The organism is Siminovitchia fordii DSM 16014 = CIP 108821 (assembly GCF_000374565.1).
Lineage (GTDB): Bacteria > Bacillota > Bacilli > Bacillales > Bacillaceae_C > Siminovitchia > Siminovitchia fordii.
The window spans coordinates 1-87841 of the sequence record NZ_KB894693.1; the positions used below are offsets into that span (position 1 = coordinate 1).

Sequence of the window (87841 nt, forward strand, 5' to 3'; positions counted from 1 at the left end):
TGTCTGATCGGTTTCTCCGGATTGAAATCTTCCATGTCGGAATACTTTTTCACCGTCCGCCGATCTACCCCCATCTGCCGTGCTACTTCTGCATAGCTGCGACCTTTTGTATTCGTTTCGTATCTGATATAATTAACTTCAGCCATTGCTAACATCTCCTATACTACCTCCTGTAAAGATATGCCCAAACAGGAGTGTATGTATTTTTTCGGATGTTGGCAAGTGGCCTTTTTTATGTACATAAATTAGCTGCCGTTTCCTACATTTCTAGTGTGCCATAAACAATATTCCAAGGATTCCTGCTGTAATTGCACATGAATTCCATCATAATATCCGTTTTTCATATTTTGATTGGGATCATGGAGACGTTACCGTTGGTGATTACTTAATTATAGAGGGTTTAGCTGAGTCATTTGCAAAAGAACTTTATGGAGAAGATCTTTTAGGACCTTGGGTTACATCTTTTGATAAAGAGGACTTGGAATATTCAAAAGAAGTTATAAAGGATGCTTTAGATATTAAAGGGTTTGCTGAGGTCAGCAGTTATATGTTTGGTGATACCATTGCAAAAGAACAAGGCTATCAACCTGTTGGCTTATCACCATTTGCTGGTTATGCAGTAGGCTACCAAGCAGTACAATCTTTCATGGAAACCAATAATGTGGGGATAGTAGAAGCTACCTTACTTGGCACAGATGAAATACTAAGCAATTGTGGACTGTTTTCTAAATAACCTGTTTGTACTAATGAAGGCATTACTGCGATAGCTAAGTAATGCCTTTCTTATTTAACTGCAATTCATATGATTTTCTTATTAAATGCTCAATAAAACAAAGGGAAATGGAATAATGACAATTAATATGCTCAATCTACCAAGTTTTAAGATTCTTGATATGAAGGAGAGTGAATATGATTATAGGTTCTTAGTTGAAACTACATTGCCATCTCCTTCTTATTGCCCAAAATGTGGTACAGTTGCTAATCTATATAAGCATGGTAAAAAGGAACAATTATTCTTTGATTTGCCGATGCATGCTAAACGAGTTGGCATCTTCGTTAAAAATGTAATGGGTATGGGGATACATTCTTTGAATGTATCCCAGATATTGATGAAGGGCGTTCTGTTACCAATAGGCTAATTTAATTGGGTTCAAGGAGCAAGCAACCAGAATTTTATATTTAATAACTAATTGAGGACAAAAAAGATGTTGTATATAGCATAAAAAGGAATTCAAATGCCTATGTGGCGTTTAAACAGAATAAACTCCCTACGAAGCGATAAATGACGTATAAATATCATATGGTACTTGCTACCTCTATCTATTACTCATTCCAGTACAGGGGAGACCAATCGATTAGTAGAATCCACTGAAGGAGAAAGATCGTTCGGTTATATCAGTTAGTAATCTTTACCTTCCGCCGTCAATGAAGGCTTATTTATGTGAATTCCCATTAAATCTCCTGTAAGCATTGCTAACTTCGGTAATCTTCTTAAGCGTGAATGTAAAAGCCAAACGATAGAAACAAATAGAAATCCTAACCCTGCAAAAGAAAATGTTAGAGTACTACTGGTTACACTAGCAACATAACCACCAACTATGGAACCAATTGGCATAGCAATCGCACTCATACTACCAGATACTGTATTTATACGACCCAAGAGTTCGTGTGGAACTACGGTTTGTAACGTTGTTGCAAAAATGACATTTGTACCACCAATGGGAATCCATGCAAGTGCAAAACATACTATAGCGATAGATGTAATCGGAAATATTGCTGCAAGGATCCACAATAGTGCACTAAAACAAAAGGATATTGTTACAAAAATACCTAACCGAAATCTTCCCATCCACGATCCGCATAATGCACCAACTAATCCACCAACAGACATAGCTGCCAAATAAAAACCGTAAAACATCGGACCTCCTCGTACATCTGCAAGGGATGGCAAAATTGCCATAGCAGCCCCGATACAAAAATTTGCAACAATCGAACCAATTAAAAATACAGCAATTAATGAACGATAAACAACACGAAATCCTTCCTTTAAGTCAGTAATATATTGCAAAATCTTCTGTTTTCCAGTTCTGCTATCTTTTTGTTCAACCTTTCTAGGCAATTGTATCAAACTAAACAATATTGCTGCCATCGCAAAAATAATGGAATCGGCTAGATATAACAAAACTACTCCAAAAAAAGTGACAAGAATACCTGAAATAGCATTAAACACTAGATCAATTCCTTGATAGGCAAAAGCAAAATAAGAATTACCTTTAATTAAGTGCTTTTTTTCCAAAATGATAGGTAATGCCTTTGTTTGTGATGGATAAGCGAATTGCTGAATAAATGAAGCGATTGGCATAATGATTAATACAAGCTGAACTGTTAACAAGTCAAAATAGTATGTGATTGGAATTAAGAAAATCAATAATGTTTGAAGTAGTTGGGTAACGATTAACGTTTTTTTTACTTGCCATTGATCTACAAAAGGACCGGTAATAAACTGAAATGAGGCAGGCAAAAGCGTTAGAAATCCCGCAAGTCCTGTGTAAAATGCATTTCCACCCAGCTTATAAACGAGCCACATTGTAGTGACATAATACAAACTGTCCCCTATATTTGTTACAACCCTACCGATTAATAAAAGTAAATAATTTCTGTTCTTAACAATATCCATCCAACTCTTTCCCCTTATTCTTTCTCATCCGTTTGAAAACCAACGGTAGTAATATAATATTTATTTTTCTTACCCTTTGATTGTAGGCCCATATGGTGTAACTCTTTTAAAAGAGCATAATACTTTATTTTCCATTGTTTAAATTGCTCTTCCGTTGCCTCCAGTTCCCAAGTAGAAGAAATAAAACGTCGTTCCAATGGTTTTTCATTCGGTTCTCTTGTTTCGAAGGATTCGGCGGGAGCTTCCCTAATTTCTTGTTTGGCACGTTCTAGAATTCCATACATTAATTGTTTGGTTGTATCTCTTATTTCCTTTTTTCTCGGAAGAAGTTTTTCAGAAATTTGGAAATCAGCCGCCACTGCTTGGTAAAACTTCTGTACAATACCATTTTTTTCTTCCGTTTTTACGATTTGGACTAACCCATTTTTCTCCAATTCCTTTAGGTGATAATGGATCTTCCCGCGTGGGATTGACAAAATCTCAGAAAGTTGTTGACCAGTATAAGCACGCATCACCAAATGCATCATCATTTCGGCACGTAACGGATCACTTAATGCTCTTAACTGATTAAAATCATCAATAATCAAATTATTTTTCATCTCTTTAATAACCACCCTTTGTAAAATAAACTAAAACGGTTAAAAATATTTGACTGTATTATACTATAAAAAATTAAAAAAAGGAAATGAATGTAAGCGTAAAATAGTCCACACCTACCTTTAGATGTGGACTATTGTTATGATTTATTTAGCTTTATTAGGAAAGAAAAATTAGATCAACTCCTTCCTTGGTCCACAACAATTCCAGAAAACCCTGCAAAAATAAGTAGCACTTTCCATATAGTTTATATTGATTGCTACTTGCCAGAACAGACATATGTCTCAAAGGAATATTATTATTTATCATTTTCGTTTTTTTGCTACTTCAAAGTAAAGGTTTTCTTGTTCTCATAAAACTATTATTCTTTTAATAAAATATTCATTCCAATCTTTTAATCATCAACTATTTATCAAAATAATTAAACCAACAATAGCCATAATCCACGACAATGTTGCTCCCTGGTTTTTCTCTAACCTCAATTTTATTTTCATTAATGGTTCCCGAAGCCATTGTTTAAATAATAAATGTATTCCAATAAGAATGAGCGGTGGAAGTACCATAATGAAGTTATAACCTGCTAGTATGGGAATCCATTGAAATGGATTTAATTTGACTGTTGTCATGATGCCGATAGCCGCAAAATAAGGTAATGCTGTCCCGACTTCAATTAAACCAGTCATTAAGCCAAGCATAACCATGGCCAACATACTTTTCGACTTCGGTTTATATGTTTTAGGGGTGGATTTAGCTGGTACAAAAAAACTCCCAATAAATAGCCCCAAACCTAAATAAAACATAAATTGACTGAGTATAACACTTTCATCGAAACTCGGAAACTTCTGGAAAATACTTCCAACCCCCATCATTAAAAATATTCCTACAGTAAAATAAAAGATGCCAACCGTTAACAGATAAGCAAATAACCTTCTAATTAATCGCTCCTCTTCCATAAGTAGCATATAAACAGTTACACTTAACGTTGTCGGACTCAATGTGTCCACTAAAGCTAATATGCCTATCGGAATTAAAAATTCAAAACTCACTTAATATCATCCTATTCTTACATTATTGGCTAAATATTCACAATAAGGCTTTTTACACAATAAACACAAAAACAATTAATAGGATAGGAAAAGTACATCAATTATCGTATAGAAATATTCCCCGAGGCTGTTTTTATTCCAATAAAATAAGTTCCTTCATTTGCTTTCCCTTCAATCGATTTATCATTTTGCTTTTCTATGTCAATTGGTACAGTAATTGTTTGTAACCCACTTGCTGTCTTTGTCTGTAATTCAATGTCCGGTTGTATCGTATTCAACGATACAACTACGTTTCCGCTCGATGTTGTAATATTTACATCACTATGGAAATCCTTGAAGTCTAGCGTAATATTCCCGCTTTTCTCATTTACTTCGATATTTGTTGTTTCAAGGTCTTCCGATGTTACATTTCCGGATGTTCCATTAATAATAACTTTTCCTGTAAAATCTTTTGAAATCTTGACTAGGAGTTGAGTATTCAAATTAATTTGCGGACCAATGTTAAAGATCTTTTCCTCCATAGATATGGATACTTCATTCGCCTTTTCGGATACATCAATATTTTTATTTGAGTGTAACACTTCTAAATTTGACTGTTCTATACTGATTAGATGAACATTTTCACTTCCATGGTCAATGTAAATAGTATCAATACCATCAAGATCAATTGAGTGTACAACTTCTTCTTGATTAAAATTACATCCCGTTAACAATATCATGCTTAAAAAAATAGTAATCAAATATTTTTTCATCTCTATCCCTCTTAAAAATAAAATTTTATAAAAATCCATCTATTCTACCTTGAACAATTTTACAGATGAAACTTCAATGTCGCTTATTTTCATAAAAATCCCATGCCTCTTCTATTAAATTTAATATTTCCTGTTCTATCGGATAAAAGCCCATCTTTGTTGATTTTTCTGGTGATTTACGTATTTCCCATAATTTATTAAAAAAATCATCATTTTCACCAAATGTATCTATGGCCTTTTCATACATACAATGTATAATTTGCTGAATTTCTGGAGAATTAGCACCCTTATGTTTGAATTTTTTCAAATCAACCAAATAGGAAATCCATTCAAGAGAGTGCGGATCATCACTGTCCATTTTCGGTAATTTGTTAAGTAATTTCCTTTCACCTTGATGAAAATATTTATCACGAAATATATTTTGTTGTTCATTTTTACTCTGATACAATTGAATTAATTTATTTATATATGTCAAATCAACCGAATTCTCAATTTTTAGAGTGTTTAAGAGTCCTTTTAGCGTTTTTTCTATTTGAATAATTCTTTGTTTTTCTTGCAAAATATAGTTTAACTGATTTTTTAGTCCGATCTCCCAATCCCAGTTTTTATCAGATAACATCTCCTTTATCTCGATTAAACGAAATCCTAAAGATTTTAAAAATTGGATTTCCTGAAGTTTTTTTAACTCCTTTTCACTATATAATCGATGCCCACCTTCTGTTTTTCCAGCTGGAGGCAATAAATTTATTTCATCATAATAACGCATTGTTCGAACAGAAACTCCAGTTTGTTTTGTTAATTCTTTAATTGAAATCATTTCCCTATCACCTCATTCTGACTATAAGTATATAAGATTACGTTACGTCACTTTCAAGTATCTCTTCTGGTCTTTGCTCAAAATATTTTTATTCCCATATAAATTGCAATGCACCAAATTAATATCGCAGAAATTTTATTTATCCATTTTAGAATAGTTTCATTTTTATTAAATCGGCCAACTCTTTTCCCAGCAATAGCTAAGGCAAAGAACCAAACCCAAGAAACTACAATACAGGCAATTGTAAAAATCCATTTTTCATGATTTTGATAGAGCAATGAGTTCGTCCCAATTACCCCTATCGTATCCAAAATGGCATATGGATTTAGTAAGGACACGGAAGCAGCAAACGTAATTTGCCTTATTGGAGAAAATTGTTTATTTTCTGCATCGTTCAGTTCAGATCTATCCTTCCACATTAGCCAACCTATATAAATTAAGAAAATAAATCCTATTGTATATAATAAAACACGAACCCATTCAAAACTTAAAAATAATAATCGATACACCTGCTACTGCCAATGAAATAAGAATCGTATCACAAATACCAGCCGATATAACAGCTGGAAATGCAGACATAACTTTTTTATGAGTTGCTCCTTGATTAAAAATAAAAATATTTTGTACTCCTAAAGGAATTATTAATCCAAAAGCTAAAATGATTCCATGAACCAATGCTTCCATCTTTTTCCCTCCCATCGTATTTTAGAATAAGGGAATTTACTCTGTTTGTCTCCAACCAATTGGTTGAAAAAATAGCCAACCATTTCATATAATTATTAAAAATACGAGGAGGGTTGAAAGATGGGTAATATAGAATGGAAGCCGAAAAAATCCTCATCATTACCTTTACATCTACAAATCTACAATTACATAAAAAGGAAAATTTTGAATGGAAAATGGTCTATTGGAATGAAGTTACCGTCACAAAGAAACTTAGCAAAACAGTTTGATGTTAACCGAAGTACAATTATTATGGCTCTTGAAGAACTTTCCGCAGATGGTTTAATTGAATCGAAAGTTGGAAGTGGTACAACAGTAATAAATAATACTTGGGGAGTTCTAGCATCGTCACCTCCACCTAATTGGATTGATTATGTACGTTCTGGTATTCATAAGCCCAATAATAACAGCGTACAAAAAATTAATGAGGCTGAAACAAATCCTCATATAATTCGACTAGGAACCGGTGAACTTTCCCCCGAACTGTTATCTTGTAATCAACTAACAAAACTGTTGCAAATGGATATGAGAAGTAACCTATCTTTAGGGTATGAAGAACCTAAAGGGAGCATTCACCTCAGGAAAACAATTTGTGATTATTTAAAAGAAAAGGGCATCGAAACTTCGCCTTCATCTATATTGATTGTTTCCGGCGGTTTACAAGCTTTACAATTGATTTCAATCGGTCTGTTACAACGGGGTTCAGTTATTTTTCATGAATCACCTTCATATCTTAATTCTATTCATGTTTTTTCAATCTGCCGGCATGAATTTATTCGGTATACCTATGGATGAGGAAGGGATTAAATATGCATCCATTGGTCGTTTAAAACGACAGCACAACCCTGCTTTAATCTATACAATACCATCGTTCCACAATCCAACAGGCACTCTAATGTCTGAAAGAAGGAGAAAACAACTTTCGGAAGACTGTCAAAAAGCTTCTCTTCCTATAATTGAAGATGATGTTTATGGTGATTTGTGGTTTGAACAACCACCGCCTAAACCACTAAAAGCAAATGATAAGCAAGGTAGTGTACTTTATATTGGAAGTGTATCTAAGACATTCAGTCCAGGCCTGCGGATTGGCTGGATTGTTGGGCCCGAACCTGTTGTTATCAACCGACTTGCTGACATTAAAATGCAAACAGATTACGGCTCAAGTTCTATTTCACAATTTTTAGTAAATAAATGGCTTAAAAATGGGTATGAAGAGGACTTAACTTTAGTTAGGAGTGAATTAAAATGTAGAAGGGATTATATGATTGAAATTTTAAATACTTATTTTTCTAATATAGTTACATGGAATATTCCAAGTGGGGGATTTTATATTTGGCTAAAAATCACTCCTAGTATTTCCAATAGGAAGTTATTTGAAAAAGCTCTTCAAGAGGGAATACTGCTAAATCCAGGTAATATATATGATAAGGACGATCATACACATTTACGGTTGTCCTATTCCTATGCAACTTTAGATCAAATTAAAAAAGGCCTCAAAAGAATATCGGAATTAATCATTGAAATGATGTAGAATCTATGAAACGATTATAACTTATGTATTAGTGTATTATTATACCGGTTTAAAATCCTTAAATTGAGTTACTGGTTCGTGAAGTAATTTCAAACAATTTCCTTGGTATTAAGATAGGCAGAACAAGGACTTTCCAATCCCTACTATAGTTAGAAAGTCCTTTTCACTTATCTCCTTTCATAATATGAAAGCTATATAGTTTTCATTTAGTTAATACGAGTTACCATGGTAGAATATTCTCCAGTCTCTACAGTATAAGAATCAAATGTGGATATTAAAATCTCTTCCATAAATTAAAGGCCTGGCGCATAAATAAAACTTCCACCAATTTTTAAGGATTTTAATATCTCCATATACTTTGTTGCATACTTTTCATAATCTCCATCAGGTCTCAAGTGATGGTGCATAAAATGATTTGAAAATGCCATATGAGAAATGACAGTTCCCCAAGTGTCTGGAACGTACGTATACTCAAGCCAATCCACTTGATATATTTTATTGTTCAGATTCTGAACATTTCGATCCAACCCGTATACAACTATGTCATTTTTCCTTAAAAAGTGAAAAAGGTTTGCCTGTTGTCCACATCCAATATCTAAAACAGGCTGTTTAACCTTTGACAAATAGATACCTAATAATCTCATTTGAAACTCAGAAGTATATTCAGCACATTTTATTTCAAGTACATCCGGGCTTTCCCTATACTTTTTAAATATCTCTTTACCGTTTGAATCTAATAAAAAGCTCTGTAGATTTTTATAATGGGAACGAAACAACTGATCAATTTCTTCTTCAGATACTTCCTTTTGATTACAAATTTCATATACCTGTTGAAGCAGAGCTTCATAGACTTTTTGAAGTTGAAGATAATCCTTTTGGGAAAAATTTAAATATTGATTCACCTCAACGAATAAACGAATCGTTTTATCTGAAATGTATTTTGCCAATTTTTGAGTTGTGTCATTTAAATGTGCAGTTTCTATAAAATTTGCGATATCTTTGGATTTTTGTTTAAATAAAGCACTAGTTTCTTTGGAAGAATTTAAAACGAATCGTCCATTTGTCAACTCATAAAAAAGACTTTTATTTCGATTGTGGAATAACTGTTGTTCGATTAAATTTTGAAAGTCTGATATGGTAAACATTTTCTCTCTCCTATCCAAAGCCACATTATTCATTGAACTTCTATCATGGTAAATTTGTTAACCGTATATTTAGTTTGAATAGATCAAGAAGACCTTTGTTTAATTTTCAGAATCTTGTTCATAAAGGTATTCCCTCATACTTATAATTTCTTTTTATTTTTTCACCGCATGAACATAGTGAATTGTCTCAAAGGCCGATAGGTAATCTTTTCGGTTTTCAAAGTATAGATTTTGAATTTTTGAAGGTGATAAATGTTCATAGATGAGCAAACCAGATTTTTCTAATATTCCCTTGATTTCAGAGTATGGAAAACACGATTTCATTGGCTCTCCACCTACCGCAGCCATTTTCACCATGTTTTCTACTCTATTAGAAAATCCTTTCTCCTCAAAAAGTTTTTCATCGGCATAGTCGAAAACAATCGAGCTCCCAGATGGGACTTCAGCGAATAATTTCTCAATCAAGCTTGATAGTTCATCTTTCGTTAAATAATAAGATACACCCAGTAAACTAATAAATGTTTTTTCATAGCTAAAGCCCTTCCCAAAAAGTTTTTCGTACGAAAATATTTTCGTGAAATCCATCGGAATAAAATGAAGATTCTTCGGTATTTTTAAATCAACTTCAACCAATCTTTGTACTTTAAATTCCTGTGTAAATGGATGATCAATTTCAAATATTTCAAGAGTGTTTTCCAATTCAGGGTGTCGTAAACAAAAAGTATCTAAGCCTGCCCCGAGTATGACATATTGCTTTACCCCAAATTTAATTTCATTTTGTAATACATTTTCGCAATACGCAGCACGTGCTAAAGATGTCGGTGATAACTGAACTTGTGTAATCCATTTTAAAATTTCCTCCGGATTACCTTTATATTTTTTCGCAATTTCTTTGTTAAAGAACTGAATGCCTTGAACCATATTCTTTTTAATGTCATGATATTCTTTTTGTGAAATTAAGTCTTTAGCTATAAAATCATCAAAAATTTTTGGTGTATCGAATTGACTATGGTAAGCTCTACCAAAAGCTGATATTAATGAAGTTAAACTTGATTCATTTTGTTTCATGTAATAATCGCCTCCATTAAAATAGTGATAAAACAAGACAATCTTCCATCTAAATTAATAAAAGCTAATTTCTTCATAATCAATTTCATAAACATATTGCTGAATAACTGATTTTCTACTTGGATGAATTTTGTTTATAAATTTAATAAATTGATCCTGCCATTCACTTTCAATCTCCCTCGTATATTATATTTAGGCTCTATCAACAAGTACCCCCCCAATATAACCGAAAATAATAACACTCACTGTTCCAGGAAAAATAATCCCACTCCCAATTGCTGCAGCACTTAATTGATAGACATCTTTCATCATGTAAGGGACCATAGAGACAAATCCTGCTACTGTACCAAATATAAGTCCTCCGCAAATGATTCCAGTCATAAATGAAACATTTTTCCCCAATGCAGGATCAACAAAAGGGTTAGATATTCTCAAAATATGTTTGACAAATATCAGGAAAGAAAGAATGCTAATGACTAGAAAGGAAATTCTATAAGATGTCATAAAAAGCATAAAAAATACAATGCCTACAGACATATAGATAATTCCTACAATATCAAAAGAGCCTTTGACTATTTCTTCCTTTTTTAATAGTTTTATAAGGAATGGAACAGTGATAATCGTAACAGTTGGAAGAAGCAGTAAATAAGACCAATGGGTATAATGGGCAATCAATCCACCAATAGCTGGTCCGACACCTTCCCCCATTGCTACGATAGATCCAATAAAACCAAATGCTTTTCCCCTATTCCCTTTTGGAATATAACGTGCAACAACAACCATCACGAGTGCTGGAAATGCAGCCGCACCAGCCCCCTGAATAAACCGAGCCAAAATAAGTATGGGAAAGACAGAATGTCCTGCAAACCCAATGACCGATCCGAAGCAATTCACTATAATCCCAAATAGGAGTAGCTTTTTGATACCCAACTGATCTGATAACTTTCCATAAACAGCGGTTCCTATGGAAAATGTTAATATAAAAGCTGTGTTTACCCAGTTTGTACTTGCTGGTGATTGATTAAAATCACTGGAAATTTCAGGTAATGAGACGTTCAAAACCATTTCATTTAAAACGCTGAAAAAAGAAAGAACACAAAGCCACCATAAAAGTTGATTATGGCGCAAGATTGACTGTGAATAAGATGAATTCACAATTTACCCTCCAATAATGAGGGCAGACGTAGTTTATAGGGTCATTGATACGCTCCCCTCTTTAGCTTGTACCCAATTATACTTATTGCACTTCATAATAACTCCCCCTAGATATGATTCGAATATTTTATCATATACAGCTTGTAGTTTTCAATTTTCATAATTTAAACATAACAGTCCTTTATAGAATAGAGCATAATCAAACATTTAGCATTGGCGAATACAAAAATTTTATCGTCACTATACGGGATCGTGTTTAGTACCGAATATGGTTGAGCCTGAATAATAAAAGCCACAAACAATCCATTCGTTCTAGTCTTGTATCTGGTGTGATTTTTTAATATTAATTACCTAACCTCATAATGATTAATTCTTGTATGTGCCTGCTTTGCTGATTCCCCAACCCATTCCACACATTAGACAAATGTCTCGACTGCCTTTGAATGAATGCGATGATTGTTCACACCTTTCATCATATAGCCTAATTCTGTTTTTACCGCTGCACTTTCTTGTCCGTTTTCTATGACTGAAAGCCTACATACTGTCCCTAATTCGACTGCCAAACGACACCTATTTTTCACGATTCCTTAAGAAATCTCGGTGCAATACGTAAATCCCCAAACCCTTAAAGCATTGAGGATTTGGGGATTTTTCATTTGACTATGGTTCGTAATATGGGTTCGTTACACTCTCGGAAACCGCGTACAAATACTATTGATTTTGTGCTGTTTGCATCAGTTCATATATTTTACGTGCAGTATTTACATTTCTAACCGTTATTTTCTTGTATAGGTTTGTGCCAATCATTTTTGTCATCCCGCTTTTGGTTACATTTTTCTTGTCAACTGACCACAAAATTGCGCCAGTCACATATTTAACAGTATCAATTTCGGGTTTGATAACCAGCTTGCCTAGAACTGACTCACCATCAACATCGTCCCATAAAAACATCACATCACTTTTCATCAGTTGATCGTTTTTCCATGTTTCAGGAAGGGAATCCATAATGATTTTAAAATCATCATGACTGCGGACCATCACTTTAATGTGCATTCCAAAATCTTCGTATATCGCTTTTTCCAAAATATGAGCTATTTCCGATTTCGAAAAACCATCATGTATAAAGATAATATTGCCTGAATTGATATAGGTTACAACCGATTCCATCCCAACCCGTTCAAACGTTTGTTTCAGCAATTTCATATCAATTTTATTTTTCCCGCCAACATTGATCCCCCGAAGAAGTGCAACATAAACCATAACGTTCCTCCCCGAACTACATTTTATTAAGACCATTATACATGGTTTTTAATGATACATGTTCTACGAAATGGTCATTTATCAACAAACGGAGAGAGCATATCGTTTGTTGATAAATAAATATGCTTTTCGACTTGTTCTAAAGGGGAATATATAACGAATGACATTTATAACTTTAATGGTCATGAACGTGATGATCTTCTGTTAAATCGTAATTTTTCTTACAAATAATTGAATTTTCATGAAGGTGACTTGTATTTTCAATTTGAATGGTAACATGGCCGATTCCCTTATGTTGCAATTGATGTTCAATCGCATGTATGATCTTTTGACTTTCTTCTACAGTTAAACTTCCATCAACAACTGCATGACAGGAAAGTGCGTGCTGACCACTTGTGATGCTCCAGACATGTAAATCGTGGATATGAGTAACCCCTTTTACTTCCTTGATTGCGGAAATGACTTCATCTATTGCAATATTTCTTGGAGTTCCTTCCATTAAGACATGTAATGCATCTCCTGTAACACGCCATCCACTTCCTAATACTAAAATGGCAACAATGACACTTGCCAGAGGATCCGCCCACCCCCAATTGAAGAACATAATAAGCAAAGCAGCAATAATAGCTCCAATAGATCCAAGCATATCTCCAATTACATGTAGGTAGGCTGCTCGCAAGTTAAGATTTTCTTCTGTATCACCACCGCGAATCAATAACCAGGCAACAAATATATTCACCAGTAATCCGATAATTGCAATGATTAGCATTCCATTTGACGCTACTTCAGGCGGATTTGTAAATCGATAATATGCTTCATAAAAAATATATAAAGCTATGGCTATAAGCGTGACACCATTAAACACAGCTGCCAGTATTTCAAATCGTTTATAACCGTAAGTTTTGCTATAATTTGCCGCCCGCTCACCTAACGTGAATGCAAGTAAACCTATTCCTAAAGAAATGGAGTCACTTAACATATGTCCGGCATCCGATAACAAAGCAAGACTATTTGTAATAAATCCACCTATAACCTCCACAATCATATAAGCCGTAATGATGAAAAAGCTGATCATTAATACTTTTTTATTTGCACCATGTGTATGGTTATGATCATGTCCGTGATGGTGTCCCATCTTTAAAACCTCCTAATTTATCAATATATGTACATATGTTCATATAAAAATCAAATGATAAACATCATCATCTTCTGGTGTGTTGTCATCACAAGTATGAAAACGTCGTTGTTGCAGAATCTGTATTTCTAGCAAAAAACGTAAATGATTCAAGACAGTTTATTCTTCAATGCCTAACATGTCCGGTATTTGATTTACAGAAAGGAAATATACCAGATGAGAATCGTGTCTGATCCCTAAAGAAGGTTGGGATACAACTAAAAAGGTACTGCATCTAAATCCTCTTCATCATCTTCTTACTCCTTCATGACCATTGACACCTCCTTATATGAATACATTATCATATAGACATATTTAATTCAAGCGGCATTACTATATAAAGTAATATCCCTTCTCGTTCAATAAATGACGTACTCGATAAAAACAGTATGGATCATTCGTTTTGGAAGACTTTTCGCACATTTAAAAAGATACATATATCTTGTGCAATAATTTCTCTTGAACCTCTGGTTACGTGAGGTTTTATAATGAACATATACTTTTTTATGGGAGGAATTTTGATGAATCGAAATCATAAGTACTCCATAGGTGAGTTTTCAGAAAAGACAGGAATATCCATTCGCACGTTGCATTATTATGATGAAATCGGTCTTTTAAAACCAGAAAAGCATCCTTCCTCCGGTCACCGGATTTACAATCATCATGATATTCTAACCTTACAGAAAATCGTCAGCCTGAAGTTCCTGGGCTATAGCCTGGATAAGATTGCTGACCTGTTGGATGAATCGAATATTACAGTGGATTTAAATGAGACTTTATCTCTGCACTTGCAAGAATTAGAAAGGAAAAAAGAACAAATCGAACTATCAATGGCTGCGATTAATAGAGTTATTAAGTTACTGAAAGAAGAAGGGGAAGTGGACAGCACCATTTTGTTCAGCCTCATCAATAGTATGCAAACGGAAAATATACAAAAAGAATGGATGGAACGGCACATGTTAACGGATGTAGCGGAAGAATTATTAAAGAAAACAGAGGAAGAGAAAATCACCTTGGATCAGACCTTTATTCAAATGGCTAAGAAAGTAAAACAATTTTACGGTAAACCTGTAGAGGATCCACAAGTACAAGAAATGATTAAATCGTATCTAGAAGCATCTTTTGAGTTTCTTGGTGAGGATTTGATACTAAAGCTGGCGGATGCTGACGTGGAAGAACTGGATATTCAAGAGCTGGAAGAAATGACACCTTCTCCATTTACAGATGATGAGCAGAAATGGCTCAATCAAGCGATGGAATATTATATGGAAATCAACGGAACCCCATAAGGTACGCCATAAAAAAACAGGAATATCATTATGAGAATGAAAGTTGATTCATACGGTTCATTAAAGTTATGTTTGTTTTTCAAAAAAATGAACATATAGAGGAATCACACTTAAATTCTGGACAATTAACAGCAATTACTTCATTCAAAGCAAGTGCGGTCAGCAAAGTTAACTGTAACCTGAAAATAGAAAAATACTGTTTGGTCTTATAGCAATTGATGATGTTTCTCTGCGGGTTTGCTAAAATAACAGCAAATAATTTCACTAAGTTATATGCTTGGTTGGGAGAAACTTTTTAAGGAGAGTGATCCGAATCAATCGAAGACAGGTAATAGATCAAATGAATCAATGTACACCCGATGAATTGGCAGAATGGCGGAAACATGCTGTGAAGTGTCTGAACTATTTTCTAAAGTACCGAAATGATTATGAGATTGAAGAATGCAATTTTGTGATATCCCAGATTGATCAAAGAATAAGTGGGATAACAGATATGGAAAAAACATAGAGTCATGAAAAAGGCTATACAGAAATCAATTTTCATGATTCTGTACAGCCTTCCGTTTATACCGGCCTCACGGTAATTTCATTGACATTCACATAATCAGGTTGAGTGACTGCATACATAACGGCTTTCGCAATGTCTTCGGCCTTAAGTTTTTTACGGTCGGAGGCACTCTTGCTCAACCGGGTGTCCACCATTCCCGGAGAAATATTCGTAACACGGACTCCGGTTCGTGCAAGCTCTTTTTCAAGGCCTGTTGAAATGGCACGTACTGCAAATTTGGTTGCACTGTATACTGTGCTCGTTTTCGTTACCTCCAGCCCTGAAACTGAGGCAATATTGACGATATGACCGCTTGACCGCTCAAGCATGGAGGGCAAGACCGCATTGATGCCATACAGCACTCCTTTGATATTCACATCAATCATACTCTCCCACTCTTCCACTTTTCCAGATTGGACCGCAGCTGACAGCATCTGCCCTGCATTATTGACAAAAACATCAATGCTTCCGAAGGCTTCTTCCACTTTTTTCACCAGGTTCTCAACATCTTCCCTGTTGGATATATCCGTCCGGACGGCAAGGGCTTTTCCATTTCCTTGACTGCTTATAACCTGTTCCACTTCTTTCAATTTATCGATCCGGCGAGCTGCAAGAACAACATTTGCCCCCTCACCGGACAATACTTTAGCGATTGCCGCCCCAATGCCGCTGCTGGCACCTGTAATAATGGCCGTTTTCCCTTGTAATGACTTCATTTCGATTCCCCCTCAACTATACTTTTACTGTGAGTGTACCACTTGTGTTGGCTGTAATAAAGAAATGAAAACAGTACCCGAGAAACCAAAATGACTTTATTTTGCTTTCGATGAATTTTGGTCTTAACATTCCGGCATTAAAAATAGAAAATATCATAGCAAAGTAAAACCATGATGAAGTATGTATATCCATCTTCAAATGCCTTTACGACTTCTACGTATACTAATACATAAAAACACGAGGCAAATAGCGAGCTTATTCCCATATTCCTTCTTACAAATCAAAAAGAAATATGTTCCTTAAAGTTTTTTTAGTTTGATAGAAGTAAAGATTCAGGCATGATACTATGATTATTGAAGCATGTCCATTTTTCCATCACAAACTACGTAAAGTCGAGGGACACCAAATGAGTTCGAATGATTCAGCGTTGGCCTACTCAAGAGTCACCGGAATCTCCATGGTATTGACCGGCGCAGCCTTGTGGGGAGTTTCCGGAACTGTTGCCCAATATCTTTTTCATCAACATGGTTTTACTGCGGAGTGGCTTGTTGTCATACGTCTGCTTCTGTCAGGTGTTTTATTGCTGGGCTTTGCTTATCAAAAGGAAGGACACCGTGTTTGGGCTGTTTGGAAGAGTAAAAAAGAGGCATTCAGCCTTGTGGCGTTCAGTATCCTTGGCATGCTCGCCGTCCAATATACATACTTTGCCGCAATTACACATAGCAACGCAGCAACGGCAACCATCCTCCAGTATTTGGGGCCTGTCATTATCACGATCTATGTGGCGGTCAAAGGGAAGCGGCTTCCGACAGGAAGAGAGATTTCAGCTGTTGTTTTGGCTGTTATCGGAACATTTCTTCTTGTTACACAAGGGAACATTAGCAGCTTGTCCATATCCGGCTGGGCATTATTTTGGGGATTAAGCTCTGCGGTCGCACTGGCTTTTTATACACTTCAGCCCAACAATCTTTTGAAAAAATGGGGATCCATGATTATTGTGGGTTGGGGCATGCTAGTCGGAGGAATTGGTTTCAGTTTTGTGCACCCGCCCTGGAGGCTAGTCGGTCAATGGTCGCCTTCGGCCTTGATGGCTGTAGTGTTTATCGTCATTTTCGGGACTCTGATCGCCTTTTACTGCTATCTTGAAAGCCTGAAATACCTCAGTGCTTCGGAAACTAGCCTGCTGGCATCCATTGAGCCTTTATCTGCGACATTTACTTCAGTCGTCTGGTTGAATATAAGCTTCGGCCTGCCGGAATGGTCAGGTACATTTTGCATTATTGCCACGGTAGTGCTCTTATCATTGAGCAGATCTAAAAACTAAAAAGAGCATGACAAGGCCTCTGCCTTTTCAAATCCACGCCCTCCTTCATATTTTATATAATAAGGGGGTGTTTGTGTTGGCTCGAATACATCAACGAAAACGAGGGCTTTGCCTATTTCCCGGGTATAAATGGTGTGGTCCGGGATGCAGCGGTCCTGAAGGCCCCATCAATGATGTGGATGCATGCTGCATGAGACACGACATTTGTCTTAAACGCGGAATTCATCCCTGCCTATGTGATGAAAGGTTCATTGAATGTCTACTTACAAAGTGTGATTCGAACACTTCCAAGGGTAGGATTGCAACAATTATGTATATTTTCATGCGAATCAAGGCCTCTTCATTTTGTTGGGGCTACAGACGATAGGAAAAATACTAAAGCCGGTCTCGTATTATGATATGTTCCCCTTTAAGTAGACAGGTAAAAAAGTAAAACCTGGATGCTTAAAGGGGAACATTTTTAAGTCTAAACGAAGCTATACCATTGAATATAAGGTAAAAGGTATTAACAGCTTATCAACGCCAGCAACATAAGCAAACGCAAAATACGAACACCTTTACGTTACAGCTTTAGCCCCACTGGCTTTCCTTTGGGTGCTTGTTTGAGTTTTCTTCGACTTAGCTTGTTTTCCAGCTTTGGTTCCTGCTTTAACCTGTCACAAAGCAAAACTATTACATGGTGCAGGGGAAATGAAGGAATACGACCAGTTAGGAATGGGAAACTATGTTTTGGCCGGACACCGAATGAAGAAAAAAGGATTGTTATTTTATGATATAGTTCGTCTAAATAACGGTGATAAGGTATACGTTACGGATAAAAAAAAGATTTATGAATATCAAGTAGCACAAACAGATCATTAAAGAAAATGAAACAACAATCATGGAGGAAAATGGTAAGGACGAAATCACCTTAATAACTTGCGATATACCAAGTGAACCTGAAAACAGAGTAGCCGTAAGGGGAGATCTTATTAATTCTTTTCCATTCAATGAGGATTTTAAAAATAGAGAATAGAAGATTTTAGAATGTTTAATTACTTAAAAAGTGTATCAAATGAAATGAAAAAAGTTTCTTGGTTAGGTAAAAAAGTTAAATTTTAGGAGAAGCCTATATAAAGAGTTCATCATTAAAACATTTGGATAGACCTATTTCGAATCCATGAGAGATTTTTTCAAAAATAGTAGCACAAGCCATGATTTTGGCCTGTGCTACTAATGTTTGTATATAGCTACCTTGCTAGTTCCCCTGCTGCCTTGACTCTTACTCGTGTCGCATTTCCAGGTAGATAGGCAAGTGGAACATCTTCAATATCCACAATGTCGCATGTATTGGGATCAGCTCCTGCCTCAACGGCTTCATTGACCGCCATTTGTTTTGCCAGCTCCAGAGTTTTTTCCCGGCCAAGCTCATCCAAAGAGAACACTCTTTCTACTTGACCGCTTACTTGAGCAATGGCAGAACCAATGGCGTTGGCAACCCCATGGTTTTTCGGGCGAATGACTTCTGAGGCTCCTTCCAATGTTGCGGGTACAAGTATACTTCCACCGCCGACCAAAATGACTGGAACAGGATCCGCACTGGTTTTCATGCGGTCCACCGCCAATTCCACCATGGAAGTCATTTCCGCATAAATGCTTTCCAGTAATGTCCGATCCAAATGGCGGACCTTTTCAGGATCTCCAATTTCAGCTTTTCCAAGAGCCACGACGACATCTGTGGTCGTCAACGTATCACCGCCGAAAACGAGTGCCTTCTCCGTTAAACGGTAACCTACGCTGTCCGGTCCAATCGAAAATTCTCCATTCTCTCGAATTCGGACAATCGTTCCTCCACCCAGTCCGACAGAAACCAAATCTGGCATACGAAAGTTTGTCCGAGCACCTCCAATTTCAACAGCGAGAGACGATTCTCTAGGAAAAGAGCTCACGAGGACTCCGACGTCAGTAGTCGTTCCTCCCACATCGACAACAATCGCATCGTCATGACCGGATAAATAAGATGCACCGCGTAAACTGTTCGTCGGGCCACAGGCAACAGTCAAGATCGGATATTTTAATGCATAGTCCACAGACATAAGGGTTCCGTCATTTTGACCTAAAAATACCCGGGCATCATGGATGCCTTCTTCCCTTAACGCATTGACAAACCCGTTAATTGTTGTTTTGGCTACATTCACGACCGAAGCATTTAAAATCGTTGCATTTTCCCTTTCAAGAAGGCCGACGCTGCCGATCTCACATGAAAGTGATACGGGTAATTCTTCTCCCATTACTTCTTGCATAATTTCAGCTGCCCGTTCCTCATGACTTCGTGAAACTGGTGAGAACACAGACGTGATGGCAATGGAATCAACCTGCCCCTTCACTTCTTCAGCAATGCGATACAGTTCTTGTTCATCAAGCGGCATAATTTCCCGCCCGTCAAATTCATGTCCGCCTTGAACAATATAAACATATTTTCCTAGCTTTTCCCGTAAATCATCTGGCACTCCAATAAGCGGTTTGACCGCAAGCGTTGCGGGAGCACCTAAACGGATAACTGCGATTGAATTTAATCTTTTCCTTTCAACAATAGCATTCGTTGCATGAGTAGTCCCAAGCATGGCATACTTAATGTCAGAAAGTGGAACATTAGAAGAAGTGATGACTTCCTTCATTGCCTTATATATTCCCGTACTGACGTCTTCCGTTGTCGGTGTTTTCGTTTCTGCTATGACATTGAAATCCTCATCCAAAATAACTGCATCCGTATTCGTCCCGCCAACATCAATTCCTATTCGATAAATGCCCATTATTGTCCAGCTCCTCCTACCATTAACTTCTCAACGGGGACATAATCCACATCGTAACCGAAATAAGATGGGCCGCATGTATCAATACCTTTTTCCGTTCTCCATTTCGGATCACACGGTATTCCAATGACAACGCAGCGAGCCCCATATCTTAATCCTTCCGTAGTGATTGGAAGTCCAGTCTCCGCATCCAGCACCGCAATTAAATCAGGTGTTACACATAACAGGCGATCTTTCGTTTTTGCGATCAAATGCTCATTTTGGAACCGAAGCTCAAGAGTTTCACCTTTATAATCCGCCAATCCTTCGATGGCAGCCATTCCCCTTGTAAAACCAGTCTCCGTTTTACGATTAATATCTGTTACTTTTCCCTGAAACAGTTCAAATCCCTTTGTCAGTTCGAGCACTTTCTCAATTGGATCATAGCCCCCAGCTTTGGCAAGGCGGATAGAGCGGCCTATCTCTTCTTCCAACTGCAAAATATTATGGATACCGCTTTCCTTTAAATTTTTTCCTCTCATAGGATAAATGGCCATCATAACAGACCCGCCCATTTGAATCGTAGCGTTTCTTGCGATTCTTTCGGCCCATAAATTATCAATCGTATTCAGCAATGAGGCGTTTCCTTTTTCATCAGCAATCACCATAGGGGTTGCTGAAACTCCATCCAAATAAAAGGTTGTCATTTGTAATTCCGGAAAAGCTCGCCCCATTCCATCAACGTCTACTACTGGCAATTTCAGTGTTGCCGCAAGTGCCAAAGGAAGCATGGAATTAATGCCCCCGGCTTCTATAGGAATGGTAGCAACAATTTTTTCCCCAAGATAAGATTCAAGCGTTTTAAACGTTGCCAATGCCTCTGTACCGCTTGGAGCTTTTTCCACCATCACCGTCGGCGCTCCCATCATGCCCGTCGGCACAATTAAATCATCATCGCCAATTTCGTCTATGGATAGAAGTTTAATCGGACCATTTTCTTCAACTGCCTGTAAAGCCATCAACTTTCCAATATGAGGGTCACCTCCCCCTCCAGTTCCAAGCAACGCCGCACCAACAGCAATATCCTCAATCTCTTCTTTTCCAATAAACCTCATATGTTGATCCCTCTTTTTCAGTTTTTTCAGACTCCCCTGGATAGGATAGAAGTTGTCTTATCCTTTGTGAAGTTAAAAGGATGGACTGGCCAAATTCTCAAATTATTTATAGGTTTTCACTTCACCATACGTTACTTTTTTACCGCGGTGGACTATAGCATTTAGCAGCCAGTACAGGAAGCCGCCTGCAACAAGTGAGTTGACAGAAGGTATCCCCCAGTGAATGGTCAAACCAATGGCAATTGATGCAATCCAAGCAATCAGTGTGATTGGATTCCATGCCTCATACGTTTCCGGCAATACACCTTTTTCACGGGATTCTTTTAATTCTTTCGCATAGCGTTTAACAATAAAGTACTCCACTGTCATAATGCCTCCTACAGGCGGCAGTGCTACACCCAGCAATACAAGGAAGCTTTCGAACGCTCCTAAAATTCCTAGCACAGAAAATAGTGTACCAATCAAACCGAGAATAATTGTAACAAGCGTCCGGTTTACTCGCTTCCCAAAGCCGAGATCAATCAAATTAACGACACCGAGAGAAGAAGAGTATAAGTTCCAGTCGTTAATCTTCAATGTAGCCGTAATTAATATGATCGTTCCAATAATACCGCTTGTACCCATAACGATTGAGATGACATCGGATGTCTTTGCTGCATGGGCTAGAAGAACACCTACCAAACCAATAATATATTCCCCGAATGTAATGCCAATGACTGTTTGCTTAATCACGTCACCAACAGAACGGTTAAAACGGCTCATATCAGGTGTAATGATGGCACCAGCGATAAATCCACCCGCAACCATACTCGCACCAACAGCCAGTGGAATTTCAGGACCCGGCACCGGCAAAGCAATCAGCTCTCCGAATGAAAACTGTGTCAATACGTTGCTGATTGAATAAAAAACTACAAGTAAGAAAAGTGGAACTGTTACATATGCAGTAAATCCCAAGGACAAAATGCCAAACAATACAATAAGTGTCACAGACACCCCTGTAACAATCGACCAAAGCCAGACTGGACCGCCTACAATTTGATGGATTCCGTTGGCAAATACCTCATTTTGAATTCCAAACCATCCGATCATAGAGATAGCGATCACTAGACTCAACAAGAAAGAACCCAGTTTTCCAAAGCCTGCCCATCTAACTAATAAAGTGGTACTCAACCCTTCTCTCATACCGGCAATTCCCACAAAAATGGACACAACTTCCAAAATGACCGCTCCTAGGGTAATAGCCCAAAAAGCAGTCCAAAAATCCATACCGTAACCAAGCGCAGCACCCAGTAAAAATTGGGAGAGAGCAGAGATTTGTCCAAATCGCATCGTAGCAATGCCAAACCAGTGCTTTCTCTCACTTTTTGGAACCCGGGATAATGCATAATCATCATATTTTTCCCCAATTGTCACTTCCTCTTCCTTTTTCACGCCTTTCTCCACCCTTCTTTTATCAAATGCGCCTTGGCGTATTTGCGCCCAGATTTTTATCGAGCTTAAGCTCGATACATTTCCTCTGAAAACCCGTGGCATCCGCCAGAGGCTTTAACTTCATTCAGCCGGGGTTTGCCCCCTACTAAGTAGACCCATTCATCTCACCACTTACAGATGTGGGAGACTTCTGCTGAATGAAGTTAAATGTAAATATCAGGCTTTCTATCCCTCAAATAAGAAATTTGGGTTCTAAATGTGTTAATTTCATCCAAATCAATTGTCACTACCTCTACAGTTTCCTCACCATCAGGAAGCTGCGCAATCACTTGTCCTCTTGGGTTACACACTTTACTCCCACCAAATAAATACAAATCCCCTTCGTGCCCGAAACGGTTTACGCCGATCGTGAAAAAAATATTCTCCAATGCGCGTTGAGGGACATTTAATTCCCACATATCTTTATCTTGGACTCTCCATGCTGAGGGCATAAACACAAACTCGGCCCCATTCAGGCATAAAGAGCGACAAGCTTCGGGAAAACCAATATCATAACAAATGGCGATTCCAAATTTTCCATATTTTGTGTCGAAAATGGGGTAATCAGAGCCTTCTTTAAAATACATCCTTTCTTTTGCCCATAAATGTGTCTTGGCAAAGCTTCCAAGTAAATCTCCTTCATCATCAAAAACAAGAGCTGAATTATACAAAATCCCTTCCAAATCCCGCTTTTCTCCAAAAGGCGCTACCACATATACTTTATTTTCTCGAGCTGCTTCCGCCATCTTTTCAACAGTATAGTCATAGTATTGAAGTGCCAATAAACTTACATCATCACCGAGCAGATCTAAATTATAGCCTGTGGAAAAAAGCTCAGGAAGACAAACAATATAGGCTCCCTTTTCAGCTGCCAGCTTGATTTTCTCAGCTGCTTTTTTTACATTGTACTCAACGTCACCGAGCTTACTATCAAACTGGATAATACCGATATTGACTCTCCTGCTGTTCACTTTTCAGGACTCCTTTCAAACTTGCTCGGGCTGTCTGCCAAAGGTCTGCAGTTTTTTCATTGAACCATACAATTTTTTTAGCTTTGCAAACTCATCCTTATTATAAAATTCGCATTTTCCGCTGGTATATTCTTTGGCTACCTCGATGGCGAAGCGGACTGCCTCGGCGATATCAACCTCACGACTCGCTCCTGTTCCGCATCCCGGCACCACTGATTTAGCCGTTATAGCCACTCCGACCACCGGGACATCCGTTGCCACAGAGGGTTGTAAAATACTGTTTAAATGGTACAGTCCGTTCCCATATGGAGTGATATCCTGCATTGTCACGCCAAAGGTTACCGGAAAATCCCCCGTCGTCATTTCCATGATTCGTAAAAGATCATCACTAAAACGTAATATATAACCTTCCTTTACAGTAGGAGAAATGGCTATCCCCAAATGGTTTACAATTTTATTTCCTTTGGTAGTATCAATCGAAAGAATGGCTTCCATTTCCTCAAGCACTTCATGTCGATTCATCTCCATCATGTCAACGGGTGAGCCCATAAAATCAACCGGTTCATGCGGCTCAATTGGAGCATCAGGACAAATATGTGTCGTTATATACACATCCCCAGGAAGACGGTCCCCATTCGAAGCCATATTCACTAATTTGAATGCAACAGTAATGGCAGCGATTGCACCATCCCCGTCGGAAACGGATCCGATTCTGAATGGACGTGCTCCAAGTCCCCCGAGTCTCCCAACAATCCCCAGTGTCGGCGCCGACCCTCCATCACTTTTTCCATTCGTTCCTTTGATTAAAATTTTGATAAAATCAGTCGAAGCCCCAGTCGCTCCGACAACGGTTTCATAAGATGATTCACAATGTGGCAAACCTTTAAAAATATTGACAACCTTTTTGCCATTTATATAAGCTTCGTCCAACAGCTCCATTATTTCCATCGTATATTTCAAAGACACCAGACATCACCATCCATCTAAATATTCTGTCTATTTATGTGGTACTTAAAAAAATTATAAATTTTACGGATGGTGCTGTACATGTCCATAGTGGGAAAACATACACACATTTTCCTTCCCACCATGCACAAAAAAAGATCAACAAGCCTATTGCTCGTTGACCCTTTTTATTTTAAGACAGAATTGCAGTATAAATATATGCTCGGAGTTATCCAAATCCATGTTCAAAAGCGATTTTATTTTTAACAGCCGATTTGTCATCGTTCTCCGATGAATATATAATTTTTCAGCTGCCCTGGACGCATTTCCATTTTCTTGTAGATACATGATCAGCGTTTCCATCAGCTCCGGATCCCCCTCGCTTTTAAGCGGTCCTAGTATTTGTTGAGCGTATTCCCGTGCTGAGGAATCCTGGCTTAATTTGATAAAAAATTCGTAAATGCCCAGTTGATAATAGGAATATATTTTATTGTCGGGATAATATTCACGACCAAAATCCATCATATTTGTAACGGCCTTCACTTTTGCATCCAGCTCGTTAAAATGGTAGAAAACCGGGCTGATTCCTACATAAGTGTCAGGCACAGGGAAATGGTCAGCAATGTTGGATACCTCTTCTACTATCTCCTCCATCGACCGTAATTCCGAGAGAATCAGGAGAACATACATTTCTTCTTTTTCAAAAATAAAGGATTGCTCCACATTTGGTATCTGGTCAAGCAAGTCCAACCATTTTTTCTGAAGCATACAATCATAATCAACAACCCTGGAGGATCCTAAAGGGAGTTTTTGATTTTCCTTAACATAAAGAATTACTTTTGCTTTTAGGTTGGAATGATTTGAAATGGCTCTTTTGAACTTATCCACTCGCGACATGCAATGCTTTTGCATTTCAACCAACTCAGACATAACTATCTCGTAGAGTTTATGCTGAATCGCTTCGATAGATTTTTTACTCAATGAATTCATCAAAGCCTGGTTATGAAATGGTAAATGAATAAAAGCAAATATTTCCTGCCTTGTATAGAGTGGAATGATCAATCGGCTTAACTTCCCCGGCAAATATATGTAGAAATGGTCATCCCTCAAGATACGATCTTTCCATCTTCTTAAGTTGTCTTGATACTCAGAATGAGTTGGCGGGGAAAAAACCATGCCCGTTTTTCTCCATGGATCACGATAAAACCGGCCACTTGAATATAAAAGAAGTCCTTGCACATCTTCTATATAAACAGATCCGCCATTTAGGATCGCAGACAGATACTCCAACGCTTCCTCTACACTATTAAATATCATGTCCTTAAATGAATGAAGAGCATTGTTATCTGCAGAGGCATCTCCTTCCTGGCGCAGTAGCCCATAAAGTGGTGTAAGCAGATCAATGTAAGCGACCCATTTGGGAATTGTAATGATTGGAAAATCATGTCTCTCAGCTAACTCGATCAATTCATTCGACAGTTTTTCAACGAATCTTCCGACTTTAATCACTATTCCAGCAGCCTTTTTCTCAATTAAACCCGAGATAATATCCAACCACCTCTCCGGGTTATCCTTTACTGAGTAAAAATTTGTAATAACAAGGAGCCCTTCTGTAGCCCACTCCTCTACTTCAGGAACTTCCATCACTTCGATAAAGCGAACTTCTTGCTCTAATCCCTGGTGCCCTGCTGATAAGCTGCCATCTAATGCTTGAACAACTTCCAATACATCCCATACTTTCACCGCAATTCTCCTTTTCATTACTGTTTCCACCATTATACAAAATCTAAAAGAAAGCCGTTTCATTTACACGACTGAAGTCATGAGGATTCTCAGTTGAATAATAAAATAAATCACTTTCGATCACAAGTTCATCATATCAATGGGGAGCAGCTGTTGGTTTTATTTGTCCACTATTGTTTATCCAAAGATAAAGACTACCTGAAACAGCTGATTACTACGGAGTATCTTATCAGCAGGTTTATCAATGGGTAAGAAAGTACGAAGCCAGCGGAATTGAAGCGCTGCAGGATAGACGCGGGAGAATTAAGACCGAAGAGGAATTAACAGCAGAAGAAAAAATAATGACGCAAAGTATGTCCAAGGTGGGATGGTGTATTGACAATGGCCCTATGGAGTCCTTTTGGGGAACACTGAAGGGTGAAAATACTTTTTAAACAAGTATGGAAGCTTTGAAGAGGTGCACAGGCAATTGATGAGTACATCCACTTCTATAATCATGAACGTCTCAGAAAAGATTTAACGGCCTTAGCCCCATGATATACAGGGCTAAAGCCGCTTAGTTACCTTTTTATTATTTCCGCTGCCTACTTGACAAAGGGTAGTTCATTATCGAAACCGGCTTTTTTCCTGTTAAGGAAACTATACTATTTATATCTGATCATGTAGTATTTTTTCTTGCCTCGGCGGATGATAGTAAATGTGCCGCCCAGTTTATCCTCTTCGTCCAATTCATAGTCAATATCTGTTACCCGCTCTCCATTGACCGAAACAGCCCCATTCTGGATATCTTCGCGGGCCTGACGCCGTGACGGGGATATCTTCGCTTCTACAAGCACATTGACAAGCCCAGCATTATCTTCTTCATGCAGATGGGTAGGCACGTCTTTAAAGCCCTGCTCCACTTCTTCAACCGACAGTTCTTTAATATTCCCGCTGAAAAGTGCCTCAGTAATCCGGATTGCCTGCTGCAACGCTTCTTCCCCATGAATTAAACGCGTCATTTCTTCAGCAAGCGCTTTTTGGGCTTTTCGAAGATGCGGCTCTTCCTGCAATGACTTTTCAAGTTCTTCAATCTCCTCTTTCGAAAGGAATGTAAAATACTTGAGATATTTTACAGTATCCGCATCAGCTGTATTGATCCAGAATTGGTAAAATTCATACGGAGTTGTTTTTTCAGGGTCAAGCCAAATGGCACCGCCTTCGGTTTTCCCAAATTTCGTTCCGTCCGCTTTTGTAACGAGCGGAATGGTCAGGCCGTAAGCTTTTGCATCTTCGCCAGCCATTTTTCGGATGAATTCCAGTCCGGTTGTAATATTGCCCCATTGGTCGCTTCCGCCAATCTGCATTTTACAATCATGGTTTTCATATAGGTGAAGAAAGTCTATCGCCTGCAGAAGCGTGTATGTAAACTCGGTAAAAGAAATACCGCTATCCAGGCGGGTTGCCACTGTTTCTTTTGCAAGCATGTAATTGACGCCGATATGTTTACCGTAATCGCGCAAAAATGTAATCAAATCCATTTTGCCTTGCCAGTCAAAATTGTTTGTCATCACTGCACCATTTTTGCCTTCGAAATCAAAGATCTTCTTTAACTGAGCTCTGATTCCTTTGACATTTTTGTCAACCTGCTCAAGAGTCTGTAACTTTCTCTCTTCTTTCTTTCCGCTTGGATCCCCAATCAGACCGGTGGCACCGCCAACCAAAACAATCGGACGATGGCCGTGCTTTTGAAAGCGGCGCAATGTCAAAAATGGAAGCAAATGCCCGATATGCATACTGTCTGCAGTCGGATCCACCCCGCAATACAAAGAAATTTTTTCATTCTCCAATACATCTTTAATTCCAGCTTCATCTGTCTGCTGGTAAATAACTCCCCGCCATTCCAGCTCTTGAAGTAATGTTTCCAATACATTTCCCTGCTTTCTTTTTTAAAATAAAAAACGTCCCTTCGTAAAAACGAAGGGACGACTTGTTTATCGCGTTACCACCCAACTTGGGAAAATTGATTTCCCCACTCTGAAAAAATAACGGTTCTACACCGTTTACCGCTACTTACAATTCACGGCAAAAGCTCCCGGAAGTAATTCGCCGAATGCTGTTTGTACCGGTTTTCACCAACCACCGGCTCTCTTGTTGACAGGGACAGCCCGACTACTTAGTCCGTTCCTTGCTTTGATATTAGATTATGAAAAGTATTGTAACCATTTTAAATGGGATTGTCAAATTCCTCCGAAAAAGGGAACTTCCTTATGCTATAATAGTGATGATTTCCAGGAGGTATTTTTTATTATGTATAATTTTTTTAATAAATTGCGTGAACGTGCCAAGCAATTCTCGGACGGATTGGATAACAAGGAACTTAGCAAGAAAGCCAGGATCACCTATGGAGTTACATGGAATATCATTCTGTTAACGGTGATTCTGTTTTTCCTTGGCGGTGTTTTTGCGGGAGGAGTGGGAGCAGGTTATTTTGCCTCTCTTGTAAAAAACGAGGAAGTCCGGCCGGCCGCCAGCATGAAAAACGATATTTTTCAATATGAGGAAACATCCAAGCTTTATTTTGCCGATAATATCTATCTTGGAAAACTCCAGTCGGACATTGACAGAGAGAAGGTCAAGATTAAGGACGTATCTGATTATTTGAAGAAAGCCATCATAGCAACAGAGGATGAATATTTTTATGAGCATGACGGCGTCGTTCCAAAAGCTTTGATGAGGGCTGTTTATCAGGAATTGACAAACTCGGCCGTTCAATCAGGCGGAAGTACGTTAACACAACAATTGATCAAGAATCAGATTTTAACGAATGAAGTATCGTTTGACCGTAAAGCAAAAGAAATTTTGCTTGCCTTACGTATTGAAAAATTACTTGAAAAAGATGAAATTTTAGAAGCGTATTTGAATGTAACGACATTCGGACGAAACTCATCCGGACAAAACGTCGGCGGGGTCCAGGCGGCTGCAAGAGGCATTTTTGGCGTTGATGCGAAAGAACTCAACTTACCCCAATCAGCCTTTATTGCCGGTTTGCCACAGAGCCCTTTCATGTATACCCCATTTGCACAGGGAGGCGGGGTCAAAGAGAAGAGCCTGCTTGAGCCCGGCTTGAACCGGATGAAAACCGTTCTGTTTAGGATGTACAGTGAAGATTATATTACGAAAGAGGAATATGACAAGGCATTAAAATATGATATTGTGGCCGATTTCACCAAACCTCAGCCAAGACCATTCGAAAAATATCCTTGGCTTACTACAGAAATTGAGGAGCGTGGAATTGAGGTCTTGACGGAGGTGCTTGCCAAAAAAGACGGCTACAGCAAAAAAGACCTTGAGAAAAATGGTGGAAGACTGCAAGAAAAATATGAAAAACTCGCAAGGCGGGATATCAGGCAAAACGGCTATCATATCCACTCTACCATCAATAAAGAAATATACGACAAGTTTCAAAAAATTAAAGATGAATATCAAAATTACGGCTATACGAAAGTCAGCCAGGTAAAGAATAAAGAAACTGGAAAAATGGAAGAGAAAATCGAGCCTGTTCAAATCGGCGCTATTCTTATTGAAAATAAAACCGGAAAGATTTTAAGTTTTGTTGGTGGGCGTGATTATAAGTTGGAAGCGCAGAATCATGCCACCCAGGCGAAGCGGCAAAATGGTTCAACGATGAAACCGCTGCTTGTCTATGCCCCTGCGATGGAAATGGGTCTGAGTGCTCCAGGTGCCGTCGTGGCAGATATTCCAATTTCAGTCGGCGGGAAAGCGTTCAGAAACTATAGCGGCCGATATTATGGACTTGTCTCATCCCGGGAAGCGTTGGCCAAATCACATAACGCTTCGGCAATCTATACGTATTTGAAAACAATCGATAAAAAGCCATATAAATATTTGGAAAAAATGGGAATAACCTCTTTGACAGAAACCGATAAAACTACTTATGCAGCCGCGCTTGGTGGTGTTCAAAATGGTATCTCTGTTGAGGAAAACACGAATGCTTTTACCACATTCGCCAATGGCGGGAAATTTGTCGATGCTTACATGATTGATAAAATTACGGATGCTAATGGAAAAGTCGTTTACGAACATAAAGTAAAACCAGTAGACGTCTTCAGCCCTCAAACAGCTTATTTAATGACCGACATGATGAGAGACGTGTTCAGGTATGGGACAGCTTCCGCTGTGCCAGGAATGCTGAAGTTTTCTTCCGACTGGGCAGGAAAAACCGGTACGACAAACGGTCCCAACGATTCATGGCTGATCGGCTCAAATCCAAAAGTAACTTTCGGTACATGGATTGGTTACGATGAACCGGCACCTCTTTCCAGTGATGGAAGCGAGAGCATGCGGAATTATGGGATCTGGGCAAGGCTGATCAATGGCGCTTATGATGTTGCTCCAGATCTGATCAAAACGGATGACAGGTTCAAAATGCCTGGAGGCATTGTCAGTCGGTCATACTGCGCGATATCCGGACTGCTTCCGTCAAAAGCTTGTTCGAGTCTCGGCCTTGTCAAATCAGATATATATAACGCAAAGTATGTTCCGTCAAGAGTGGATGACAGCCTGGGTAATGGACGCTACGTGACAGCGGGAGGCAGGAAATATATGGCCCTTCCGAATACGCCTGGAGAATTCACTAAACCAGGAGGAATGCTAAGTCCTGAATTCATCAAGCGGATTTCCCTTGGAAGATCAATCGATCCTTCCTATCTGATCCCGCCAAACGACGAACGGTGGAAGAGTCTTCTTGCTGCAGGAGCCGTCCTTAAGGATGATGGAAAAGCACCAGCAGCCGTAAACGCATCTGTTTCCGGCGGTACCATCTCATGGAGCCCTTCTCCGAGCCATGACGTAGTCGGTTATCGCGTGTATTCCGGATCCGGCAAGAAAATTGCTTCTGTCATGTCAGATGGGGCCTTGTCTCAAAAGGTCGGAAGCGGCTCATATTATGTCGTAGCAGTAGATATAGCCGGTCGGGAATCAGCCCCTTCCAATAATGTTGGTGCAAAAAAAGAAGAGGAAAAAGAGAAAAAAGAGGTAAAAGCGACTGAAATATCCTCTGCTGCCGTCCAGAAAGAAAAAGAAAAGAAGGAACAGGCTTTAAAAGAAAAAACGGAAAAAGAAAATGCCGCAGCAGAGAAAAAGAAACAAGAAGAGCAAAGAAAGCAAGAAGAGCAAAAGAAGAAGCAAGAGGAAGAACAGAAGAAAAAACTAGAGGAAGAAAAGAAACGACAGGAAGAGCAACAGAAAAAGCAAGAAGAGGAAAAAAAGCAAGAGCAGGAGAATCAAAACAAAGAAAATGAGGGGAATTAAAAACTCCCCTTCTTCCTGAAAAAAGCGCTGGGACTTTTCTATAAGTCGCCAGCGCTTTTTGTACATAGATATACCTGTTGTTTTCTACTGTTGACCCGATTCAAACAGCTGTTTTTCAGTCTAAATACAGGGGTATCTACATTGCAGTTTTGGTTTTCATTTGCTGATGGACAAGCTTTTGGTACAAATCGTGAGAGCCCATTAATTGCGCGTGCGTCCCGATCCCTGTGACGTTCCCTTCTTCAATAACAATAATTTGATCTGCCTCCATTACTGTGGATAGGCGGTGGGCAATCATAAGTGTTGTTCGGCCCTCCATTAAATGCTGCAAAGCGCTTTGAACAAGCATTTCTGATTCACTATCCAAGTTGGAGGTTGCTTCGTCCAGTAACAGAATTTTGGGATTCCGAAGCAATGCACGGGCAATCGCAACTCTTTGCCGCTGGCCGCCAGATAGTTTGATTCCGCGTTCTCCAACTTCTGTATCATATTGATTTGGGAGATTTTCTATGAATCCTGCAGCATTGGCAAGCTCAGCGGCATGGCGAAGTTCAACTTCATCCACGGATCTTTTGAGCCCGTAACATATATTATCTTTTATTGTTCCAGACATTATTGGGCTTTCCTGTGATACGTAGCCAATTTGTTCACGCCAGTTTGTAAGCTGAAGATTTTGTATGTCTGTCTTCCCTATTTTAATACTTCCCTGTTGGGGTTCATAGAACCGCTCAATCAAAGAAAAAATGGTTGTTTTCCCTGAGCCGCTTGGTCCCACAAATGCGACAGTTTGCCCAGGCTTGATATGAAAGCTCAGATCCTTCAATATTGATTTTCCACTCTCATATTCGAAACAAACTTGGTCAAAGATAATGGTTTCTTCGTGATTTGTTTTCCCATTACTATCATTTTTTTCAATCGGCAAATCCAATACCTTTTGTATTCGCTCAGTTGCTCCCATGGCTTTTTGATAGTTTGTAAAAAATGTGGCAAGCTGGCTGAAGGGAATAACGATCTGAAACATGTAGATGATAATTGCAACAAGTGAGCCCGCTGTTAGATCTCCCGATGCCACACGTGCACCTCCGTACCCTATTAAGATAACAAGTACAATCATCAGGATAGTGGTCATAAAAGGTGAAACGATTGATTGAATTTTCGCTTCCTTTAAACCGAAACGGAATAATTCATTAATTCCTTTGTAGCCTTTTTTCCTTTCCAGCAATTGTCCGTTATAGGATTTTACTAATCTGATATCGCTGAGGACGCGTCCGAGATGTGCACTGAATGAAGCGAGTTCATCTTGTGTTTGTTTGGATATCGAGTAAATCTTTTTTCCTAAAGGAAACAGAACAATCATCGATATAGGGATGGAGCAAAGCATGATCAGGGTCATTTTCCAATCTATCAAAACTAAAATGATCAGGGAGCCAATGATAGAGACAATCCCTGAAACGGATGAAACCAGGTGGTTGGTAATGAGCATTTTGACTGTGTTCGTATCCTGGGTAACACGGCTCATCGTTTCTCCAGATTGGTGTTTATCGAAATATGGAATCGGCAATTCAAGTATATGATCCCAAAGTTTTTTTCTGATATTGGAGACAAATTGTTCACCAATATAGGACATTAAATAAAAGGAAACACCTCCTGAAATAGTTTGAACGATAAATGCCCCTGATAATAGGAAAATCAAACTCATTTCTATACCGGATTTGGCAACTTGATCCACTAAATTCTTGGTGAATAACGGGACAATTAAACTTGCACCTGTTTCAATAAGGCTTAATGCCACAGCAAAGATAAGTACCCAGATAGCAGGTTTGCCAATTTTTACGAGGTGAAGAAAACCGGATTCCGTTTTTTTGTGTGTCGTTTCCATATCAATTCATCCTTTGACTGTAATATATCTCCATTGCCTTCTGTAGTGACTTTTCCTCTTGTTCAGTAAATGGTGATGCAAAAAGAGATGGATTATCATCGATGGGTATAGTCTCCAATTCCTCAAGATCAAAATCATTACCGAGCAGATCAAACACGATTGTAACCAATTCATGAATAACCTCCTGTAATTCAGAGTCATCCGGTTTGCGAGTGTGAATTAAATCTTTAACTTTCTGAATGAGAAGTGTTGCTTCTTTATTTACTTCGCCCCCTTTTGTTTCATACATTTCCATCACATGATTGACCGTCTGCTCGGGGAAGTAATCCCTCATCCAATCAAATTGTTTTTTTTCATTTAAGATGCTATGAATAAGGAAATATAAGACTCGGGTGTCCATTTCTCCTTCCTCGATGATTTCAATCGCATTGTCCAATGCTTTGATTACCTGGTTCAAATGTTCTTGTTTTTGAATCATAAGTTGTCTTTGGAACTTTAACGAATCCTGTAAATTTGCTTTTTTATCATTTAATAAAGGTTCAATGTCCTCAAGAGTAAACCCTAAATATTTCAATGAAATAATCAGTTGAAGAGGCAACATATCTTTTTCTTCATAATATCGCCTCCCTGCTTCAGAAACCCTGCTAGGTTTTAATAAATTTTTTTCATCATAATATCTCAGAGCCCTTTGCGTGACTCCGGTTAACTTTGAAAACTCACCAATGGAAAAGTATTTTTTCAAAGCGACTCCCTCCGTTCCATTATTTACTACTTCTACCTTACATCTTAACGTAACGTTAGAATCAAACATTTTTTGGTGATTAACTGTTTTTTTATTAAAAAAGCAAGGGGCGGCTCGGTCACATACAGGCGAGTTTAACTCAAAATGCAGAAACACCTTTGACAACCATAATAATTCCCGATAGCAAACTACGATTTAAATCACATTCCTTGAATTGTTAAATCCAGCTTGCGATGAGATAAATATTACTACTTATAATCCAAGCCTCAAGTCTGCTGCCGAATACGTCTTGTAGCTTCGGTTCTTGCCAGTCCGTTGTCTGGTTTAGTCAAGCTGGTTCTCACCAGCGGAGAAAATACGTTGCCTTACATTAAAAGCCCCCATCTTAAAATCAGATAGGGCCTTTAGGTATTGAATGATTTAAAAAAATAATGGATTACTCTCTTTTTATATCATCTTAGCATTTCGAAATGGAGAAAAAGTTTAAATGGAGAAAGGTTCTGAAAGAAAAATCCCTGCATTGCATATTTCAGCAAGTTGGTCCATATGGTCCAGCTAACATTTCATTCAATGGAAAGGTTAAAGAACTGGGCTAAGGGGAGAAATCTTACAAGATAATGCTGAAACTACTCTTGAAAAATGCAGATATGATGCTTTCAATGGACTATCAGATCAATGGTTCAATTTGCGAAAGTGAACTGCCGAAGGGAAAATATGTTATTTTTAAAATTAAACATACAAAAGAAGCTATTAAACAGCATGGAGGGAAAGGAAATTTCTCCTGATACACAACAGTGGGTATCTGCTTAACAACAGAACTATTTGGAACATCATAGGGGCTTTGATTCGCAATGCTAAGTGCGAAATATATGTAACTGTATAACGGCAATAGGTTTGATAGTTTGTGTGTCCCATCACTAAGTACATAAATGGGAAAGAAGAACAAGCCACTTATCAGTAAAGATAAATGTTTTGTTCTTCTTTCAATTATCCTGCCTCTTGTTTTAAAAAACCTATGACCTCATATGCCGAACATGTGGCGTGGGACTTCTTTATTTAGTCCTCCATCGTTGAGAGGTCACCCGTCGGCAAGTTCAACTCCCATGCCTTCAGGACGCGGCGCATGATTTTACCGCTTCGTGTCTTTGGAAGTTTGTCTTTAAATTCAATTTCCCTTGGAGCAGCATGTGCTGCAAGCCCTGTTTTGACAAACTCGCGGATGTCCTCTTTCAATTCATCCGATGGCTCATATCCTTCGTTCAAAGCCACAAATGCCTTGATAATTTCGCCTCGGACCGGATCGGGTTTTCCAATAACGCCGGCTTCAGCAATCGCAGTGTGCTCAAGAAGTTTGCTTTCCACTTCAAAAGGCCCTACTCTTTCTCCAGATGTCATGATCACATCATCTACCCTGCCTTGGAACCAAAGGTATCCATCTTCATCCATGTAAGCTGAATCGCCGGAAATATACCAGCCCCCCGGCAGGAAGTAAGATTCATATTTTTCTGGGTTGTTCCAAACTTTCCGCATCATGGAAGGCCACCCTTTTTTGATTGCCAGGTTCCCCATCCTGTTTGGTGGCAGGACATTCCCCTGATTGTCAACGATGGCAACCTCAATACCCGGAAAAGGCTTCCCCATGGAACCCGGTTTGATTTCCATACAAGGATAATTTGCAATGACATGAGCTCCCGTTTCTGTCATCCACCATGTATCATGAATCCGCTTGCTGAATACTTTCATTCCCCATCGGATCACTTCCGGATTTAGCGGCTCACCAACACTGAGAATATGTCGCAATGAAGACAAATCAAATTTATTCACCAGTTCATCACCAGCGCTCATCAGCATTCTGAATGCTGTGGGGGCACTGTACCAAACGGTTACACCAAAATCTTCAATGGTCTGGTACCAGTTTTCCGGCTTGAAACGGCCTCCTGTAATAACATTTGACGTTCCAGTCAACCATGGTCCAAATATTCCGTAGGACGTACCTGTCACCCAGCCCGGATCCGCCGTACACCAATAAATATCTGTTTCCTGCAAGTCGAGAACCCAGCGTGCAGTGTGATAATGTTGAATCATGGCATTATGGACATGAAGTACTCCTTTGGGTCTACCGGTCGATCCGGAAGTGTAGTGAAGGATTAGGCCATCTTCCCTGTCAACCCATTCAATATCCAGATCTTGGTCCGCTTCAGTCATTTTCTTGTTGAAATCAACAAAAGGACCGGCTTCCTCCACATCTTTGCCTACGATGAAAATGGTCTTTAAATGCGGCAGTTCTTCAACCGGTACGCGGCTGATCAATTCTGGGGTTGTAATCAATACCTTTGCTTCGCTGTCCTCCAGCCTATCCTTTACAGCCCCTTCCATGAACGCTTCAAAAAGAGGACCTACGATGGCTCCAAGTTTGATTGCTCCAAGAACGGAAAAATACAGTTCCGGAGAACGGGGCATAAATATGAAAACACGATCCCCTTTTTCTACATGACCGTACTTTTTTAATACATTGCCTGCTTTATTACTCCAATTTTTCATCTCATTAAACGTATATTTTTCATATCTATTTTCATCTCTGTAAAACAAAGCAACTTTATTCTTCCGAAAGGACTCTGCGTGGCGGTCAATGGCTTCATATGCCATATTGACCTTTCCTGTTTCAGCCCAAGAAAAAACTTTCTCGGCCTCTTTCCAATCAAAAATTTTGTATGCTTCTTGATAATCTTGTAGATTATAGATGCCTTTTGCGACTGGTAACGGTTCCACTTTCATCAGGCGAATCCTCCTTCATAAGAATTATTTGTCCATTATAATACAATCGACAAAATTCCACAATAAGTCAATTTTTTGAAAAAAATTATGTTTACTTTTAACTCTACCCCATTTCTATAAATGGAAGCGTTCTTTTAATCGTGTATAATGAAGATTACCCTTCATGATTCTGCCGAAAATACTCGTGATTCCAATCATGGGATGAGATCAACCGGCTCCCGGTCATGGGAGATTAATTTTTGCCCTCTCAATTGACCAAAATATGTTAATTCGCAACCAAATAAACTCTGAATATTCCATAAAATGAATGATTATATTTAGGGTATATGTTACCCTATATTTGAGGTGCCCTTAACGTTCGAATGTGGAGTTGTTCTGTTTGTCATACTTGCTTTGACCGATCATGATTCAGCGTTTTTAACCCTGGTAAAACATTCTAGCAAAAGGTCACAGACTATAATTTTTAGATGAGAGATAGAAAACGAGAACTCCAGGGACTATAGATAGCTTGGTGATTAATGGAAATCACTGATTGTCATATATCCACGACGTATCAAGTATACTCTCTTCCCATAATTTCGTGACTTACTCATGAAATTATGGGAAGTAAGTATTTGGAGGTGTCCGAATGGATCATCGCAAAACCTACAATACCATGGAGTTAAAGACAAAGAACGGTACCCTGCTAATAGAGGGCCCCATTCACGCGGGACAGCTGGATGATCTTGAGTTTCATCAGGACCTAGTCTCATTTAGACCGGCACCCCAGCAGCATAAGGCATTGGTTGAAATTGCCGAACTGCCCGAAGGCAGGATTGTTATAGCACGGGAACATGATGTAATCATCGGCTATGTTACCTTTTTATATCCCGATCCGCTTGAACGATGGTCTGAAGGCAATATGGCTGATCTGATCGAACTTGGGGCAATTGAAGTCATACCAAGGTTCCGTGGGCAAGGGGTAGGAAAAGAGCTCCTGAAAGTCTCCATGATGGATGATGCGATGGAAGATTATATCATCATTACAACAGAGTATTATTGGCACTGGGACTTAAAAGGTACTGGACTATCAGTGTGGGAATATCGAAAAGTCATGGAAAAAATGATGAACGCGGGGGGCTTGGAATGGTATGCCACGGACGACCCGGAAATTTGCTCCCACCCTGCAAATTGCTTGATGGTGCGGGTAGGGAAAAGAGTCGGCCAAAAATCTATTCAGCAATTTGACCGACTTCGGTTTATGAACCGGTTCATGTATTAGACCGAGGGAGCGACTGGTATTAACCTAACTCTTTTCGAGCATTGTTTTCATACATTTAAAAAGGAGTTGAAGTCCTTGATAGTGGAACAAATCATGACAAAAAACGTGTTTACTCTCTCCCCTAAAGATACGGTAAAATCTGCATTAACTCTTATGAGAGAAAATAAAATTCGCCATCTGCCCCTCTTAGATGGAAAAGGCAGAGTGGCTGGGCTTGTAACAGAGCGTGATATAAAAAGCGCTTTGCCTTCTTTTTTAAAAGGGGAAGCTCTGGAAGAACATCTTTATGCGCCTTTATCAACCTTAATGAACAGCAATGTGATTACAGGACACCCCCTGGACTTTGTAGAAGAAATCTCCGTTCTCTTTTATCATCATAAAATCGGCTGCCTTCCCATCATAAACAATCAGCAACTCGTCGGGATTATTACAAGTACTGATCTTCTCCACACGATGGTTGAATTGACTGGAGCAAATAAACCCGGATCACAGATCGAAGTCCGTGTAAAAAACCGTCCAGGAGCTTTGTATGAAGTCACCGGCGTCTTCCGTATACACCTTGTTAATGTCCATAGCGTCCTTATCTATCCTGATCCAGATGATGAGGATTACCAGATCCTTGTTTTCCGGATCGCCACCATCAACCCGATCCCCGTCATTGATGCTTTAAGGAAAGAGGGCCTTCATGTGCTGTGGCCAAACATGCCAGGGATGTCACCATGAAAAACGACTCTGTATTCATCTACTCCGACAATTTATTGAAATATCGATTTTCGGAACACCATCCGTTCAATCAATTCCGTTTAAAACTGACCCTCGAATTGTTGGAAGCACTGGAAGCAATATCTAAAAGCGAAATCGTGGAGCCAAGGCAGGCAACCGATGATGAATTGATGCTGAATCATGACCCGTCTTTTATTCAGGCAGTAAAGCAGGCTGGGATCGGAAACCTGTCCAATGTTCGTGCAGAGAGTTTTGGGCTTGGTACCGAAGATACTCCAATTTTTCCGGGGATGCATGAAGCCAGTTCATGGATTGTCGGTGGCACTCTTACGGCTGTTGACTATGTGATGGAAGGTCGAACAAAGCATGCCCTGAATTTAGGCGGGGGTCTGCATCATGGTTTCAGGGGAAAAGCATCCGGTTTCTGTGTGTATAATGACTGTTCCGTGGCCATCAAATATATTCAAAAAAAATATAAGGCTAGAGTACTTTATGTCGATACGGATGCTCATCACGGCGACGGTGTGCAATGGTCTTTTTATGATGATGACAGTGTCTGTACGTTTTCCATTCATGAGACAGGAAGATATTTGTTTCCCGGAACTGGGCAAAGTAATGAATGGGGCCAAGGAAAAGGCTATGGTTTTTCGTTCAATATACCATTGGATGCATTCACAGAAGATGATTCATTTGTTGATGCCTATACTGGAGCCTTTAAGGAAATTGCCGAATATTTCAAGCCGGATGTCATCCTGACTCAAAACGGGGCTGATGCGCATTACTATGACCCGCTCACCCATTTATCTGTGACCATGAAATCATACCGTGAGATTCCCAAGATTGCTCATGAAGTTGCCCACCAATATTGTGAAGGAAGATGGATCGCTGTTGGAGGCGGCGGTTATGACATTTGGCGGGTAGTCCCGCGTGCATGGTCCCTTATTTGGCTGGAAATGACCGGACAACATGTTTCTGGACCCCTTCCGGAAAGCTGGATCAAAAAATGGCAGCCCCATACTGGGCTGCCACTCTCTGAACAATGGGGCGATCCTCCGGATATGTATAAGCCAATTCCAAGAAAACAGGAGATTACGGAAAAAAATCAGCAAACTGTTGATCGGTCTTTACTTTATCTACGAGAGCAGCTAAAACAGAAAAACAAAAGTCCGGACAATTGAAACGAGCCTGTCCGGACCCCTTATTTTATCTTGCTTATTTTGTTGAACCTCTCAACTCAATCCTATGAGGGAGAACGACAATATTTTCCTGAACCTTCTCTTTGTTCATATACTTGGTCAGAAGCCTCATGGAAACTGCCCCAATATCATATAGCGGCTGAACAATAGAACTCAACTGAGGGCGCACCATGAGTGCAAGCTTGGTGTTGTCTGAGGTAATGACCTCAATGTCTTCCGGAACGGACAATCCGTCATCCTGCGCACCATGCATGACACCCAATGCCATTTCATCATCGCCTGACACGATGGCTGTCGGCCTGTCATTGAGTTCTTTTAGCTTTTGCCATCCTTCCAGACCTGATTCATACGTATACCCACCTTCAATGACATAATCGTCACGGAGTTCCAAGCCGGCTTTTTCCAAGGCCTGTTTATAGCCGACAAGTTTTTCACCGTGGTTGATCAAGTCGCGCATCGGTCCCATCGCAAAAGCAATTTTTTTATGGCCCTTTTCAATAAAATAAGTTGTTGCATCAAAAGTTGCCTGGCGATAGTCAATATTTACAGATGGTATTGTCTTGGTTTCCTCAATTGAACCCGCCAAGACAATAGGTACTGGCGAACGTTTCAATTCCTGTACGAAGTCATCTGTAATATTTTGACTCATGACGATGAGCCCGTCGACTTGTTTACCAAGCATCGTATTCAACAGATGCAGTTCTTTATTTACGTTTTGGTCGGAGTTACTCAAGATAATATTATACTTATACATCGTAGCAATGTCCTCGATTCCTCGGGCAAGCTCCGCGTAAAAAATATTGGCAATATCCGGAATAATTACTCCTACAGTTGTCGTTTTCTTGCTGGCAAGACCACGGGCAACTGCATTTGGTCTGTACTCCAGCCTTTCGATCACTTCAAGCACTTTTTTCCTGGTGGCCGGTTTTACGTTTGGATTCCCGTTAACCACTCTCGATACAGTGGCCATTGATACATTTGCCTCACGCGCCACATCATATATCGTAATATTCATCCTTATCACTCTCCTGTATACAACTACGCCAACATGGTTATTTTAGTTTCATTTATTATATATATTTTTCTATTCTTTCATAATCATACGCCAGAGTATCATTAGCTTGCAAACCTTTGTACTTCTCGTCATGAAAAATTCACAAAAAATAAGGACGGCTTAAAGAATAGCCGCCCTTTACTTATGGATCTATAGAGTTATTCACTGATTTGCCTTTTTAGAAATTTCATCTTCTGTTTGCGAAGCTGATGATTGGGCCCTGTCAACAGCTTTTTTTGTATTGTCCGCAGTCAAGTCGACTGTCTTATGAACGGTTTCCTGCAAATCATCCGCACCTTTTTTTGCATTTTCTGCTACTTCGTCGACTGACGTCTTGGCAGTATTGCGGATTTGATCAGCTTTATCTTTTACCGTTTCAGCCAGGCTATTGCCCTTCTCCATGGCCGTCTGGCGGATTTGGTTCGTTTTTTCCATTGCGGTGGATGTCAGATCTGAACTTTTTTCCATGACCGTCTCTTTCCATTCACCGGATTTTTCTCTCAGAATATCCACTTGTTCGCTTAAATCACTGCGCAGTTCCCTGCCGGATTTCGGAGCGATCAATAAAGCAGTAGCTGCTCCTACAATACTTCCTACCAATATTCCTGTCAGAAAATTACCAGTACCGTTTTCTTGATTGTTCATTCTATATTCATCCTCCTTAATAGATTGAATTCGCCTTACCCTTTTCCGCCTTCCAACTGTTGAGTATGGATGACAACCTCTGATTGGTTGTCCTTGTTTTTGTCGTTTGATTTTTTCTTCTCTGTCCATCTATCTTTCAGTTCTTTTAAAGCGGTGCCCCATTGAACAATTTGAACGATTTTATCTTCGTTCCTTACTACGGCGGAAGATACAGATCTCGTTACTTTTTGTAAAGAAGTATTCAGATCCGAAACCGTGTTTCCTACGCCTTGAACAGCATGTCCAACACCTTGGATACCATCAACCACTGTTTCCAGTTTTTCTGTTTTTTGCTGAATATCTTCAGCTAAGGCGTTCGTTTTATGTAGGAGCATCGTTGTTTCACCCGTAACTCCCTTTAGTTGATTTTCAAGCCCATCCAATGTTTCTGATACACTTTTCAATGTTACTGTCACTGCTTTTAACGTTTTTGTCAAGCTGACTACAAGAATTAAGAATGCGATCGCTATCAAAGCTACACTTAAATAAAGAATGATTTTCATCAGTACCTTTACACCTCCTGTATACAACAACTCTACCCCTGTTTATTATAAATTAAACAGACACTTAAACATCTTCTTGACTAAACTCAACATTCCCTTTATTTTCCCTAAAAAAACATAAAATCTTCACTTTTTCGATAAAAAAAGAAGATGCAACAAACGCACCTTCTTTTTTTATCGTAGACAGGTGACAGATCGCTTATTGAGCTTTTTTCAGCTGTTGCTGCAGCAGGCTTTCATATGCGACCTGAAATTTCTGTATATCTCCCGCCCCCATGAAAATTAGCACCGAATCATCAAGCATCAAAAGAGGGGATGTGTCTTCTTCTTTAAGGATTTCTGCCCCTTCAATTTTTGCTTTTAAATCGTCTATTGTCAGTTCTCCATGATTTTCGCGGGCCGAACCGAAAATGTCACATAAGTATACCTGATTTGCTTCGCCTAAACTTTCACCAAACTCCTGTAAAAATGTCCGGGTTCTTGTAAAAGTATGAGGCTGGAACACAGCGACAATCGGACGATCCGGATATTTCTGCCTTGCTGCATTGATCGTCGCTTTTATCTCAACTGGGTGATGAGCGTAATCATCAATAAGGATTTGGTTCCCAAGCCGTTTCTCAGTAAACCGACGTTTCACTCCATTGAAAGTCAATAATTGCCGCTTCAAGATTTTCGTGTCCAGCTCTTCATAGTGACATAGCGCAATTACAGCGAGCGCGTTTAATATATTATGATCCCCGTACGCAGGAATTTCAAAGGATGCATAAAAGTGATTTCGTACAAACACATCAAATTTTGTCCCAGCCGTTGATTTTTCAATATTTCGTGCTTGGAAATCATTTCCTTCTCCAAAGCCGTAAAACAGGACGGGGACGCCTGCCTGGATCTTTTGCAGCTGTTCATCATCGCCGAAAGCAATGATCGCCTTATTGACCTGCAGGGCCATCTCTTGAAATGCCTGAAATACATCATCCACATTGGTAAAGTAATCGGGATGATCAAAGTCGATATTTGTCATAATAGCGTAGTCAGGGTGGTATGATAAAAAGTGTCTGCGATACTCACATGCTTCAAAAACAAAATAAGCCGCATTCCTTTCCCCTTTTCCAGTACCATCCCCAATCAAGAATGAAGTGGGTTTCGCACCTTTCATAACATGAGCAAGGAGACCAGTCGTCGATGTTTTTCCATGTGATCCCGTAACCCCGATGCTTGTAAAGTTTTTCATGTACTCGCCCAAAAATGTGTGATAACGGATAACTTCAATTCCCTGTTTTAATGCCTCATCAATTTCTTCATGTGAATCTGAAAAAGCATTTCCCGCAATTACAGTCATTCCAGGTTTTATATTTTCACGATTAAAAGGTAAAATTTTTATTTTCAAATCATCAAGCGCTTCTTGGGTGAAAAAATATTTTTCCACGTCGGACCCCTGCACCTTATATCCCGAATTGTGAAGAATTTGTGCGAGAGCGCTCATTCCGGTGCCTTTGATACCGACGAAATGGTATACAGTCATAGCAGAACCTCCAGCGATCGTCTATCTGTATGTATTATATGAAAAACATTGAATTTTGCTCAAATGCCATTCAGCCTTGGTCTTCTTATTATGAACTGCCGGCTATACTCGTATGTAGGCATTACAGATAGTTTTTTATTATGCCATTATAACATTGATTAAAAACAGTTACTATTCATTCGTTGTCTTTGTATCAAAAAGCGAACATCAGTCGACCTTTTCAAGCCGCGGGTTGGGACGATATCTTCTTCCCGCCTTCGCAGAATGCTCTCCGTTCAATAACACACAGTCTCCAGTGAAACCGATATTGATTTTTAACAAGCTGCTGCCTATCCCGTACATATCGACCGGGACTCCCAGATTTTCAAACTCGGTAATTCTCTCCACATTAAAACCGCCTGAAACCACAATTTTGACATGTTGGAATCCTTCGTGATCCAAAGCTTCTCTCAAGGCAAAGATGAGCGTTGCATTCACACCGCGCGGATCAAAGGTGCCAAGCAAATGTTGATTTCTAAGAAAGTATTTATCGATCATAGTTCTTGATGTGTCCACCCGGACCCCTTTCAGCTCTGAACCAAATTCGCGGGCAAGTTTTAGAGAATCGGTGATAACATCATTATTATAATCGACAAGCGTTAATAGTTCATCTTCAGGAAATGTTTCATGGTATGCCTTGGCGGCTGCTACAATATCACCGCTAAAGAGCTGTATCATTGCATGAGGCATCGTTCCCATACCCTTCTTCCCCCACCATTCGTTCATCGCCGGTGTTGCCTGGGCTGTCGATCCCCCGATATATGCAGCATATCCATCACCGGCCTGCTGTGTGAAATGGTCGTCACGATCCCCCATAAATATCACGGGTTTTTGTTTACCAGATATGGCTGCCGCCTTTGAAACATTATAGACATTTGTTGCCACGGATGTACGTCTTGAAAGGATGCCATCAATGATTCCCTCAAGGTAGCCGAAGTTCTGGTAAGGGCCCGTTACAGTAAGGACCGTTTCAAAAGGGGTTATCTTATCTCCATCCTTCAGCGAATAAATTTCCAGGTTTTCAGGATCTTTCGCGAAATTTTTCAAAAGGGCAATGGCTTCGTCTGTCCCACATAGAACAGCTTCTTTCCTTTGAAAAAATTGCATTGTCACGATGTTATCTTTTTTATAACGCTCTGCGATTTCTCTTGTTTTTAAAAAATATACAGCCGAAAACCAGCCATCTTTCACACGCTCATCAAATTTAAAGGTTTTATTGGTCAATCTCTTTATTTTGCCCTGAAGCTTCAGTTCGATTTCCTTCATGTCGGATACTCCTTGTGCTACTTTAATCTCCATTAAAAAAGGGGAAGCCTTAGTTCCCCATTAACAAATAGAATAACATTTTATCCTCTAATGTACTAGAGAATCTTTCAATAAATCGAGCTCCGCCTCTTTTATAAGTACGTCTCGAGGTTTACTTCCGTTTGCACCGGAAATGACTCCCTGATCTTCCATCATCTCCATCAATCTTGCAGCACGGTTATATCCGATTCTGAACTGTCTCTGTAATAACGAAGTGGAGGCATTTCCTTGTTTTACCACAAACTCGCATGCATCCATCAAAAGTTCATCTTCATTTTCCTGGATTTCAGCTTTCTTCAACAATTCCTCCTGTTGAAACAGATAGTTCGGCTTGCCTTGATTACGCACATGTTCAATAACCTGATCAATCTCTTCATCTGAAACGAATGTTCCTTGGAGCCTTACAGGTTTGACTGAGCCGTTATTTAAAAACAGCATATCCCCGCGACCGAGCAACTTTTCCGCTCCGCTTACATCAATGACGGTCCGGGAGTCCACTTGGGAGGAAACGGCAAATGCGATTCTTGTCGGCACGTTTGCTTTAATCAGCCCGGTGATGACGTCAACGGAAGGCCTTTGCGTCGCAATGAGCAAATGGATGCCGCATGCCCGTGCCTTTTGAGCGATCCGGCAAATCGACTCCTCCACTTCGGCAGGTGCCACCATCATCAAGTCTGCGAGCTCATCGATGATGATTACAATATATGGAAGGTGTTCGCTTTTTTGCCCTTTTGTTTTTGCCAGTTCGTTGAATCGGCCAATATCGCGAACCCCAGCGTGGACAAACAGTTCATATCGTCTCTCCATTTCATCCACTGCCCATTTCAAAGCGGCAGTCGCTGCTTTTACATCAGTGATGACTGGACTGACCAGATGCGGAATATGATTGTACGGCGCAAGTTCAACCATTTTTGGATCAATAAGCATCAGTTTCAATTCATCAGGCCTTGCTTTATAAAGGAGACTGACTAGGATAGAGTTGATGCAGACACTTTTACCTGATCCAGTGGCCCCTGCAATCAAACCATGGGGCATTTTCCGCAAATCCGTAACAACCGGTTCTCCTGAAATATCAAGTCCAAGCACGGCGGTCAAAGGGGATTCGGCTTTAGAAAAAGCTGTTTTGCCGATGATCTCACTTATTTGAACCGGCCGGCTCTCTTTGTTTGGCAACTCGATTCCAATTGAACGTGTACCTGGGATCGGAGCTTCCATTCGGATATCACGCGCAGCCATACTTAACTTGATATCATTGCTCAAATTTGTGATTTTATTGACCTTGACCCCTTTATCCGGCTGCACTTCAAATCTTGTGACAGAAGGGCCTTGGCTGGCATTGACAACCCGTGCCTTCACGTTGAAGTTTTCCATCGTTTCATCCAAAAGAGTGGTCTGTTCGTTCAGCCACTCAGTATTCTCCTCTTTAAAAACGGGAGGCTTTAATAGCTCCAATCCCGGCAATTCATAATGCACAGTTTCCGAAGAAGATTTCTCGGTTTCATCCGTTACTTTTGTCGCGGACAAAACATTTTCACCTTTGTCTTTTTGCCTCTCTTTTTGCTTTTGCCACCTCGTCCTGTCCTGTGAAAGCATCAACACATTAAAAGGCAAATGCGATCTGGTTGGTCTTTGATTATTTTCTTTTACTTCCTCATCTATTGTTGGTTCTTCCTTTGTTGGCTCATTCGCTTCAGTTTCCTCATTCGAAATCATTTCAGCTCTAGATGCCAGCTCATTCGCTTCAGTTTCTTCGCCTGAAATCATTTCAGCTGTAGATGCTGTCTCATTTGCTTCAGTTTCCTCATCCGAAATCATCTCAGCTGTACCTGCAGGCTCTTTTGCTTCAGTTTCTTCATCCGAAATCATCTCAGCTGTACCTGCAGGCTCTTTTGCTTCAGTTTCTTCATCCGAAATCATCTCAGCTGTACCTGCAGGCTCTTTTGTTTCAGTTTCCTCATCCGAAATCATCTCAGCTGTACCTGCAGGCTCTTTTGCTTCAGTTTCTTCGCCCGAAATCATTTCAGCTGTACCTGCAGGCTCTTTTGCTTCAGTTTCTTCATCCGAAATCATCTCAGCTGTTGCTGCTGTCTCCTCCAATGCAAGTTCGATTGAGGTTTCGGAACCTTTGGAACCGGAAAAATCATCCCCAAGTGTTCTCTCCTCATCATCCTCTTCAGCTTCGGCCGATGGCAGCGGTTCGTTTTTGGAGTCCTGATCGGATTCGTATTCAGATTCACTCGATACAGGCATTTCTTCTTCCAAATTTTCTTTCGGATTGTGAACTTCTTCAACAGAGACCGATTCTTCCGGCAATAGCAGTTCATCTATTGCTTCAGACTCCGTTAAATCTATCTCATCTAGAGCCATCGAAGAGTCCTCATCTGTTGCTTCGTCATCTTCATGAGAATCTGCAAGAAAACGATCTGGTATTTTTTCTTCATACTCCTCATTTATTTCTTCTATCTCCTGGTCTTGGGTCCATGTTTTTATCTCAAATGGTACATTTTGTGCTTCCACTTCATTTTCATCGTATGTTTTTACTGCAGATTCAAATTCAGTGTCGATTGCGTCAGACTCTGCGGACCATACGTCCAAAACTTCTTCTCCATTAACCGCCTTTTTATTTAACTCCCCCTGTTCACCCTTTTCACTCCTAGATGTCGACTTATAATGAGTCAATTCGGATTCAGGAGTGGTTGACGTATCTTTTCTCTTTACCACCGGTCTGTTAAATCCATATATGGGCGAAGGGGTGTGAGTTGGTTTAAATGGCTGGCTATTTTTCGGCTCAATCTTCCTGCTTGCTGTTTCTGTCGTCATTCGGCTTCCTTGACGTTGCTGCCTGACTTCAGGAGCTTTTCTTCCGTTGTTTTTATGCGGCCTGTCCTCCTGCCTCCTTTGTCTGCCGGAAACGGGTGTTTCGGGCTGATCCTTGATCAAAGGAAAACGAAACTCCCCTTTTGGATATTGGTAAATCATCCGTGTTTTCATCTCATGTTGTTCATTTTTACGATTTTCTTCTGTATGTGACTCTATATGTTCAATTTGTTCATCCATTGCTTTATCTGAAAAAAAATTTGAAAGAAATTTTTTCCACCAGTGCATATTCAACCACTCTTTCTTTCATTTAAGGTAATATCTGTCATCCATTCATTATAACAAAAAAACGAATAATAATTGATGGGTTTGGAACATTAAAAACGATTTTAAAAAAGGAGGTTACTAAAATGAAATTTATAAAACCGTTCATTTTTGCAGGTTTAATATCTGTGGTACTGGTCGGATGCGGCACCGCAAATAATAACGACCGGTTTACAAGTGATGACAACCGTCCTCTTGGAGTCCGTTACGACCCTACGGATAACCGTGACGATGCTGATAACATGAACGACGGCATCGGGGTGAACGATAACCGGAATGGTGTAAATGATAACAGAAATGATGGACTTGACAATGCAGGAGACAATAACCGTAACATCGACCTTGCAGATGACGTTGCCGACAAAGTGACCGACTTGAAAGAGGTTGACGATGCAAGTGTACTTGTAACGAACCGCAACGCCTATGTAGCAGTGAAGCTCAGTGACCAGGGTAACAGAAAAATGAACAATGATCTACAGAAGAAAATTTCTCGTACGGTAAGAGATACTAAACATGATTTTGACAATGTGTACATTTCCGAGAACCCTGACTTTTACGACCGTATGAGAGGATATGGGAATGACATTCGGAACGGTCGTCCAATAGGCGGTTTCTTTGATGAATTTACCGAGACTGTACAACGTGTATTTCCTAACGCCAGATAAATAAAAGGGCAAGCATCCGTTTAACAACGTACAAATTGGAGCACTCCCATCGAGATAAAGAAAAAAAGAAATACGAGTATACCCGCTTTTCGGCGCAAAGCTATACGATGGAAAGAAGGGTAGTTTGCCTTCTTTAACTTGCTCCGATAGCACTCGTTAACTTATTGAAATCCCTCTGCTTTAACTTCCTTGAAAAAGTCTACACAGGGAAAGCGGAAGTTTTCGAGGAAAGGTGAGTAGGGTTTCCCCAGTCACTGGGCACTGGAAGTAATTACCTAAAATGCCGAAATTTCACAATGAAATTTCGGCATTTTTCATTCGTTGCATTATGCGTCGGAGACCATGTCCCATTCATGTATTTCATAAGTTCTAGCATCATTTACAACATAGGGATCTTGCTTTACCCATGACTCAACTTGTTCAAGATTTTCACCTTGATAAATGACAAGGCCGCCTGCTCCGTCAGTAAAACGGCCAAACATTGCCACTTTCTTTTCTTTTTTCATCCTTGCCAGGAATTCCAAATGTGCCGGCCGGTGCTGCTGGCTTTTTTCTTCATCCTTCATTGGTAAAAAAACAGCATAATAGTTCATTCTTCTCCCTCCAACTTTACTTTTATTGACGTATTATATCATGCCCACAAGCCTTGTTAACAGCCGGCTGTTAGTTCACTCTTTTTACATCACCGGAACCAACAAGAACATTATGTAAATTATCTACGGCCAATTCCGCCATTTTCATTCTAGTCGCTATGCTGGCGCTCCCAATATGCGGCAAGGTGACAACATTGGGGAGTGTCAACAATGGATGGCTGAGATCCATAGGTTCTTTTTCAAATACATCTAATCCCGCAGCCCATATGGTTTCATTTTTCAATGCAATATATAGGGCGGATTCATCCACAATTCCTCCTCGGGCTGTATTGATCAAAATAGCAGTCTTTTTCATAAGCGCCAGCTCTTTGGCAGAGATCAGATGATGGACCTTTTCGCTGTACGGCAGTAAAATGCTTATAAAATCCGATTCTTTTAACACCTCATTTAGTTCTGCAAATCGGGCGCCGGTTTCTCCTTCTGCAGAAGGCTTTCGCGATCGGTTATAATAAAGAATATTCATTCCGAATCCGGCTGCTCGTTTTGCAACCGCCTGTCCAATTCGGCCAAAACCGACGATTCCAAGCGTCGCTCCATGGATATCCATGCCTGTCAATTGCAGCGGAGACCATGTTTCCCATTTGCCTTTACGGAGATAATCGGATGCCTCAACCAGCCTTCTTGCTGTCGCCATCATTAAAGCAAATGTCAGATCAGCCGTTGTTTCCGTCAAAACCCCTGGTGTATTTGTAACAATAATCCCTTTTTTAGAAGCTGTCTCCACATCGACATTATTATAGCCAACCGCCATGTTGCTTATCACTTTTAGATTCGGAGCAGCATCCATCACCTCTTCATCTATCGTTTCGGTCAACATACAAAGCAATCCGTGGGCATCGCTTACCCGTTCAAGCAATACTTGTCTCGGAACTGCCTCTTCTTCTTGCTCCCACATGATAACATTAAAGTTTTCCTCCAGTTTTTTTACTGTACTGGAGGGAAGCTTTCGCGTTATATATATTGTTTCTTTCAAAAGTCTTTCTCCTCTCCATATTCCTTTTTATCATCTTACAGTATTATTTCGACCACTTGACGCAAATTTCCTTTTCAGCAAGCTCACAAGAAACTATACTCATGGAGAAAGGAGCTGATGCAGTGAAGGTTCATTTGAATATCGATCCCGGCGTCGAAGAAGATGAAATCGTGATATCTATCAAAGAAATGAATACAAAAGTGGAAAAAATATTATCCATCATAAACGAAGATGATGCGAACGAGTTCATCCCCCTACAAAGGGAGGAGCGGATATATTTAATGGAGCCAAAGGAAGTTTCCCATGTTTTTTCAGAAGATAATAAATGCTTTGCATTCAAAGGCAAGGAGAAATACCGTTATAAAGAAACTTTGAAGCAATTCGAAGAACAGTACAATCATCATGATTTCATAAGAATTTCTAAATATTGTCTCGCAAATATAACTTGGATGGAATATTTTGAAGCCACTTTCGGAGGGAGCTTAGTCGTTGTCTTCAAAAACGGTGAAAAAGAGATCGTTTCTCGGAAATATGCAAAGGAATTAAAAAAATCACTTTTTAAGGAGTGAATCATTATGCTGGTCTTGAAAGCAATCAGAAATATCTTAATCGGTTTCGGTATAGCAAATATTTCTCTGCTGATCTTCATTTTATTTGCCGGTTCTTACGGTTGGACCCAAATGGATATGGCGTTATTAAGAACCCAGGTCATTGGAAGCATGGCTTATGGAGCTTTGTGCGGAATCGTTTCCCTGGTACATGAAAGCAACCAATTGTCACTGTTTACTAAATCAAGTATTCAATTCTTTGGTTTTGTGGCTGGCTATGGAATATTCGGATACTCTTTAGGTTGGTTTCATTCCCTTGAAAACATGCTCCTTATGTTCGGAATCTATATCGTTATTTATGTGCTCATTTGGCTTTCATTCTATTTTTTCCAAAGGAGATTGGCCGACGAGTTGAATAAAGGGATTAAATAGTGACCGGAATTTTTGAAGAGCGTTTTAAAAGAGATTGAGCAGCCGGTATGTCCCAGGCATCCGACTGCTCCGACGTTCAATAGCTTTCGTATTTTTTAAAGGAGAAAATGGACAGCAGCACCAAACCAAATATCAAAGCTAAGCTTACAAACATCATCACCCCAATAGATTCTTCCCACTTGCCAGTCAGCAGTACGCTGCCCGCTTGATTTAGGGCATTGGCAGGACTCCATCCCATATATTTCGGAAAAAGCGTACCGAGAATTGACAAGGTGGCGACTGTCATGATACTCAGCCCGGCGATTCCTCCGTTTTTCTTCATCAATGTCCCGAGGAAAAGAGTAATAGATAGGGTCAATAAAATCCAAAGACTGTAAACTCCCAAACTGGAGATGAACCTTTTAAATTCCACCTGATTGAATAAGAGGTTCGTATAATAATAGGCCAGACCATAACTTAAGGCAAACGAAAGCAGAAAAATCAATGCCTGAGCCACCCATTTACTGAAAATATATTCAAAAGGTTCAACAGGTCTCGCCATAACCAGCGAGAGTGAATCGCTGTTGCGCTCATTTGATATGACACCCATTGCACTCAAAACAAAAATGGCTGTCCCGATCATCCCGAATTGCGATAAAGTTCCCGCTAAGACTTCCTCACCGGATGGAACGGGAAATTCGATGACGGCACCGTCCGGAAGATTGCCGGCCATTTCCAAAATCTCAGGCATGAAGTACGTACTGATTGGCTGGGAAACAGCTAATAAGGACAAAACGACAGGGAGCCAAATAAGCTTCTTGTCACGCCAAGCCTCCAGCCATTCTTTTTTAAAAAGGGTTGTAAAAGTTCTCATTGTTCCATCAACTCCAGATAAGCATCTTCCAATGTACGTCCATTTTCAGCAAATTGAGTGATCGTGAAACCTTTTGCCATACAATCTCTTAGCAAATGGTTCCGATCATCCGAATTCCTAAGTCTGAGTTCAACCAAGCATGGTGAAGAAAAAGAACATTCCGCAATATAGTCTTTTGATCTTAGCCATTCTCCCATTTCTTCCTTTGTCTCCAAAATTACACGATTTTCTCCCCGGATGTTCCTTAGATCAACAAGATTACCGCTCCACTTCATTCTCCCGCCTTTTAACATGATGATCTCATCACAAACCTGCTCAGCATCATGCAGCACATGAGTTGAAAATAATATGGCCATCCTCTTTTTCAGTTCATTCATTATTTCCAGTACATCCCTTCTGCCGGAAGGGTCCAGGGCAGAAACCGGTTCATCCAAAATCAATAATTTTGGTTCATGAATCATTGCCTGCGCCAAACCGAGCCGTTGCTTCATCCCTCCGGAAAAACCCCCTATCTTTTTGTTCTTTGCATCTTCTAACCCTGCAAATGAGAGCATTTCTTCGATTTTTTCCTTTAATTGTTTTTTGGGGATCTGAGAAAGCCTTCCTGAAAACTCCAGGTATTCTTTCGCACTCATCCATGAAAAAAAAGCGGGGTATTGCGGCAAGTATCCAATAAACCTCCGGTCGATATTTTCCTTGCCCCCAAACCGAATATTCCCGGAAGTCGGAGTCAATAACCCTGCGAGCATCTGCAATGTAGTGGTTTTCCCCGCTCCGTTCGGTCCCAGCAAGGCAACACATTCATTACCTTTTATGTTTAGGTCTAACTGCTCTACCGCCGTATGAACTCCAAACTTTTTTGTTAACTTTTCTACTGTCAGTAACATGTAATGTCTTCTCCTAACCTTGTTTTTTCCGGCCGATGATAAAATAAAGAACCGGTCCGATCAAATTGATAAAGAGGATAATAAGGACCCACACCCATTTGGGGCCGTTTGTATTCTGTTCCTTAAGGCAACTGATAAGAGCCGTAATCACCAATATAAGATCTAATACGATAATGGGAGCAACTAATTCCCATGAAATTGGCATAACAATCCCTCCAAACCTAATGATTCATTTTTTTCCTGTACGGCCTGATCACAATAAAATAATAAAATATAGACGGAAATGGGAACTGGATCAATCCCCATACCCCCCAAAACCAAGCGTATGCCCCTTTTTTCTTGGCATCTATAAAAAGAAGGATACTTTGTGTCAACATAATGGGAGATACCAACACAAGTGCAAAAAGCTGTTCAGAATCCATCATCCAACACCTCACTCAAGCTCCTGCGGCGTTTTTTTTCTGCAGTATAAATAATTGGAATGGCAATAAAAGCCATTATCTGCACCCATAAAAAAACCACTGGAACCCTTAATGAGACAACGAAGTACGTGGCCAAGATGATCAAGGCTGTAAAAATAAAGATGGCCAGTTCACGCATCCACGCCTTTTTACGCTGTCTTTTGAACTGAGTCAAAGTATGCATCAGCTCGTATTGCCGCGGGGCTTCAGCTTGATGTGCATCCTCCAGCTTTTTCATATCATGCATTAAACGATCTATCCAATCTTTTTCATTGCCTTCCTTCAATCAGACCACTCCTTTCGTATTTTGCTTAGCCCGGTATGCACCCGGGACTTGGCAGTCCCTTCTTTAATATTCAGCATCTTGGAAATTTCGGCATAAGAATATCCGTAATAATGCCTAAGCAGGATTGGAGCTTTCAATTCCGGATCAAGTCCCGAAAACAGTTCCAGATCTCCCGTCCAATCCTCTCCCTTCAGGGAAAGCTGCCATTTCATTTTTCGAATCGCTTCATTCCTTGCTTTTTCAACAATCCGCCTTTGTCTCTTTTCTTTTCGTTGCTGATCTAAATACAATCTTGAAGCTATGGCAATCAGCCAAGTCGAGAATTTTGATTCCTCTTTAAAGCTATGCAAATGAGTGTATGCCTTGATCATTGTTTCCTGTATCAGATCTTCTGTAACATCCGGACGGAGACTCAGCTTGATTAAATATTTATATAAAAACATATAATTTTCTTGAAAAAGATGCGTAAATGCTTCATCTTTTCCCTTTCTCGCTTCCCTGATAAGATCCTTTTCCACTTCTCTTTCCAACCAACGCCAAGCCCCCTTTCTTTGCCTTCGATGATATGACGTAAGTTTAGCAGAAACCGTTCATTTAAATTTAAATGTTTTTTACATGATCCTTTTCAACATTGTTTGCCCATTTTTTTACAGGGTAAGTATCATGGAGAAATAACTTACCTGGAGGTTTTTATGGAAGTAAAAACGGTCGGTATTGTTTCTTCACCAGAACTCCCATATACGATTGCCAACATCATAAAAAAGAAATTTAAGCACGACCTTTCCAATTATATTGCAGAGGGCAAGTTTGAATGGCAGGTAGAAGTTGAACTTGATCTGCTCACTGGGGCAACTGAAAAGGTTGCGGAAGTTTTAGAAGCTGCTGAACATCTGAAAAAAAGGAACGGCTGGGACTTTGCCATATCCCTGACAGATCTGCCGATATATAACGGAAAAAGCATCGTACTTGCCGATGCGAATATTACTGCATGCACAGCTCAAATATCATTGCCTGCTTTCGGTTGGAGACCGACGCCAAACCGGGTTGAAATCATCATGCTTCATATGATAAAGGAATTATATTTCAGGCAAACGGAAGAGTATGAAAGAAATGATTTGGAACAAAAAGGAATAGGGCCGCGTGATCACAAAAAACAGAAAAGTTTTTTTAATAAATTGGAGAAGCCTTTCCGATTCTCCGCTGTTCGAAGAATAGAATCGTCAAATAAGTCGGGTGAAACAACAGTCCGTTTTATCATCGTGCCAAAACTAAATGGATTGGCAAGGATTTTATTTGGGATGACCATTGCCAATCGTCCGTGGACCATATTGCCTTCCTTTAAAAATGTTGTAGCCATCGCTTTTGCCACCGGAGCATATGGCCTTATATTCCCGACACTTTGGAAGCTCAGCATTTCTTATGAAATCTATCGGTTCATCGGTCTCACGGCAACTGCTGTTCTCGGGATGGTTATTTGGATTATATTTGCCCATGACTTATGGGAGAAAAAAAGCAATGAAAATAAAAATCAGCTCAGGTGGATGTATAACTCAACGACAGTCCTTACATTAGGTACGTCGGTCGTTATATATTATATTGTGTTATTTTTACTCTTTCTTATCGCAGTCTCTGTCTTTGTTCCTCCGGACCTTTACCAAGCTGAGGCTGATAAAGCTGTAGGACCGCTGAATTATTTAAAACTCGCTTGGCTCGTCACCTCTGTTGCCACATTTGCTGGTGCAATCGGAGCAGGACTTGAAAATCCTGAAAGAGTCCGAAGAAGCACGTACAGTTATAGACAGTACAGCCGATATGAGGAGATAAAGGAAAAAGAAAAAAGCGGGAGGATGAAAAATAAAGGAAAAGACGATTCGTAATGAAGCTATAAAACTTTTAAAATAGTGTACGTTTAAGAAACGATGTTTAGAGAACGGCAGCATAAACAAAGAATTAAGTTATATTATCAAGTAGAATAAAAGGCATGCCGTGTTCCCACGGCATGTTTAATGGTTACTTAATAAATTAAAATGAGCCATATATACAGACCGGCCAATGTAATCAGAAGCGTCGGAACAGTTAAGATGATACCAACTTTAAAGTAATACCCCCAAGAAATATGTACTCCCTTCCCCTTCAACACATGCAGCCATAACAATGTGGCCAATGAGCCGATCGGGGTGATTTTTGGCCCCAGATCTGTCCCGATGACGTTTGCGTAAATGAGCGCCTCTCTCACAATTCCATTTGTATTTGTCTCATCTATTGCCAGCGCATCAATCATGACAGTAGGTAAATTGTTCATGATGGAAGATAAAATGGCCGCTATAAAGCCAGTTCCTACCGTAGCTGAAAATAACCCTTGATCCGCTGTAACCTGTATCATTTTCGCCAATAGATTGGTCAATCCTACATTTTTTAGACCGTAAACGACTACATACATTCCGATTGAAAAAAACACAATGGCCCATGGTGCTCCTTTGAGGACAGCTTTCGTCTGAATCACTGGACTACCTTTGGCAATGATTAAAAACAGGATAGCCACCGCCCCCGCGATGAAAGAAACAGGAATATGAGTCATTTCGCTGCCAAAATAGCCAATGAGTAATATGGCCAGTACTCCCCATGAAATGCGAAACAGCCGAACATCCCGGATCGCTTCCGAAGGCCTTTTTAGCCGATTCATATTATACACAGATGGAATGTTTTTCCGAAAATATATGTACAGTACCAGAATACTGGCTGCCAGGCTACATATATTGGGCACAACCATGCGAGTGGCGTATTCGGCAAAACCGATACCGAAAAAATCGGCTGAAATAATATTCGTAAGATTGCTTATGATAAAAGGAAGCGAAGTAGTATCGGCTATGAAGCCCGAAGCCATAATAAATGGAAGAATCATTTTATCCTGAAAGTCCAAGGCTCTGACCATCGCAAGGACGATCGGCGTTAAAATTAAAGCTGCACCGTCATTGGCAAACAATGCAGATACTATTGCCCCCAAAAGGGCGACAAGGACAAACATTTTCACTCCGTTTCCCTGGGCGAACCGGGCCATATGCAGAGCAGCCCACTCAAAAAATCCAAGCTCATCCAAAATCAGGCTGATAATGATCAGAGCAACGAACGTAAGTGTGGCATTCCAAACAATGCCGGTTACATCTGCAACGTCACGCAGCGAGACAACTCCGGCAAGAAGTGCCAGGATTGCCCCCATACAGGCTGACCAGCCGATGGACAGCCCTTTTGGCTGCCAGATGACAAATATTAACGTGATAATAAAAATGGATACAGCTAAAAACACAGACATTGACGGGCCACGCTCCATTCAAAAGATGCTTTTATTATAGCGTTTCTCAAGAAAAAGTTGTAATAATCAGAGAGTTCCCAGCAAAAAGCTGATTTTCCGAATCAGAAAATCAGCTTTTTCAACCTTCTCTATTTTACTATCAGAACCGGACTTTCAACCCTTTTAGCCACTTTATGACTTACGCTGCCAAGGACCATTTCCTGAAGAGCATTCAAGCCCCTGCTTCCTACTATCACCATATCACATGTACTTTTATTGGCGTATTCCACAATAGCAGGCCCCGGATCACCATGGAGCATCGTTAATTTATAAGGGATGTCTTCCTTGACAAATACATCCTCAACCGGGACCAATTGTTTACGGCGATCCGCTTCCAGCACTGCGCCGTCCCGGCTTTGTAAAACCTCGCTTTTGGATTTGGAATAGTCCACAACATAAATAATTTCAACTACGGTGCCCTCAGCCAATCTTGCAAGTTTTGCCGCCTCTTTCGCCGCACGGATTGAGTTTTCCGATCCGTCGGCTGCTACTAATAATCTTTTATACATTTCTGTATCCCTGCCTTCTCTTAAAGAAATTCCTATATTTCGGCTTTACCATGCACAGCCAACCGATTATATAGTTTGGAACTGGACTGATTCAGCCCCAACAGACTGACAGTTATTCCATTTTCTTTCAATTTTAATATGATTTTGTCTATGGCCGCAACTCCTGAATCATCCCATACATGTGATCTGCTGAAGTCAATGTCCACTTCTTTTACTCCTTCGGGAACTTCGAAAGCTGAAGTCAGGTCATCAACAGAGGCAAAAAATATCTGCCCGCTCACATGATAAACACGCCTGCGGCCTTCTTCGAACATTTTCACTTTTACTTTAGAGATTTTGGAAACGAAGAAAATCGCACTTAAGATGACACCGGAAAAAACACCTTTTGAAAGATCGCCGGTTGCCACAACAACGGCTACTGTCACTACCATGACAATAGAATCCGTGATAGGCGCTTTTCTCAAGTATTTAAAAGAGCCCCAATCAAACGTTCCGATTGATACCATCATCATGACGCCGACCAATGCAGCCATTGGAATTTGAACAACAATGTCACCAAGAACAAGGATGAGGAACATTAAAAACGCCCCTGCCACGAATGCTGACAGTCTTCCCCTTCCACCGGACTTCACATTAATGACAGACTGTCCGATCATGGCGCATCCTGCCATCCCACCAAAAAAACCTGTTACAAAGTTTGCAATTCCTTGTCCTCTCATTTCCATATTCTTGTCGCTTGCAGTATTGGTCATATCATCCAAAATAGATGCAGTCAGCAGCGATTCCAGCAAACCGACAACAGCAAGGGAAATAGAATACGGGAAAATAATTTTCAAAGTTTCAAAATTAAAAGGGACATCCGGAATTAAAAATGTAGGCAACGCCGCAGTTAAATGGCCCATGTCTCCAACCGTACGGACATCACTTTTTGTAGTGATGGCGATCACCGTGATTATGATAATGGCTACCAACGGGGATGGAACGACTCTGGTTACCCTAGGAAACAGATAAATAATAGCGAGCGCTCCGGCAACCATTGCATACATAGGCCACTTGGCTCCTGTAAATTGCTCAAGCTGTGCCATAAAAATAAGTATAGCCAAGGCATTGACAAACCCAATCATTACGGGCCGGGGAACAAACTTCATAAACCTTGCCAATTTGCAAAGCCCAAAGAGGAATTGGATAATCCCTGTTAAAATGGTAGCTGCCAGCAGATATTTCAAACCATGGTCAGCGACCAAGGAGACAACCACCAATGCCATTGCTCCTGTTGCTGCCGATATCATGGCAGGACGCCCTCCGGCAAAAGCGATAACAACTGCCATCGTAAAAGAAGCATATAATCCTACCATCGGATCAACCCCCGCAATGATTGAAAAGGCTATAGCCTCCGGGATCAATGCAAGGGCAACTACAATACCGGATAGAATATCACCTCTTACATTGCCGAACCATTGCTCTTTTAATGATAAAACCCTCAATCTATCATCTCTCTTCAAAATAAAAAATTGACCATGAACTCTCATCATGGTCACGACGAAAAACATATTAACATATTCAACAATACTTGTCATTACCTTTACAACAAAAGGATTTATGCCATCTTAAGAGGAAAAGCTTGTCCTTCTTCATATTTTTGACCTTCCAAAACAAGAATCCCTTTTTTCTCAGGAGCATTCGGCAGCCCAAGCTCTTTTGCCGAACAGATCATTCCACTTGATGCTATACCTCTCAGTTCCGCATCCTTGATGATCATTCCGCTTGGCATAACAGCTCCCACCTTCGCCACAACTACTTTTTGTCCGGCCTCCACATTAGGTGCCCCACAGACGATTTGGAGTTCCTCAGTACCTACATCCACCTTGCATATGCTAAGCTTGTCTGCGTTCGGATGTTTTTCTTTTTCCTTAACATACCCTACAACAAACTTGGGTGACAGATCCGCTTTAACCCGTTCAACAAACCCGTTTTTAGTGAGAGCCTCATTAATCTTTTCAACCAGCTTTTCACTCAGTTCAACCTGCCCTTTTGCGGCCACATCCACATAATTCGAAGCATTAAAAAGGTTGAAGCCTCCTGTAACATTTGATTTTTTATCAAATATCCTGACAGCGTCCCCTTTTCTTTCGAATGTACGATTCTTATCATCAAATTCGTTCATTACAATAATTAACGTATCACCTACGCCACCACGATTGTAAAAAACATTCATTCCCCTTACTCCTTCCCATCTTCCATTCGTTGGTTTTTCCCTAAAATAAAGACTGGTTCAAGCTTTCCTTCTTCATAAATAAAAGAAAGTGCAGTAATTGGTACGAGACCTTTTGTGAAAAAACTCATGGTCATTTGTGCCAATATATCATAACCGGTCTTGTTCCGGATATCCGCTATAATCAATACATCTTGATGCGGAACAGCTACAGCCATGTCTCCCTTGATCTGCCCGGCTTTGTCCTCCAGAAACTTTTCATTTAAAATACGGCTTGCATCGTACCCATCATTTGTATTTAAAAAATAAAAGTCATTGTCCGCAACCGTATCTTTTTTCATTGCAGTGGAAAGCGAGCGCACGTTAAACCGGGCGATTTCCCGGATTTCCTTCGGATCGAGTCCTTCCTTTTCAATGAGTTGTTCATCGATCAACCTGTATGTCTTTCCGAGATCAAGCGCATAAAAGATCCTTGTTTCGGCTGTATGTTCATCTGTCAAAAATTTATTTCCATTTTCAGATTCCACAGGAAATGAAGTGGAGCGGATCACAGGATAAATTTTTTTCTCACTTCCTGCAACTGTCTGCTCTTTACCCATGACATCCAATGCCTCTTCTACATAATAAACCACTTCATCAATAGCCTTTTCTTTATGTTCATGCCACTTGGCGACAATACCAGGCAACGCAATGTCGATTCCCTTACCTGTTCTTTCATTCTCAATACGGAGACTTTCCTTTTCACGGTCATATGTAAAAGTTCGGCCTTCTTTTTGAAGCCGACTTTCCAGCTCTTTGCTCATTTTCCGTTCATTCATTTTCATGATTAACCCTCCTTGGCAATATGGGCTACATTACATAATACACGAAAACTCCAATTGCCAAAAGAAAGAGGCATGTTCCGTATCCGCGAGATGCCTCTTACTATTTTAAGCTGTCTTCGTATTACACCAATTCTCAATAAAAATATACGCCTTCACAGTGTTACATAAATTAGTGTACGGCATTATTTCTACCATATCCGCCCAAAAAAAGAATGGAGACGCATTTCTCCATTCTTTCATCTTTTCATATTAATTAGACAGACCATTGATAAAGTCCTCAATCTCTTCCAATGTCTTACGGTCTTTACTCACGAATCGTCCTGCCTCTTCACCTTCATGATAAGCGATAAAGCTTGGAATACCGAAAATATTTAACTCCTGGCATAGCTCCAGATATTTATCCCGGTCAACATATATGAAATTGTATTCGGGATAATCTGCTTCCAATCGTGGAAGGACAGGGTCAAGAAACCTGCAATCCGGGCACCAGTCCGCAGAAAACATAAAGATCGTCCGTTCTTCATTCTTCATTTGTTCAAACTGTTCTTTTGATTGTAATTTCTCCATATCATTTACCTCCAGTATTGATGAGCATTTGGCCCGGCTTGATCCAGCCGCGCTTTCTCATATATTCCGATATGATTAAGCTTATCACAGCAGGCCCGATAAAATGGAGTACAATGACTTGGATCAGTACACTGGCCGAAAAACCCATCGTTGTAAAGGTCATGATTTGCCCCACAAATCCACTGGTTCCCATACCGGCGCCCGCTGCGTTACTGGACATTCTCCATACAGTTGCACCAAAAGGAGCCAGTATCATTCCTGCAACAGTGGGAGGTATCAGTATGAGCGGGTAACGGATAATATTGGGGACTTGCAACATCGAAGTTCCAAGTCCTATGGCAAGCAAACCGCCGACTTTGTTTTCCCTGTAGCTTGCAACTGCAAAACCGATCATCTGCGCGCTGCAGCCGATGGTGGCAACACCTGCAGCAAGTCCATTCAAATCAAGCATCATGGCAATAGCCGCACTTGAAATGGGGGCCGTCAGTGCAAGCCCCATCAATGTTGCCACGACAATTCCCATGACGATCGGGCGTTGATCGGTCGCCCACATGATCCAGCTTCCAAATACTGTCATGAATTTCGATATGGGCGCGCCAACAAACTTTGCCACGGCAAAACCTATACAAATGGTCACAAATGGTGTCACAATAATATCGACTTTCGTTTCTTTGCTGACCATTTTTCCTATTTCAGTAGAAACCAAAGCAGCCACATAACTTCCGGCAGGACCGCCAAAAGCTGCTCCCGCCGCCCCTGTTGCCACGGCTGCAAAGATAACGAGAGGAGGCGCGCCAAGCCCAAAAGCAATCGCTGCACCTATTGCCGGTCCCATCAGCCCCATTGCCATTTCGCCCATCTCTACAAAGAATGGCCAATTTAGCTGCTGTCCCGCTGTTTTTATGATCAACCCAATAATCAATGATGAAAATAATCCAAGTGCCATATAACTTAAAGCATCTATAAAATATGCTTTGGCAGTAAATTGAACCCCTTTGCGCTCTAAAAACTTTTTCATTCCATATCCCCCAATATATTTTCCATATCCTTAACTAGTGTAAAGACAACTGTATGTTTTGTCTATCTCTTTTTTATATATTGGGTGATACAAAGTTAAAAAATACAGGCAAAAAGGAATTACCCATTGATATGGATAGGAAAGGAAGCTTATTCAGCGATATTGATGAACAATTCTTCTATATCAGGTACTTCTTTTATATATTCGGTATCGGCCAGCCACTGAACCACCTCTTCCCATAAATCTTCCGATTGGCTTCCGAACATCTCACCTTCCGCTTCCATACGCGGCAGCAGCTCAGCCAAACTTTCCTTTTCCACTTCCTCGTTTAAAGGGAAGTTTTCTTCGTCTTGGTTTTTAAGCAAAATATCAAGAGCCTGATCTGGTTTTTCCCTCATGAATTCATAGCCCTTTGTTGCTGCACGCCAGAAAGAGCGAATTTCATCTTGCTTAGTCTCCCACGTGTCGTCATTGGTGACAAAGAGCAACTCATAATAACTAGGAACTCCATAATCTACTGGATTAAAATGATTCGTTTCAATTCCTTCAGCAGCAAGGACCGGCACCTCGTGGTTGATAAAGGCTCCGCTCACTGCATCTACACGCTTCGTTGCAATTGCAGCGTTAAGTTCAAAGCCGATATCGGTCATTTTCACCTTGCCCATATCCCCGCCATCTGATTCCACAATCGTCTGGACAAGCGGTTCATTCACCGGTATTCCCGGCCAGCCCACCGTTTTGCCTTCAAGATCTTTTGGCCGTTTAATCCCGCTGTCTTTCAGGAATATAATATGGTTCAACGGGTTTCTTACAATGGCTGCAACTGACTTTACAGGAACACCTTCAGCTCTTGCAGCAATAACATCCGGCTGATAGCTAATGCCTAAATCTATGTCACCAGTCGCTGCCATATTGATCGGGTCAGTTGTATTTGCCGGAAAACGGATATTGACTTTCAAGCCTTCTTCTTCAAAATAACCTTTTTCCACAGCAGTATATAAATAACTATGTACAGCATTTGGATACCAGTCGAGCATAATATCAAACTCTTGAAGCTCTTGATTCGATTCATTTGCTACGACTTCCTCCTTGTTTTCTCCACAAGCTGCGAGAAACAAAGATAAAAGTATGACTGTGGTCACTATCAGCTTTTTCTTCAATTTACATTTCTCCATTTCATCATTATTTTTTCCAGAATTCGTACAAGTAAAAATAGAGCAATACCTAATAATGACAGAAGGACAATAGGTGCAAAAACACCGGCTCCGTCAAACTGCGTCATCATTCTCCGGCTGAAATATCCAAGACCCGAATCGGCCCCAAGCCACTCTCCAATCGCCGCGCCAATCACACTTAAAGTGACGGCCACTTTTAATCCCGAAAAAAAGTGCGGCAATGCGGACGGCAACTCAACCTTTAGAAAAATTTGCCGTTTAGATGCCCCCATTGTCTGCAGCATTTCCTTTAAGTGAGGATCAGCAGATCTCAGTCCGTCAAACGTATTGACGGTAACCGGAAAAAATGTGATCAATACAGTAACAACCACTTTACTCCAGATGGAATATCCGAACCATAGGACAAATATCGGTGCAAGCGCAATTACCGGTATCGTTTGCGAAGCAATGACAAGCGGAAAGAATGCCTTCCTTACAATCCCACTTTCATGCATCCATATAGAAAGGCCGGCTCCGAATACGAGCGACAAAAAAAGGCCCATTAAAATTACGGCTAATGTCGCCGGCAAGTGGTTAATAAATAATATATCTCTCAATTCCCATAATCTCACCAATATATCTACAGGTGATGGCAAAATAAATGGTTTCCCATACAAACGGGCTCCTGTTTCCCATACAATCAATAAAAAAAACACCAATCCAATCGACAATCCATATCTTCTTAAAAAGTTCATATTGTCACCATTTTCTTCAAATCCATCAGAAGCTTCTCTTTTAACATGGTAAATGCAGGATTTTTCAAATCCGAAACAGTCCGAGGACGGCCAAGTGGGACCGTAATTTCACCCAGTCGTTCAACAGGGGTTTCGCTGAAAATAAGGATACGGTCCGACAGAAACAGCGCTTCTTCTACATCATGTGTAATAAAAAGGATCGTTTTTTCCATTTCTGTCCACTGTTCAAGCAGCCATTCCTGCATAACCATTTTCGTAACCGCATCCAATGCGCTGAACGGTTCATCCAGCAGCAACAATTCCGATCCGCTTAAAAGTGCCCTTAAAAAAGACACCCGCTGGCGCATGCCTCCTGAAAGCTCATGTGGGAAATTTTCTTCAAAGCCTTTTAATCCAAACCTTTCCAGTTGTTCCATTACGTCTTTTTGGGCTTCCTTCCCATATAGCCCTTTTAGTTTCAGCGGCAATGCTGCATTATCCAATACAGTGAGCCACGGAAGCAATCCATCTTTTTGGGCCATGTAGCCAATATGTCCAAGCCGGTTCTTCATTGCCTCCCCATTCATGAAAATTTTGCCTTCATCCTGCGTTTCCAGGCCCGAAATGAGGCGGAACAATGTACTCTTTCCAGATCCGCTCGGACCAATCACACTGACAAATTCACCGGCCTTGATCGTAAAGCTCAATTGTTTTAATATCTGTGCATTTTTTCCGTCACTTCTTTTGTATGAAAAAGTGACGTCTTCAAATACAAGACTGTCAGCCATCTTTCATCTCCTTTCCAGACGAGATACCAGGTTTGCCCTTAGTCTTCAATAAAAAAGAGCCACTTCTTCATAGAAGTGGCTCTACATCATAGACATACGTATGCAATTTCATTCAATTGCAAACAACCACTTCCCTGCGCTGGCATTATCCAGATCAGGTTCGAGGGTTGAGGATCCATCCTCTCTCAGCTTTTGGCACCCCTAGTGTTTCTCGAATCGTATTTAATTTTGCTTACTTCTTACTTATAACCTATTAAACAATTAAAATCAAATTTATTATATTTATTCAATTGATTGGATAATTCTTTTATTTATAGATAATTTACGGGATTATTCTGACTTTTAATGGTAAGATGGATGGTGATAAACCATTTTAGGAGGGGTTTTAATGAGGTTAACTATCTATCTCGCCGGAGAGATTCACAGCAGCTGGCGAGAGGAAATTAAGGAGAAAGCCCAAACACTTCAGCTTCCGGTCGATTTTGTAGGCCCGATGGAGAATCACGCCCGCTCGGACGCCATCGGGGAAGAGATTTTAGGAGAACAGCCTGATGCTGTTTTCAGAGATGAAGCCGCTTCCAGTTTTAACAATCTTAGGACCCAAGTTTTAATGCAAAAAGCTGACTTGGTCATCGCATTGTTTGGCGAAAAATACAGACAATGGAATACAGCAATGGATGCCAGCACAGCCCTTACTCTTGGAAAACCGCTTATTTTGATTCGCCCCAAGGAACTTCACCACCCGTTGAAAGAACTCTCAAACAAAGCGAATGCCACAGTAGAAACGGTCAACCAGGCAATGAAGGCATTGGCGTACATTTTCGAATAATAAAATACATAAGGGGCAGCTCCTTAATTGGAACTGCCCTTAAGCTTTTCGTACTGTCCGATCAAAAGTTTCGTAATATGGCTGAACATGGCCGCTCGGTCAACTAGACCATGTGTAAAAACTCCAATCGCGCCTTCCTTGTGACGGATCCCCTGCATTTTACTGTAAGCATCCATGACAGGCCCAAGCTCTTCTCCGGCCCTCAGACGCTCTGCTATGTCACCCGGCAGTTTTATTCTCGCTCCGCCGGCAAATAAAGTTTCCTTTCCACTTTCAGCCAAAGCCCCCCAGTTGCATAGGAAAAGCCCGAAAGGTGTTTCTGTCACCCCCCCTTCAAGACCAATTGCAATATCTGCCTCTTCCATTTGGTGTAAGCAGAACTCCGCTCTATTGGCAGCACCTTTCATTGTTTCTTCATCGGAAAATGGTTGCGGGCTAACTCCCGATGATGACTCCAGCGAAAGGACGGAAACTTCCATATTTAATTCCCTGAATGTATTTTCAACAGCCTTTATTTTCGCTTTATTTTTTGATCCGATAGCGATGATCATATCTAAAACTCCTTGTCTGTCTATTGGTTTCGAATCGAATCAACCGTTGCCTTGTCAGTCGCTTTTACTAGATTTACAAGCAACTCTTTTGCGGCGGCATAATCATCAACATGCACAATGGACGCATGTGTATGGATATACCGGGAGCAAATTCCGATCACTGCACTCGGTACTCCTTCATTGGAAATATGTACTCGGCCGGCATCGGTTCCTCCCATTGAAACAAAATATTGATAGGGGATGTCATGGGATTCTGCAGTATCGAGCACAAATTCTCTCATCCCTTTTAGCGTAACCATGGAACGGTCTAAAATTCTTAAAAGGACGCCTTTTCCAAGATGGCCGAACTCCTTTTGATCCCCTGACATGTCATTTGCAGGACTGGCATCCAGCGCATAAAAGATATCAGGTTGAATCATATTGGCAGCGGAAGCAGCACCTCTTAATCCCACTTCCTCCTGCACAGTCGCTCCTGAATAAAGTATATTTGGAAGCTTTTCATGCTGCAGTTCCTTCATCAATTCAATTGCGAGGCCGCAGCCGTAACGATTATCCCATGCTTTGGCCATAATCTTTTTTGGATTGGCAAGCGGGGTGAATGGACAGATCGGGATAATCTGCTGCCCGGGCTTGATTCCAATTTTCTTGGCATCTTCCCTGTCATCAGCCCCTATATCAATCATCATGTTTTTTATTTCCATCGGTTTCTTCCGTTGCTCAGGACTAAGAAGATGGGGAGGAATTGAAGCAATTACCCCTATGATCGGACCATTCTCTGTGATGACCTGCACCCGCTGGGAGAGAAGTACCTGATTCCACCATCCGCCCAAAGTTTGAAACCGAAGCATACCGTTTTCCGTAATCTGTGTTACCATAAAACCTACTTCATCCATATGACCAGCCACCATTACTTTCGGACCTTGTCCGTGCTTAACGCCAAAAATGCTTCCTAAACGATCCTGTACAATTTCATCGGAATATTTTTCCAGTTCACCTTTCATAAATCTGCGTACTTGGTGTTCAAAACCTGGTGCACCAGGAAGTTCTGTCAGAGTTTGAAACAAAACCATCGTATTTTTATCCAATGAAACTACCCCTTTTCCTATATTGCTTTCATTTTATTTGGCTTTCATATATTTTACCAATATTTTATCTTTCATAATTTATTATCATTTATTATTCGAACTGCCTCTTAAATTACGGTATACTAAAAGGGATGATTTGACTTAGGAGGTGCTCGTTGTGAATTGGAAAAACTTTTTACTAGGCGCAGGTGCCGGTGTCATTGCTGGCTATTATGCGAGCGAAGCTTTAAAGAAAAATTCTTTGGCATCTGGTGAAAAAGTACTTCAAACCGTTAAAGAAGCATTCAAGGATTCCGGCAGCATTGAAGGCTCGTGGATTAAATTCAGGCCTGAAGATTATGAAAAATACGCTGTTAAAACACAAGTGTACAGAGGTGGCATTACTACAAAGGAAGACGGAGAAACTAAACAATATGAATTCCTTGCTGATGCCAATACCGGTACTGTCATTGATGTGTACCCTGTAACGTACGCTTAATTTTTCTGTTTGAAAAAGTAAAACAAGCATCCAAACGGTGCTACATAGAACAAAAGCACAAGTGCCTATTCATCGATGTACAGACTGAGCTGTTTTCGAAATCGGACTCAAGGTTTGACAAGTCTCGTCGACACTAGTACGTCCTTTTATCTGAGCTGGACGTAGCATTATTAGGATAATAAAATTATTTACAATCCGGCGTTTTAATGTTTCTTAAACCACAAAAAACAGGTGAAAACTGCATTTCACCTGCTTTTTTGCTGCTCTCGTTTAACAGCATCAATGATATTTCCTTCTCCGTCCCATTTTAATGCTCGATATACTTTATCATGATAAAAAATAAACCAGCTCCCCGCCTCAATCTCTGCAGGAATCCACTTTTGTTTCGCACGGATCGAATCCATCGGATAATCATCATAGGCCAACACCCATAAAACGTTCGAATGAGCATGTGTCGGCATAATATCTGCCATGTGGACAGCCTTTTCCCCGTTACTTTCAATTGTTATTAGGCTATGGCCTGCACTGTGTCCCCCGGTATGGAACATTTTTATCCCATCTTCGACAATCAGTTCCTTTGTAAACGTTTCCACTTGATCGGCTATTGGTTCCCAATTTTCCTTCCAATATGTATTTCTTGATCGAATATTCGGCTCCCGCATTTCATCCCATTCTATTTGCGATGTGTAAATAACCGCATTTGGGAATACTGATGAATATTCATCACCATCCCTTTTGGTTAGTCCACTGGCATGGTCAAAATGCATATGGGTCATACAAACAACATCGATATCCTCAGGAGAAAGCCCAAGTTCAGCGAGAGATTTTTCTATTTTTGACTCTTCCGTAACACCAAAATTGCGGATCTGTTTCTCTGATAATTTCCCGCTGCCCAGCCCAGATTCTATTAAAATATTTTTTCCATTTTTTTGTAAAAAGATGGGATCTGACCGCAACTCAACAAGGTTCCTGTCATCTACGGGATATTTCTTGGACCAAAGTGCCTTGGGTACAACACCGAACATGGCGCCTCCGTCCAGATTGGTCACTCCCCCATTCAACCAAGTCAACGTCAAACTTCCAATCTGCATTTTCTCCAAGATTCTCATCTCCCCGGCTTTTCGAATCATTGTATCATACATTTTTGATTATGGAGGATAGAAAAATGATATTTCCATACAATAAAATACTACTTGGCGAAAGGGTGATTCCATTTGTCTCTGTCTTATCAAAATCAGATTGATCTTTTAAAAGATATAATGGTAAACCATTTGGAGGATTCCCAGGGCTCCGTTTCAGAGTGCCGTCAAATCGAAAGACTTGTCAAATCACTGCTTACCAATCAGAATATACATCATAAATTAGCACCCGTGTTGGAGGAAATATACTTATACTGCCAAACAGGCTCTCAAACCGCTGATTTGGAAAGCCATATTGACAGCCATCAAAGACATTTATCTCAATGGATCGGACATATTGATCAATATACTTAAAAGATTGTTTCCAGGTAATCAAGCCAGAAATCCATTTCCTGATACCGTTGTTGGCTCTTATGCCATCCGATTGCAAGCATTGTCTGGGCAATGACATACCATTTCATACGAAGCTGAAGATGGTCCGTATATTCCAGTCCATACAGGTCAAGCCAATGAGGCCATTCATCCCTTGGAATATACCAGTATAAAAGAGGTCCAATATCCATGGCAGGATCGGCGATCGTAGCACCGTCCCAGTCAATCAGAAAAATTTCATCGTTGTCCGAAAGAAGCCAATTATTATGATTGACATCTCCATGACAGACAGTAAACGTCTCACAACAGACATTGGTCAGTTCAGCTTGCAGAACCTTAAGCGATTGAACGACTGCCTGATAAGACATCAATTCCTCATCCAGCGCCGAAATCACTTCCTCCAGCATCATCTCCGGTTTGTAAGGTGTTTTTCCGAGACGGCCAAGCATGGATAAAAGCGGGATGGACTCATGTATTTTCTTTAAAAGCTTCGCCACGCCATCCTGGGTCATTTCTTCCGGCTTAAATTCTCGTCCGTTCAGACATTCCTGAGCGGTAATCACATCACCATTTTCCATCCTCTTTGTCCATATCAGTTTAGGTACAATCCCTTCTGCTGATAATACGGCCAAAAAAGGTGAGGAATTGCGTTTCAAAAAAAGCTTTTCATTATTTTTAGACGCAAAAAAAGCCTTTCCTGTCGCTCCGCCGGCAGGAATGATTTCCCAGTCATTCTCTAATAAGTGTTTCACCGTCATTCACCTTCAATTAAAATACCGGAGGCGACACTCCGTTCATCTCATCAGAAAGAAAAAAGACAGCTATTGGATATATGAAAATACAACAATAGCCATCCTTCCTTAAAGTTTAACGCGAACCGACTTTTTTCGTCAAGACCCAATCAATGGGTTCCATTATTTTCACATAGTTTTTTATAATCAAACTGCTGATGCTGAGTAGATTTGTCAATGCTGTGTAATGGAGGTACCTCCGGTGGAGCGCCTCGCTTTTGTTATTACGCATCTGTCGAGCAATGCCTTTGCAGCGCGGAATTGCATCATTTTCATTGGCGAAGTGTGATTCCTTAATTCAGTTAACCAAGTTTCATAGTCTTGCTTATCAATAAATAGAACGTCATCAGGAGGATTTTGATAGGTGATATATCCTTTTTCCGCAATAACCACTTTTTCAATCGGCAATTCAGATTCGACTTCCTGAAGGATTACCCTGGAAACCTTATCCATACGCCTGACAGATATGACCGGATTCAGTACACTCTCTTCCCTGTCTTTGTTTTTTTTCTGCCAAAAATGGGCGTTCGAACCGACATAAAGCGCATCTTCCTCATCATTTAAGAAAGACATACACATTAATTTGGATGGAGTGAGCATTAAAGTTTCCAGTTGAACTTTCGCTCTATTTAACTGAAAAACAGGATTGTACATCAATAAAAATGTATCAGGGAAACGCTGTACAAGACTGCGCAGCCGGGAATCGGAATACAATGAAGAATGTGGATTTGATTTTTCCACAATGGTTGAACTCGCCCATTTGATTTGAGAGAAAAAGAGTTGGTCAAGGAAAGAGCGCTTCAGTTCCTCCACTTTGGTTTGATCAAGGCGCGGGGTGCCCTGTTTTTTGGTTTCCTCTTCAAGTATTGATCTCCATCTTCTTATTTTCAGCCGGACAAATAAAGAAGTATACCTGGATAAATCAGATTCGTATCGCGATATATAATCGTTTAATTTTATAAGCTGAGCCATTTAACTTCATGCTTCCTCTCTTCTATAAAAACATGTTCAAAAGTTCCTATTTAGGAGCAAGTCGGTCGAGGCGGTGCCATTTCGAGCAGCTCACTTCCACAGAGTGCAACGACTTCCGTGCCGGCCACCAGAAACGTGGGCGTCGTTAACGGGGCCTTTCTATCAGATTGATGTACAGAACAGAAACCGCTTATTTTCAGTGACCCTTTGAACATCCTACATAAGTTTAAAAGACTCGACTTTTTCATATTTCGGTGTTCTGTCAAGATGGGTCCGATACAGCACTGCTTCCTCCATTGCAAAAGAAGGGCCCGGCAGCAAGGAAGCCAAACTTTTTTCAGCCGCCGGCATTTGGAATATCCCTTGTCCCATCCATCTTCTTGCAATGGTAATATGAGGTTTAAAGGGCCTTGTCTCAAGATCAAAGCCCGCTTTAATGCATGATGAGAAGACTTTATCCCTCACCCCTGATAAGGAAGAGTTTTCAGTAGTATTGACCCAGAATATTCTTGGCTGATCTGGCCTCCCAAACGTCCCCGCCTTATTCAACCCCACCTGAAAAGATGGAAAATCTTTCAATTCTTCCTTTACATTAAAAACACTTTCAGCAAGCCGGTGTCTATCGGCATTTCCTAGAAAAGCCAGCGTAATATGGTAATCTGAAGGATGTACCCAGCTTTTAAATGGGAATTCCGTTTTCAACTGTTCACTGATTTTTGATAAATGAACTTTTACTTCATCAGGCAATGCCAAAGCAAAGAAATAGTGGGTTGAATGCATGGGGGTATGCTCCTTTTTTTAAATTTCCACCTTTGTTTCCTGATTGATTTTCGCTTCAAAAAGGGACTGCAATTTGCGTGTGATTTCTCCGGGCACTCCATTGCCAACTGCTCTTCCGTCCAACTTGATGACTGGCATGACCTCAGATGTCGTGCTGGTAATAAACACTTCGTCAGCATGGAGTAAGTCATGTACTTCGAATTCTTTTTCTACGAACGGAATGCTATTATCCTTGCATAATGTTGCAAGCACCTGCCTCGTTATTCCGTTAAGAATTAGATTATCTGCAGGATGGGTCATCACTTCGTTATTTTTTACAATGTAAGCGTTCGAGGAAGACCCTTCGGTCACGATACCGTTGCGATGAAGGATTGCCTCGAAACAACCCGAATCAGCTGCCTCCTGTTTCGCGAGTACATTCGGAAGCAGGTTCAAGCTTTTAATATCACAGCGGAGCCACCGAATATCCTCTGCCGTAATGGCTTCCACCCCGTTTTCAAGTTGGCTTTGAGGTCTTGGCACTTCATTCGTATATGCTGTAAAAACGGCCTTTGTGTTGCTTGCAGGCAGGGGAAACTTATGGTTCCTCGGAGCTGCTCCCCTCGTCACTTGCATATAAACAGAGCCAAAATTCACTCCGTTTTCTTTCAAAAGACTCTCAACAAGATCCTGAATTTGTTCAGGGCTCATGGAAATATCCAATTTGATTTTTTTGGCGCTTTGAAAAAGCCGGTCAATATGCTCTTTCATTGTAAAAAGCTTTCCGCCATACACACGGATGACCTCATATACTCCGTCACCAAATTGGTAGCCGCGGTCTTCAAGATCGATAAGTACATCGGACCGTTCAAGCAATTGATCACCAAGAATGATTTTTCCCATTGTTCTTCCCCCTTTTTTTATTCACATGCTAGTTCATAAAACGCCTGTGCATACAAAGCGGTCGCCTTCAACAGATCTTTGATTTCCACATACTCATCTTTCTGATGTGCAACATCTGGCCTTCCTGGAAACAAAGCTCCAAAAGCAACCCCTTTGTTTAATGACCGTGCATACGTTCCACCGCTGATAGAGAGCAATTCTGCCTTTTCTTTGGTCTGCTCTTCATAAACTTTTGTGAGCTTTTGAATTAAAATATCATCTGATGGGACATAATGCGGCTTCAGATTTGAGACATTGGTCACTTCAAAGTTGGAACCTTCTGCCTTTCTCATGATTTCCTCCATACCTTCTTCCAGCGAGAATGAAGCCGGATACCTCATATTCAAACCGAAGCGTCCACCATCCTCATCATTGAAGGTCATTTTGCCTACATTAATCGTCAAGTCTCCCATTGCTTCATCATTATGCTGCACACCAAGAGTCCTGCCGCGTGAATCTCCGAAAAAGAAGTGGACTGCGGCATTTACAAAATCCATCCCCTTCCTATCAAGCTTAATTGTGGAAAGGAAGCTTGCCAAAAGCAAGCCTGCGTTTTTTCCATTATCCGGCTCCATTCCATGGGCAGAAATGCCTTCCAATTCCAATACTACATAACCGCTTTCCACATAATACCTTCCATTAACATCCTGGCTATATTGAAAGTCATTAAATAACTGCAAAAGTTCAGTATGATCACATTGTATATCGAGAACTGCCCTTGCATGGTCCGGGACCATGTTGTAACGCCTGCCTGAAAAAAATGAAATGAGAGTAATCTTTGCTCCATGTTCCTTCGGTGAATTCCTTTTTTGTTTCAAATCAAAATCTACAATGCCTTTTTCGGCATTGATGATCGGAAAATCCGCATCTGGTGCAAATCCCATTTCCGGCATTTCCTCGTGTTCAAAATAGTGATTGACACAGCGCCATTTGCTTTCTTCATCCGTACCGATAATAAGCCGGATTCGTTTATTAATGGGCACACCTAGCTCGTTGACAATTTTCATTCCGTAATATGCCGCCAACGTCGGGCCTTTATCATCAATGGCACCACGGGCAAAGATTTTTCCATCCTTTACTTCTCCGCCATACGGATCCACAGACCAGCCATCTCCTTCTGGAACAACATCTACATGGCACAATGCTGCAATAAGCCCGTCGCCCGATCCCATTTCAAGATGACCGGCAAGATTTCCTACGTTTTTCGAAGTAAACCCGTCTCTTTCGCCAAGCTCGAGCATGTAGTCCAGAGCTTTTTTCACTTCAATGCCCAAAGGGGCATCTTTGGTACTTGTGGATTCATTCAAAACGCTTTTTATCCGGAGCAGCCCCTGCAAATCTCGGATCAGATTAATTTTTCTCTTTTCCACTTCTTCCGTCCAGTCAATAATTGCCATGCACATAACTCCTTTGATCTATTGTCGCTTCTCTCATTGTACAACTTTTTGTACAGTCAGAAAAAGGGAAAGAGACTGCGAAACATATGGAGAATCCATACATTAAATGCACACATGATGAGAAAAGGTATGGAAAGTACCGTTGTAACAAGGTTCTTACCTTTTACATACCCTTCTTCCCCAGTATATTTTTTTGTAAACGGATGGCTTCCAATCAATTTATGCCAAACGCTGCCGATCCAAATGTTCAGGAAAAAAAAGCCGGTTGCTGCAATCGTGATCTTTAACCAAGTCGGTGGTACAAAGACAATGGCTGCTGCAGTGACGCCGAACACCTGCAAATATCCCCGAATGTATACTGTATCGCGAGTTGCCACTTTAATGAATATCTCCAAAAACCCGTTTCTTTGGGTTCTTTTTTTAAATATCCGATTCGACTTTGAATAAAGCCTTGGACTTTTGCGGAGCGGTCTAGGCTTCGGCAGTTTTTCAATATCCATGGATAGTCCGAATATCATTTCCGTATACTTGTTTTTGTCTTTTTCATCGATTGAAAGGTCCTGCTCAAAGGTATGTATAGATGTGAAACGCTTTTTCATAAGCAGCATAGATACGATCCCATTAAATACAACGATCAAAAAAACTGAGAGCAGGCTACCAGACTGAAAAGCTTCATAGCTTATCCACCATATGGCTGCTGCACCAACTACAACAGGGATGCTTCTGACAAGACTTCTCCATCCCCTTAAATGTACATTTAGCTGCCCATTTACAGCCATGATGCCCCACCTTAGAGAAACCCATATTCCGAAAAATAACATGAGCTGTTTAAAATTTAGCCCATAGTGGTTCATCCATATGGGAGAAATAAACAATCCAAGCAAAGCTGCCGAAAGAGCTTCGCTCAAATATGAAACGATAATACCACCTTGTTTCATTCCAATCATTAACTTTTCATTTTTTCTTAAAAAAATAATGTCTGCCTCTCTGACATATGTTTTAAAATATCCTCCCCATAACAAAAAGAAAAAGACTGCAAATAATAGCGGGAATGGTACGGATTCAATCCACGCAGGAGGATCCGTCCACCAAGACTTGTAAACCATTATGGTGATAATGGCCGCTGGAATGACAAGGTAGACAAGAACAGTCCAATCGATGACCGTCTTAATGATTTTATATTTATAATTCCAATTTTCCTTGATTCTATGAAAAAGAAGACGGATACTACTCATTGCCATCATCCGCCACTGTAATGCAGGAATAAAGACTCCCGTCTTCAGCACCACACTTGGTAAGTACTTCTGTCAATTTGCCGCATGCCTTGACAGTCCCCTGTTCAATCACAACAAAAGAATCGCAGACCCGCTGGGCTGTATCCAGAATATGAGTACACATTAGTATCCCAGTCCCTTTCTCTTTTTCTTCTTCAAGCATGTCAAGAAGCAGTTTAGTTGAGCCGGGATCGAGACCCATAAATGGTTCATCGATAATCAGAAGGTCAGGATTTGTAAACATGGCAAGCGCTATCATCCCTTTTTGCTGCATCCCTTTTGAAAAAGTGGCAGGAAACTCATGAACCCTTTCAGCCAAACGAAATTTTTTCAGCAATGATTTTGCATAAGTTAAATGTTCTTCACCTAATTGTTCAACCGCAGCAACAAACTCAAAATGCTCCCAAAGGGTCAGTTCATCATAAAAGATGGGTCTTTCAGGAATATAGGAATAAGTGGTCCCCTCCTTTTTGATTACATTGCCTTCTACAAACGGCAACTCTTGGAGAATCGCTTTGATCGTCGTACTTTTACCTGCCCCATTTGCCCCAATCATCCCTGTTAGGCAAGAACGCTCCAACTTAAAAGCAACTTGAGAAATAACAGCATCTTGCGGTTTATATCCAGCTTGTTCAATATCCACTGTTAATAATGCCAAAACAGCTTCATCCCTTTCCTATTCACTAAATTATTCTACGATTTAACGGTCTTTAAGTTTCAAATATGGTATGAAAGGGAATAATGTTATTGCATTTTTTCATTTTCTACATGTTTCAACCTATTTCTTCCAAGTTAGATATTATGCTTTCAAAAAACTTACTAATAAGTTAAAATAGAAGTGTCTGACATTTCAGTCTCGAAATGCAGAAAAATTAAGGGATTGAAAAGGAGTTGTCCTTTGGAATTACTTAATCAACAGCCTAATAATGTAAAGGCATAAAGCTGTCCGCACCTTCTGCCAAGGAATTTTAAGATGAGGGAGTGGTTTCTTGAAGCCGTCAACGAACAGAATGCTTACCAGAATCAAAGATGTATACCTATACATTAAAGAGAATGGTACAGTTTCAACAAGGGAACTGGCAGATGCATTCGGAAGTACACCTCGCACCATTCAAAGGGATTTGAATGTGTTAGAATACAATGACCTGATTAGCAGCCCGCGTCGCGGGAAGTGGACAACAACAGAGAAAAAAGTCAAAATAACTTCTTGATAGATAGAAAAGCGGAGGGCGACGCTTAGCGACGTACAGACTGGACGACTCCTGACGAGATAAAGGAAACACGGCGAAGCCATAGGCAAGACGATGTTGACTTATCGTAGGAAGGAGGAGGAAGTCTGCCAGTCGCTGGAGCCTGGAGCCGGACATTAGAAAAGCGGAAGCGCCTGTCCATCGACGTACAGACTGGAGTGGCTCCGACGAGATAAAGGAAACACGCGAGGCGTAGTCGAGCGATGTTGACTTATCGTAGGAGGAGTCCGCGAAGTCTGCTAGTCGATAGGCGCTGGAGCTGGACATTAGAAAAGCGGAAGCGCCTGTCCATCGACGTACAGACTGGAGTGGCTCCGACGAGATAAAGGAAAAGCGGAGAGTGCCTGTTTATCGGCGACAAGCATAAGACAAACGCTAAAGAAGGCGTAGTTTGCCTTCAATAGCGTTTGGCTTATGACCTCGAGCCGATGGCACTCGTAGCTAGACAACACGCGAAGCCATAGGCAAGACGATGTTGACTTATCGTAGGAGGAGTCCGCGAAATCTGCTAGTCGATAGGCGCTGGAGCTGGACAGTAGAAAAGCGGTGGGCGCCTCGATCAGCCCCGACAAGCATAAGACAATTTCCGAGGAGGCCGTTCTTCTGCCACCACAGGGAATTGGTTTATGACCTCGAGGGGCTTGGCGCCGTAGCTGGACATAGAAAAGCGGTGGGCGACCGACAAGCAGTTCAGTCCGCCTTTTAACCTCACATCAAAAAGCCTCCTGTTCCCAAGAACGGAGGCTCTTTTATTTCGAGCGTACTATTTTTGCTTATCAAGATACTTTGTGAGTTTGGTGAACTCCTTATCCGTCAATTCCCTGTATTCTCCAAGATCTAAATTTTTGTCCAGTGCAAGCGGTCCCATTGATAGCCGTTTTAGATATATGACTTTTTTACCTACCGCTTCAAACATCCGCTTCACTTGATGGAATTTTCCCTCCGTAATTGTCAACTCAATGTCCGAATACGTGCCGGACTTGATGATCTCAAGCTCTCCGGATTTTGTCCGATAACCATCGTCCAAAATTACCCCATTTTTAAATGCTTCCACATCCTCTTCTGTTACAGGAGAGTCAATGACAGCAAAATAAGTTTTCGGGACATCCTTTTTAGGAGACAACAACTGATGAGCCAATTGACCGTCATTTGTCAAAAGCAGAAGCCCCTCCGTATCTTTGTCCAGACGACCAACCGGAAAAGGCTTGAGTAACATGTTTTGATCTCTTAGCAAATCGATGACTGTCTCATTACGCATGTCCTCCGTTGCAGAAATGACACCCGGCGGTTTGTTCATCATGATATAAATAAATTTCCTGTAGTCCACTTCTTCACCCATAACCTCTACAGCATCTACATCAGGGTTTACATGACATTTGCCTTCTTTCACTGTTACACCGTTCACAGAGACCTTCCCGCTCTTTAAAATTTTCTTTACATCCTTTCGGCTCCCGTAACCCATATTGGCCAGTAACTTATCGATTCTCATTTACTCACCCCCTTGGAATTTTTATTATAAAAAATACAAAATAGGCGTCTGTCTATACGTTTTTGTCTTATTTACATAGGCTATTGATGCAAGAATGAAAAGATTGGAGTGAAGAAGATGTATACGGACTTCCGTCAGCAACCTCCGATGGGAATGCAGCAAATGCCAATGGGCACACTGCAGCAACCAATGGAGTTTCAGCCACAGTTTGGTGAACAGCAAGGTGCGGCACCTCAACAATTTTTCCCCGGGATTCCTGGTTTTCCAGGCACCGGTACAGAAAGAAGACTAAATCAGCTTGAACGGCAAGTGGAAAGGCTCAACAGACAGGTTGAAAGATTAGACCGGCGTGTTTCTAGAATTGAAAGGCAGTTGGGCTATAGTCGGCCGGATTATTACGACCTCCCCAATCACTCCGAATTTTATGGATAAATATTAGCAGAGCGCAAGCACAACAAGGCGATTCCCAAGGCTGGAGTGTTTCAGCCACAATAGGGAATCGCCTTGTGCCTCAAGGAAAGCTGAAGGCTCTTCCTTCTAACCTTTAAGAGATTCGCAGCTTCTGTTTGATCCTTTGAAGCCTGGCACCAAACAGCCTGTCAGCCAGTCCCGATTTTAATCCAAGAAAAGCGTATATGAAACCTCCAACTCCGGCACAAACAATAATGATAATGATTGATTGGAAGGTGGATTCCGGCGTCATGAACAATAATAAGCTTTTATAAATAACATATACAGGAATTGCCATCATTACATTGAAAATAACAATCAGCAACGACCTTCTATAGACAAGCTTGAAAGGATAATAAGCGAATTGTTTAATAACAATCAAGTTGATTAAGATCGCAACTCCGTATCCTAATGCTGTTGCATAAACAGCCCCTTCCGTGGCAAAAAGCTTGATCAGAGGAATATTAAAGGTCAATTTTACAAGCAATCCGGTTAACAGGCTCAAAATTGTAAATCGTTGCTCATTGATCCCCTGCAGTATTGCTGCTGTTACGGAATATAAAGCAAATAGGATAGCTACCGGAGCATAAATGCGGAGAACTTGTGCTCCAAATTCATCGAATTCATAAAACATGGTGTACATCGGATCAGCCAAAAGTGCAAGTCCAATGGCCGCCGGCATTGTAATGAACAACAACATCTGGAACGTCTGATCCAACTGCCGGAACATCAGCTTTTTATCATTTTTAACATAAGATTCCGTTACGAGAGGAACTATCGTAAGAGCAAAAGCTGTTGCCAGTGATACCGGAATAATGACGAGCTTGTGGGTTGTCATATTCAATATCCCCAGTGCGTCCAGCGCTCCTGCAGCCTTCCCAGCCTCTGCCATTGCTCTCGTAAAAGTAATTTGATCAATGAACTGAAAAAGCGGATTGGCAATGCCGACCATGACGAAAGGAAAAGCATACACAATAATCTCCTTATACATGTCAGGCAGTGACACTTTCATTGTTCCTTTATCATGTGCAAGAAGCTCGTCAAGTCCCGGCTTCCGTTTATACCAATACCATAGTAAAACAAGCAGACTTGCCAGACCGCCGATAAAAGCTGCAAAAGTCGCGACGCTGATGGCAGTGACAATATCCCCCTTAATAACATACAGGACAATAAAAGCACCAGCTAAGAGAAAGATGATCCTAAACAGCTGCTCCAAAACAGTTGAAACGGCAGACGGCCCCATTGACTGATGACCTTGGAAAAAACCTCTGATGAGGCTCATAACCGGAATGATCAATAAAGCAAAACTGACCGCCCTGATTACCTTGGTGACATCAGCCGCAGTGTAGCTATGTTCTGTATCTACACCTTTTAATACTAATTCAGCCAGCCACGGAGCTAGTCCATACATGGCCAAAAAAGATACGATGCCCGTGGCAATCATGACGTAAATGCCGGACCTAAACAGCTTTCTACCCACTGCATACTCTTCAAGCGTATTATACTTGGCAATGTATTTGGAAACAGCTAAAGGGATGCCTGCTGTTGCAATACTGATAAAAATCGTATATGGAACATATCCGAACTGATACAAAGCAGCCTGTTCTGCGCCGCCGATGATCCTATAAAAAGGAATGACATAAAGAAGTCCTAGAACTTTGGATAAGATGGTGCCCAGCGTTAATATAAAGGTTCCTCGAATTAATTTAGATGACATTCAATCTCTGACTCTCCGTTAATTATTTTTAAAAAGAAATATCTTATTCCGTCTATATTTGGAAAAAAAACGATAAAACTCTCCTGTACTAGTTTACAGTTATCGACTGCTTTTGACAATGAGACATCCTTTGATATTTGCTTTTCGTCTATGGGCATCTTAAAATAAAATGATTGATATGGAAAATTAAGGTGTTGAATAAAATGTTTTTTGATGTTATTGTCATCGGCGGCGGACCCTCTGGATTGATGGCCGCTATCGCTGCAGCAGAAAAAAAAGTGAATGTGTTGCTTATCGATAAAGGAGATAAGCTGGGAAGGAAACTTGCAATTTCCGGTGGCGGCAGATGCAATGTGACCAACCGCCTTCCTATAGATGAGATAATCCGCCACATTCCAGGCAACGGACGTTTTTTATACGGGGCTTTTTCCGTTTTCAATAATGAGGATATCATCCGTTTCTTTGAAAACCTTGGAATCGAATTGAAAGAGGAAGACCATGGCCGGATGTTTCCCATTTCAAATCGTGCTCAGTCTGTAGTCGATGCTCTTTTGAACTACATGGGTGAGATGGACGTTAACATTCGGACAAACAGCCCGGTGCAGGAGGTGCTCTTTGACCAAGGTAGAACCGTTGGAGTTTTGCTTAAAAACGGCGAAACAATACGGAGCCGCGCAGTCGTCGTTGCGGTCGGTGGAAAATCAGTTCCGCAAACCGGCTCCACAGGTGATGGTTATCCTTGGGCACAAAAAGCGGGCCATACGATCACAGAACTGTTTCCGACCGAAGTTCCGCTCGCTTCTGCCGAATCTTTTATAAAAAATAAAACACTCCAGGGGCTCTCATTAAGGGATGTTGCCCTTAGCGTGCTAAATCCAAAAGGGAAAACGATTATTACCCATCAGATGGACATGATCTTTACCCATGTAGGCATTTCGGGACCCGCTGTTTTGCGATGCAGCCAATTTGTTGTGAAAGCAATGAAAAAATGGGGGCTGGAAGAGGTTATAATGAATCTTGATGCCCTCCCGGAAATAAACCAGGAGGAGCTTTTTCAGAAATTAAAAAAGACGATGAAGGACGAGCCAAAAAAAGCAATCAAAAACTCCCTGAAAGGACTGCTTCCTGAACGTTATTTGCTGTTCCTGCTTGAACAAAGTAACATTGACCCGGCTTCCCCTTGCTCCACTGTTTCCACTGAGAAACTTATGGGTTTTTCCAATATATGTAAACAATTCCGCTTCACCGTCAACGGGACATTGCCGCTGGATAAAGCATTCGTTACAGGCGGGGGCGTTTCTGTTAAAGAAATCGAGCCCAAAACGATGGCATCCAAAAAAATGCCGGGACTTTACTTCTGCGGAGAAGTACTGGATATTTACGGTTACACCGGCGGTTATAACATTACCGCTGCCCTAGTAACGGGACGACTTGCCGGTGGAAACAGCGCCGAATATAGTAAACAAAAATAAGAGGGGCTTCCGTCATTGGAACTCCCTCTTACTTTAAATACATGATCATGGCACTGAAACAGTATATTTGTTCATCTTCCGCTTCCCTCAGAGCTGCTACGTTATATTTAATGTCAACTACTTGTTTATGTTCCAGTTCTCTTAAAAACCGGTTGATTTCCTCCTCCAGATCCTGCTCATGTTCACAGTCGAACAATTTGACCTGCAGCATGGACCCCCACCTCTTTGTTTTTAAAACCAGTATGCCCATGCATTTTATTTTTATACAATTTTAAAATTTCATTGTTTTGGCTTCAATTCTCCTGTCCAAGCAAGCATGCCTCCGGTCATATTCACGACATTCGGAATACCGTTTGCTACAAGATATTCGCAGACTCTATGGCTGCGGCCGCCGGATTTGCATATAAAAATATATTCATTTTCTTTCTCAAAGAAATCCAAGTGTTCCGGAATTTCCCCCATTCGGATATGCACCGCTTCCGGAATCATTCCTTCTTCGACTTCCTCGTCTTCACGTACATCCACCAAGTATAAAGATTCGTCATTCTCCAGTTTTGATTTAACCTCATCAGGTGTTATTGTTCTAATTTCCATCACTATCACCTTTCATTGGAATTGACCATTTACATTATAGCAAAGCTTATCTTTGGACAGTAATAAAGCCGTCAAAAAAATTTTCTTATAACAACTATTGTCCTAAGTTTGAAGCTTTATAAACTACAGCTTTGATCTGTTTTTTATAAGAAAATTGCATGTCTTGTCGGTCCATCAAGCTTAAATACTGTACCTACCAAACAAGCGCACAAACTAAAAAACTCGGCCGCCATAAGAGTCTATGACAACCGAATTTTTCCACTTCCTCTATTCGATTAATTTGCCACGATATTCACCAGTTTGCCCGGAACAGCAATTACTTTTCTGATTGTTTTACCATCGATGGCTGATTTGATCTTTTTATGATTTAAGGCGATTTCTTCCAACTCTTCCTTATCCGCTTTACGGGAAACCATCAGTTTGGCACGAACTTTTCCGTTGACTTGGACAACAATTTCCACTTCTTCCGAAACAAGTTTTGTCTCGTCATAGAGAGGCCAAGCTTCGTAAGCAACACTTCCTTCATGGCCAAGCTTTTCCCAAAGTTCTTCGGCAATATGCGGTGCAATTGGGGCAAGCATTTTTATGAAACCTTCCATATATTCTTTCGGGAGAACTTCAGCTTTATAAGCATCGTTGATAAAGACCATAAGCTGGGAAATTGCCGTATTAAAATGCATCGCTTCGTAGTCTTCCGTTACCTTCTTGACAGTTTGATGATACACTTTTTCAAGTTCGCCGCCGGTGACATCTTTTACTTTGTCACTCAGTTTGCCGTCATCCGTCACGATTAAACGCCAGATACGATCCAAGAATCGGCGTGCCCCGTCCAATCCCGTTGTCGACCAGGCTGCTGAAGCTTCGGGCGGTCCCATAAACATTTCGTAAAGACGAAGCGTATCTGCACCGTGGCTTTCAATGATATCATCCGGATTCACTACATTGCCTTTAGATTTACTCATTTTTTCATTATTTTCACCGAGAATCATTCCTTGGTTGAAAAGCTTTTGGAATGGCTCTTTTGTCGGAACGACACCAAGATCATATAAAAATTTATGCCAGAATCGAGCATATAGCAAATGAAGTACTGCATGTTCAGCACCGCCGATATAAATATCAACTGGCAGCCATTCTTTCAACAGTTTCTTATCTGCAAGTTCCTTGGAATTATCAGGGTCGATAAACCTTAGAAAGTACCAGCAGCTTCCTGCCCATTGAGGCATTGTGTTTGTTTCACGTCGACCTTTTTTACCTGTTTCTGGGTCCTCCACATGAAGCCAATCTGTAATATTGGCAAGCGGCGATTCACCGGTACCGGATGGTTTCACTTCATCCGTAACAGGTAAAAGAACTGGCAGCTGATCTTCTGGGACAGCTGTCATTGTTCCGTCTTCCCAATGGATGATCGGAATAGGCTCTCCCCAATAACGCTGGCGGCTGAACAGCCAGTCACGCAATCGGTAAGTAACCTTTTTCGTACCGCACCCTTCTTTTTCAAGCCAGTCGATCATCGCTGAAATAGCTTCTTCTTTGTCCATTCCATTCAAGAATCCAGAGTTTACATGAGGACCGTCACCAACATACGCCTCTTCTGCAATGTTTCCGCCAGACACTACTTCCTTTATGTCTAGACCGAATTTTTTTGCAAATTCATAGTCCCTTTCATCATGGGCAGGAACGGCCATAATGGCACCCGTTCCATAACTCATTAACACGTAGTCGGCAATCCAGATCGGAATTTTTTCCCCATTAACCGGATTGACGGCATACGCCCCTGTAAAGACACCAGTTTTTTCTTTCGCAAGATCCGTTCTTTCAAGATCGCTTTTCGATTTGATTTGATCTATATATGCATTCACATCCGCTTTTTTCTCTGGGGTCGTGATTTTTGCAACGAATGGATGCTCAGGAGCAAGAACGGCATAAGTTGCTCCAAAAAGTGTATCCGGCCGTGTTGTAAAGACAGTAAAAGTTTCCGGATGTCCGTCTATAGCGAAAGTGACTTCCGCACCTTCAGAACGGCCGATCCAGTTTCTTTGCATATCTTTGATGCTTTCAGGCCAATCGAGATCTTCCAAATCTTCGAGCAGACGATCTGCATATTTTGTAATTCTTAAGATCCACTGTTTCATAGGGCGTCGTTCAACAGGATGTCCGCCACGCTCACTTTTTCCATCGATGACTTCTTCATTGGCGAGAACTGTACCCAAAGCAGGGCACCAGTTTACCGGAACTTCATCTACATAAGCAAGCCCGTGTTCAAACAGTTTTATAAAGATCCATTGGGTCCATTTATAATATTCAGGATCTGTTGTATTGATTTCACGGTCCCAATCATATGAAAAGCCAAGGGATTTGATTTGCCGGCGGAAAGTATCAATATTATGCTGAGTAAATTCTGCAGGGTCATTTCCCGTATCAATTGCATACTGCTCCGCAGGAAGTCCAAACGCATCCCAGCCCATCGGGTGAAGCACATTGTATCCCTGCATTCGTTTCATTCTCGCAAGTATATCGGATGCTGTATATCCTTTTGGATGTCCTACATGAAGCCCCGATCCAGAAGGATACGGGAACATATCAAGCGCATAAAACTTTTCTTTCGCGTCATCCGTTACAGTTTTGAATGTTTTATTTTCTTCCCAATATTGTTGCCATTTTTCTTCCAATTCCTTATGACTATATCCCATGAAGATGCCTCCTGACTATTTCAAATAAAAAACCTCCCATCCCCGAGAAAACTCCTGGGACGAGAGGTCTGTTTTCTCCCGCGGTACCACCCAATTTAGTGCATAGGCCACTCACTTCTTTACTCTTTAACGCAGAAAACGGCAAGCATTACAAGAATGATCCATGTTCTGGATTCCTTCCTTCACACCTGCAGAAATGAAAGGGGAGTTCATGATGGTCCTGGCCGACTTCCACCAACCGCCGGCTCTCTATAAACAGGATGGCACCATTACTGGTCCTTTTTAACCGTTTTATATATTAAGTCCTTTATTCCCCATTGTAGACAATTTTAGACATGTTTTCAAGCCTATATTCAAGCGGAATCCCTGAACCTCAGCGGTGAGCGCACCACAAAAAATAAAGAGACAGGCTTACCCTGTCTCTTGTTAATGCCACGTACTGTATAGCGGGCGGTCGTGATTCAGAAGAATCATCTTATTTTGAAGTTGCTGTATCTTCAAACGTACCCGGTGAAGTTGCTCCCGCTGTTGGGGATTGGCACTTTCAGTCATTTTAAGGAGCTGTTGGAGGATGACTTCTAATTCATGCATCGCTTCGCTGAATTCCACATCATGATAATGCTCCTGCCGGCTTCCTTCCTCGTACTGTTCCTCTGCAAAAAGTATTGCCGATTCACAGCGATTTATAAAATTGTCAATGGATTGCCGAGTAGTCATGTAATCCTCCCCTTTTCCAATGGCTTGGCTTATGGCCTGCCATTCATAGTTTGTACTCAACTAATGACAGTTATGATACAATTTTTTGTATGTTTATGAGGAGGTTTTTTGGGATGAATATTGAGGGTATTCTTTCATATGCCCGCTCCCTGATGCAAAGAGTGATCAGCCCTGGCAGTTTGGCAATCGATGGGACGGTCGGCAACGGACATGACACCTTGTTTCTTGCTGAGCTCGTCGGAGAAAAAGGACATGTTTTTGGTTTTGATATCCAAGATCAAGCCATTTTACAGACAAAGGAGTTATTAGAAAAAAATAGCGTTGCAGAAAGAGTTACACTATTCCAAAGGGGACATGAAAGACTTGAGGAGTCAGTACCTGTTAAATATCATGGAAAAATCAGCGGAGCCATGTTCAACCTCGGATATTTGCCCGGCGGTGACAAATCGATTGTAACGAAGCCTGATACCACGATTGCAGCCATCAATCAATTGCTTGACATGCTGGTCAAAGGGGGCATTCTCGGACTCGTCATTTATCCTGGTCACGAAGAAGGTGCCTATGAACGGGATCTTCTTTTAGAGTACGCAAAAAATCTGGATCAAACAAAGGTGCACGTTTTACAATATGGTTTTATCAACCAAAAAAACAATCCGCCTTTTCTGCTGGCGTTTGAAAAAAAATGATTCCGGTGGTCATAGTGACCGTACACAAAGTGGTTTTAGGGGAAACTTGAGAGGTTCTTAGTGACCATTCTGAGGTATATACCGCGAAAACGGGCATCTTTAGTCGGTCTTTGTGACCAGGAATGCTTAAAAATTGGATTCACGGGAACCTTTATGGACTATTAGTGACCGAAATGGCGTAAATGCCGCGAAAACGGGCATCTTTAGTTGTTCATAGTGACCGGAAATGCTTAAAAATTGGATTCACGGGAACCTTGTGGGGCTATTGGTGACCAAAATAGGTATATACCGCGAAAACGGGCA

88 protein-coding genes, 3 pseudogenes, 1 riboswitch and 2 other annotated features are annotated in these 87841 nt (G+C 40.8%); of the genes and pseudogenes, 26 read left to right on the forward strand and 65 right to left on the reverse strand.

The features are described from left to right. Window positions 1-283: 283 nt before the first annotated feature. Both C509_RS25600 and C509_RS0112740 read left to right on the forward strand, forming a co-directional pair. Window positions 284-733 (forward strand): annotated as a pseudogene (locus tag C509_RS25600) (DUF2268 domain-containing putative Zn-dependent protease); the annotation flags it as partial. Window positions 734-848: 115 nt separating this feature from the next. Then, the gene (locus tag C509_RS0112740) at window positions 849-1139 is read left to right on the forward strand and encodes a transposase family protein (RefSeq protein ID WP_026319842.1); all 291 of its coding nucleotides are present in this window, start codon (window positions 849-851) and stop codon (window positions 1137-1139) included. Window positions 1140-1399: 260 nt separating this feature from the next. Here the strand turns inward: C509_RS0112740 and C509_RS0112745 are convergent, their stop codons facing one another. The 7 genes from C509_RS0112745 to C509_RS27360 all read right to left on the reverse strand — a co-directional run bounded on the left by C509_RS0112745 (window position 1400) and on the right by C509_RS27360 (window position 6573). Next, entirely contained in the window at window positions 1400-2677 is a 1278-nt protein-coding gene (locus C509_RS0112745) for an MFS transporter (protein WP_018707324.1), read from the reverse strand. Window positions 2678-2691: 14 nt separating this feature from the next. Then, window positions 2692-3276, reverse strand: a complete 585-nt coding sequence (locus C509_RS0112750) for an ArsR family transcriptional regulator (protein WP_018707325.1) — start codon at window positions 3274-3276, stop codon at window positions 2692-2694. A 399-nt stretch (window positions 3277-3675) separates the two neighbouring features. Beyond that, a complete protein-coding gene (locus C509_RS0112755) occupies window positions 3676-4320 on the reverse strand; it encodes a GAP family protein (RefSeq protein ID WP_018707326.1) in 645 nt (214 codons plus the stop codon). 101 nt (window positions 4321-4421) lie between these two features. Next, window positions 4422-5072, reverse strand: a complete 651-nt coding sequence (locus C509_RS0112760) for a DUF4097 family beta strand repeat-containing protein (RefSeq protein ID WP_018707327.1) — start codon at window positions 5070-5072, stop codon at window positions 4422-4424. Between the two features lie 73 nt (window positions 5073-5145). Beyond that, window positions 5146-5889 (reverse strand): MerR family transcriptional regulator, encoded by a 744-nt coding sequence (locus C509_RS0112765; RefSeq protein ID WP_018707328.1) that lies wholly within the window; start codon window positions 5887-5889, stop codon window positions 5146-5148. Window positions 5890-5966: 77 nt separating this feature from the next. Further along, window positions 5967-6398, reverse strand: a complete 432-nt coding sequence (locus C509_RS24810) for a LysE/ArgO family amino acid transporter (protein WP_311315775.1) — start codon at window positions 6396-6398, stop codon at window positions 5967-5969. Further along, complete coding sequence (locus tag C509_RS27360) at window positions 6370-6573, reverse strand: hypothetical protein (RefSeq protein ID WP_018707330.1); 204 nt, start codon at window positions 6571-6573, stop codon at window positions 6370-6372. Before C509_RS27360 ends, C509_RS24810 begins: the two co-directional genes overlap by 29 nt. Before the next feature lie 120 nt (window positions 6574-6693). On the opposite strand from C509_RS27360, the gene C509_RS27365 reads away from it, so the two are divergent. Further along, on the forward strand, window positions 6694-7407 hold the full coding sequence (locus C509_RS27365; RefSeq protein ID WP_311315776.1) for an aminotransferase class I/II-fold pyridoxal phosphate-dependent enzyme: 714 nt from the start codon (window positions 6694-6696) through the stop codon (window positions 7405-7407). Then, the gene (locus tag C509_RS27370; protein ID WP_342664522.1) at window positions 7358-8143 is read left to right on the forward strand and encodes an aminotransferase-like domain-containing protein; all 786 of its coding nucleotides are present in this window, start codon (window positions 7358-7360) and stop codon (window positions 8141-8143) included. Before C509_RS27365 ends, C509_RS27370 begins: the two co-directional genes overlap by 50 nt. Window positions 8144-8436: 293 nt before the next feature. Here C509_RS27370 and C509_RS24820 read toward each other — a convergent pair whose 3' ends face one another. The 7 genes and pseudogenes from C509_RS24820 to C509_RS0112805 form a co-directional block, all read right to left on the reverse strand. Next, window positions 8437-9321 carry a class I SAM-dependent methyltransferase gene (locus C509_RS24820; RefSeq protein WP_169509209.1) on the reverse strand — a complete coding sequence of 295 codons (885 nt, stop codon included), beginning with the start codon at window positions 9319-9321 and terminating at the stop codon, window positions 8437-8439. Between the two features lie 120 nt (window positions 9322-9441). After that, the gene (locus C509_RS0112785) at window positions 9442-10356 is read right to left on the reverse strand and encodes a class I SAM-dependent methyltransferase (RefSeq protein ID WP_018707332.1); all 915 of its coding nucleotides are present in this window, start codon (window positions 10354-10356) and stop codon (window positions 9442-9444) included. A gap of 198 nt (window positions 10357-10554) precedes the next feature. Beyond that, window positions 10555-11511: pseudogene (locus C509_RS23925) on the reverse strand (tetracycline resistance MFS efflux pump); the annotation flags it as partial. A 33-nt stretch (window positions 11512-11544) separates the two neighbouring features. Continuing rightward, on the reverse strand, window positions 11545-11607 hold the full coding sequence (locus C509_RS27530) for a tetracycline resistance efflux system leader peptide (RefSeq protein ID WP_154654408.1): 63 nt from the start codon (window positions 11605-11607) through the stop codon (window positions 11545-11547). A gap of 320 nt (window positions 11608-11927) precedes the next feature. Next, window positions 11928-12074, reverse strand: a complete 147-nt coding sequence (locus C509_RS26510; RefSeq protein WP_018707334.1) for a hypothetical protein — start codon at window positions 12072-12074, stop codon at window positions 11928-11930. A gap of 148 nt (window positions 12075-12222) precedes the next feature. Continuing rightward, on the reverse strand, window positions 12223-12771 hold the full coding sequence (locus C509_RS0112800) for a DUF1697 domain-containing protein (RefSeq protein ID WP_018707335.1): 549 nt from the start codon (window positions 12769-12771) through the stop codon (window positions 12223-12225). Between the two features lie 175 nt (window positions 12772-12946). Continuing rightward, the gene (locus tag C509_RS0112805; RefSeq protein ID WP_018707336.1) at window positions 12947-13906 is read right to left on the reverse strand and encodes a cation diffusion facilitator family transporter; all 960 of its coding nucleotides are present in this window, start codon (window positions 13904-13906) and stop codon (window positions 12947-12949) included. A 560-nt stretch (window positions 13907-14466) separates the two neighbouring features. On the opposite strand from C509_RS0112805, the gene C509_RS0112810 reads away from it, so the two are divergent. Then, window positions 14467-15234 carry a MerR family transcriptional regulator gene (locus C509_RS0112810; protein WP_018707337.1) on the forward strand — a complete coding sequence of 256 codons (768 nt, stop codon included), beginning with the start codon at window positions 14467-14469 and terminating at the stop codon, window positions 15232-15234. Window positions 15235-15798: 564 nt separating this feature from the next. Here the strand turns inward: C509_RS0112810 and C509_RS0112820 are convergent. Beyond that, window positions 15799-16497: an SDR family oxidoreductase gene (locus C509_RS0112820; RefSeq protein WP_018707339.1), complete on the reverse strand. Its 699-nt coding sequence runs from the start codon at window positions 16495-16497 to the stop codon at window positions 15799-15801. Window positions 16498-16904: 407 nt separating this feature from the next. Between C509_RS0112820 and C509_RS0112825 the strand changes: the two genes are divergently transcribed. Beyond that, entirely contained in the window at window positions 16905-17822 is a 918-nt protein-coding gene (locus C509_RS0112825; protein WP_018707340.1) for an EamA family transporter, read from the forward strand. Between the two features lie 636 nt (window positions 17823-18458). Next, a complete protein-coding gene (locus C509_RS25610) occupies window positions 18459-18683 on the forward strand; it encodes a sortase domain-containing protein (protein ID WP_281168074.1) in 225 nt (74 codons plus the stop codon). A gap of 368 nt (window positions 18684-19051) precedes the next feature. Here C509_RS25610 and C509_RS0112840 read toward each other — a convergent pair whose 3' ends face one another. The 6 genes from C509_RS0112840 to C509_RS0112870 all read right to left on the reverse strand — a co-directional run bounded on the left by C509_RS0112840 (window position 19052) and on the right by C509_RS0112870 (window position 26855). Further along, the gene (locus tag C509_RS0112840) at window positions 19052-20614 is read right to left on the reverse strand and encodes a hydantoinase/oxoprolinase N-terminal domain-containing protein (protein WP_018707343.1); all 1563 of its coding nucleotides are present in this window, start codon (window positions 20612-20614) and stop codon (window positions 19052-19054) included. After that, the gene (locus C509_RS0112845) at window positions 20614-21708 is read right to left on the reverse strand and encodes an S-methyl thiohydantoin desulfurase family protein (RefSeq protein ID WP_018707344.1); all 1095 of its coding nucleotides are present in this window, start codon (window positions 21706-21708) and stop codon (window positions 20614-20616) included. Before C509_RS0112845 ends, C509_RS0112840 begins: the two co-directional genes overlap by 1 nt. Window positions 21709-21810: 102 nt before the next feature. After that, window positions 21811-23139: a purine-cytosine permease family protein gene (locus tag C509_RS0112850; protein WP_018707345.1), complete on the reverse strand. Its 1329-nt coding sequence runs from the start codon at window positions 23137-23139 to the stop codon at window positions 21811-21813. A gap of 203 nt (window positions 23140-23342) precedes the next feature. Continuing rightward, the gene (locus C509_RS0112860; RefSeq protein ID WP_018707347.1) at window positions 23343-24149 is read right to left on the reverse strand and encodes a nitrilase-related carbon-nitrogen hydrolase; all 807 of its coding nucleotides are present in this window, start codon (window positions 24147-24149) and stop codon (window positions 23343-23345) included. 15 nt (window positions 24150-24164) lie between these two features. Beyond that, entirely contained in the window at window positions 24165-25115 is a 951-nt protein-coding gene (locus C509_RS0112865) for a DUF1177 domain-containing protein (protein ID WP_018707348.1), read from the reverse strand. Between the two features lie 147 nt (window positions 25116-25262). Beyond that, complete coding sequence (locus tag C509_RS0112870) at window positions 25263-26855, reverse strand: PucR family transcriptional regulator (RefSeq protein ID WP_018707349.1); 1593 nt, start codon at window positions 26853-26855, stop codon at window positions 25263-25265. 75 nt (window positions 26856-26930) lie between these two features. Here C509_RS0112870 and C509_RS26145 point away from each other — a divergent pair, with 75 nt between their 5' ends. The 3 genes and pseudogenes from C509_RS26145 (at window position 26931) to C509_RS25620 (ending at window position 27374) form a co-directional block, all read left to right on the forward strand. Continuing rightward, the gene (locus tag C509_RS26145; RefSeq protein ID WP_154654404.1) at window positions 26931-27089 is read left to right on the forward strand and encodes a hypothetical protein; all 159 of its coding nucleotides are present in this window, start codon (window positions 26931-26933) and stop codon (window positions 27087-27089) included. Next, a pseudogene (locus C509_RS27535) lies at window positions 27074-27271 on the forward strand (helix-turn-helix domain-containing protein); the annotation flags it as partial. The gene C509_RS26145 and the pseudogene C509_RS27535, both read left to right, overlap by 16 nt. Before the next feature lie 46 nt (window positions 27272-27317). Then, window positions 27318-27374, forward strand: coding sequence for a hypothetical protein (locus C509_RS25620; protein ID WP_245542479.1), 57 nt, complete (start codon window positions 27318-27320; stop codon window positions 27372-27374). A gap of 107 nt (window positions 27375-27481) precedes the next feature. On the opposite strand, the gene tyrS is transcribed toward C509_RS25620, so the two are convergent. Beyond that, the gene (gene tyrS, locus C509_RS0112875; RefSeq protein WP_018707350.1) at window positions 27482-28744 is read right to left on the reverse strand and encodes a tyrosine--tRNA ligase; all 1263 of its coding nucleotides are present in this window, start codon (window positions 28742-28744) and stop codon (window positions 27482-27484) included. A 50-nt stretch (window positions 28745-28794) separates the two neighbouring features. Further along, window positions 28795-29014 (reverse strand) — a binding site (T-box leader). A 112-nt stretch (window positions 29015-29126) separates the two neighbouring features. Here tyrS and C509_RS23935 point away from each other — a divergent pair. Next, on the forward strand, window positions 29127-32150 hold the full coding sequence (locus C509_RS23935; protein WP_018707351.1) for a transglycosylase domain-containing protein: 3024 nt from the start codon (window positions 29127-29129) through the stop codon (window positions 32148-32150). Window positions 32151-32286: 136 nt separating this feature from the next. On the opposite strand, the gene C509_RS0112885 is transcribed toward C509_RS23935, so the two are convergent. Further along, window positions 32287-34029, reverse strand: a complete 1743-nt coding sequence (locus C509_RS0112885; RefSeq protein ID WP_018707352.1) for an ABC transporter ATP-binding protein — start codon at window positions 34027-34029, stop codon at window positions 32287-32289. A gap of 1 nt (window position 34030) precedes the next feature. Beyond that, the gene (locus tag C509_RS0112890; RefSeq protein ID WP_018707353.1) at window positions 34031-34771 is read right to left on the reverse strand and encodes a MerR family transcriptional regulator; all 741 of its coding nucleotides are present in this window, start codon (window positions 34769-34771) and stop codon (window positions 34031-34033) included. A 617-nt stretch (window positions 34772-35388) separates the two neighbouring features. Here C509_RS0112890 and C509_RS26150 point away from each other — a divergent pair. Then, complete coding sequence (locus tag C509_RS26150) at window positions 35389-35556, forward strand: hypothetical protein (protein ID WP_018707354.1); 168 nt, start codon at window positions 35389-35391, stop codon at window positions 35554-35556. Window positions 35557-35827: 271 nt separating this feature from the next. Here C509_RS26150 and acsA read toward each other — a convergent pair whose 3' ends face one another. After that, complete coding sequence (gene acsA / locus C509_RS0112900; protein ID WP_018707355.1) at window positions 35828-37546, reverse strand: acetate--CoA ligase; 1719 nt, start codon at window positions 37544-37546, stop codon at window positions 35828-35830. 628 nt (window positions 37547-38174) lie between these two features. Here acsA and C509_RS0112905 point away from each other — a divergent pair. From C509_RS0112905 to C509_RS0112915, 3 genes are all read left to right on the forward strand, one after another. Continuing rightward, window positions 38175-38807, forward strand: coding sequence for a GNAT family N-acetyltransferase (locus tag C509_RS0112905; RefSeq protein WP_018707356.1), 633 nt, complete (start codon window positions 38175-38177; stop codon window positions 38805-38807). Between the two features lie 75 nt (window positions 38808-38882). Next, window positions 38883-39530, forward strand: coding sequence for an acetoin utilization AcuB family protein (locus C509_RS0112910; RefSeq protein WP_018707357.1), 648 nt, complete (start codon window positions 38883-38885; stop codon window positions 39528-39530). Beyond that, the gene (locus C509_RS0112915; protein WP_018707358.1) at window positions 39527-40708 is read left to right on the forward strand and encodes an acetoin utilization protein AcuC; all 1182 of its coding nucleotides are present in this window, start codon (window positions 39527-39529) and stop codon (window positions 40706-40708) included. The genes C509_RS0112910 and C509_RS0112915 overlap by 4 nt, the downstream gene beginning before the upstream one ends. A 34-nt stretch (window positions 40709-40742) precedes the next feature. On the opposite strand, the gene ccpA is transcribed toward C509_RS0112915, so the two are convergent. The 6 genes from ccpA to C509_RS0112945 all read right to left on the reverse strand — a co-directional run bounded on the left by ccpA (window position 40743) and on the right by C509_RS0112945 (window position 48887). After that, the gene (gene ccpA, locus C509_RS0112920; protein WP_018707359.1) at window positions 40743-41741 is read right to left on the reverse strand and encodes a catabolite control protein A; all 999 of its coding nucleotides are present in this window, start codon (window positions 41739-41741) and stop codon (window positions 40743-40745) included. A 201-nt stretch (window positions 41742-41942) separates the two neighbouring features. Beyond that, a complete protein-coding gene (locus tag C509_RS23940) occupies window positions 41943-42425 on the reverse strand; it encodes a YtxH domain-containing protein (RefSeq protein ID WP_018707360.1) in 483 nt (160 codons plus the stop codon). Window positions 42426-42460: 35 nt separating this feature from the next. After that, on the reverse strand, window positions 42461-42967 hold the full coding sequence (locus tag C509_RS23945; RefSeq protein ID WP_033370112.1) for a DUF948 domain-containing protein: 507 nt from the start codon (window positions 42965-42967) through the stop codon (window positions 42461-42463). Window positions 42968-43166: 199 nt separating this feature from the next. After that, window positions 43167-44486, reverse strand: coding sequence for a UDP-N-acetylmuramate--L-alanine ligase (gene murC / locus C509_RS0112935; RefSeq protein WP_018707362.1), 1320 nt, complete (start codon window positions 44484-44486; stop codon window positions 43167-43169). Window positions 44487-44693: 207 nt separating this feature from the next. Further along, window positions 44694-45791, reverse strand: a complete 1098-nt coding sequence (locus C509_RS0112940) for a nicotinate phosphoribosyltransferase (protein WP_018707363.1) — start codon at window positions 45789-45791, stop codon at window positions 44694-44696. A gap of 87 nt (window positions 45792-45878) precedes the next feature. Beyond that, entirely contained in the window at window positions 45879-48887 is a 3009-nt protein-coding gene (locus C509_RS0112945; protein ID WP_245542478.1) for a DNA translocase FtsK, read from the reverse strand. 170 nt (window positions 48888-49057) lie between these two features. Here C509_RS0112945 and C509_RS0112950 point away from each other — a divergent pair, with 170 nt between their 5' ends. Next, entirely contained in the window at window positions 49058-49636 is a 579-nt protein-coding gene (locus tag C509_RS0112950; protein ID WP_018707365.1) for a YhcN/YlaJ family sporulation lipoprotein, read from the forward strand. 326 nt (window positions 49637-49962) lie between these two features. Here the strand turns inward: C509_RS0112950 and C509_RS0112955 are convergent, their stop codons facing one another. Then, window positions 49963-50229, reverse strand: coding sequence for a YciI family protein (locus C509_RS0112955; protein WP_018707366.1), 267 nt, complete (start codon window positions 50227-50229; stop codon window positions 49963-49965). A 70-nt stretch (window positions 50230-50299) separates the two neighbouring features. Next, window positions 50300-51262 (reverse strand): 2-hydroxyacid dehydrogenase, encoded by a 963-nt coding sequence (locus C509_RS0112960; protein ID WP_018707367.1) that lies wholly within the window; start codon window positions 51260-51262, stop codon window positions 50300-50302. A 122-nt stretch (window positions 51263-51384) separates the two neighbouring features. Here C509_RS0112960 and C509_RS0112965 point away from each other — a divergent pair, with 122 nt between their 5' ends. Together C509_RS0112965 and C509_RS0112970 are read left to right on the forward strand one after the other, a co-directional pair. Beyond that, entirely contained in the window at window positions 51385-51831 is a 447-nt protein-coding gene (locus tag C509_RS0112965) for a LytTR family DNA-binding domain-containing protein (RefSeq protein WP_169509210.1), read from the forward strand. A 6-nt stretch (window positions 51832-51837) separates the two neighbouring features. After that, entirely contained in the window at window positions 51838-52242 is a 405-nt protein-coding gene (locus C509_RS0112970; protein ID WP_018707369.1) for a DUF3021 domain-containing protein, read from the forward strand. Window positions 52243-52318: 76 nt separating this feature from the next. Here the strand turns inward: C509_RS0112970 and C509_RS0112975 are convergent, their stop codons facing one another. From C509_RS0112975 to sigY, 6 genes are read right to left on the reverse strand one after another with little or no spacing between them, the layout of a single operon-like run. Then, window positions 52319-53095 carry an ABC transporter permease gene (locus C509_RS0112975; RefSeq protein ID WP_018707370.1) on the reverse strand — a complete coding sequence of 259 codons (777 nt, stop codon included), beginning with the start codon at window positions 53093-53095 and terminating at the stop codon, window positions 52319-52321. Further along, window positions 53092-53982 carry an ABC transporter ATP-binding protein gene (locus C509_RS0112980; RefSeq protein ID WP_018707371.1) on the reverse strand — a complete coding sequence of 297 codons (891 nt, stop codon included), beginning with the start codon at window positions 53980-53982 and terminating at the stop codon, window positions 53092-53094. Before C509_RS0112980 ends, C509_RS0112975 begins: the two co-directional genes overlap by 4 nt. A gap of 13 nt (window positions 53983-53995) precedes the next feature. Next, on the reverse strand, window positions 53996-54187 hold the full coding sequence (locus C509_RS0112985) for a PLD nuclease N-terminal domain-containing protein (RefSeq protein ID WP_018707372.1): 192 nt from the start codon (window positions 54185-54187) through the stop codon (window positions 53996-53998). Between the two features lie 16 nt (window positions 54188-54203). Next, on the reverse strand, window positions 54204-54407 hold the full coding sequence (locus C509_RS0112990; RefSeq protein ID WP_018707373.1) for a hypothetical protein: 204 nt from the start codon (window positions 54405-54407) through the stop codon (window positions 54204-54206). After that, window positions 54394-54729, reverse strand: a complete 336-nt coding sequence (locus tag C509_RS0112995) for a YxlC family protein (protein ID WP_018707374.1) — start codon at window positions 54727-54729, stop codon at window positions 54394-54396. The genes C509_RS0112990 and C509_RS0112995 overlap by 14 nt, the downstream gene beginning before the upstream one ends. Further along, a complete protein-coding gene (sigY, locus tag C509_RS0113000) occupies window positions 54726-55259 on the reverse strand; it encodes an RNA polymerase sigma factor SigY (RefSeq protein ID WP_018707375.1) in 534 nt (177 codons plus the stop codon). Before sigY ends, C509_RS0112995 begins: the two co-directional genes overlap by 4 nt. 162 nt (window positions 55260-55421) lie before the next feature. On the opposite strand from sigY, the gene C509_RS0113005 reads away from it, so the two are divergent. Continuing rightward, window positions 55422-56606 (forward strand): hypothetical protein, encoded by a 1185-nt coding sequence (locus tag C509_RS0113005; RefSeq protein ID WP_018707376.1) that lies wholly within the window; start codon window positions 55422-55424, stop codon window positions 56604-56606. Between the two features lie 137 nt (window positions 56607-56743). Here C509_RS0113005 and C509_RS0113010 read toward each other — a convergent pair whose 3' ends face one another. The 10 genes from C509_RS0113010 to C509_RS0113055 all read right to left on the reverse strand — a co-directional run bounded on the left by C509_RS0113010 (window position 56744) and on the right by C509_RS0113055 (window position 65884). After that, window positions 56744-58039 (reverse strand): arsenic transporter, encoded by a 1296-nt coding sequence (locus tag C509_RS0113010; protein WP_018707377.1) that lies wholly within the window; start codon window positions 58037-58039, stop codon window positions 56744-56746. Between the two features lie 128 nt (window positions 58040-58167). Further along, on the reverse strand, window positions 58168-58587 hold the full coding sequence (locus C509_RS0113015) for a universal stress protein (protein WP_018707378.1): 420 nt from the start codon (window positions 58585-58587) through the stop codon (window positions 58168-58170). Window positions 58588-58619: 32 nt separating this feature from the next. Next, a complete protein-coding gene (locus C509_RS0113020) occupies window positions 58620-60071 on the reverse strand; it encodes a SulP family inorganic anion transporter (RefSeq protein WP_018707379.1) in 1452 nt (483 codons plus the stop codon). A gap of 113 nt (window positions 60072-60184) precedes the next feature. Further along, window positions 60185-60802, reverse strand: coding sequence for a YtpR family tRNA-binding protein (ytpR, locus tag C509_RS0113025; protein WP_018707380.1), 618 nt, complete (start codon window positions 60800-60802; stop codon window positions 60185-60187). A gap of 5 nt (window positions 60803-60807) precedes the next feature. Then, complete coding sequence (locus C509_RS0113030) at window positions 60808-61623, reverse strand: DUF1444 domain-containing protein (protein WP_018707381.1); 816 nt, start codon at window positions 61621-61623, stop codon at window positions 60808-60810. Window positions 61624-61872: 249 nt separating this feature from the next. Further along, window positions 61873-62190 carry a thioredoxin family protein gene (locus C509_RS0113035; RefSeq protein WP_018707382.1) on the reverse strand — a complete coding sequence of 106 codons (318 nt, stop codon included), beginning with the start codon at window positions 62188-62190 and terminating at the stop codon, window positions 61873-61875. Between the two features lies 1 nt (window position 62191). Further along, on the reverse strand, window positions 62192-63208 hold the full coding sequence (locus tag C509_RS0113040; protein WP_018707383.1) for a PTS sugar transporter subunit IIC: 1017 nt from the start codon (window positions 63206-63208) through the stop codon (window positions 62192-62194). A 149-nt stretch (window positions 63209-63357) separates the two neighbouring features. Then, window positions 63358-64368, reverse strand: coding sequence for an ABC transporter substrate-binding protein (locus C509_RS0113045; protein WP_018707384.1), 1011 nt, complete (start codon window positions 64366-64368; stop codon window positions 63358-63360). Beyond that, entirely contained in the window at window positions 64365-65117 is a 753-nt protein-coding gene (locus tag C509_RS0113050) for an ABC transporter permease (protein WP_018707385.1), read from the reverse strand. The genes C509_RS0113045 and C509_RS0113050 overlap by 4 nt, the downstream gene beginning before the upstream one ends. Next, on the reverse strand, window positions 65114-65884 hold the full coding sequence (locus C509_RS0113055; protein WP_018707386.1) for an ABC transporter ATP-binding protein: 771 nt from the start codon (window positions 65882-65884) through the stop codon (window positions 65114-65116). The genes C509_RS0113050 and C509_RS0113055 overlap by 4 nt, the downstream gene beginning before the upstream one ends. Before the next feature lie 114 nt (window positions 65885-65998). Further along, window positions 65999-66097: riboswitch (TPP riboswitch) on the reverse strand. Window positions 66098-66272: 175 nt separating this feature from the next. Between C509_RS0113055 and C509_RS0113060 the strand changes: the two genes are divergently transcribed. Then, window positions 66273-66713 carry a YtoQ family protein gene (locus tag C509_RS0113060; protein ID WP_018707387.1) on the forward strand — a complete coding sequence of 147 codons (441 nt, stop codon included), beginning with the start codon at window positions 66273-66275 and terminating at the stop codon, window positions 66711-66713. A 23-nt stretch (window positions 66714-66736) separates the two neighbouring features. On the opposite strand, the gene C509_RS0113065 is transcribed toward C509_RS0113060, so the two are convergent. Then, window positions 66737-67264 carry a DUF84 family protein gene (locus C509_RS0113065; RefSeq protein ID WP_018707388.1) on the reverse strand — a complete coding sequence of 176 codons (528 nt, stop codon included), beginning with the start codon at window positions 67262-67264 and terminating at the stop codon, window positions 66737-66739. Between the two features lie 20 nt (window positions 67265-67284). Next, entirely contained in the window at window positions 67285-68334 is a 1050-nt protein-coding gene (locus C509_RS0113070) for a M42 family metallopeptidase (RefSeq protein ID WP_425423164.1), read from the reverse strand. A 172-nt stretch (window positions 68335-68506) separates the two neighbouring features. Between C509_RS0113070 and C509_RS0113075 the strand changes: the two genes are divergently transcribed. Beyond that, window positions 68507-68827 carry a PepSY domain-containing protein gene (locus tag C509_RS0113075; protein WP_018707390.1) on the forward strand — a complete coding sequence of 107 codons (321 nt, stop codon included), beginning with the start codon at window positions 68507-68509 and terminating at the stop codon, window positions 68825-68827. Between the two features lie 245 nt (window positions 68828-69072). Here the strand turns inward: C509_RS0113075 and C509_RS0113080 are convergent, their stop codons facing one another. Next, a complete protein-coding gene (locus tag C509_RS0113080; RefSeq protein WP_018707391.1) occupies window positions 69073-69927 on the reverse strand; it encodes a YtnP family quorum-quenching lactonase in 855 nt (284 codons plus the stop codon). A gap of 114 nt (window positions 69928-70041) precedes the next feature. On the opposite strand from C509_RS0113080, the gene C509_RS0113085 reads away from it, so the two are divergent. Further along, on the forward strand, window positions 70042-70320 hold the full coding sequence (locus C509_RS0113085; RefSeq protein ID WP_018707392.1) for a YtzH-like family protein: 279 nt from the start codon (window positions 70042-70044) through the stop codon (window positions 70318-70320). Here C509_RS0113085 and C509_RS0113090 read toward each other — a convergent pair. From C509_RS0113090 to C509_RS0113120, 7 genes are all read right to left on the reverse strand, one after another. Further along, the gene (locus C509_RS0113090) at window positions 70317-71090 is read right to left on the reverse strand and encodes a phosphotransferase family protein (protein WP_018707393.1); all 774 of its coding nucleotides are present in this window, start codon (window positions 71088-71090) and stop codon (window positions 70317-70319) included. The genes C509_RS0113085 and C509_RS0113090 overlap by 4 nt on opposite strands. A 213-nt stretch (window positions 71091-71303) precedes the next feature. Next, a complete protein-coding gene (locus C509_RS0113095; protein WP_018707394.1) occupies window positions 71304-72101 on the reverse strand; it encodes a hypothetical protein in 798 nt (265 codons plus the stop codon). Window positions 72102-72317: 216 nt separating this feature from the next. Beyond that, window positions 72318-72881, reverse strand: a complete 564-nt coding sequence (gene thpR / locus C509_RS0113100; RefSeq protein ID WP_018707395.1) for an RNA 2',3'-cyclic phosphodiesterase — start codon at window positions 72879-72881, stop codon at window positions 72318-72320. A gap of 18 nt (window positions 72882-72899) precedes the next feature. After that, entirely contained in the window at window positions 72900-73763 is an 864-nt protein-coding gene (gene dat / locus C509_RS0113105; RefSeq protein WP_018707396.1) for a D-amino-acid transaminase, read from the reverse strand. 17 nt (window positions 73764-73780) lie between these two features. Continuing rightward, window positions 73781-75199, reverse strand: a complete 1419-nt coding sequence (pepV, locus tag C509_RS0113110; protein WP_018707397.1) for a dipeptidase PepV — start codon at window positions 75197-75199, stop codon at window positions 73781-73783. 56 nt (window positions 75200-75255) lie between these two features. Then, window positions 75256-76434 carry an ABC transporter permease gene (locus C509_RS0113115; RefSeq protein ID WP_018707398.1) on the reverse strand — a complete coding sequence of 393 codons (1179 nt, stop codon included), beginning with the start codon at window positions 76432-76434 and terminating at the stop codon, window positions 75256-75258. Continuing rightward, complete coding sequence (locus C509_RS0113120) at window positions 76427-77131, reverse strand: ABC transporter ATP-binding protein (protein WP_018707399.1); 705 nt, start codon at window positions 77129-77131, stop codon at window positions 76427-76429. The genes C509_RS0113115 and C509_RS0113120 overlap by 8 nt, the downstream gene beginning before the upstream one ends. Window positions 77132-77462: 331 nt before the next feature. Here C509_RS0113120 and C509_RS0113125 point away from each other — a divergent pair, with 331 nt between their 5' ends. Further along, window positions 77463-77684: a DeoR family transcriptional regulator gene (locus C509_RS0113125; protein WP_018707400.1), complete on the forward strand. Its 222-nt coding sequence runs from the start codon at window positions 77463-77465 to the stop codon at window positions 77682-77684. Window positions 77685-78486: 802 nt separating this feature from the next. Here C509_RS0113125 and C509_RS0113130 read toward each other — a convergent pair. Then, window positions 78487-79212 (reverse strand): pseudouridine synthase, encoded by a 726-nt coding sequence (locus C509_RS0113130; RefSeq protein WP_018707401.1) that lies wholly within the window; start codon window positions 79210-79212, stop codon window positions 78487-78489. A gap of 117 nt (window positions 79213-79329) precedes the next feature. On the opposite strand from C509_RS0113130, the gene C509_RS27040 reads away from it, so the two are divergent. Next, the gene (locus C509_RS27040; protein WP_018707402.1) at window positions 79330-79644 is read left to right on the forward strand and encodes a hypothetical protein; all 315 of its coding nucleotides are present in this window, start codon (window positions 79330-79332) and stop codon (window positions 79642-79644) included. Window positions 79645-79756: 112 nt separating this feature from the next. On the opposite strand, the gene C509_RS0113140 is transcribed toward C509_RS27040, so the two are convergent. Next, window positions 79757-81379 carry a putative polysaccharide biosynthesis protein gene (locus C509_RS0113140; protein ID WP_018707403.1) on the reverse strand — a complete coding sequence of 541 codons (1623 nt, stop codon included), beginning with the start codon at window positions 81377-81379 and terminating at the stop codon, window positions 79757-79759. Window positions 81380-81582: 203 nt separating this feature from the next. Here C509_RS0113140 and C509_RS0113145 point away from each other — a divergent pair, with 203 nt between their 5' ends. Then, complete coding sequence (locus C509_RS0113145) at window positions 81583-82851, forward strand: BaiN/RdsA family NAD(P)/FAD-dependent oxidoreductase (protein ID WP_018707404.1); 1269 nt, start codon at window positions 81583-81585, stop codon at window positions 82849-82851. 28 nt (window positions 82852-82879) lie between these two features. Here C509_RS0113145 and C509_RS0113150 read toward each other — a convergent pair whose 3' ends face one another. The 4 genes from C509_RS0113150 to C509_RS0113165 all read right to left on the reverse strand — a co-directional run bounded on the left by C509_RS0113150 (window position 82880) and on the right by C509_RS0113165 (window position 86852). Further along, window positions 82880-83062 (reverse strand): sporulation protein Cse60, encoded by a 183-nt coding sequence (locus C509_RS0113150; RefSeq protein WP_018707405.1) that lies wholly within the window; start codon window positions 83060-83062, stop codon window positions 82880-82882. Window positions 83063-83130: 68 nt separating this feature from the next. After that, window positions 83131-83448, reverse strand: coding sequence for a rhodanese-like domain-containing protein (locus C509_RS0113155; protein ID WP_026319844.1), 318 nt, complete (start codon window positions 83446-83448; stop codon window positions 83131-83133). Window positions 83449-83720: 272 nt separating this feature from the next. Beyond that, window positions 83721-86135 (reverse strand): leucine--tRNA ligase, encoded by a 2415-nt coding sequence (gene leuS / locus C509_RS0113160; protein ID WP_018707407.1) that lies wholly within the window; start codon window positions 86133-86135, stop codon window positions 83721-83723. Window positions 86136-86187: 52 nt separating this feature from the next. Next, window positions 86188-86430, reverse strand: a binding site (T-box leader). A 131-nt stretch (window positions 86431-86561) separates the two neighbouring features. Further along, complete coding sequence (locus tag C509_RS0113165; protein WP_018707408.1) at window positions 86562-86852, reverse strand: YtzC family protein; 291 nt, start codon at window positions 86850-86852, stop codon at window positions 86562-86564. A 113-nt stretch (window positions 86853-86965) separates the two neighbouring features. On the opposite strand from C509_RS0113165, the gene mnmM reads away from it, so the two are divergent. Further along, entirely contained in the window at window positions 86966-87538 is a 573-nt protein-coding gene (gene mnmM / locus C509_RS0113170; RefSeq protein ID WP_018707409.1) for a tRNA 5-(aminomethyl)-2-thiouridylate-methyltransferase MnmM, read from the forward strand. The last annotated feature ends 303 nt before the right edge of the window (window positions 87539-87841 follow it).

Bases quoted from the DNA above. Each gene is read 5' to 3' on its own strand.
- C509_RS0112740 (WP_026319842.1), top strand. From the start codon at position 849: ATGACAATTAATATGCTCAATCTACCAAGTTTTAAGATTCTTGATATG.
- C509_RS0112745 (WP_018707324.1), bottom strand. From the start codon at position 2,677: ATGGATATTGTTAAGAACAGAAATTATTTACTTTTATTAATCGGTAGG.
- C509_RS0112750 (WP_018707325.1), bottom strand. From the start codon at position 3,276: ATGAAAAATAATTTGATTATTGATGATTTTAATCAGTTAAGAGCATTA.
- C509_RS0112760 (WP_018707327.1), bottom strand. From the start codon at position 5,072: ATGAAAAAATATTTGATTACTATTTTTTTAAGCATGATATTGTTAACG.
- C509_RS0112765 (WP_018707328.1), bottom strand. From the start codon at position 5,889: ATGATTTCAATTAAAGAATTAACAAAACAAACTGGAGTTTCTGTTCGA.
- C509_RS27360 (WP_018707330.1), bottom strand. From the start codon at position 6,573: ATGGAAGCATTGGTTCATGGAATCATTTTAGCTTTTGGATTAATAATT.
- C509_RS27365 (WP_311315776.1), top strand. From the start codon at position 6,694: ATGGGTAATATAGAATGGAAGCCGAAAAAATCCTCATCATTACCTTTA.
- C509_RS27370 (WP_342664522.1), top strand. From the start codon at position 7,358: ATGTTTTTTCAATCTGCCGGCATGAATTTATTCGGTATACCTATGGAT.
- C509_RS24820 (WP_169509209.1), bottom strand. From the start codon at position 9,321: ATGAATAATGTGGCTTTGGATAGGAGAGAGAAAATGTTTACCATATCA.
- C509_RS0112785 (WP_018707332.1), bottom strand. From the start codon at position 10,356: ATGAAACAAAATGAATCAAGTTTAACTTCATTAATATCAGCTTTTGGT.
- C509_RS0112800 (WP_018707335.1), bottom strand. From the start codon at position 12,771: ATGGTTTATGTTGCACTTCTTCGGGGGATCAATGTTGGCGGGAAAAAT.
- C509_RS0112805 (WP_018707336.1), bottom strand. From the start codon at position 13,906: ATGGGACACCATCACGGACATGATCATAACCATACACATGGTGCAAAT.
- C509_RS0112810 (WP_018707337.1), top strand. From the start codon at position 14,467: ATGAATCGAAATCATAAGTACTCCATAGGTGAGTTTTCAGAAAAGACA.
- C509_RS0112820 (WP_018707339.1), bottom strand. From the start codon at position 16,497: ATGAAGTCATTACAAGGGAAAACGGCCATTATTACAGGTGCCAGCAGC.
- C509_RS0112825 (WP_018707340.1), top strand. From the start codon at position 16,905: ATGAGTTCGAATGATTCAGCGTTGGCCTACTCAAGAGTCACCGGAATC.
- C509_RS0112840 (WP_018707343.1), bottom strand. From the start codon at position 20,614: ATGGGCATTTATCGAATAGGAATTGATGTTGGCGGGACGAATACGGAT.
- C509_RS0112845 (WP_018707344.1), bottom strand. From the start codon at position 21,708: ATGAGGTTTATTGGAAAAGAAGAGATTGAGGATATTGCTGTTGGTGCG.
- C509_RS0112870 (WP_018707349.1), bottom strand. From the start codon at position 26,855: ATGAAAAGGAGAATTGCGGTGAAAGTATGGGATGTATTGGAAGTTGTT.
- C509_RS23935 (WP_018707351.1), top strand. From the start codon at position 29,127: ATGTATAATTTTTTTAATAAATTGCGTGAACGTGCCAAGCAATTCTCG.
- C509_RS0112885 (WP_018707352.1), bottom strand. From the start codon at position 34,029: ATGGAAACGACACACAAAAAAACGGAATCCGGTTTTCTTCACCTCGTA.
- C509_RS26150 (WP_018707354.1), top strand. From the start codon at position 35,389: ATGCTGAAACTACTCTTGAAAAATGCAGATATGATGCTTTCAATGGAC.
- acsA (WP_018707355.1), bottom strand. From the start codon at position 37,546: ATGAAAGTGGAACCGTTACCAGTCGCAAAAGGCATCTATAATCTACAA.
- C509_RS0112905 (WP_018707356.1), top strand. From the start codon at position 38,175: ATGGATCATCGCAAAACCTACAATACCATGGAGTTAAAGACAAAGAAC.
- C509_RS0112915 (WP_018707358.1), top strand. From the start codon at position 39,527: ATGAAAAACGACTCTGTATTCATCTACTCCGACAATTTATTGAAATAT.
- ccpA (WP_018707359.1), bottom strand. From the start codon at position 41,741: ATGAATATTACGATATATGATGTGGCGCGTGAGGCAAATGTATCAATG.
- C509_RS23940 (WP_018707360.1), bottom strand. From the start codon at position 42,425: ATGAACAATCAAGAAAACGGTACTGGTAATTTTCTGACAGGAATATTG.
- C509_RS23945 (WP_033370112.1), bottom strand. From the start codon at position 42,967: ATGAAAATCATTCTTTATTTAAGTGTAGCTTTGATAGCGATCGCATTC.
- murC (WP_018707362.1), bottom strand. From the start codon at position 44,486: ATGACTGTATACCATTTCGTCGGTATCAAAGGCACCGGAATGAGCGCT.
- C509_RS0112940 (WP_018707363.1), bottom strand. From the start codon at position 45,791: ATGAAGGAAATCGAACTGAAGCTTCAGGGCAAAATAAAGAGATTGACC.
- C509_RS0112945 (WP_245542478.1), bottom strand. From the start codon at position 48,887: ATGGATGAACAAATTGAACATATAGAGTCACATACAGAAGAAAATCGT.
- C509_RS0112950 (WP_018707365.1), top strand. From the start codon at position 49,058: ATGAAATTTATAAAACCGTTCATTTTTGCAGGTTTAATATCTGTGGTA.
- C509_RS0112955 (WP_018707366.1), bottom strand. From the start codon at position 50,229: ATGAACTATTATGCTGTTTTTTTACCAATGAAGGATGAAGAAAAAAGC.
- C509_RS0112970 (WP_018707369.1), top strand. From the start codon at position 51,838: ATGCTGGTCTTGAAAGCAATCAGAAATATCTTAATCGGTTTCGGTATA.
- C509_RS0112975 (WP_018707370.1), bottom strand. From the start codon at position 53,095: ATGAGAACTTTTACAACCCTTTTTAAAAAAGAATGGCTGGAGGCTTGG.
- C509_RS0112980 (WP_018707371.1), bottom strand. From the start codon at position 53,982: ATGTTACTGACAGTAGAAAAGTTAACAAAAAAGTTTGGAGTTCATACG.
- C509_RS0112985 (WP_018707372.1), bottom strand. From the start codon at position 54,187: ATGCCAATTTCATGGGAATTAGTTGCTCCCATTATCGTATTAGATCTT.
- C509_RS0112990 (WP_018707373.1), bottom strand. From the start codon at position 54,407: ATGATGGATTCTGAACAGCTTTTTGCACTTGTGTTGGTATCTCCCATT.
- C509_RS0113005 (WP_018707376.1), top strand. From the start codon at position 55,422: ATGGAAGTAAAAACGGTCGGTATTGTTTCTTCACCAGAACTCCCATAT.
- C509_RS0113010 (WP_018707377.1), bottom strand. From the start codon at position 58,039: ATGTCTGTGTTTTTAGCTGTATCCATTTTTATTATCACGTTAATATTT.
- C509_RS0113015 (WP_018707378.1), bottom strand. From the start codon at position 58,587: ATGTATAAAAGATTATTAGTAGCAGCCGACGGATCGGAAAACTCAATC.
- ytpR (WP_018707380.1), bottom strand. From the start codon at position 60,802: ATGAATGTTTTTTACAATCGTGGTGGCGTAGGTGATACGTTAATTATT.
- C509_RS0113030 (WP_018707381.1), bottom strand. From the start codon at position 61,623: ATGAAAATGAATGAACGGAAAATGAGCAAAGAGCTGGAAAGTCGGCTT.
- C509_RS0113035 (WP_018707382.1), bottom strand. From the start codon at position 62,190: ATGGAGAAATTACAATCAAAAGAACAGTTTGAACAAATGAAGAATGAA.
- C509_RS0113040 (WP_018707383.1), bottom strand. From the start codon at position 63,208: ATGAAAAAGTTTTTAGAGCGCAAAGGGGTTCAATTTACTGCCAAAGCA.
- C509_RS0113050 (WP_018707385.1), bottom strand. From the start codon at position 65,117: ATGAACTTTTTAAGAAGATATGGATTGTCGATTGGATTGGTGTTTTTT.
- C509_RS0113055 (WP_018707386.1), bottom strand. From the start codon at position 65,884: ATGGCTGACAGTCTTGTATTTGAAGACGTCACTTTTTCATACAAAAGA.
- C509_RS0113060 (WP_018707387.1), top strand. From the start codon at position 66,273: ATGAGGTTAACTATCTATCTCGCCGGAGAGATTCACAGCAGCTGGCGA.
- C509_RS0113065 (WP_018707388.1), bottom strand. From the start codon at position 67,264: ATGATCATCGCTATCGGATCAAAAAATAAAGCGAAAATAAAGGCTGTT.
- C509_RS0113070 (WP_425423164.1), bottom strand. From the start codon at position 68,334: ATGGTTTTGTTTCAAACTCTGACAGAACTTCCTGGTGCACCAGGTTTT.
- C509_RS0113095 (WP_018707394.1), bottom strand. From the start codon at position 72,101: ATGGCTCAGCTTATAAAATTAAACGATTATATATCGCGATACGAATCT.
- thpR (WP_018707395.1), bottom strand. From the start codon at position 72,881: ATGCATTCAACCCACTATTTCTTTGCTTTGGCATTGCCTGATGAAGTA.
- dat (WP_018707396.1), bottom strand. From the start codon at position 73,763: ATGGGAAAAATCATTCTTGGTGATCAATTGCTTGAACGGTCCGATGTA.
- pepV (WP_018707397.1), bottom strand. From the start codon at position 75,199: ATGGCAATTATTGACTGGACGGAAGAAGTGGAAAAGAGAAAAATTAAT.
- C509_RS0113115 (WP_018707398.1), bottom strand. From the start codon at position 76,434: ATGAGTAGTATCCGTCTTCTTTTTCATAGAATCAAGGAAAATTGGAAT.
- C509_RS0113130 (WP_018707401.1), bottom strand. From the start codon at position 79,212: ATGAGAATCGATAAGTTACTGGCCAATATGGGTTACGGGAGCCGAAAG.
- C509_RS27040 (WP_018707402.1), top strand. From the start codon at position 79,330: ATGTATACGGACTTCCGTCAGCAACCTCCGATGGGAATGCAGCAAATG.
- C509_RS0113140 (WP_018707403.1), bottom strand. From the start codon at position 81,379: ATGTCATCTAAATTAATTCGAGGAACCTTTATATTAACGCTGGGCACC.
- C509_RS0113145 (WP_018707404.1), top strand. From the start codon at position 81,583: ATGTTTTTTGATGTTATTGTCATCGGCGGCGGACCCTCTGGATTGATG.
- C509_RS0113150 (WP_018707405.1), bottom strand. From the start codon at position 83,062: ATGCTGCAGGTCAAATTGTTCGACTGTGAACATGAGCAGGATCTGGAG.
- leuS (WP_018707407.1), bottom strand. From the start codon at position 86,135: ATGGGATATAGTCATAAGGAATTGGAAGAAAAATGGCAACAATATTGG.
- C509_RS0113165 (WP_018707408.1), bottom strand. From the start codon at position 86,852: ATGACTACTCGGCAATCCATTGACAATTTTATAAATCGCTGTGAATCG.
- mnmM (WP_018707409.1), top strand. From the start codon at position 86,966: ATGAATATTGAGGGTATTCTTTCATATGCCCGCTCCCTGATGCAAAGA.